An 87,234-nucleotide genomic window follows, 5' to 3' on the forward strand; every position below is an offset into this window, starting at 1 on the left:
TATGCTGGATATGGGCTTCATTCATGACATTCGTCGCGTGCTGGCGAAACTGCCGGCGAAGCGTCAGAATCTGCTGTTCTCCGCCACGTTCTCCGACGACATCAAAGCGCTCGCCGAAAAGCTGTTGCGCAACCCGCTGGAAATCGAAGTGGCGCGCCGCAACACGGCCTCAGAGCAGGTGACGCAGCACGTGCACTTTGTCGATAAAAAACGTAAGCGCGAACTGCTGTCACAAATGATTGGCCAGGGCAACTGGCAGCAGGTGTTGGTCTTCACCCGCACCAAGCATGGCGCGAACCATCTGGCGGAACAGCTTAATAAAGACGGTATTCGCAGCGCGGCGATCCACGGTAATAAATCGCAGGGCGCACGTACCCGCGCGCTGGCCGATTTTAAATCCGGCGATATTCGCGTGCTGGTGGCGACGGATATTGCGGCGCGTGGTCTGGATATTGAAGAGCTGCCGCACGTGGTCAACTATGAGCTGCCGAACGTGCCGGAAGATTATGTACACCGTATTGGCCGTACCGGTCGCGCGGCGGCAACTGGCGAGGCGCTGTCGCTGGTCTGTGTTGACGAGCATAAACTGTTGCGTGATATCGAAAAATTGCTGAAAAAAGAGATCCCACGCATTACGACGCCGGGCTATGAGCCGGACCCGTCGATTAAAGCGGAGCCGATTCAGAATGGCCGTCAGCAGCGCGGCGGCGGCGGTCGTGGTCGCGGACAAAATCAGGGGGGAGCGGGGCGCAGTCAGCAGCCGCGACGTCAGGATAGCGGGGCGGCGAAGGCGAAACCAAAACCGCGCACAGGCGAGGGGAAACCCGCTGGCGACAAAGCACGTCCGCCGCGTCGCCCGCGCAGAATCACGCCTGCTCAGTAAATTTTATCCGGCAACATGCCCGGTAGCGCGACGCTTACCGGGCCTACGGACTATGCAAATACGTAGGCCGGATAAGGTGCTTGCACCGCCATCCGGCAAAATACACATCGCGTTGCGAGCCGCCTTCCAGAACCGGTAAAAAAGGTACTTCCCGCCCCTGAAATGTGACACAATAGTGGCTGTTTATACAGTACTTCAGGTTTTCTCATGGCATTGACCGCTGCGCTGAAAGCGCAAATCGCCGCCTGGTATAAGGCGCTTCAGGACCAGATTCCCGACTTTATTCCCCGTGCGCCGCAGCGGCAGATGATTGCTGACGTCGCCAGAACGCTGGCCGGGGAAGAAGGGAGACATCTGGCTATCGAAGCGCCGACCGGCGTCGGGAAAACCCTCTCCTATCTTATTCCCGGTATTGCCATTGCCCGGGAAGAGCAAAAAACACTGGTGGTCAGTACCGCTAACGTGGCGTTACAGGATCAGATCTTTAGCAAAGATTTGCCGCTGCTACGAAAAATCATCCCCGATCTGCGCTTTACCGCCGCCTTTGGCCGCGGGCGTTACGTGTGTCCGCGAAACCTGGCGGCGCTCGCCAGTAGCGAGCCTACGCAGCAGGATCTGCTCGCCTTTCTTGATGACGAACTGACGCCTAACAACCAGGAAGAGCAAAAGCGCTGCGCCAGGCTGAAAGGGGATCTTGACGGTTACAAATGGGATGGTCTGCGGGATCATACCGACATTGCTATTGACGACGATCTGTGGCGGCGATTAAGTACCGATAAAGCCAGTTGTCTGAACCGCAACTGTCACTATTACCGCGAATGTCCATTCTTTGTCGCCCGACGTGAAATACAGGAAGCGGAAGTCGTGGTGGCGAATCACGCGCTGGTAATGGCGGCGATGGAAAGTGAAGCCGTACTGCCGGAACCAAAGCATCTGCTGTTGGTACTGGATGAAGGTCATCATCTGCCCGATGTCGCTCGCGATGCGCTGGAGATGAGCGCGGAAATTACCGCCTCCTGGTATCGCTTGCAACTGGACCTGTTCAGCAAACTGGTGGCGACCTGCATGGAGCAATTTCGCCCTAAGACCACGCCGCCGTTAGCGAATCCTGAGCGACTTAACGCCCATTGCGAGGAGGTGTACGAACTGATCGCCTCGCTCAATGCCATTCTTAATCTGTATATGCCCGCAGCGCAGGAGGCGGAGCACCGTTTTGCAATGGGCAAGTTGCCTGATGAGGTCATGGAAATCTGCCAGCGACTGGCGAAGCTGACCGAGACGCTGCGTGGGCTGGCGGAATCCTTTCTCAACGATCTCAGCGAAAAAACCGGGTCGCACGATATTGTGCGTTTGCATCGGGTGATTTTACAGATGAACCGGGCGCTGGGAATGTTCGAGGCGCAAAGTAAATTATGGCGGCTGGCTTCGATGGCGCAGTCTTCAGGCGCGCCGGTGTCCAAATGGGCGACGCGTGAAATACGCGAAGGGCAGCTCCACGTCTGGTTCCATTGTGTCGGTATCCGCGTCAGCGAGCAGCTGGAAAGATTGTTATGGCGCAGCGTACCGCACATTATTGTCACCTCGGCGACACTGCGCTCGCTCAATAGCTTTTCGCGTCTGCAGGAAATGAGCGGCTTAAAAGAAAAAGCCGGCGACCGCTTTGTGGCGCTGGATTCGCCGTTTAATCATGTGGAACAGGGGAAACTGGTGATTCCTCAAATGCGCTACGAACCCACCATTGATAACGAAGAGCAGCATATTGCCGAAATGGCAGCCTATTTTCGTGAGCAACTGGAGAGCAAAAAACATCATGGTATGCTGGTACTGTTCGCCAGCGGGCGGGCGATGCAGCGTTTTCTGGAGCATGTCGCTGATGTACGCTTACTCCTCCTGGTTCAGGGCGACCAGCCGCGTTACCGGCTGGTGGAGCTACACCGTAAACGGGTGGAGAGCGGCGAACGCAGCGTGCTGGTTGGGCTTCAATCTTTTGCCGAAGGGCTGGATCTTAAAGGCGAGCTGCTGACGCAGGTCCATATCCATAAAATTGCCTTCCCGCCGATCGACAGCCCGGTCGTGATCACCGAAGGCGAATGGCTAAAAAGCCTGAATCGTTATCCGTTTGAGGTACAAAGTTTACCAAGCGCGTCTTTTAATTTAATTCAGCAGGTAGGGCGATTGATCCGTAGCCACGCCTGTCGGGGAGAAGTGGTCATTTATGATAAGCGGTTGTTGACCAAAAACTACGGACAGCGTTTACTGAATGCCTTACCTGTTTTTCCGATAGAGCAGCCTGCCGTGCCAGACGTTATAGTAAAACCAAAAGCAAAACCTGCACGCCGCCGACGGCGTTAATGCTGTGAGCACACTTCAAGGAGCTTTCAATGGATTATCGCAAGATCATCAAAGAGATCGGGCGAGGTAAAAATCACGCCCGCGATCTGGATCTGGATACCGCGCGCGGTTTGTATACCCGAATGCTGAATGGCGACATCCCCGACCTGGAAATGGGCAGTATATTGATGGCGCTGCGTATTAAAGGCGAAGGCGAAGCCGAAATGCTGGGCTTTTATGAAGCCATGCAGAATCATACCATCAAACTGACACCGCCCGCAGATAGGCCGTTGCCGGTCGTTATTCCCAGCTATAACGGCGCGCGTAAACAGGCGAATTTAACGCCGTTGCTGGCTATCCTGCTGCATAAATTGGGCTTTCCAGTTGTAGTACACGGCGTCAGTGAAGATCCGACCCGCGTACTGACGGAAACTATATTTGAGCTGATGGGGATTGTCCCCACCCTACACGGCGGACAAGCGCAGGCCAAACTGGACGGGCACCAGCCAGTGTTTATCCCGGTGAGCGCGCTCTGCCCGCCGCTGGAAAAACAACTGGCGATGCGCTGGCGGATGGGCGTGCGCAACAGCGCGCATTCACTGGCCAAGCTGGCGACGCCATTTGCTGAGGATGCCGCGCTGCGTTTATCAAGCGTTTCTCACCCTGAATATGTCCCGCGTGTGGCGACCTTTTTTAGCCGCATTGGCGGGCGGGCTTTGCTGATGCATGGTACCGAAGGCGAAGTCTATGCCAACCCGCAACGCTGTCCGCAAATCAGCCTGATTGATAGCCGTGGCGTGCAGGTACTGCATGAGCGTCAGAGCGACACGCACGACGAGCCGCTTTCACTGCCTGCGACTAAAGATCCTGAAATCACCGCGCGCTGGATTGAGCGCTGCCTTGCCGGCCGCGAGCCGGTGCCGCAGTCATTAAAAACGCAAATGGCCTGTTGTCTGGTTGCGACGAGAGAGGCGGCGACGTTAGAAGACGGGCTTGCGCGCGTCGAACAGGCTTTTAGCGAATAAAAAAAGCCCGTCCAGTGACGGACGGGCAAATAAGGGTAACAAACAGGGTTAATGAGGGTTGGAGCAGTGGGTCTGTTGGCAAACAGACGAGGGTAATACCCGTCAGAATTCAAACAACAGCGATGTTACAGCCTGAAATCTGGCGGGCAGGTAAATTATTTATAAATCACCGCAGTGCCGCTCATTTTGTCATTACCCACGGCGGAGGTGATGTTATAAGCGCTTGCGCCAGCAGCGGCAGCTTTTTCAGCCAGTTTAGCTTCCAGGCCATCCAGCGTGGTGGCGCCATCGGCAGACACTACGCCGATTTTATGCAGGTTTTGCGTCTGAGACGCGCTAACCGGTTCTGCGGCAAAAGCGCCAAAAGAAAGGGTGGAAAGCGCGATGGCTGCAACAGCATATTTAATGGTTTTCATGATTAATCTCTCGCAGGTTATTCTGTTTATGGGACGATGTTTCGTCGATGTGATGAGTATCACGGTTTTTTGCGAAAGATAAAATCGAATAGAATTGACGGCCTTGCTCAAAATTTTTGAATGACAAATAACCTATTGATTATTAATTAATTCAACGGTGGAATTTACCTTTCTTGTCATCTGGCTTTACAGAGTCGAGGTTAACGGCACATTCTGCGACGCAGAACGCTAAAAAGCATGAGCGTAAAGGAATGGATGATACTGGCGGTTTCGGTAAAGAAAAGTCAGCGTAACTGGCTGTCTTTTGAACCTCTGCGATTATATCCTGAAAATGTTGCGTTATGTAAATCTTTCTCCTGTTGGCAGGATATGCATAACCGAACGCCCGGTACGGCTTTACGCCGCGCTTCAGGGATAGGGGCGCCGCAAGATTCGCATTCATCGCGACTTTCGCCGTGGGGAAGTTCGCCGCGAGCGCGGGCAACGGCATCTTCAATGGTATTGTTGATTTGTTCATTCACTGCGTCGTCATTTGCCCAGCCGGATGCCATCACGCTCTCCTGATTTTAGGGTACCTGAGGTTAAGTGTAGCGCCGTCAGGTGAAAAAATCGCATCGCGCGATCTTTTCAGACCATGAGCAGAACCAATGTCATTCAGATATCCGATCAAACGAGCGAGGCAGGGAATTCGCGGTGGTATATTTACCCCGTGGCGTTATACGGGTATCTTACGCCGCTGCTAAAAGGAGAATGCCATGTCCGCCCAGAAACCGGGGTTACACCCGCGCAACCGCCACCAACACCGTTATGATCTCGCCGCACTGTGTCAGACCACGCCGGAATTGACGTCCTTTCTTATCCTCACGCCCGCCGGTGAACAGAGCGTTGATTTTGCTAATCCGCAAGCGGTAAAAGCGCTCAATAAGGCGTTGCTGGCGCATTTTTATGCCGTCACACACTGGGACATTCCGCCAGGATTTTTATGTCCGCCGGTGCCTGGTCGTGCGGATTATATCCATCATCTGGCGGATCTGCTTGGCGAAACGACAGGGAGTATTCCGGCGCAGGCAACTATTCTGGACGTAGGCGTGGGCGCCAATTGTATTTATCCGCTTATCGGCGTCCATGAATATGGCTGGCGATTTACCGGTAGTGAAGTCAGCGACGCAGCGATGTCCAGCGCGCAGGCTATCATTCAGGCTAATACAGGGTTAAGCCGCGCCATTCGTCTGCGTCGGCAAAAAGATCCGGCGGCCATTTTTACCGGTATTATTCATAAAAATGAATTTTATGACGCAACGCTTTGTAACCCGCCTTTTCACGACTCCGCCGCCGCAGCCCGCGCGGGCAGCGAGCGTAAGCGCCGCAATTTGGGGCAGAATAAAGATGATGCGCTGAACTTTGGCGGTCAACAGCAGGAGCTATGGTGCGAAGGCGGCGAAGTCGCCTTTATTAAAAAAATGATTGCTGAAAGCCAAACCTTCCGCCGTCAGGTGTTGTGGTTTACGACGTTGGTGTCGCGCGGCGAGAATTTACCGCCGCTTTATCGGGCACTGACGGAGGCTGGCGCGGTGAAAGTGGTGAAAAAAGAGATGGCCCAGGGGCAAAAGCAAAGCCGCTTTATTGCCTGGACCTTTATGGATGACGACCAGCGTCGCCGTTTTATCACCCGTAAACGCTAAATCGTCGGTTCGCGCGGCGGCAGTGAATCAGGCGACGGGCCGCCGGCGGGGGCGGGCAGAACCTGATACGTTTGCACCGGCGCGCGCACATTGGCCAGATCAAAATGCTTTTTCACCTGGCTATCAAGGGCAAAACGCACCGTCCACTGCTTGAGCGGTAGCGTGGTGAACGACACGCGTAAAGTAAACGCCGTGTTCGTTAAACCGACAATACCGGCGAACGTGGGTTCGCCGATAATCAGCCCGCGAATATCCTCCGTCTCCATCAGCGCCGTTACCGCGTCTTTCAGCGCCTGATTCGCTTTATCCGCATCCTCATGGCGATCCACGTCATAGTTGGCGACAACAGAGCCGATACCGCGCACAAAGTTGGCGAAAGTGGTGATCGAGGACCACGGGATAATATGGTATGCCCCGGTATCCTGCCGCACGCCGACGGAACGAATCGACATTCTTTCGACCGTCCCCGTCAGCGGGCCTATGGTGACTAAATCGCCGGTATTCATCCCGTTTTCAAACTGAATAAAGACGCCGGTAATAATATCTTTCACCAGGGTTTGCGAACCGAAAGAGATAGCCAGACCTAACGCCCCCGCGCCAGCCAGCAATGGCGCGATATTGACGCCGATTTCCGATAACACGATCATGATGGTTATGGTACTGATAATCACTGCCAGCGCATTGCGGAACAGCGTCAGCAGCGTGCGCGTGCGGGCGCTGGGTAGCGGGCGACCATGAATATCGGAGGCCAGGCGATTCTCAATCAGACTGGCGAGAATCGTCCATCCCACGGCGGAGAAGAATAAGATTAACGCGATACGGATGAGGATATCGACCATCTTTTCCCCCGCGCCATAATGTAGCCAGTGCCAGAAATCGAATAATCCCCAGGCGTTGAGCAACAGCATAACGGCGACGCAGACGGTCAAAAAGCGTGCGACTTTTAGCGCCGAGGAGAGCCAGCCGTTAAGCCGCTTTTGTAATTCCGGGTAATTGCGCTGCGTATGGGGCGACAGGGTGATGGTTTTCGCTATCCAGCGGGTAAACATACCGGAGATAAACGCCGCGATGCCAATAATCGCCAGACTGCGCACGGTCGCGCCCATCATAAACTTCAGGCTATTGCCTGGGTCGAATAACGAGAAGAAAAACAGCACGATAAAGTAAGCGCTGGCCAGCCAGTGCCACACCAGTGCAAAGGCGCGGATAAACAGGCTAAAAAAGGCTAATGATCGTTCCGCCAGGCTTAATAAATGTTGCGTAATCTCCGCTTTGTTTTTAAAGATCAGGTACAGCGCCCAGATGGTGATGCAGAGCATGATCGCCACATTCGCCATCGCGCCAACCTGAACATTCACCTGGTTGGAAATAATCGGAACGGCAACAATCAGCCCGTAGCCAATCAAGCTGCTAAGCGAACTCATACGGCGATTCCAGTAACGCGCTGTCGCATCCTGAATCGCGAATGGGCGTAACTCCGGTACATTAGGGCAAAAAATAAGCCGCAGAATCGCTTTAAAGAACTCTATCAGCGCGAAGGCATTCAGGAACAGGCTTTGCTGAAAAGCGATAGTTCGACTTCCCGCATGGAAATTATCACTGAGCATCTGACCGATAAATAAGGTGAGCGCCAGTAGCAGCAGGTCGATAATAAACGCGCCGACGATCATCGCCGGGAGCTGTAACCAGTTGCTGCGTTCACGGTTTTTCTTGCGCGCCCACAGGCCCATTTTTCGATATAACGGCAGGGCGCAAAACCGTATCACGCTATAAAAACCAAATACCGCGACGGCCAGAAATAAAAAGTGGGTTAACGCGTTGGTGAAGGTTTGCGAGTTAAACGGCTTGTGCGGCGCATCGGTGATGTTGCGATAAAGCTGGGCGAAACGGGTAGCGAAAGCATCGCCGTACTGACGGGTAACGGTGGTGACGTTCTCCAGTACCGTTTTCTCATCTTTGGCCGCAGGCGGCGCAAGCGCTGGCGCCGGCTCGGTCGGCGGCGTGGTTGAGGCTTCGCGGAGTTGCGCTATCAATTCGTTACGTGAAGCCTCGTTCTCCAGTACGTCAGCCAGGGCCGCATAGGCCGCTTTTTTTTGTTCAGGACTGGGCTCTGGCGCTGCTTGCTGGCTGGTTGATGTCCCCGTGGTCACGCCGGGTATGGCGACCGCATGGGCAGGCGTGCCCAGTAGACAAAAAAGGATGAACAGGGTCCACCGCATGACTCCTCCAGTGAGAAAAGAGACGCAAAACACTAAGTATAGATGGCGCAGGGGAGGGAAAATGAAATGGGACTATTCCATGATGCCCTTCCTGCCGCAGGGCAGGAAGGGCGATATCTCAGGAGACGTGCTGTAAAAATTCCTGTAAACGTGGGCTTGGCGGGTTTTCGATCAACGCCTGCGGACTGCCATCTTCGGCAATACGGCCTTTATCGATAAAAATCAGCCGTGAGGCGACTTTTTCGGCAAAGCCGATTTCGTGAGTGACAATGACCATGGTCATGCCTTCTTCCGCCAGATCCTGCATGACTTTCAGCACTTCATGGCGCAGTTCAGGGTCCAGAGCGGAGGTTGGCTCGTCAAAGAGCATCATTTTCGGCTTCACTGCCAGCGCTCGGGCAATGGCGACGCGCTGTTGTTGACCGCCGGAAAGCTCGGAGGGGTAGTGGTGCGCCCGTTCCGCCAGTCCAACTTTCGCTAACAGAGCTTTCGCCTGTTTTTCCGCTTCTTCTTTCTTTACGCCGCGCACGCGCAGAGGACCGAACATCACGTTTTCGAGCGCGGTCAGATGCGGGAACAGATAAAACTGTTGAAACACCATGCCGGCTTCCTGGCGAATCAGCCGTTCGTCTACTTTAGGATCGTTGACTTTCAGACCATCGACAATCAGATCGCCGGAGGTGATCTCTTCCAGTTTATTGATACAGCGTAATAACGTGGATTTACCCGAACCGGAAGGGCCGATAATCACAACCACTTCGCCCTGACGGATGTTTAAATCAATGTTATGCAGCACCTGGGTGGGGCCAAAGTGCTTGGAGACGTTTTTAAATTCAATCACAGGATTTTCATCCTTCTTTCAAGACGACGCAAAATAAAGCTCAGCACCAGCGTAATGATCAAATAGAAGACGGCCACGGCGCTCCAGATTTCCAGGGCGCGAAAGTTACCGGCAATAATTTCCTGGCCCTGACGGGTCAGCTCGGCTACGCCGATAACAATAAACAACGAGGTGTCTTTGATGCTAATGATCCACTGGTTGCCCAGCGGCGGCAGCATACGGCGCAGAGCAAGCGGTAAAATAACATGACGGATGGTTTCCCGGCGAGAAAGGCCCAGCGCCAGACCCGCTTCGCGAAAACCTTTGTGAATGGATAGTACTGCGCCGCGAGTAATTTCCGCGATATAGGCGCCGGAGTTAATCATAATTGTCACGACCGCTGCGCTGAACGGATCAATACGCAAATCATTAAATGCCATCGGCAGGGCAAAGTAGATAAACATGACCTGGACAACGATGGGCGTGCCGCGAATAATTTCAATGAAAACCAGGGCGATGTGGTTGGCGAACCAGCCGCCAAACGTACGGGCAAAACCTGCCGCCAGTCCAATAACCAGGCCGCCAGCCAGACCGAGGACCGAGATCCACAGGGTCATTTTAGCGCCCTCAAGTAAAAGCGGAATGGCGGGCCAGATGGCGCTCCAGTCAAACTGCATATGTCGTTCCTGTTACCGTGGTGTAAATAGTCAAATGCTCTATCCGGCGCGGAAATGGCGTGAAAGTGTCTTATCCGTCACGGAAAAGAGCTGTAGGCCCGGTGAGCGTCCTCACTACCGGGCCACAAGCCAACATCAGGTTGTTTTATTTAGGTTCTGTACCGAACCATTTTTTGTAGATTTCGTTATAGGTGCCATTCTCACGCAGCGTTTTCAGCGCGCCGTTGACTTTCTCGCGCAGTTCATCGCTGCCTTTCGGGAAGGCAACTCCGTATTGCTGTGCTTCCAGCGATTCGCCTACCGCCTTGAACTGGCCGTTGCCTGCGGTTTTGATAAAGTACAGGATGTTCGGCGTATCGTGCAGAACGGCGTCTGCGCGGTTGGTGCCTAATTCCATGTACGCGTTATCAATGTTCGGGAACTGACGCAGGTCTTTGGTTTTGATATTCGCTTTCGCGTAATCCACCGACCCGGTTCCGCTCTTCACGGCAACGACTTTGCCATCGAGGTCTTTAACGCTTTTAATATCGTTATTGTTGGCTTTCACCATCACGAGCAGACCGCTTTTGTAATAGCCATCGGAAAAGTCGATCGCTTTTTTACGCTCGTCCGTAATCGTAATACCCGCCAGCGCCAGATCGATATTTTTGGTTTGTAATGCCGGAATAATGCCGCTGAAATCCATCGGTTTCAGGGTGTAGTCCAGCTTCAGTTCTTTCGCGATAGCGTCCCACAGATCAACATCAAAACCGACGTATTTGTCGCCCTGTTTAAATTCAAACGGAACGAACGCCGTATCGGTTGCCACAACGAGTTTCTTATCCGCAGCGTGCGAAGACACCGCAAAAGCCAGGGTAAGTGCAGCCAGTGAAACTTTTAATAGAGACTTCATAGCATTTCCTTTTCTATCCACGGGGCGATCCCCTGCGAGAACATGTAGCGTAATGAAAAAATCATGCCAATTATGTAACTCATTGTTTTAACAGAAGCGTGAATCATTCCTGTACACAATAAGTCGGGCAAAACCAGTATGGCGCACCGTTTTGGGGCACTGATTTAGTGCATGAATAACAAAGTAGAGATGCAGGGTCTATTTAGCGTAAAAATTGTTGTTAAAACAATCTTTAATTAACGATTGTGTGATGTAATTATTACAAATAATTCACTTTTATCGGAGGGGAGTACAAGACGTGTGCACTATTTAAGTGCAAAACCCCTGTAACAGGCAGGGGTATAGGGATGACTTATATACCTGTGTACATCAAGTTGCAGGTGCGTTCGCTTCAGTGACTGACGGAAGTCAGGCTTCTGCGGATTCGCTGCGTTTGTACCTTCCTGCAACTCGAAGTATTCAGGGTAGAGATAGATTTATTCGATGTTGGATTCGATAAACCACAGGAATTTATCGAGGTCGCGTGATGCGGCGGTAAAGATATCGGCAGTGTCTTCATCTTTGGCTTCACCGATAGCTTTGCGAACATCATTAGCGACAACAGCGTAGCGATCGGCCAGTTCTTTTAAGTGATCCTGCACGTTATGGATGTCGAGCGGATAGCTTTTCAGCGGAGTTTTGCTGTTGATAACTTGCGTGGTGCCTAACGCCACACCGCCAAGCTGTACGGCGCGCTCGGCCATAGTATCCAGATGATCGGTCAGTGCGGTACGGAAGCCATCCAGCATCTCATGAACGGCAATAAAGTTAGCACCGCGCATGTTCCAGTGGGCCTGTTTCGTGATCAGCGACAGGTCAATGAACTGGATCACCTGACGATTAAGCAACTCAACCGTCGCTTTTTTATCGCTTTCTGATACATCGTTACGGGTATAAAGCAGATTAGACGCTTTTGTTTTTACCAGTTTAGCGGTACTCATAATCTCATATCCTCTTGATGTTTGTGTCCCAGGTAATTAACGAAAATAAGTATAGCACCGGTTTTTAACTTTGCTTTTTTGAATTTACCTATCACTTTAATAGTACAGACAAGATTTAATATTTATTTTTATTATAAATCAATTTGTTAGGTTGGTTTGTTGTTTTGTGGGTAATAATTCTCATTTTAATGTAAAAAATGAGAAAAAATATGACAAAAAATGACGAAGTAATAGCGCGATAATAAAAGGTGAATAACGAGGTGATATTCTGCATGATTATGCACATCATGCAGAATAAGAAACTATTTTACGTCAACTTGTTTAATTTGCGGTTCGCGGCGAATCGTTAGGGTAGAACCCATTGAGGCGGCAATGATGGCGCACAGGGCCAGGATTTGTATGCCCGTAAGCGTTTCGCCCAGAAAAATCATCCCGGAAACGGCGGCCAGTGCGGGTTCCATGCTCATCAGCGTACCGAAGGTGCGGGTTGGCAGGCGCGTCAGTGCAATCATTTCCAGTGAATAAGGCAGCGCCGTAGAAAGCACAGCGACCGCTAACCCTAAGGGAAGAATCGACCAGTGCCATAGCGCGTCGCCAGCCTGAACTGCGCCAATCGGCACGAAAATGATGGCGGCAATCAGCGAGCCTACCGCCACCGTGGCCGGACCATGTTCCGCGCCTGCTCGCTGGCCGGTAAGAATATAGACAGCCCAACAGGCGCCAGCGCCGAGCGCCAACGCGGCCCCGGTAAGATCGACGTGAGACATATCTTGTCCTAATGGCAGCAGGAACCAGAGCCCAAGCACAGCCAGTACGACCCAAATAAAATCTACCGGCCGCCGGGATGAAAACAGCGCGACCGCCAGAGGACCGGTAAATTCCAGCGCGACCGCAATACCCAACGGCACCGTCTGAATCGACAGATAGAATAGATAGTTCATCCCGCCCAGCGACAGACCATAAAACAATAAAGGCAGCCGCTGCTCTTTGGCAAAACGCAAACGCCAGGGTTTGAAAAAGGCGATAAGGATAAGCGTTCCCAACGCCAGACGAAGCGCCGTTACGCCCGGCGCGCCGACAAGAGGAAATAACGATTTCGCCAGTGAAGCGCCACTCTGAATAGAGGACATGGCAATGAGCAAAACCAAAATGGGCAACCAGACTGGTAGTTTACGTGTTGACCCCGGCATCCTTTCTCCTGTCAAAAAATGTCAGTACGAGTAAAGGTGGCAGTGTAATGGAAATTCCCCGCAGCGGTTGAGGATTCGTTGAAAAAAATTTCCAGGATTCCATAAAATGAACTTAAATTGATGGATAAATAGACTGTTAGTTTAGGAATAATCTGGATGAATGTATCGTGTTGCACGCGCATTATTGGTGCAATCAGCCGGAAAAGTGATGTTAATTGAATAAGATAGCGCGATATGGAAACGTTCTGTTACATGAAAGGCGCTGTTAGACACCGTGAATCGCAAAGAGTTTCCCATTAATTTTTGATATATTTAAAACTTAGGACTTACTTGAAGCACATTTGAGGTGGTTATGAAAAAAATTGCATGTCTTTCAGCACTGGCCGCTGTTCTGGCTTTTTCCGCAGGTACTGCAGTAGCTGCTACTTCTACCGTTACCGGTGGTTACGCTCAGAGCGACGCGCAGGGCGTAGCGAATAAAATGAGCGGTTTCAACCTGAAGTATCGTTACGAGCAGGACAACAACCCGCTGGGCGTAATCGGTTCCTTCACCTACACCGAAAAAGATCGTACTAACGGTGCGGGCGATTACAACAAAGGTCAGTACTACGGCATCACTGCCGGCCCGGCTTACCGTCTGAACGATTGGGCGAGCATCTACGGTGTAGTCGGTGTGGGTTACGGTAAATTCCAGACGACCGATTACCCAACCTACAAACATGACACCAGCGATTATGGCTTCTCCTATGGCGCTGGTCTGCAATTCAACCCGATGGAAAATGTTGCTCTGGACTTCTCTTACGAGCAGAGCCGTATTCGTAGCGTTGACGTTGGCACCTGGATTGCTGGCGTGGGTTACCGCTTCTAATCACGTCGGTGAAAATGAAAAATCCGCCTTTCGAGGCGGATTTTTTTTGCCTGAAACGTGCATTATTTTAGTGAAAAAATATCGCTGCCCAGATGGTTATAGTCCACTTTCTGTAATTTGAAATTGGTGATATAAACGGGCCCGGCTTTCTGCTCCGAAATAAATCGATAGCGATTTTTGATCTCTTTAGCGCTAATTCCTGTCCATTGCGAGAAAAAACTCAGGAAATCGTTCGCGGAACGGCGAGCTTTAATGATCCGATGCGCTTTACTGTCGCTGGATAGCACCATAAACGGCACCTGGAAGTTTTGCTGGAATTTGTCGTCATGCGCCAGGTACTGTACCGCTTTGCCGCGCTCTTTAAACGCCAGCCCGTGATCGGAGAAATAGACGAGCGAAAAACTGTCGCCGCTATGACGAAGCTGAGTATAGAGCTGACGGAGCAAATCGTCGGTTTGCGTCATGGTGTATAAATAACAAGACGTCTCTTTCGACTGGACAAACGTCGCGTATTTTCCCTGAGTACGGTCGCAGGCCTGGGGATGCGACCCCATTAAATGCAACACAATCAACTGTGGTTGCGTGCGTTCTGTCGCCAATACCTGCGCCGTCATGGTTAACAGCGCGTCGTCGCGAGTATTTTTATCCGCTTCAAAATCGCCGTTTTTCAGGAAATGCGCTTCATCGGCGCGTTTGGCGATACTGGCGATGGCCGTGTCGTATTCGCCGATTTGCCCCTGATTGGAAAACCACCATGTCTGAAAACCGGCGCGGTTAGCCAGCGTGACGAAGTTATCCTGATACTGCGGTTTGTTATCCACCACGCGATTGAGCGTTAAACCGAGCGATTTTTGCGTTGAGCCGCTGGCGGCGATGTAATCCATAAAGAAGTCGCCATTCACATGGCTGGCGAAGGGGGTATTATCCCAGTGGCCGCCGAAAGCGCCCATGGCATCCCGTCGCGCGCTTTCACCAATCACCACGACATAGATGTGATATCTGGGTTTCACCGCAGTAACCGTCCAGCTATCTTTTATGCCGGATAGCTGCGCCATACGGTGCTGCTCTTCAATGACTTCGTTGTTATTGACGATAACGTCTTTGGCGAAGCGAAAAACCGGATAGCCGGTATCAATAACCTTAAAAACGCCGCCCCACGCCAGATTTTGTACCGGCGCGACGAAAAATGCCGCGACGCTAATCAGCAGGCACAGGCTGTCGAGGCTATTCCAGCGCGGCCTGGCCTCTTCTTTTCGGCGGCGAAGCGCAATAATACCCAGCGCAAAAATAAAAAGTCCGGTCAGGTAGCTATACCACGGGAAAATGGTCAGCATTTCGCTCGACTCTTCCATATTGGTGGAGTGCAGCGCCAGCAGCGTATTAAAGTTCGGCGCGCCGTAAGCCTGGCCAAAGGGAAAATAGCAAGCAGCTACCAGCGAACAGATGCCGAGCAGCGCTTTTTGTCCGCGGGGCAGGTAGCGCCAGAGCAGCAGCAACAGGCAGGTAAACGCCGCGGTATAAAGCAGGCTAAAGGGGTAGCCGAGCGCGAGGTTAATCAGCAGCGACTGTAAAAAGTAGAGGCCCGCCCACGGGCTTACAGCCCGACGACGGGCCAGAAGTGAATCGATAAGGGTTGAATTCATATGCCACTATTGCAAAAACGCCATGTGCTAACCCTGGCGCGAAGGGTCATTACCTGCCTGATTATGCGTAAAAAAGGTATTGAGTTCGCAACGGCGAGTCGCAAAATATTCAGGGCTGCCAGAAGATAGAGCGTGCGGATAAGAAGGTCAACCGCCGGAAAGAAAATGTTTTGCGAAGAGAATAGCAAAACCACAAAAAAAACAGGGGAAACGGGCGCCATTTCCGTTGAGGATGCAAAATAAAGCGGCGTACCGCACCGCCGCGTTATTTCGTGGAAGGGTTATCCTGTTCCGGTTTGCCGTTGATCATATCGCACAACATAGAGAGCAGCATTAACCGGACTTTAAAGGGAGAGTGACTGAACACGCGTATACACCTCTTAAATTCGTTCATATAAACCTCCTGATGTTTCTATCCCATCGATCCGTGAGGGATGTCTGCATTACATACAGATATAGCACAGGCTATGTTTTATAGCTATTGCTAAAACGTTAATTTTTTGTGCCCGGACAACTCTGGTTTACAATGAGCGCTCTGTCAGCTGACGCGTTAACGCGTCACAGAAACGAGGAAGCAAAATGGGTCGTCGCGCAGGTACGCCAACAACAAAAAAAGTGACGCAATTGGTGAACGTAGAAGAACACGTTGAAGGATTTCGTCAGGTCAGAGAGGCGCATCGCCGTGAGTTGATAGACGATTACGTTGAGCTGATTTCCGATTTAATTATTGAGGTAGGGGAAGCGCGTCAGGTGGATATGGCGGCGCGGCTCGGCGTCTCCCAGCCGACTGTGGCCAAAATGCTTAAGCGCCTGGCATCGTTAGGATTTATTCAAATGATCCCCTGGCGCGGCGTTTTTCTGACGCCGGAAGGGGAGAAGCTGGCGCAGGAAAGCCGCGAGCGGCATCAAATTGTCGAAAATTTTTTACTGGTATTAGGCGTAAGCCCGGAAATCGCGCGTCGTGATGCGGAAGGGATGGAACACCATGTCAGCCAGGAGACATTGGATGCCTTTTTGGCCTTCACGCAACAGCATGGAACATCTGCAGAATGAATCTGGCCTTTTTACGGGCGCTGCGGCGTGACCGTTTTTTTCAGTTGTTGATCATTGTGGGGATGGCGCTAAGCCTGTTTGTTCCTTTTGCGCCCCGCGCCTGGCCTGGCGCGATTGACTGGCACACCATTATTACCCTCAGTGGGTTAATGTTGCTCACTAAAGGCGTTGAGCTGAGCGGCTATTTTGATGTGCTGGGACGCAAGATGACGCGCCGATTTCATACCGAGCGGCAACTGGCGATGTTCCTGGTGCTGGCTGCGGCGGTGCTGTCGACCTTTCTGACAAACGATGTCGCGCTGTTTATCGTTGTGCCGCTGACGATAACGTTGAAAAAACTGTGTGCGATTCCGGTCAACCGATTGATTATTTTTGAGGCGTTGGCGGTGAACGCCGGTTCGCTGCTGACGCCTGTCGGTAATCCGCAAAATATTCTGTTGTGGGGACGCTCCGGCTTAAGCTTTGCTGAATTTAGCGGGCAAATGGCGCCGCTTGCCGTCATGATGATGCTGACGTTACTGCTCCTGTGCTGGTTTTGTTTTCCGGGTAGGGCGTTACAGTATCATACCGGTACGCGTTCGCCGCAGTGGCAGCCCCGTCTGGTGTGGAGTTGCCTGGGATTATATGTCGTTTTTCTTACCGCGCTGGAGCTCAGGCAAGAGTTATGGGGACTGGTGTTGGTGGCGGCTGGGTTTATTGTGCTGGCGCGCAGGGTGATAGTCAGCGTGGACTGGACGCTGCTGCTGGTATTTATGGCGATGTTTATTGATGTCCATCTGCTAACGCAATTGCCGGCGTTGCAGGGCGTTTTCAACCAGGTTGGCGCACTGTCTCACCTGGGACTTTGGCTAACCGCTATCGGCTTGTCTCAGGTTATCAGTAATGTGCCCAGTACCATTCTCCTGCTGAACTATGTACCGGCCTCGACGCTGCTGGCGTGGGCGGTGAATATCGGCGGGTTTGGTCTGCTGCCGGGGTCGCTGGCAAATCTTATTGCTTTACGGATGGCGAACGATCGCCGAATCTGGTGGCGATTTCATTTCTATTCGTTGCCGATGCTGGCATGGGCGGCGCTGGTGGGATATGGATTATTGCAACTGGTGCCGTAAGAGAAGCCCGATAGTATCTATCGGGCTTCGCAGGCAGAGTCTGTCAGTTCAGACGAACCGGCATCCCGGAACGATCCTGAACCGCCTGTTGTACGACGGTCTGATCAACGTCAGGCTCGTTGGTGACGGCCAGGATACTCTTATTAAGCGTGATCGGCACCGCTTCCTTACCTTCAAACTGCGCTTCCGTCGTTGACAGCGGGTTATGCACCTCAATGTAACGGCTACCGTCCGGCTCGGTGGTGGCTTTTACCGGTTCATCGATAAACTGCACGCGGGTACCGACCGGCACATTTTCAAACAGGAATTTGATATCGTCGTTGCGCAGACGCACACAGCCGTGGCTCACGCGAAGCCCGATGCCGAAGTTGGCGTTGGTGCCGTGAATAGCATACAGGCGACCAATGTACAGCGCGTACAGGCCCATCGGGTTATCCGGACCCGCAGGCACGACGGCAGGCAGCGGCTCGCCGGCGGCGCGATATTCAGCGTGCATTTTCGCCGTAGGCGTCCAGGTCGGACCGGCTTTTTTACGTTCAACTTTGGTCGTCCAGTTGATAGGCGTGTCTTTACCTAACTGACCGATCCCAATCGGCAGGACGATAACGGTGTTTGTGCCTTTCGGGTAGTAATAGAGGCGCATTTCCGCGCTATTGATGATAATGCCTTCGTGTACGGTATCCGGCAGGATCAGCTGCTGCGGAATATTCAGCACGGTACCGCCCTTCGGCAGGAAGGTATCCACGCCAGGGTTGGCTTCCAGCATGTTGGAGAGCCCCATCTGGTACTCCGCGGCAAAATACTCCAGCGGCTGGGTATTGCCCTCCGGAACGGTGATGACCTGATTTTGCCCAATTAAACGGCTACCATCGGTAGGCAGCGGGTAAGTGACTGCTGAGGCTGTTTTACAAAAACCAACTACAGCGAAAGCCGCCGCGAAAAGCGTTGTTAATTTCATATTCATGTTATGCGAGATTCTGTGCCAAGCAGGCTAGTAGGTTGAGAATTCTGTCATGTTGGGAGCGCATTATAGGTGCATTCCAGTAAACAGGGAATTCAGATGTGTACGAAATCACGTTTTTTTCCCTTACGGTTCAGTGTAGCCCTTTGTACAGGGCGCGATCTTATTTCAGACTTGTGGCATAATAAGCGGTTTGTCACATCTTTTTTCAGGATAAGCCTGTGTTAGTTTCCAGCAACGTTACCATGCAGTTCGGCAGTAAGCCGCTGTTCGAAAACATTTCCGTCAAATTTGGCGGCGGCAACCGTTACGGCCTGATCGGCGCCAACGGTAGCGGAAAGTCCACTTTTATGAAAATCCTCGGCGGCGACCTGGAGCCGACGCTGGGCAATGTTTCCCTCGATCCGAATGAGCGCATCGGTAAGCTGCGTCAGGACCAGTTCGCTTTTGAAACATTCACCGTACTTGATACTGTCATTATGGGGCATGGCGAACTGTGGGAAGTCAAGCAGGAGCGCGACCGTATCTACGCCTTGCCGGAAATGAGCGAAGAAGATGGCTATAAAGTCGCCGATCTGGAAGTAAAATACGGCGAGATGGACGGTTATTCCGCTGAGGCGCGCGCGGGCGAACTGCTGTTGGGGGTGGGCATCCCGCTGGAGCAGCATTACGGTCTGATGAGTGAAGTCGCGCCAGGCTGGAAATTGCGTGTGCTGCTGGCGCAGGCGTTATTCTCTAATCCGGACATCCTGTTGCTCGACGAACCGACCAACAACCTGGATATTGATACTATCCGTTGGCTGGAGCAGGTGCTGAACGAGCGCGATAGCACGATGATCATCATTTCGCACGACCGTCACTTCCTGAACATGGTTTGTACGCATATGGCGGATCTGGATTACGGCGACTTGCGCGTCTATCCGGGTAACTATGATGAGTATATGACGGCGGCGACCCAGGCGCGTGAACGTCTGTTGGCCGATAATGCGAAGAAAAAAGCGCAAATTGCCGAGCTGCAATCTTTTGTTAGCCGTTTTAGCGCCAATGCCTCTAAATCGCGTCAGGCAACGTCGCGCGCGCGGCAGATCGATAAAATCAAGCTGGAAGAGGTGAAAGCCTCCAGCCGTCAGAACCCGTTCATCCGTTTTGAGCAGGATAAAAAACTGTTCCGTAACGCTCTGGAAGTGGAGGCGCTGACGAAAGGTTTTGATAACGGTCCGCTGTTTAAAAATGTCAATTTGCTGCTCGAAGTCGGCGAGAAGCTGGCGGTACTCGGCACCAATGGCGTGGGTAAATCTACGCTGCTGAAGACGCTGGTTGGCGATCTGGACGCCGATCACGGCACCGTTAAATGGTCGGAAAACGCGCGTATTGGTTACTACGCGCAGGACCACGAATATGAATTCGAAAATGACCTGACGGTGTTTGAATGGATGAGTCAGTGGAAGCAGGAAGGCGACGACGAGCAGGCAGTGCGCAGTATTCTGGGTCGCCTGCTATTTAGCCAGGATGATATCAAAAAGCCTGCGAAAGTCCTCTCCGGTGGCGAGAAGGGCCGTATGCTGTTCGGCAAACTGATGATGCAAAAGCCGAATATCCTGATCATGGACGAACCGACTAACCACCTGGATATGGAGTCGATCGAATCGCTGAATATGGCGCTGGAGCTGTATCAGGGCACGCTGATCTTTGTTTCGCACGACCGTGAGTTCGTCAGCTCGCTGGCAACCCGCGTCATTGAAATTACGCCGGAGCGCGTGGTGGACTTCAGCGGCAACTACGACGATTATTTGCGTAGTAAAGGGATTGAAAGCTAAACACTGACGCCCGGTGGCGCTGTGCTTACCGGGCCTACGTATCCTGGCGCGTAGGTTCGGTAAGACGGGTGCGCCCAGGCAAAGGGCACACCGCAGGTGAGCGGGCAGGGCGGTACGACCGTCAAACGTCCATACCTAATGCCCGTTTACCGTGAATATTCAGATCGCGCAGCGTGAAGCGCCCTTCCCAGGTGGTTTCATAGTCCTCGCGCGGGAAATCGCCCGGTGATGCGCCTGTCTCCAGCGCCGCTTTCACCTTACGCGCATAGGCCAGATTTTTCTCACACATTGGCGCGGCAGGAATGTACATCACATTGCCCCAGCCCTGCTGGTTTTCGACGGGGGCGACGGAGTGGATGACATCGCAATGCCACCACACGGAATCCCCGGCTTCCAGCGGCGGAATGCTGGTTAACGCCGCCATCAGTAAAGGATGCCACTGTTCAGAAATCGGCAGCACCCGGCCCGGCGCGACGCCGCATAATTCATCTTCCGGGACATCATCCAGCAGCGGGCGCAGCAGAATATACGCCATCGCCTCCGGGATAGGGACGACATGAAGCAACCCCTGACCGGGCAGCATATCGGAGAGCGCGGTCCAGCCCTGGAAGGTGCGAAATACCGAGCATTTGGTGGTGTTATCCACCGTATACTCTTCAACTTCGGTACGGTGCGCCGCATTCCACGGATCGTACTGCTCGACGTTGCCGTTAAACACGCTGGCAAATACCCGCTGATAGGCTGGCAGCAGCCAGCGTTCCAGCGCGCCGGAGTCGGTATGCGCTCCCAGTCCTTTGGATGTGGTGCCTGGCGGGCGGCGACGGATGCGATCCGGATAAATGATGCTGATATCCGGATTAAACCATCGCTTGCCGTCGTGCTCTACCTGCCACAGACGGTTGAGGAACGACTGCGCCAGCGCCATCTCTTCACTTTGGCGGGCCTGCATTTGCGCCTGCGACCAGTAGACAGGATAGATTTCAGGCCGGGAGGCGCTCAGCGTACCGAAAAAATTATCCCCCGGTCCTTTATACACCTCGTCAAAATGGTTCTTGTCCAGATAGTCGAGCATCGACTGGTCCCATGCCAGCGCCTGTTCGCGTGGAAAATGACCTTTAATCACCGCGCACCCGCGGCGCTTAACCTCGGCGCAGGTGGCATCGCTAATGTTGCCCATCGCCAGTTCGCTAAAAGGGATAATTGGCCATACCGGCTGTCCCTGCGCCTTCAGATCGTTAATTTCCGCCACCCGGGCTGCTATGGTGGCGCTCAAACGGTCGAACACCGCCTGTACGTCGCCGATTTGCGCGCGTAGCGCCTGCTTCATCTGACGAATGGCCGCTTTTGGGTCGGCGGGCAGCGTTTCGTGGGTAAAAGGAGTCGTCATATCAACCTCATCGTCTTTCGTTCGAAAGTAAAATTAGTTACATGTGATACTTTAAGTTAAAATAAGGTTAATGCAAGTTTAAAATATTGCAGGAGCGCACAAAGAGGGAAGCGAGAGGAAAACGTAAGGTGGCCAGGACGCCTTAATGTCTTATGCGGCTATTCCTTTCGTTCAGCCACTTTTCATTCGAAATAAATTTGTGGTTCTGCTCACATTGTTATTAAAATGTTTCTGGTCGCAGTTACAGCCAGGAGCTTAAGTATGACCGTTAACGTTGTCGTTACCGATATGGACGGCACTTTTCTCGACGATGCCAGGCAGTACGATCGTGTACGCTTCATGGCGCAATACCAGGAACTGAAAAAACGTAATATCGAATTTGTGGTCGCCAGCGGTAATCAGTACTACCAGTTGATCTCCTTCTTCCCCGAGCTGAAAGACGAAATTTCCTTCGTCGCAGAAAATGGCGCGCTGGTGTATGAACATGGCAAGCAGTTGTTTCACGGGGAGCTAACCCGGCATGAGTCGCGTATTGTGATTGGCGAACTGCTGAAGGATAAGCAGCTTAACTTCGTCGCCTGTGGTCTGAAAAGCGCTTATGTCAGCAAAAACGCTCCCGAGACTTTCGTGGCGCTGATGGCCAAACATTATCACCGCCTGCAGCCGGTAAACGATTATCACGATATTGACGATATCCTGTTTAAGTTCTCCCTGAATTTGCCCGATGAACAAATTCCGCTGGTTATCGACAAACTGCACGTATCTCTGGATGGCATCATGAAGCCCGTCACCAGCGGCTTCGGTTTTATCGACCTGATTATCCCGGGACTGCATAAAGCGAATGGCATCAGTCGTCTGTTAAAGCGCTGGAACAGGTCGCCACAGAATGTCGTCGCCATTGGCGACAGCGGTAATGATGCGGAAATGTTGAAAATGGCGCATTACTCTTTTGCTATGGGCAATGCCGCAGACAATATCAAAGCGCTTTCACGCTATCACACTGATGATAATAACCATCAAGGCGCGCTCAACGTCATTCAGGCCGTGCTTGACGGCACCGATCCCTTCTGATTAACAGGCCTGCGCAGGCCTGTTAAGCGTAGCGCCATCAGGCAGTTCGGGCATATTGCCGATGGCGCTTGGGCAAATTACAGCATATGTTCGGTACGGGCGATGATATCGTCCTGCGCGTCCGGCGACAGCGCGGTGAAGAAGGCGGAGTAGCCTGCCACACGCACGACCAGATCGCGGTACTGGTCCGGATGTTTTTTCGCATCCAGCAGCGTTTCGCGTGACACGATGTTGTACTGAATATGCCAGCCTTTATGCACCTCAAAGAACGTCCGTAGCAGAACCATCAGTTTCTGTTTGTCGGATTCGTTTTCCAGCGTCGTTGGGTTCAGTTTCTGGTTGAGCAGCACGCCGCCGAGAATGGAACCGGTAGGTAATTTGCCTACGGAACCAATCACCGCCGTCGGGCCGAGATGATCCGTACCCGATGCAGGGCTTGCGCCTTCCGCCAGCGGTGTATGCGCTTTGCGACCATCCGGGGTAGCCATAGTCGCGGCGCCAAATGGCACGTTTGCTGAGATAGAGGACGTACCGGCGTAATAGTTGCCGCCCACAGGGCCACGACCGTAGCGCGGGTTATGGTACTGCTTCAGTTCGTCGATATAAGTCTGATAAGCGCGCGCCAGCAGGGTATCGACACTGTCATCGTCGTTACCGTACTTCGGCGCGCCGTTAATCAGACGCTGGCGCAGCTGCTCATGGGTCAGCCCGTCAAAGTCATCGGCCAGCGCGGCGGCAAGCTGCTGTTGACCGATAACGCCCTGTTCGAAGACCAGTTTTTTCACGGCAGCGAGGCTGTTGCCCAGGTTGGCGATACCGACCTGCAGACCGGATACCCAGTCATATTTAGCGCCGCCTTGCTTGATACTCTTCGCGCGTTCAATACAGTCGTCTACCAGCGCTGAGCAGAGAATATCGTGGACGTTCTCTTCCAACATGGTGTCGACCACATACTCAATTTCGATCGATTTGCGCGTGTAGTAGCGAATTTGGGTATCCCAGGCGGCCATCACTTCGTCAAAATTGTTAAAGTTGCCTGCGGAGAGCGCCTTTTCCTGCGGCAGAAATACCTTGCCGCTGGTGGCGTCGCGACCGCCTTCCAGCGCCGCCAGCATGACGCGGGCGAAGTTAATAAAGCTCATGCCGGTGCAGCGATAACCCCATTTCCCGCCAACGGCGGTTTCGATACAGCCGATCGCCGCGTAATCGTAAGCGTCCTGCGGTTCGATCCCCAACTTGATAAATTCCGGGATGACGATTTCATCATTGTTAAACGCCGGCATCCCAAAGCCGCAGCGGATGACCTGGACGCAGGCGTCAAGGAAATCGTTACTCATTCCGGCGTGATAACGCACACTGAGGTTGGGCTGGGTAGAACGCAGACGTCCACAGGACTCCAGAATGGCGTAAGACAGCGGATTCACTGCGTCCATTGGCTGACCGTTGATGAGATTCTGACCGCCAATGGTGACGTTTTGATACAGCGGGCTGCCCGCGGAAGCTTTAGAGTGCGAACCGGAACGGATCTTGTTTACTTCCAGCAGTTTCAGCCAGCAGCTGTGCAGCAGTTCAATGGCGTGCTCACGATCCAGCGTCTGGTTTAGTTCGACATCGCGACGATAATAGGGGTAAAGATACTGGTCCATACGACCAAATGACACCGAGTGACCGTTAGACTCAATTTGTAGAATCAGTTGGATGAAGTAGCACAATTGCAGTGCTTGCCAGAAGGTTTGCGGCGGTTGGTGGGCGATCACCTCGCAGTTTTCCGCGATGGTAAGTAGCTCTTTACGACGGCTTTCACGGGACTCTTCGCCCGCCATCTGGCGCGCCAGCGCGGCAAAGCGCGTGATATGCTGGCTTACCGCGTCCAGCACAATATCAATCGCCTTCAGGAACTGCTCGCCATGCAGATCTTCCAGCACGGTCAGGTTGATGCGTGAGCGGCGCTCGGCGACTTTATCGCGCAGGCCATCAAGCCCTTTTTCCAGCAGCAGCGGGAAGTTCACCGCCAGGTGCGCGTCACCGGAGGTCATATTGCCTTCGGCTTTGATAATGCCAGTCGCCAGAAGCCCTTTTTGTTCATCGGTAAACATGCCGTAGCAGCGATCCTGGACGGTTTGACCGCGCCACCACGGACAGACGTCGTGCAGAATACGCTTGTTTTCTTCACTTACGGAAAAACCTGCGCCGGGCCGGTCTGCCAGGTCGTCGATCTCTTTTTCAATCCACGAGACGGTATATTCCGGGAAAATCGGCGCGGCGCGGACTTCACTTGCCTGGTTGCCGACGATCAGTTCATCGTGTTTTATCCAGATAGTGCGTTCCGCCAGGTGATGGGCCAGCGCCAGCGCGCGGCGTACCGGAATCGGTTTATCCAGATGCTGCTGGTACATTTCGGTATAATGCTGCGCGCGCTCGGTACAGACCGGCGGTTTCACGATATGTACCAGCGCGGTTTTGTGCGCCTTAATGCGGTCGCTGAGCGTGTCCAGTTTCAGTTGGGTCATGATAATTATCCTCGTAGGGTCGCGGTTAAACCTTTTTGGCTGGCGTACTTCTGGGCAAAATCAAGTAACGCCGGCGCATCCAGTGGTTTATCCGGGGCATGATAGGGCTGACTGAGTAAGTGGTATTTATTGATGCCCAGCGTGTGGTAGGGCAGAAAATGAATTTCCCCGACGTGCAGTTCGTCGGCGGCAAAGTCGGTAATGGCTTTAATGGCCTCCTCATCGGCATTAAATCCCTGAATCAGCGGGACGCGAATCACCATTTTTTTGCCCGCGGCGGCGAGTTTCCTGAGATTTTCCAGCACCCGCGAGGCGCTGCCATCGGTCCACTGCTTAAACGGCCCGTCGGCGACATGTTTCAAATCAGCCAGAAACAGATCGATATAAGGCAGTGAGGGCGCAATGTATTTCCATGGGACATGCAGACATGTCTCAACCGCTGTATGAATACCGGTGTCATGGCTGGCTTTAAACAGCTCTGCCGCCAGCTCCGGCTGCATAAACGGTTCGCCGCCGGAAAGCGTAAGACCGCCGCCGCTGCGATCGTAAAAAGGTTTATCGCGCAGTACTGTCGCCATGATCTCATCCACGCTTTTTATTTCGCCGCACACGGTTAACGCCTGTGTGGGGCAGCAATGCGCCAGGACTGAAAAATGGGCGTCGGTCAGTTTTTCGCGATGGATGAGCAGGCCGTTTAGCGCGCGCTCAATGACGTCCGGCGCGGCTTGCGCGCACAGGTCGCATCCTTCGAGACACAGCCGCGCGTCGTATAACAGATCCTGAGCGCGGGCGCGGCTTTCCGGGTTCTGGCACCAGCGACAGCCCAACGAACAGCCTTTGAGAAATACTACGGTACGGATACCGGGGCCATCGTGGGTAGAATAGCGCTGAATATTGAAGATCATAAACGGCCTCTCTTATTTCATATAAAGATTAAATTACTTTCGAATGAAGGTTATCTTGATGTGCGTCAACGAATGGAGAGGTTCTGACAAAGAGGCGTTAAATGAGGTACAACATCACGGGTTGAGGCTGTGATATGGCGTTTAAGATGATGCCGCGCTGCTTGAGCCGATCGTCAGTCGGAGCTTGGGTAAGCTGGCTTTGCGTCTGATGACAGTAATTATCTGTTGATACAGCACGGCCATAAACCGTGCTTCGGTATGTTTATCCGTAAAGTGGCTACTGCCCGCAGACCTCACAGCCGGGGTTGCGCATCAACTTCATTTCGCGGAACTGACAGGTCATCGCATCGTACATGACGATTTTTCCGCTGGCAGGCTGACCGTAATGCGCCAGTAGCTTAATGGCCTCCATTGCCTGTAGCGAACCGATCACACCAATCAGCGGCGCCATCACCCCTGCCTCTACGCAGGTCAGAGCGTTTTCGCCAAACAGACGGCTCAGGCAGCGGTAACAGGGTTCGTTTTCCCGATACGTAAAGACGGTAACTTGTCCTTCCATACGAATTGCCGCGCCGGAGATTAGCGGCACTTTCGCGGTATAGCACCCGGCGTTAAGTTGATTACGTACGCTAACGTTATCGGTACAGTCCAGTACCAGCGAATGCCCGGCAATCAGGCTGGTCATAGCGTCGTCGTCCAGCCGCGCGTTAACGGGCGTAATGGTAATATGCGGGTTGATTCGCGCCAGCGCGTCGCGGGCGGACTCAACCTTTGGCTGCCCGACCGTGGCGTCGCTGTGCAAGGTTTGACGCTGGAGATTGGAAACGGAAACGGTATCAAAATCGAGTAGCGTCAGTTGCCCGACGCCAGCGCCGGCCAGATACTGCGTTGCCGCGCAGCCGAGTCCGCCTAGCCCGACCACTAATACCCGCGCATCTTTTAACGCTTCCTGCCCTTCAAAATCGAAGCCGCGCAGAATAATTTGTCGGTTATAGCGCAGCATCTCCTGGTCGCTAAGTTCCGCCATTACAGGCCTCCGAACAGAGCATTAAACGGCTCGACTTCCACCCATTCTCCCGGCTCAACATTGCCGCGTTCACGCTCCAGCACAATAAAGCAGTTGCCCAGACTAAACGAGCTGAAAATATGTGAGCCCTGGTGTCCGGTGGTCGTGACCTCCAGTTCGCCGTTGGCGCTACGTTGCAGGATGCCGCGCTGGAAATCGAGACGCCCCGGCGTTTTCTTCAGGCGAGATGTTGTGCGTACACGCTGGCGCGGCGGTACAGCGCTTGCCGTGTTGCCGCCAAGCTTCGCCAGTAAAGGCTGAACCAGTTGATAAAACGTGAGCGCCGCAGAGACTGGATTTCCCGGCAGGCCACAGAACCAGCTATTACTGAGTTTGCCGAAGGCAAACGGTTTGCCTGGCTTGATAGCCAGCTTCCAGAAGGCGATTTCGCCCAATTCTTCAAGGATGGTTTTGGTATAGTCCGCTTCACCAACCGAGACGCCGCCGGAGCTTATCACTACATCGGCCTGGCTGTCGGCGTCGATAAACGCGGCGCGAAGCTTACCGGGATCGTCAGGAATAATGCCTAAATTGATCACTTCGCAGCCAAGCTGTTGCAGCATCAAATGTATAGTTAGACGGTTAGTGTCATAAATTTGTCCCGCCTCCAGCGGCTGGCCCGGAAGCTGGAGCTCGTCGCCGGTCGAGAACAGCGCTACGCGCACTTTACGTACAACCTGCGCATCGGCAATTCCCAGCGACGCCAGCACCGGCAGTTCGGCAGTAGTCAGGCGCGTACCGGCCGGAAAGACCACCGCATCCTGGCAAATATCCTCGCCGCGGCGGCGGATGTTTTGTCCGCAACGAACATCGGCGGTAAAACGCACGCCGTCATCGGTTTGTTCCGTCTGTTCTTGCATGACTACCGCCTCGCAACCTGCCGGCACCGGGGCGCCGGTCATAATGCGAATGCAGGTTCCCGCAGGCCACTCTCCCAGGTAAGGCTGACCGGCAAATGCTTTGCCGGCGACGGGCAGCGGCTTATCGGCGGACAAATCCGCCACGCGTACCGCATAACCATCCATAGCTGAATTATCAAAGCCGGGAACATCGAGGGGAGAAACGATATCGGTCGCCAGGATGCGGCCAAAGCAGTTCACCAGCGGCAACGTTTCTACGGCGGTGAGCGGGGTAATACGTGAAAGCATCTGGGTCAGCGCCGTTTCAAGCGGCATCAATCCGGCGGAAAATTCCATGAACATACTCCTGCGAGGCAAAATCGAATCCGGCTATTATGTCAGAAAACAGTGGCGGGCAGTATGCTACCTCGGTCTTAGAGACGGCCTTGCGCCTTTACATACCTTACGCATCTTTCTATATTCAAAAATCGAATGAATAACTCACAACAATTCTGATAGTTATAGTAAAAGTTGTGTGCCATCGTGAACAGCGCCTGAATAGGGATACGCCTGGCACAGGAATTTACCGGGAATAAGGAGCCGCAGGTGCCGCACAGCGATGAACTGGATAGCCGCGATGTTCTGTCCGTCAGTGGCCTGAATATCGCGTTTCACCACGAAGGGCAACAGATAGACGCCGTGCGTAATGTGTCATTACGCCTGAAGCGTGGAGAGACTCTGGCGATTGTCGGCGAGTCGGGATCGGGAAAATCGGTGACGGCGCTGGCGTTAATGCGGCTGATTGAGCAGTCGGGCGCGAACGTGCGCTGCGGCGAAATGCTGTTGCGTCGGCGTAATCGCCAGGTGATTGAGCTGTCTGAGCAGAGTGACGCGCAGATGCGGCGTGTGCGCGGCGCGGATATCGCCATGATTTTCCAGGAGCCAATGACCTCGCTCAACCCGGTATTTACCGTTGGCGAGCAAATTGCCGAATCTATTCGTTTGCATCAGGGCGCCAGCCACGAAGAGGCGCTGGCGGAAGCGAAACGTATGCTCGATCAGGTACGGATCCCGGAGTCGCAGGCGATTTTATCGCGTTATCCGCATCAGCTTTCCGGCGGGATGCGCCAGCGAGTCATGATCGCGATGGCGCTATCCTGTCGTCCGGCGGTATTGATTGCCGATGAACCCACCACGGCGCTGGATGTCACTATCCAGGCGCAAATTCTGCAACTTATCAAAGTGTTGCAGCAAGAGATGTCGATGGGTGTGATTTTTATCACCCACGACATGGGCGTCGTGGCGGATATTGCCGATCGCGTGCTGGTGATGTATCAGGGCGAGGCCGTGGAAACCGGCAGCGTAGAGCAGATTTTCCATGCGCCGACGCATCCTTATACCCAAACGTTACTGGCCGCCGTCCCTCAGCTTGGCGCGATGCGAGGCCACTCGCTGCCACGCCGTTTCCCGTTGATTTCCGCTGACGAACCGGCCCTTTATGAATCGCAGATTGAGCAAGACACGGTGGTGGAAGGCGAGCCTATTCTCCAGGTTCGGGGGCTGGTGACGCGATTCCCGCTGCGTAGCGGTCTCTTTAATCGCGTTACGCGTGAAGTTCATGCCGTTGAGAATATCAGTTTCGATCTCTGGCCTGGCGAAACGCTATCGCTGGTGGGCGAGTCCGGTAGCGGAAAATCGACGACCGGACGCGCGCTGCTGCGGTTGGTTGAATCCCGGCAGGGGGAGATTATCTTTAACGGCCAGCGCATTGACACGCTGTCTGCGGGTAAACTCCAGCCGTTGCGCCGCGATATTCAGTGTATTTTCCAGGACCCTTACGCCTCGCTCGACCCGCGCCAGACCGTGGGGTATTCCATTATGGAACCTTTACGGATTCATGGCCTGGGGCAGGGGGACGCTGCGGCAAAGCGCGTGGCCTGGTTGCTTGAGCGTGTCGGATTACGTCCTGAACATGCCTGGCGTTATCCGCACGAGTTTTCCGGCGGTCAACGTCAGCGCATCTGCATTGCTCGCGCGCTGGCATTGAATCCTAAAGTGATTATTGCTGATGAGGCGGTCTCCGCGCTGGATGTTTCCGTTCGCGGACAGATCATTAATTTACTGCTCGATTTACAACGGGAAATGGGGATCGCCTACCTGTTTATTTCGCATGATATGGCGGTCGTGGAGCGAATTAGCCATCGCGTGGCGGTGATGTATCTTGGTCAAATTGTTGAGATGGGGCCGCGGCGCGCCGTTTTTGAAAACCCGCAGCATCCTTATACGCGTAAATTGATGGCGGCGGTGCCGGTTGCCGATCCTTCCAGACACCGGCCGCGGCGCGTTCTGCTATCAGATGATATACCCAGCAATATTCATAAACGTGGCGAAGAGACGCCCGCCGTTTCATTACAGTTGGTCGGGCCGGGACATTATGTTGCGCGGCCGCTGCAGGATAATGCGCTCTCGCGCTTATAACATTCAGACAGGCAGGGTTTCAGGAGAACAACATGACGCAATTTATTACGCATAAATGGCTGGCGGCGCTGGGACTGGCCTCATCCATTGCGGCTTTTCCGGCCCTGGCGGCCAAAGATGTGGTGGTGGCGGTAGGGTCTAATTTCACCACGCTCGATCCGTATGACGCCAACGATACACTCTCGCAGGCGGTGGCGAAGTCATTTTATCAGGGGCTGTTTGGCCTGGATAAAGACATGAAGGTAAAAAACGTCCTGGCGGAAGGCTATACCGTTTCTGATGACGGTCTGACCTACACCATTACCCTACGACAGGGGGTGAAATTTCAGGACGGCGCGGATTTTGATGCGGTGGCGGTGAAAGCGAATCTCGATCGCGCCAGCAATCCGGATAACCACCTCAAGCGTTATAACCTGTATAAAAATATCGCAAAAACGGAGGTTGTCGACCCGGCAACGGTAAAAATTACCCTGAAACAGCCGTTCTCCGCTTTCATTAATATTCTGGCGCACCCGGCGACGGCGATGATCTCGCCGCAAGCGCTGGAAAAATATGGCAAGGATATTGGTTTTCATCCGGTCGGCACCGGTCCATACCAGCTTGAAACCTGGAATCAGACCGACTTTGTCAAAGTGAAAAAGTTCGCCGGTTACTGGCAGCAGGGCTTACCCAAGCTGGATTCTATTACCTGGCGTCCGGTTACTGACAACAATACCCGCGCGGCGATGCTGCAAACTGGCGAAGCGCAATTTGCTTTTCCTATCCCTTATGAGCAGGCCGCGTTACTGGCGAAAAATAAAAACCTCGAACTGGTCGCCAGCCCGTCCATTATGCAGCGTTATATCAGTATGAATGTGACGCAGAAGCCGTTTGATAATCCTAAGGTGCGTGAGGCGTTGAATTACGCTATCAATCGTCAGGCGCTGGTTAAAGTGGCGTTTGCCGGATACGCCACGCCGGCGACGGGCGTGGTGCCGCCGTCGATAGCCTATGCGCAAAGCTATCAGCCGTGGCCCTATGATCCGGCTAAAGCGCGCGAACTGTTGAAAGAGGCGGGGTATCCAGACGGTTTCAGTACCACGCTGTGGTCATCGCACAACCATAGCACCGCGCAAAAAGTGTTGCAGTTTACCCAACAGCAACTGGCGCAGATTGGCATTAAAGCCCGGATAACCGCGATGGACGCCGGCCAGCGCGCCGCGGAAGTCGAGGGCAAAGGGCAAAAAGAGAGCGGTGTGCGAATGTTCTATACCGGCTGGTCGGCGTCGACGGGCGAAGCTGACTGGGCGTTATCGCCGCTCTTCGCATCACAAAACTGGCCGCCGACGCAGTTTAATACCGCTTTTTACAGCAACAAGCAGGTCGACAGCGATTTGGCGGCGGCCTTAAAGACCAACGATCCGCAGGAGAAAACACGATTGTACAAAGAGGCGCAGGATATTATCTGGAAAGAGTCGCCCTGGATACCGTTGGTGGTGGAGAAATTGGTTTCTGCGCACAGTAAAAATTTGACCGGTTTCTGGATTATGCCGGATACCGGTTTCAGCTTTGACGATGCGGATTTGAAGTAAGTAATGCGATGGGGCTGGATGGCGCGCGCGTTGTCCGCCATCCGGTAAAAGGTTCGTGTGATGCTTAACTATGTTCTCAAGCGCCTGCTGGGATTAATTCCTACGCTGTTGATTGTGGCAGTGCTGGTGTTTTTATTTGTTCATTTGTTGCCCGGCGACCCGGCGCGGCTGATAGCCGGACCGGAAGCCGACGCGCAGGTGATCGCGCTGGTTCGTCAGCAGCTGGGGCTTGATCAGCCGCTTCATGTCCAGTTTTGGCGTTACATCACCCATGTTTTACAAGGCGATTTCGGGACGTCAATGGTTTCCCGCCGCCCGGTTTCTGAGGAGATCGCCAGCCGCTTTTTGCCGACGCTGTGGCTGACGATAACCAGTATGATATGGGCGGTTCTGTTTGGCATGGCGATCGGCATCGCCGCCGCCGTGTGGCGTAATCGCTGGCCTGACCGGGTAGGAATGACGCTTGCCGTGACCGGCATTTCTTTCCCGGCTTTTGCGCTGGGAATGTTGTTAATGCAGATTTTTTCCGTGGATCTGGGCTGGCTACCGACCGTGGGGGCGGATAGTTGGCAACATTATATTTTACCCTCCCTGACGCTTGGCGCGGCGGTGGCATCCGTCATGGCGCGTTTTACGCGCTCCTCGTTTGTCGATGTCCTGAGCGAGGATTACATGAGGACCGCGCGGGCGAAAGGCGTCAGTGAAACGTGGGTGGTGTTAAAACATGGCCTGCGCAATGCAATGATCCCGGTCGTCACCATGATGGGACTGCAATTTGGCTTTTTGCTTGGCGGATCGATCGTCGTCGAAAAAGTGTTTAACTGGCCGGGGCTTGGGCGATTACTGGTCGACTCCGTCGACATGCGCGACTACCCCGTGATTCAGGCGGAAGTGCTGCTGTTTTCTCTGGAATTTATTCTTATCAACTTAGTGGTGGATGTCCTCTATGCCGCCATTAATCCGGCTATCAGGTATAAGTAAGGATGCGATTATTTAACTGGCGCCGTCAGGCGATTTTACATGCTATGCCGGTGGTAAAACCCGACCAGATACGCACGCCGTGGCGGGAGTTCTGGCGTCGTTTTCGCCGCCAGCATGTCGCGTTGGTCGCCGGGGGATTCGTACTGGCGTTAATTCTGGTGGCGATTTTTGCCCGTTGGCTGACGCCCTACGATGCGGAAAACTATTTTGACTACGATAGCCTGAACAATGGCCCCTCTTTGCAGCACTGGTTTGGCGTTGACTCGCTGGGAAGAGACATCTTTAGCCGGGTTCTCGTTGGGGCGCAGATCTCACTGGCGGCGGGCGTGTTCGCGGTATTTATCGGCGCGATAATCGGCACGGTGTTGGGATTGCTGGCGGGATATTATGAAGGCTGGTGGGATCGTTTCATTATGCGCATTTGCGATGTGCTGTTCGCCTTCCCCGGCATTTTGCTGGCGATTGCCGTTGTGGCGGTGTTAGGTAGCGGTATTGCTAACGTGATTGTTGCGGTGGCGATTTTCTCTATTCCGGCGTTTGCTCGTCTGGTGCGCGGAAATACTCTGGTCTTAAAACAGCAGACGTTTATTGAGTCTGCCCGCAGTATCGGCGCCAGCGACACGACGATTTTGTTTAGCCATATCTTGCCGGGAACGGTCTCGTCAATTGTGGTTTTCTTTACGATGCGTATCGGTACGTCAATTATTTCCGCGGCAAGCCTGTCATTTCTCGGATTAGGCGCGCAGCCGCCAACGCCGGAGTGGGGAGCGATGCTCAATGAAGCGCGGGCGGATATGGTCATCGCGCCGCACGTAGCGCTCTTCCCGGCGGTGGCGATTTTCCTGACTGTGCTGGCGTTTAACCTGTTAGGCGACGGGTTGCGCGATGCGCTGGACCCGAAGATTAAGGGGTAAGCCAGCCCGGTGGCGTTGACGCCTGGCGGGCCTGGAACGGGCTCGCCAGGTGGGGTAACACATCCGGCACCCGCGCCGGGGGAGGTGGCGTTAAACCCGACTGCCCCACAAATCATATTCGTCGGCGTTTTCCACTTTCACGCGCACGATATCGCCCGGCTTGACGTTGGTTTCGCCGTTCAAATAGACCGCACCGTCAATTTCCGGCGCATCCGCCATGCTACGCCCGATAGCGCCTTCTTCGTCAACCTCATCAACGATCACCAGAATTTCGCGGCCCACTTTTTCCTGCAAGCGCTCAGCGGAGATTTGCTGTTGCAGTTGCATAAAGCGGTTCCAGCGCTCTTCTTTCACCTCTTCCGGCACCTGATCCGGCAGCTCATTCGCGCCTGCGCCTTCCACCGGGCTGTACTTGAAGCAGCCTACACGATCGAGGCGCGCCTCTTTCAGGAAGTCGAGCAGCATCTGGAAGTCTTCTTCCGTTTCGCCGGGGAAGCCGACAATAAAGGTGGAGCGTAGGGTCAGTTCCGGGCAGATTTCGCGCCACTGCTTAATGCGCGCCAACTGGCGGTCAACGGAACCAGGACGTTTCATCAGTTTAAGAATCCGCGGGCTGGCATGTTGCAGCGGAATGTCCAGATAAGGCAGGATTTTGCCTTCTGCCATTAGCGGAATCACATCATCAACGTGTGGGTAGGGGTAGACGTAGTGCAGACGTGTCCAGACGCCCAGTTTTGATAACTGCTCGCACAGGCTCACCATACTGGTTTTCACCGGTTCGCCATTATGGAATCCGGTGCGGTGCTTCACATCTACGCCGTAGGCGGAGGTATCTTGCGAAATCACCAGAATCTCTTTGACCCCGGCATCAACCAGACGTTTCGCTTCGCTTAATACGTCGCCAATCGGACGGCTGACCAGATCCCCGCGCATCGACGGGATGATGCAGAACGTGCAGCGATGATTACAGCCTTCAGAAATTTTCAGATACGCATAATGGCGCGGCGTCAGTTTTACACCCTGTTCCGGTACGAGGCTTAAAAATGGATTGTGCTTCGGCTTCGGTACGTAATGATGTACGTGCTGCAGAACTTGCTCATAGCTATGCGGCCCGGTGATTTCCAGTACTTTCGGATGCACTTCGCGGATCTGATCTTCTTTTGCGCCCAGGCAGCCGGTGACGATTACCTTACCGTTTTCGTTCAGCGCTTCGCCAATGGCTTCCAGTGACTCTTGTACCGCGCTGTCAATAAAGCCACAGGTATTAACGATAACCATATCCGCATCGTCATAGCGTGGCACAACGTCATAGCCTTCGGTACGCAGCTCAGTCAGGATGCGTTCCGAATCAACGAGGTTTTTCGGACAGCCCAGGGAAACGAAGCCGATCTTTGGCTGGTGGGTTACATTACTCATAGCTTAAAAAGTGTTCATTTATTGGAATGGTCAGGGCAGGGATTCTACAGATATCCGAACAAAAATTGTATCGCAATCTCATCGGGAGCGGCGGCATCAACCGTTGTGGTTATCAGCAAAAGGTGAAAAAGGGCAATTCTAAGAAAATTCTTGATCTCTGACACCCATTTGTCTAAAAAACGACCATACTATTAAGTTGAACCCTGGTAGAAAAGAGGAGGAAAAAAGGTATGGTCGTTGACAGACTGAGAACCGATCTTCTCAACAAGCTGATAAACGCGCGTATCGATCTTGCCGCTTATCTGCAATTGCGAAAAGCGAAGGGGTATATGTCAGTCAGCGAAAGTGACACTCTGCGTGACAATTTTTTTGAACTGAATCGCGAGCTCCACGATCACGCTTTACGGCAGGGACTGCATCTCGATCAGGAAGAGTGGAACGCGCTGCGCCGTGCCGAAGGCGCGCTTGCAGCCGCCGCCGTTTGTTTAATGAGCGGACACCATGATTGTCCGACCTTTATTGCCGTCAACGCAGATAAACTTGAAAACTGTCTGACAACTTTGACGCTGAGTATTCAGAGTCTGAAAGCACATTCACCGCTTACACAGGTCTGAATAAGGGGGAGGCGACTCCCCCTTTTTACCGAACCGCGCCGCTTAATGTTTTGTAAAAATAAACCCGACCTCTTGCGATGCTGACTACGCTTTAACGCAGAGCCCTGAAGGAGGCGGTATGCGTCGAATACTTCTCGCGGTAGTTTCATTCTCTCTTTTCTCTTCATGGGCGAACGCCAGTCTTGCGCCGGTGAACGTTGAGGTGCTGCAAACCCGACTCGATCACCCGTGGTCGCTGGCTTTTTTGCCGGATAACCGTGGGATGCTCATTACCCTGAAAGGGGGACAACTGCGCCACTGGCAGGCGGGACGGGGACTTTCCGATCCGCTGGCTGGCGTACCGAAAGTGTGGGCAAACGGGCAGGGAGGTTTACTGGACGTCGTGCTGGCGCCTGATTTTGCCCAGTCTCGCCGCGTCTGGCTGAGTTATGCTGAAGCTGACCGCGAAGGAAACGCCGGTACGGCAGTCGGTTTTGGACGGCTGAGCGACGATCTTCAGCGTCTGGAGCATTTTCGTACCGTGTTTCGCCAGATGCCTAAGCTGTCTACCGGCAACCATTTTGGCGGACGTATGGTATTCGATGCGCAAGGATCTCTTTTTATTGCCCTGGGTGAAAATAACCAGCGCGCTACCGCGCAGGATTTGGATAAATTACAGGGTAAGCTGGTGCGCCTGACCGGGCAGGGCGAAATTCCGCCGGATAATCCGTTTGTGCATCAGGCGGGCGCGCGTCCGGAAATCTGGTCTTACGGTATTCGTAATCCGCAGGGGCTGGCCATCAATCCCTGGAGCGGCGCGCTATGGCTGCATGAACACGGTCCGCGCGGCGGCGATGAAATTAACATCCCGGAAAAAGGCAAAAATTATGGCTGGCCGCTGGCCACGTGGGGCGTCAACTATAGTGGTCTGAAAGTGCCGGAAGCCAAAGGTGAAATTGTCGAGGGAACGGAGCAACCGGTTTACTACTGGAAGGATTCTCCGGCGATCAGCGGGATGGCTTTTTATGCCAGCGACGTTTTTGCGCCGTGGCGGCACAAACTGTTTATCGGTGCGCTAAAAGATAAAGAGGTCATTGTGATGCGCGTCGATGGCAATACGGTGACGGAAGAAGGCCGTATTCTGGGTGACAGAAAGCAGCGTATTCGGGATGTGCGTGTCGGACCTGACGGCTACTTATATGTGTTAACCGATGAGTCCGACGGGCAGTTACTCAAGGTAAGTCCTGCAGCCACGCGTTAGGTCACCGGGATCATCACCACTTTGCGAAAAGCAGGGCGCTCGGTAAGCTGCTGATACCAGCGTTCCAGATTCGGGCGCGGCGTCCACTTCAGACCCACGTTCAGCAGGTTATAGACGAAAGGCGCAATAGCGATATCACCGGTGCCAAAGTTATCCCCGGAGAACCACGGCTGGTGGGCCAGAGCGTCATCAAGAAGCGCAAACAGGCTGTCACACTTTTCGATACCGGCTTCAATTGCCGCCTGGTCGCGTTTTTCCGGCGGGGTTCTGACCAGTCCCATCAGGATCACGCGGTGCGCCGGGCTCAACGTTTGATTCGCCCAGTCCATCCATTTTTCGCCCTCCGCACGCCGCGCCGGATTATCAACCCATAGCCGGTTCTGGCCGTATTGCGCCGCCAGATAGCGGACAATGGCATTGGATTCCCACAATAATAGGTCGGTTTCATCATCTTTAAGCAGCGGCACCAGCCCATTGGGATTCATCGCCAGATAGTCGGCATCCTTGTTAACGCCGAATTTTCCGCCTGCCAGAATTTGATCGTATGGCAGTTCCAGCTCTTCAAGCGTCCACAACACTTTTTTAACATTAGTCGAGTTGTTCCGGCCCCACAGCGTAATCATATTAACCCCTTCTGTTTTATCAGGATGATGACAGTAATCGGCCTACCGTGAGATAAACCTAACATTTACACAATGGTCTGTAAAAAAATCGTTATGAAGGAAGCGTAACGGGATGTTATTGCATAAACTTTAAAAACTTTACCAAGTTACGGTTTCTTTAACGTCGTGAGTGCGTTATTACTCACCGCACTTATTACACGGTGGTGTGACGTGTGTTTTTGGAATGGATACTCGGGTGGTACTATGACGCAATACGCTTCTTCCCTTCGTAGCCTCGCGGCAGGTTCGGTTCTCTTATTCCTTTTCGCTTCGCCTGTAAAGGCAGAGGAACAAACGATCGCGCCGCCGGGCGTTGATGCGCGAGCCTGGATCTTAATGGATTACGCCAGCGGTAAAGTACTGGCGGAAGGCAACGCCGATGAGAAACTCGACCCTGCCAGTTTGACAAAAATTATGACCAGCTACGTGGTGGGCCAGGCGCTGAAGGCAGGGAAAATCAAGCTAACCGATATGGTAACGGTGGGCAAAGATGCCTGGGCGACGGGGAACCCGGCGCTACGTGGGTCGTCGGTGATGTTTCTCAAGCCAGGCGATCAGGTGTCGGTTGCGGATCTTAATAAAGGCATCATCATTCAGTCAGGTAATGATGCCTGTATCGCGCTTGCCGACTACGTCGCCGGAAGCCAGGAGTCCTTTATCGGCCTGATGAACGCTTATGCGAAACGACTGGGATTAACGAATACAACCTTCCAGACGGTACACGGTCTTGATGCGCCAGGGCAGTTCAGTACCGCTCGCGATATGGCGCTGCTCGGCAAGGCCTTGATTCACGATGTGCCTGACGAATACGCCATTCATAAAGAGAAAGAATTTACTTTTAATAATATTCGTCAACCGAACCGCAACCGCCTGTTGTGGAGCACCAATCTGCATGTCGACGGCATGAAAACGGGGACAACGGCAGGCGCTGGGTATAACCTTGTCGCCTCCGCCACTCAGGGCGATATGCGCCTGATCTCTGTCGTGCTGGGGGCGAAAACGGACCGTATTCGTTTTAATGAGTCAGAAAAACTGCTGACCTGGGGTTTTCGCTTCTTTGAAACGGTCACGCCGATTAAACCTGACGCGACATTCGTGACGCAACGGGTCTGGTTTGGCGATAAGCGTGAGGTCAATTTGGGAGCGGGCGATGCGGGGTCTGTGACGATTCCGCGTGGGCAGCTTAAAAACCTGAAGGCCAGCTTTACGTTGAACGAACCACAGCTCACGGCGCCGTTGAAGAAAGGGCAGGTTGTCGGCACCATCGATTTCCAGCTTAACGGAAAATCCATTGAGCAACGTCCGTTAATGGTGATGGAAAACGTCGACGAAGGCGGATTTTTCAGCCGGATGTGGGATTTTGTGCTGATGAAACTCCATCAGTGGTTTGGCAGTTGGTTCTCGTAAAATAACTCCGTTGCCGGGTGCGCGCCGCATCCGGCAACGGGCGGTTAATACATCAGGTTAATATGTTGTTCTTTGGCGTAAGCTACAAAGGCCTCATCGGGACGGCGGTCGCTGATAATCGTATCAAAGCGTGATAGTTCCCCCATCCGCGCCGGGCGTACCTTGCCGAATTTACTGTGATCCACCACCAGTACATGACACTGCGCCATCGTCATCGCCCAATGTTTTACCGGCAGTTCTTCCAGATTAAAGCAGGTAGCGCCTTTACTGGTATGAACGCCGGCGGCGGAATAAAACGCGATATCCGGACAAATATTGTTTAACGTTTCATGGAAATCAAGCGGTTTGAAAATGGCGTTGCTGGCGTGAAACTCCCCGCCGCTGAGGATGGCGCGGCAATGGGGTTTGTCCTGCAGCGCCAGAAAGGTATTAAGTGAATAGCACACTGCCGTAAAGGGAAGGTCGTTATCAATGGCTTCAATGATCCACGGCGTGGTGGTGCCACAGTCAATAAATACCGTTTGATGCGCTTGTACCAGGCCTGCAGCCAACTGCGCGGCACGGCGTTTTTCTTCCACCAGACGAGATTTTTGATCGCTTAACAGATAATGACTAACGCTGCGGGGCTCCAGTACGATATAGCCGCCCAGCAACACGACAGGCGCGCTTTTATGGTTCAGGTCGCGACGAATGGTCATTTCAGAGACGCCCAACAGGGTCGCGGCTTCTTTAAGGTGAAGTTTATCGCTGCGTTTTAAGGCCTGCAGCAATTGACCAATACGCTCGTCGCGTCGCGTTTCCATAGTTCCCCTGGAGAGTTAAATAAGCGCTCCGCACCATACAGAGCGCTTAATATTACTCTTTTTTTCGCTATTTAGTCACGTACCCAGCCTTTTCGAATGGGCAATGCGAAACAGAAACGGTAACAACGTTGCAGCGCCTGGTAGAGCGGCGCGCCGTACCATTGCCAGATCAGCTGTGCGCTCAGGCAGCCAAGCATCGCTACCAGCAGTGCGCCAATCATATCTAACGGCCAGTGTACGCCGAGATAGACGCGCGACCAGGCGATGGTAATGGCTATCGCCATCATCACGATGCCTGACCAGAGGCGGTGCCAGAACAAAAACGCCAGCGCAAAGGTAAAAATCACCGTACCGTGATCGCTGGGGAACGAGTCATCGGCGGCATGATGCAGGAAGTTATAGCCGATATGATCGACAAATGGACGGTCGTGCGGGAAAAGGTGTCCCATTGTCCAGGAGACCGCCAGACTGATAATCAGCGCGATGCCGATTTTAACGATCAGCTGACGCTGGGCGCAGACCCGATCGCGGGGCCCCCACAGCCAGAGTACCACGGCTAAGAGCGGGACGATGTTGATGACATCTTTGGCGATAAAGATAGCGAGCGAAATCGTCCACTGCGCGGAATCAGGCGTGGCGTTAATAAAATTAAACAGCGAGTTGTTAAGGTTTTCCAGCATAACATCCAGGCTCGGAGCAATGAAATCAAAAGGGATAGCCAGCTCATCCCCGTGCAAACTGAGCATAAATGCAGCGTAACAGGGAGGAAAAGCAGTATTGTCTTATTTGGCGGCAACATGAAGAGATTTAAGACAATGGCATAAAATAACGCCGCAAGCTTAAATTAACCTTAAAGTACGCAAGCGATAAGCGGCTTTCTGTAAAAATGTGCGCTATTTCCCTTGCAGCCTCATAATTCGCTATCTCAGTTCCCCGACTTTCATTACACTCTGCGCGGTTTTTATTGGCGAAGAGATGGTATGCAGAATCGTTTACAATCAGGCGGCAGGCTGGGACGTCAGGCGCTGCTTTTTCCTCTCTGTCTGGTGCTGTACGAATTTTCTACTTATATTGGCAACGACATGATCCAGCCGGGTATGCTGGCGGTGGTTGAGCAGTATCAGGCAGGCCTGGACTGGGTTCCGACGTCCATGACCGCTTATCTGGCGGGCGGTATGTTCTTACAGTGGCTGCTTGGCCCGTTGTCTGACCGTATTGGTCGTCGTCCTGTGATGCTGGCGGGCGTCGTGTGGTTTATTGTCACCTGCCTGGCGACGTTACTGGCGAAAAACATCGAACAATTTACCTTCCTGCGTTTTTTGCAAGGGATTAGCCTGTGTTTTATCGGTGCTGTAGGGTATGCCGCGATTCAGGAATCCTTTGAGGAAGCGGTGTGTATAAAAATTACCGCGCTGATGGCGAACGTGGCGTTAATCGCGCCGCTACTGGGACCACTGGTCGGGGCGGCATGGGTGCATGTTCTGCCGTGGGAGGGAATGTTTATTTTATTTGCCGCACTGGCCGCTATCGCCTTTTTCGGGCTACAGCGCGCAATGCCGGAGACCGCCACGCGGCGGGGCGAAACGTTGTCATTTAAGGCGCTGGGCCGTGACTATCGGCTGGTGATAAAAAATCGGCGGTTCGTCGCAGGGGCGTTAGCGCTGGGATTTGTCAGCCTGCCGCTGTTGGCCTGGATTGCGCAGTCGCCGATTATCATCATTAGCGGCGAACAGCTCAGCAGCTATGAATATGGTCTGCTGCAGGTGCCCGTTTTTGGCGCGCTCATTGCCGGTAATCTGGTGTTGGCGCGTTTAACCTCCCGACGTACGGTTCGCTCGCTGATCGTGATGGGCGGCTGGCCTATCGTCGCGGGGCTGATCATCGCCGCGGCGGCGACGGTGGTTTCATCCCATGCTTATTTATGGATGACGGCGGGATTAAGCGTATACGCTTTTGGCATTGGGCTGGCGAATGCCGGACTGGTGCGTCTGACGCTCTTTTCCAGCGATATGAGTAAAGGAACGGTCTCGGCGGCGATGGGAATGCTACAAATGCTGATTTTTACCGTTGGCATTGAAGTCAGTAAACACGCGTGGTTAAGCGGCGGCAATGGGCTATTTAGCCTGTTTAATCTGGCAAACGGTATTCTTTGGCTACTGCTGATGCTGGTCTTCTTAAAAGATAAGCGGACGGGCAATTTGCAAACAGTCTGAGAGAGCGGCTACGCCTGATAAGCTTTCTGTTATCAGGCATAGAGAGGCATCCGCTAGACGTTGAACGGCGGCTCGTTGTTTAATACGCTGTCGATGATATCCAGCACGCCTTCCTGGTTGTTCGATCCGGCGCGGTATTTCGCCGCCGCCGCGACCGCTTCGCTGGCGTGCGACATGGCAAAACTAAACCCGGCCTGACGTAGCATCTCAATATCGTTGCCGCCGTCGCCGAATACCACCACTTCACTATCATGAATGCCCCAGCGCTGCTGTAACAGACGCAGGCCGTTGGCCTTATGCACGCCGGGAATTATTAAATCAATACTGCCATAGCCGGTATGAACGGGGACCATGATATCGCCAATGGCGTCGTGCAGCGCCGCCTGTACTTCCGGTATCCGTTCATCGGTAATATTAAGGCCGAATTTGAAAAAGACATCGTTGATGTTGTTAAAATTATCCACAAACTCCAGACGATGATAATACATTGCCGCAACGGCTTTTAACGCATCATTGTACCGTTTCAGCGTGTAGGCGCTGTTTTTTCCACAGGCGATAATCTCCACATCGGCGCGTGTGAGCAGGTGTTCGACAACCGTCTGGAAGTCGGCTTTTGTCAGCTCGCCGTTAAAAATATCCTCTCCTTCGCTGACCACCCAACCGCCGTTTTCCGCGACAAAAGCGATTTCGTGCGCAATGTCCGGAAAGAAGGAGATTAACTGGTAATACTGGTTGCCGCTGGCCACGACAAAGCGAATGCCTTGCCGCTTCATTTGTTGGTACTGCGCCATAAACCGGTCACGGTTATAGGTTTTTTGATCGCTCAGAAAAGTGCCGTCCATGTCGACGGCGATTAATTTGATACTCATGCGTTATGCTCCATCACCGGTTGCGGAGTCGATACAGGTTTGGCGACGGCCTTCGCCACCAGCGCCGCCAGAATAACCAGCGCCAGCACAACCATCATGGCGCTGCGTAATCCATAATGCTCTCCCAGATAGCCCAACAGCGGCGGCCCGACCAAAAACGCCAGATAGCCGGTCGTGGCGACAACGCTCACGCGCGTCGGCGCGTCGGGACCGGTATCGCTGGCGGCGGAAATAGTCAGCGGGAAGCCGAGCGAAGCGCCTAAGCCCCAAAGAATGACCGAGACGCCGGCAACCCAGTCGCTATCGACAAAAATAATCAGGCCAATGCCCAGCGCTCCCATCAACGCGCTGGCGCGAACAACCGTCACCCGGCTATAGCGGTCAATAAACCAGCCGCCGGTAAAGCGGCCAACGGTCATACCAAGCGTGAAACCGGCGTAGATCAGAGAGCCGGAGGTTGGGCTAAAACCGTGTCCGTCTACCATCAGTAGCGGCAGCCAGTCATTCGCAGAGCCTTCGGCGAATGCCATTGCCAGCACCACCACGCCAATAAGCAAAAGCTGTATGTCCCGATAAAAAGGTAATCCTTTTTCCTGAAGGTGAGCATCTTCCGATGCGTTTTTACCCGTACCGTCAGGGATCGCCCGAATGGCGATAAAAATGGGCGCGATCGCCACGGCAGCCGCGAGGATGATATGGATGTTAGCCGGGACGCTTAATGCGGTTAACGCCATGCCGACACCAGCGCCCGCCAGCGTGCCGAAACTGTAAAAACCATGCATCATCGGCAGAACGGTTTTATTCAGCTCGCGTTCGACCGCCGCGCCTTCGACATTAATCGCTACTTCGGCGGCGCCAAAACTGGCGCCGAAAACGGCTAATCCAAGGGCAAAAATCAGCGGCGAGGCGCACCACAGCGCGACGCTAAGAATAACCATCCCGGCTACTGCGCTGGTCATCGTCGTGCGAATAACCTTCCGGGTGCCAAATCGTTTCACCAGCCAGGCGGAACAAAGAATACCGCTCATTGAACCGACAGAAAGCCCGAATAAGACCGCCCCCATTTCCGCGGTAGAGACGGAAAGAATATCCCGAATAGCAGGCGTTCGGGTTGCCCAGGAGGCCATCAGCAGTCCGGGTAAAAAGAAGAACATAAACAGCGCCCAGGTACGGCGTTTTAAGGCGTTACGTGAGGAGAGGACGGTCATAGCGTCAGGCCAGAAAATAGAAGCGAGAGGTAAACATTAGCAAGCTTGTGTACATTTGTACATATCGTCGTCATACTTTGTTGTGCAGACAGTTTTTACTGTCTATTTTTTCAGCGTAAGCGGCAGGTTACTATAGCCTGCATCCTGAATGAGATGTGGAACTCATCATGAAAGAAAATGCCGTAAGACGCGCCAATGATCCTAAGCGACGGGAAAAAATAATTCAGGCCACACTGGAAGCGGTAAAGACCTATGGCGTTCATGCCGTGACGCACCGGAAAATCGCCGCTATCGCTCAGGTGCCGCTTGGCTCGATGACCTACTATTTTGCCGGCATGGATGCGTTATTGAGTGAAGCTTTTACACTTTTCACCGAGAACATGTCGCGTCAATACCAGGACTTTTTTGTGCAGGTGACGGATGCGGAGGGGGCGTGCCAGGCGATAACGGAAATGATTTACGGCTCGCAGCTTACGACGCCGGATAATATGGCGTTAATGTATCAGTTATATGCCTATGCCAGCGGTAAGCCAGCGTTAAAAATAGTCATGCAAAACTGGATGCAGCGTAGCCAGAATACGCTGGCGCAGTGGTTTGACGCGCAGACCGCCCGCGCGCTGGATGCGTTTATTGAGGGGATGACGCTGCATTTTGTGACGGATCGAACGCCGCTGGCGCGTGAAGCGATTTTACAGATGGTAAAGCGAATCGCCGGAGCGTCAATGTCGTGTCACTCTGCGTTGGGCAACAAAAAACCCACCAACCTTGAACCGAAATGGCGGGGTTGATGGGCTCCACAAAATGGGGACATCAAAGAAAAGCAGTGGCAATAGGTATGACTGATGCTTTAACGAAAAGTTCGACCTATTGGCAAAATTTTTTCACTTAAAGGCAAACTTCAGTTTTATCCTAATCCCGGCCAGATGATGACAATAAGCGTCCCCGCCAGCGTTAGCAGAACGTTGGCGATGGCGTAAGTCCCCGCATAACCCAGCGCTGGAATATTGCTGCGCGCCGTATCGCTAATGATTTCCATCGCCGGGGCGCAGGTACGCGCGCCCATCATGGCGCCGAACAGCAGCGCCCGGTTCATGCGCAGCACATAAGCGCCAAACAAGAAGCAGATCACCACCGGTACCAGGCTGACGACAAGCCCGGCGATCAGCATTTGTCCGCCGACCGCACCCAGGCCGTTGCTGATACCGCTGCCGGCGCTTAAACCAACGCCTGCCATAAATACCATCAAGCCGAATTCTTTCACCATGTTAAGTGCGCCCTGCGGAATATAACCAAAGGTAGGATGGTTAGCGCGCAGGAAACCGAGCATGATCCCGGCGAACAGCAATCCGGCCGCGTTGCCGATGCCGAAACTAAAATTGCTGAACTGGAAGGTAATCATCCCGATCATTAACCCGATGATAAAAAAAGCGCAGAAGGCGAGCAGGTCCGTCACCTGACTATGGATCGAAATAAAACCAATGCGATCGGCGATGGTTTTTACGCGTCTGGCGTCGCCGCTCACCTGTAACACGTCGCCTTTATTCAGCACGACGTTATCGTCGATAGGCATTTCGATCTGGCTGCGGATGACGCGGTTAAGGAAGCAGCCATGATCGGTCAGCTTGAGCTGAGCGAGGCGGCGACCGACCGCATTGTGGTTTTTCACCACAATTTCTTCCGTTACGATGCGCATATCAAGCAGATCGCGATCAAACACTTCCTTACCATTACGGAAGCTGGGATCGAGCCTGGCGTGCGCGTCCGGATAGCCGACCAGCGCAATCTCATCGCCCATTTGCAGCACCGCATCGCCATCCGGGTTCGCCAGAATACCGTTACGACGAATACGTTCGATATAGCAGCCTGTCTGGCGGTAAATACCCAGCTCGCGCAGGTTTTTACCGTCAGTCCAGGCCACCAGTTCCGGGCCAACCCGATAGGCGCGGATAACCGGCAAATAAACCTTGCGATTAGCATCGGTATCCAGACCACGCTCGCGAGCAATTTGCTGGGCGCTGGTTTGCAAATCCTGATGCTGTAGTTTAGGCAAGTAGCGCGCGCCCACGATCAGACTGACCAAGCCAATCAGATAGGTCAGGGCATAGCCCAGGCTCAGATTATCAAGAGCGGAGGAGAGTTGGGTGCTGGCGATGCCGGAATGTCGCAGGGTATCGCCTGCGCCAACCAGCACGGGCGTGGATGTCATTGAGCCGGCCAGCATACCGGCCGTCAGGCCGATATCCCAGCCGAATAGCTTACCAAGGCCTAAGGCGATTAGCAGAGCGCTACCGACCATGACCAGGGCAAGCATCAGATAATTTTTACCGTCGCGAAAAAAAATCGAAAAAAAGTTGGGGCCAGCCTCGACGCCGACACAAAAAATAAACAGCATAAATCCCAGATTTAGCGCGTCGGTGTTAATACTAAAGTGTTGCTGCCCTAATAATAGAGAGACCACTAAAACGCCAATGGAATTACCAAGTTGGACTGAACCAAGACGTAACTTGCCAAGACACAGGCCAAGAGCCAGGACCACAAATAATAACAGGATGTAATTCCCATTTAACAAATCTGCGACGTTTATATTCACGGAGACTAACTTCTTGTTTACGAGTAAGCTGTTGAAAGAAATGGTAATTTACGCTACTGTTTTTATCATGAATTAAGGGTGCAATCGTATTGCATACAGCATCCAAATAAAAACAACACAACAATATATCCTGCTAGTTTAATCTTATTGCGTACTAACGGCTATAAGAATCGTGCAGGTGTGTTTTTGGCATGGAATGCCACATGACTTTATCTGACTGGACGCCTCACGGCGGAAAGCGTGTTCGATAGAGAGTGTCAGGAGGAACGATTGAAACATAAACACGGGTGGGCAAGCGTTGTCTGCTGCTTTGTACTCTTTATTGTGGTGTGTCTTTCATTAACTATGCATGTGCAAGGCGCTTTTCGCGCGGCAGGGCATCCTGAGATTGGACTGTTATTTTTTACGTTGCCTGGTGCGGTGGCCAGTTTTTGTTCTCACCGACGCGAGGTGATCCGACCGCTGATCGGGGCGATGCTGGCGGCGCCGTTTTGCCTGGTGTTAATGCGCGTGGTATTTATGCCTACCCGATCGTTTTGGCAAGAACTGGCGTGGTTATTTAGCGCCGTATTCTGGTGTGCGTTAGGCGCGCTCTGTTATTTGTTTATTAGCAGTCTGTTTAGCCACCGGCGAAAAAAACGCCGATAGCGCCCTCCGGTAGAGGGCGTTGCCAGAGCAATCAGGCGAAAAGATTCAGATTTTCTTTTGCCCATGCTTCAAAATCCGTACAGCCGCCGATATGTTTTTGATCGACAAAAATCTGCGGTACGGTTTCTACGGGTTTACCTACGGTTTTTTCCAAATCCGCTTTAGTGATGCCTTCAGCATGGATATCAATATAGCGGTAGTTGAAATCGTCGCGTTCTTTGCTCAGTTTTTCCGCCAACTCTTTTGCACGCACGCAATAAGGGCACCCTGGACGGCCAAAAATAACAGTAAACATATCTCTCCTCGAACATAAAGCCAGACGGCGAACAGGTGTTATCATGCCGCGATTTACGGCAGATGAAAAGCAGGTTACGCCTGTTCCTTTGATAACCCAGGGCTATATCTGTTAAGCACGCCGGACCAGAACGTTCTACACTGTGCGTCAGTTTACCAGGAGGCTTGATATGCGCACGATTGGCGTGTTACCCAAAAGCGTACTGATACTGGAATGCCTCGGTATGATTTTGCTGGCGCTTGCTCTGCTATCACTTAATCATTACCTTACGCTGCCTGCGCCGTTCAATACGCCGCTGGCTGGCGTATTGATGGTTTTCCTGGGCGTCGTGTTGATCCTCCCCGCCGCGGTGGCGATGATGTGGCGTATTGCGCAGTTACTGGCGCCGCAGTTGATGAAACGTCCACCCGACATTTCTTCCCGTTCAGATAGAGAAAAGCATAATGAGTCCGACCATTGAACTTCTTTGTGGCCATCGTTCTATTCGCCATTTCACCGATGAACCCGTGACTGACGCGCAGCGAGAGGCCATTATTGCCGCCGCGCGCAGCACGTCCAGTTCCAGTTTTTTACAGTGCAGCTCTATTATCCGTATTACCGATCGGGCGCTGCGCGAGGCGTTAGTGCCCCTGACGGGCGGGCAAAAGCATGTGGCGCAGGCCGCTGAGTTCTGGGTATTTTGCGCCGATTTTAATCGTCATTTGCAGATCTGCCCTGACGCGCAGTTGGGGCTTGCCGAACAACTGCTGCTCGGTGTCGTCGATACGGCGATGATGGGGCAAAATGCGCTGACGGCGGCGGAATCACTGGGGTTAGGCGGCGTGTATATCGGCGGCATCCGTAATAATATTGAGTCTGTTACCGAACTATTAAAATTGCCGAAGCATGTATTGCCGCTCTTTGGCCTGTGTTTGGGATGGCCTGCGGATAATCCGGATCTGAAACCGCGCCTGCCTGCCGAGCTTGTGGTTCATGAGAACCAGTATCAACCGCTTGATGAAAAGCTGCTGGCGCGCTATGACGAGCAGTTGGCTGAGTATTATCTGACCCGCGGCAGTAATACGCGACGCGATACCTGGAGCGATCATATCCGTCGCACCCTGATTAAAGAAAATCGCCCATTTATCCTTGAATATTTGCATAAACAGGGCTGGGCGACGCGCTAAAACCTGCGGGCCAGTGTATGATACGCGGGCTTTTCAGGGTTTTCAGCGAGGTGCAGGGTGAAAATTGCCATATTGTCCAGGGATGGAACGCTCTATTCTTGCAAACGTCTGCGCGAAGCGGCGATGCGGCGCGGCCATCTGGTCGAGATACTCGATCCTCTTTCCTGCTATATGAATATTAATCCGGCTGCGTCGTCGATCCATTACAAGGGGCGTCGTCTGCCCCATTTTGACGCCGTTATTCCCCGTATTGGTTCGGCCATTACCTTTTATGGTACCGCTGCGCTACGTCAGTTTGAGCTACTGGGTAGCTATCCGCTGAATGAATCCGTCGCCATTACCCGCGCGCGCGATAAGCTGCGATCGCTACAACTTCTGGCGCGCCAGGGGATCGATCTCCCCATTACCGGGATCGCCCATTCGCCGGATGATACCAGCGATCTTATTAAGATGGTTGGCGGGGCGCCGCTGGTCGTGAAGCTGGTAGAAGGCACGCAAGGGATCGGCGTGGTATTGGCGGAGACGCGTCAGGCTGCTGAAAGCGTTATTGATGCGTTTCGGGGGCTGAATGCCCATATCCTGGTTCAGGAATACATTGCCGAAGCTAAAGGATGCGATATTCGTTGTCTGGTCGTCGGCAATGAGGTTGTGGCGGCGATTGAGCGGTGCGCGAAAGCCGGTGATTTTCGCTCCAATCTTCATCGCGGCGGGGTGGCCAGCATCGCGACGATCACGCCCCGTGAACGGGATATCGCCATCAAAGCCGCACAAACGCTGGGGCTGGATGTGGCGGGCGTCGATATTTTACGCGCCGCGCGCGGGCCGCTGGTGATGGAGGTGAATGCCTCGCCGGGACTGGAAGGTATCGAAAAGACTACGGGCGTGGATATCGCGGGGCGAATGATTCAGTGGATAGAACGTCACGCTACGCCTGAATTTTGCCTTAAAATCGGCGGCTAATCGCAATCATGGATTCCGCCGTAGTACGAAGCACGCTTTTTGCGTAAGCTGTGCCGGTAATTTTTTCATCGTCATCGTAAGAGGTAGCACATTATTATGATATCACTGGTCGTTCCCACTCTGGATACGTTGCGTCAATGGCTCGACGACCTGGGCATGAATTTCTTCGAATGTGATACCTGCCAGGCGCTGCATTTGCCGCATATGCAGAATTTTGACGGCGTCTACGATGCTAAAATCGATTTGGTGGACAACACCGTTCTTTTTTCCGCGATGGCGGAGGTCAGGCCTTCCGCGTTGCTGCCGCTGGCGGCCGATCTCTCTGCTATCAACGCCAGTTCGTTGACGGTAAAAGCCTTTCTCGATATGCAGGATGATAATCTGCCAAAGCTGGTTGTGTGCCAGTCTTTATCCGTTATGCAAGGCGTCACCTACGAACAGTTCGAATGGTTTGTTCGCCAAAGTGAAGAGCAGATTTCTATGGTGATCCTTGAGGCCGGGGCGCATCAGCTTCTGTTTAACGCGGAAGAAGACGCGCAAAAAACCAGCGTGGTTGACCATTTTCTTCACTGATCCCTCCCGATAGTCAGGCAGTCGCTGCCAGCGCGGCTGCTGTTTACGTTTTTTTATGCTGCTGTTAACCTTTATTTAAAGAATTATTCACCTCCTTTCTGATCATTTCGCTTTATCACATAGACAAAACCTGCATAAAAAATTGATAAAAAGCGTTTTTTAATCTGGGCTATAGCCTCAAACCTTAGCTAAAGTTATTCTTGCGAAGCCTCTATAGCGAGCTTGATGGCAGGGAGGGCGACCTCTCTTCTTCATTTGTATCAAATGAAAAGGTATGCACATTTCAGGCATGTTTTAAACCACGCCTAATGGGTTCATTTGTTAACGGATTTCAGAAGGAAAGCGATGATGACCGCCTTAAAGAAAAAATGGCTATCGGGTCTGGTTGCGGGTGCTTTGATGGTCGTCTCTGTCGGCACGCTCGCTGCCGAACAAAAAACGCTGCACATTTATAACTGGTCAGATTATATCGCGCCGGACACGGTGGCGAACTTTGAAAAAGAGACCGGGATTAACGTTATCTATGATGTCTTTGACTCTAATGAAGTGCTGGAAGGCAAGTTAATGGCAGGCAGCACCGGGTTCGATCTGGTGGTGCCATCGGCCAGTTTTCTTGAGCGCCAGCTCACCGCGGGCGTTTTTCAGCCGCTGGATAAAAGCAAACTTCCCGGCTGGAAAAACCTCGATCCTGAACTGCTGAAACTGGTAGCGAAGCATGATCCTGACAACAAATACGCCATGCCCTATATGTGGGCCACGACGGGCATTGGCTATAACGTTGATAAAGTGAAAGCGGTGCTGGGGGATGATGCGCCAGTGAATAGCTGGGATTTAGTCCTCAAGCCGGAAAATCTGGAGAAGCTAAAAAGCTGCGGCGTCTCTTTCCTTGATGCGCCTGAAGAAATTTTTGCCACCGTGCTGAACTATCTGGGTAAAGATCCGAATAGCAGCAAAGCGGATGACTACACCGGTCCGGCAACCGATCTGTTGTTGAAGCTACGGCCAAACATTCGCTATTTCCACTCCTCGCAATACATTAACGATCTGGCTAATGGCGATACCTGTGTGGCCATCGGCTGGGCGGGCGATGTCTGGCAGGCCGCTAACCGGGCGAAAGAGGCGAAAAATGGCGTCAATATCTCTTTCTCGATCCCCAAAGAGGGGGCAATGGCGTTTTTTGATGTGTTTGCCATGCCGGCTGACGCCAAAAATAAAGACGAGGCCTACCAGTTCCTTAATTATCTGCTGCGCCCTGATGTGATTGCCCATATTTCCAATCACGTTTTCTACGCCAATGCGAATAAAGAGGCGACGGCGCTGGTTAGCCAGCAGGTGCGCGATAACCCGGGAATTTATCCGCCGGCGGATGTGCGGGCCAAGTTGTTTACCCTGAAAGTGCAGGAGCCGAAGATTGATCGCGTCCGCACCCGCGCATGGACGAAGGTGAAAAGCGGTAAGTAATTTATTAACGGTATGGCCTGATAAGCGTGCGCTATCGGGCATTCCACCGTTTGTATCGTTTGATTGTGTTATGCCGGAGAGCGCCTTGTGAATGATGTCCCCCACCGCCCGCAGGTGAAAACCCGTAAAGCGCTGACGCCGCTTCTGGAAATTCGCAACCTGACGAAGTCATTCGACGGGCAACATGCTGTCGATGATGTCAGTCTGACTATCTATAAAGGCGAGATTTTTGCCCTGCTGGGCGCGTCAGGTTGTGGAAAATCGACTCTGCTACGGATGCTGGCAGGTTTTGAACCGCCGAGCAGCGGGCAAATTATGCTCGACGGCGTCAATCTGGCGCATGTTCCGCCGTATCAGCGTCCGATTAATATGATGTTTCAGTCCTATGCGTTGTTTCCGCATATGACGGTAGAGCAGAACATCGCTTTTGGTCTGAAGCAGGACAAACTGCCGAGGGCGGAGATTACCAGCCGCGTCAATGAGATGCTGGGTTTGGTGCACATGCAGGAGTTTGCGAAACGTAAGCCGCATCAGCTTTCCGGCGGTCAGCGTCAGCGCGTGGCCCTGGCGCGCAGCCTGGCGAAACGTCCTAAGCTGCTCTTGTTGGATGAACCGATGGGCGCGCTGGATAAAAAATTACGCGACCGGATGCAGCTTGAAGTGGTGGATATCCTTGAGCGCGTCGGCGTGACCTGCGTCATGGTGACGCACGATCAGGAAGAAGCCATGACGATGGCGGGGCGCATTGCCATCATGAACCGTGGAAAATTTGTGCAAATTGGCGAACCGGAGGAGATTTACGAGCATCCGACGACCCGCTACAGCGCCGAATTTATCGGATCGGTAAATGTTTTTGAGGGCTTACTGAAAGCGCGTGAAGAGGACGGTCTGGTCATTGACGCACCTGGTTTGGTTCATCCGTTAAAAGTCGATGCAGATGCCTCTGTCGTTGATAATGTGCCGGTATATGTGGCGCTACGTCCGGAAAAAATCATGCTCTGTGAGTCGCCGCCTGCCGATGGCTATAATTTCGCCGTCGGCGAAGTGGCGCATATTGCGTATCTCGGCGATCTGTCTATTTATCATGTGCGGCTAAAAAGCGGGCAGATGATCAGCGCTCAACTGCAGAATGCGCACCGTTACCGGAAAGGGTTACCGACCTGGGGCGATGAAGTGCGTTTGTGCTGGGAAGCGGATAGCTGCGTGGTCCTGACGGTATAAGGGGGAAACATGAGCACACTTGAACCTCCGGCACGCATCAGTAAACCTGGCGGCGCGGCGCTATGGTTGGCGCGAATGCAAATGAAACATGGGCGTAAGCTGGTTATTGCTTTGCCTTATATCTGGCTCATTCTACTGTTTTTACTACCGTTTCTTATCGTCTTTAAGATAAGCCTGGCGGAAATGGCGCGGGCGATCCCGCCGTATACCGATCTGCTGGAATGGGCTGACGGTCAGTTGTCGATTACGCTCAATCTCGGTAATTTTTTGCAACTGACCGACGATCCGCTCTATTTCGAAGCCTATCTGCAATCGTTACAAATTGCCGGTATTTCCACGATCTGCTGCCTGCTGTTGGGCTACCCGCTGGCGTGGGCGGTGGCGCACAGCAAGCCCTCCACGCGCAATATCCTGCTGCTGTTGGTGATTCTGCCCTCGTGGACGTCTTTTTTAATACGCGTCTATGCCTGGATGGGTATTTTGAAAAACAACGGCGTGCTGAACAATGTGTTGCTGTGGCTCGGGGTTATCGATCAGCCGTTGACGATCCTGCACACTAACCTGGCCGTCTATATCGGCATTGTTTATGCGTATCTGCCGTTTATGGTTCTGCCCATTTATACCGCATTGACGCGTATTGATTATTCGCTGGTGGAAGCGTCGCTGGATCTCGGCGCCCGACCGCTGAAAACGTTTTTTAGCATCATTGTCCCGCTCACCAAAGGCGGAATCATCGCTGGCTCAATGCTGGTTTTTATCCCGGCGGTGGGCGAGTTCGTGATCCCGGAACTGCTTGGCGGGCCGGACAGTATCATGATTGGTCGCGTCCTGTGGCAGGAGTTTTTCAATAACCGCGACTGGCCGGTGGCTTCTGCGGTCGCCATTATTATGTTGCTGCTGCTGATCGTGCCGATCATGTGGTTCCATAAACATCAGCAAAAAAGTGTGGGGGAGCACGGATGAATAACTTACCGGTCGTTCGCTCGCCCTGGCGCATTCTGATTCTGGTGCTGGGGTTTACTTTTCTCTATGCGCCGATGTTAATGTTGGTGATTTACTCGTTTAACAGTTCGAAGCTGGTGACGGTGTGGGCGGGATGGTCGACGCGCTGGTATGGCGAGCTCTTTCGGGATTCCGCCATGATGAGCGCAGTGGGACTAAGCCTGACAATTGCCGCCTGCGCGGCGACGATGGCGGTGGTGCTCGGTACTATCGCCGCGGTGGTGATGGTGCGATTTGGACGATTTCGCGGCGCAAATGGCTTTGCGTTTATGATCACCGCGCCGCTGGTGATGCCGGATGTGATTACCGGGCTGTCGCTGCTGCTACTGTTTGTCGCGCTCGGTCATGCTATCGGCTGGCCCTCCGATCGCGGGATGCTGACCATCTGGTTGGCGCACGTCACTTTCTGTACCGCCTACGTGGCAGTGGTGATCGCTTCGCGATTACGCGAACTGGATCGTTCGATTGAAGAGGCGGCGATGGATCTTGGCGCGGCGCCGTTAAAGGTCTTTTTTGTCATTACATTACCGATGATCATGCCAGCGGTGATCTCGGGCTGGCTGTTGGCCTTTACGCTTTCCCTTGACGATCTGGTGATTGCCAGCTTTGTTTCCGGTCCCGGCGCCACCACGCTACCGATGCTGGTTTTCTCCAGCGTGCGCATGGGCGTGAACCCGGAAATCAACGCGCTGGCGACGTTAATCCTCGGCGTGGTAGGAATCGTCGGATTTATTGCCTGGTACCTGATGGCGCGAGCGGAAAAACAGCGGATTCGCGATATCCAGCGTGCAAGACGCGGCTGAAGCCACTAAAATCTTCCACTATGGCAATGCGTTGCCGCGCGGGTCGCGGCATCATTTTCAGGGAAGACATTCATTGGGATTTATAAAGCAATCAACCTCATCACATGCCCGTTTAAATGTGCCTACGCTGGTGCAGGTTGCGGCTATGGCGATTATTTTGATTCGCGGTCTCGATGTGCTGATGATTATGAATACCCTCGGCATACGCGGGATGGGCGAGTTTATTCATCGCAGCGTGCAGACGTGGAGCTTAACCCTGGTCTTTCTGGCCAGCTTAGTGCTGGTCTTTGTTGAAATTTATTGTGCGTTTTCGCTGGTGAAAGGCCGTAGCTGGGCGCGCTGGGTGTACCTGGCGACACAAATTATTGTGAGCGGATATCTGTGGGCGGCGTCGTTAGGCTACGGGTATCCGGAGTTGTTTAGCATCGCGGGAGAATCGAAGCGTGATATCCTGCATTCCCTGGTCATGCAAAAACTCCCCGATCTTTTAATTCTGTTTCTGCTGTTTATTCCCGCTCCCAGCCGTCGGTTCTTCCGGCTGCAATAATGTGTATAATCGTCGCCCCGGATAATATGAAGGTTTTTTGGTATGCAGTGCGCACTCTATGACGCGGGTCGCTGCCGTTCCTGTCAATGGATTACGCAGTCGATTAACGAACAACTTTCCGCAAAAACAGCCGATTTACATCGTTTGCTGGCCGGTCTGCCTGTTGAACAGTGGTGCGGGCCGATTGGCGGCCCGGAGCAGCGTTTCCGCAACAAAGCGAAAATGGTCGTGAGCGGTAGTGTAGAAAAACCGCTCTTCGGGATGCTGCATCGCGACGGTACGCCGGTCGATCTTTGCTGCTGCCCGCTGTATCCCGCCTCCTTTGCCCCCGTATTCAGCGCGCTAAAACCGTTTATTGCCCGTGCCGGACTCACGCCTTATAACGTAGCGCGAAAACGCGGCGAACTGAAATACCTGTTGCTGACGGAAAGTCAGTTCGATGGCGGCATGATGCTACGCTTCGTGTTGCGTTCAGAAACCAAACTTATGCAACTGCGCGCGGCGTTACCGTGGCTGCGCGCGCAACTGCCGCAGCTCAGAGTGATCACCGCAAATATCCAGCCGGTACATATGGCGATTATGGAAGGGGAGACGGAAATCTACCTGACGGATCAGCAGGCGCTGGCGGAACGTTTTAACGATGTGCCGCTGTGGATTCGTCCGCAAAGTTTCTTTCAGACCAACCCTACGGTCGCCAGCCGATTATATGCGACGGCACGCGACTGGGTAGGGCAACTGCCGGTACGCCATATGTGGGATCTTTTTTGCGGAGTGGGCGGATTCGGTCTGCACTGCGCGACGCCGCAGATGCAATTAACCGGTATTGAGATCGCGCCGGAGGCGATTGCCTGCGCGAAGCAATCCGCCGCTGAGTTGGGATTAACCCGCCTTCATTTCCAGGCGCTGGATTCCACCCAATTCGCCACCGCCCAAGGCGAAACGCCCGATCTGGTGTTGGTGAATCCTCCCCGCCGCGGCATTGGCAAGCCGTTGTGCGATTACCTTGCACAAATGGCGCCGCGTTTTATTATTTATTCAAGCTGTAACGCGCAGACGATGGCGCAGGATATTCGCCATCTGCCGAACTACCGTATTCAACGTGTTCAGCTTTTCGATATGTTCCCGCATACCGCGCATTATGAGGTTTTAGTGTTACTGCGCAGGTCAGTATAATATATTCACAATATTTATTTTTATCACCAAATTATTCCATAAAAATAATAAATACAATCAATTGATTATTAAATTCAATTGATTGTATTTATATATTTCCCTATTTTTGCAAATCAAATCACAAATAATCACTTTAAATCTTTTAATGACTACTTTTGATTATTACAGTGCGTGTAAGGCAAAATTAGACAAGGTGGTTTATCGGGTAACTTTCAATAGCATCAGCGAAGCAATACGTAACGTCAGTAAAGGGGTCAATCATGACAACGAATAGGCACGCTTATGGAGGGCGTTCAGACGATGTTTGCCAAATTTATAGATGTTATTCAAACGTTTTTAACTGAACCGGCAATATTAATTGGGATATTAGTCGGTGTTGGCTATGCGCTGGATAAAAAGACGCCTATAAAAATTATCACCGGTATGATCAGCGCGATGGTCGGTTTGATGATGGTGTTATTTGGCGGCTTTCAATTTTCAGCCACTTTTAAACCGGTTGCAGAGGCAGTCAGCAAGGCTTATGGCGTGCATGGATACTTAATGGATTCATATGCCATGAAAGCCGCGACGCAAATAGCGCTGGGCGATAATTTCGGCTATGTAGGATACGTTTTTGTACTGGCGTTTTTTACTAACCTGATATTAGTTTTATTTGGTCGTTATACCGGCGCAAAAGGTATATTTCTTACCGGCAATACCGGGGTCTCTCATTCACAGGCAGTACTGTGGTTAATCGTCTTCTGGCTGGGGTTCGGTTGGGTACAATCCATTGTGATTGCCGGGGTATTGACCGGGGTCTTTTGGGCGTTTTCAACTACGCTTATTGTTAAACCCATCGCCAGAGTGACCAATAACGCCGGTTTTACCATTGCGCATAACCAGATGCTGGGACTGTGGTTTTTCTCGAAATTCGCGCATAAATTCGGCGATCCGGAAAAGCATGACGCCGAAAACCTGAAACTTCCCGGTTGGTTAGCCATTTTTAACCACAACGTGACGGCAATCGCCATTGTGATGACGCTCTTCGTTGGCGGTTTTCTATTGGCTACAGGGATCGATAACGTACAGTTAATGGCGAAAGGCAAACCCTGGTATATCTATATCATCAATCTGGGCCTGCAATTCTCTATGTATATGGTCATCTTGCTGCAGGGCGTGCGGATGATGGTTGGTGAAATTAACGGTTCGTTTAAAGGATGGCAGGATCGCTTTATTCCTAACGCTATACCGGCTGTGGATGTTGCTGCTTTATTACCTTTTTCGCCGAACGCGGCCACGCTGGGATTCGTCTTTTGTACCTTCGGCACGATTTTTTCCATGGGCATTCTGCTGCTCATCCATAGCCCTATTATGGTATTGCCTGGTTTTGTTCCGCTCTTCTTTTCCGGCGGTCCCATCGGCGTATTAGCCAACCGAATGGGGGGATATCGTTCCGTTATTATTTGTACTTTCCTGTTAGGGATTATTCAGACTTTCGGTACGGTATGGGCCATTCCTTTAACCGGGCTGGCAAAAGAAGGCGTGGGCTGGACGGGAATATTTGACTGGGCGACTCTGTGGCCTGCGATTTGTGAATTACTGAAATTTATTGCTTCAACGTTCCATCTTGGTCCTTATTCCATTTAATTGATTCGGTTTATATAAAGGATTTTATTATGAAAAATTCTGTAAATATTCTATTCGTATGCGGTTATGGTGTAGGCAGTAGCGTAATGTTACAAACTGTTGTTAAAAAAGCGTTAGCAAAATATGACTTCTCTTTTGATATGGAGCATACGGCAGCGGGAGAGGTCGGTGGATTTACCGACTGGGCAGATATTTATGCGATTTCGAAAAAATTGCTTGATGTCGTTAGCCTCGATCCTAAACACGGACAATATCTCATTCCCATTGAAAATATCATGGATGGCGAGTCAATAGGTAAACAGATTTACGATGTGGTAGAGAAAAATTTTCCGCACCTGCTCAACAAATGAGGGTGAGTCATGAAAGCGATTATTCTGCTGTTTGACAGTCTGAATAAAAACTATTTGCCGCCCTATGGCGATTTGCTAACGAAAGCGCCTAATTTTCAACGCCTGGCGGCACATGCCGCCACCTTTGACAATAGTTATGTCGGCAGTATGCCCTGTATGCCAGCCCGTCGGGAACTGCACACCGGGCGCTATAATTTCCTGCATCGTGAGTGGGGCCCGCTGGAACCCTTTGATGATTCCATGCCGGAATTATTGAAAAAAGCGGGGATCTACACCCATCTTATCAGCGATCATCTGCATTACTGGGAAGACGGCGGCGGTAACTACCATAACCGCTATAGCTCCTGGGACGTAGTACGCGGTCAGGAGGGCGATCACTGGAAGGCGAGCGTTGGCGAGCCGCCCATTCCGGAAGTACTGCGCGTTCCACAAAAACAAACCGGAGGCGGCGTTTCCGGGCTATGGCGTCACGACTGGGCGAACCGCGAATACATCCAGCAGGAAGCTGATTTTCCCCAGACGAAAGTTTTTGATGCCGGGTGCGATTTTATCCATAAAAATCATGCCGAAGATAACTGGTTATTGCAGGTTGAGACGTTTGATCCGCATGAACCGTTTTATACCACCGAGGAATATTTATCACTCTATGACGATGAGTGGCAAGGCCCGCACTATGACTGGCCGCGCGGCAAAGTCAGTGAAAGCGAGGAGGCGATAGCGCATATTCGCTGTCGTTATCGGGCCCTGGTTTCTATGTGCGACCGCAATCTGGGACGTATCCTTGATCTGATGGATGAACACGATCTCTGGCGCGATACGATGCTGATTGTCGGTACCGATCACGGCTTCTTGCTGGGGGAGCACGGTTGGTGGGCTAAAAATCAGATGCCCTATTATAACGAGGTGGCGAATAACCCGCTGTTTATCTGGGACCCGCGCAGCGCGGTATGCGGAGCGCGACGGCAGTCGCTGGTGCAGATGATTGACTGGGCGCCAACGCTACTGGACTATTTTCAGCAACCTATTCCTGCAGATATGCAGGGTAAGCCGCTGGCGAAAGTCATTGCCAGTGATGAACCCGTCAGGGAAGGCGCGCTGTTTGGCGTGTTTAGCGGACACGTCAATGTTACCGACGGACGCTATGTTTATATGCGGGCCGCGCAGCCGGGGCGTGAGCATGACATTGCGAACTACACGTTAATGCCGATCAAGATGAATGCGCGTTATGACGTGGATGAACTGGGAAAATTATCTCTGGCACCTCCGTTTAACTTTACTAAAGGGCTTCAGGTATTACGTATTCCGGCCAGGGAAAAATATAAAGGTGTGAATAGCTTTGGTCATCTCTTGTTTGATCTCAGAGACGATCCGCAGCAGCAACATCCTATTCATGATGAGGCCATCGAAGCAAGGATGATCAACTTACTTATCCGTTTGATGAAAGAAAATGATGCTCCGGCGGAGCAGTATCGCCGTCTGGGTCTGGATGTTATCTAAAAACGTAACAATGTTGTAAGCCGGGTACGCGTCAGCGTCACCCGGCAAGTATTAGTCCGAATCGCCTGTTGATGCAGGCGATTTTTTAAATAAGGGAACGTAGTTCATCATAGCTAAAAATTCGGCCACGATAGCCAAGACCGGTATCAATAGCAAAAATTGACACTCCAGTAGTATTGTCAGTATCGAAAACGAAAAATGATTGTTCAGCGCCAAAATAAACGCAGTAATTCTCTCCCGTTTCAAAGACAGAAGATGTGAGCTCACTGCGCTGTCCGGGGAAGGTAAACTGATCTAATCGCTGAGCCGTTTTTTCATTCAGATCAACGGCAAAAATGGTCGGAAGTGAATCAAGTTCAGCCGCCGTATAGGCTACGGGTTCGGACTCAATGACACGGACCAGCTCATTACCATTTTCATCCGCACATGAATTATTATTGAACATAGAGATGACAAATTTATTTTCCCCCTGATAAGCAGCATATTTGTCATTGTTGGTAATAAATACCGCATGTTCGCCATTAGGATATTTGAAATTATCAGGGTTTTTTACGCTTAAATTGATGTCGGCATTTAATGTCGGAAATTCCGGATTATCAATAATCCATTCGAGATCGCCAGTCTCAATATTTAAGCCAATAATGGTACAGGTTGAACGTGAATTAACCATCAGTTGATTGGTTTGAGGGATGTACTCCAGACTATTAAAATGTACGTCATTGGTATCAGTATTATCAAGTACGGTAGCATGCATGAACTCGTTCGAGTAATCGCGTTGCCAGAGCAGTTCTCCACTTGCAATAGCATATTTATAGATAATGCATTCCAGTTTTTGGCTGTCAGACCAGTTGTCTAACACTGAGCCCAGAACATAGAGATTACCGTTATGATCAGTCGTGATATCGTGGTGAAAGCCAAAACCCTCTGGCGCCGTAAGCGTTTGAATCACTTTACCGATAAGATTAAAATTATAAAGATGAGGCGCAAAGGCATGTTTTTCAGGATCGTAGGTTTCGCTGGCAAGCGCAGACCAAAGCGAATTATCAATAATTTTTAGGTTACCGTACATCCACGGATATAGTCCAGTAATACGCAGATCGCCGTTAATATCATACCCATTCCATTCACTTGTCACAAACCATCCTTGCCCTAAGGTATTATCGGCCAGCGTTTGATCAAGAATATTAATAGTCAGATTTAGAGGTGTATCGCCATAATCTTGCTCCTGGGTCGATATTTCTAGCGTAAAACTTTCGGTGTTACCGGAAAGCGAGCGCGTGGTAATGTCGACGTGATTTAGATAATTCGCATAAAGTCCAACAATGCTTATTTCCTGACTCTCGGTATAATCTGAGGCTGACCAGTTAAAATCGGCAGCGCTGGTCTTCCCTCTGACAATATAGCTGACTATTACTGGTTCAGTCGTCTGAAAGCTGACGAGCGCACATAATTTATTGTGATTATAGGGATTAATAATAACGTTAATATCACTGTTCATAATAGATCCTCTGGTAAGTAAGAGCCTATCCCAGCAGGCGTTATTGGCGCAGCCAGTTTGGACCCGGACAGCGCGCAAAAACCGGAGCGTACACGTAGTACGTGAGGATTTTGAGCACTGCCCATGACCACAATGGCAAGTAAAATAGCCCTAATGGGATAGGCTCTAAGTTATGTCTTTCGGACCTATTATTGACCCAGAAGATAGTGTGGCGAAGTCATTTGAAATAAAAAGAGATAAACCAGAAGATATAAAATATAAATAATTAAATGATAAAAATTTATAACCCACCAATAGGGTGGGTTGTTAGAATAACATATGTCTTACTGCGGGAACCACTGGTCGCTGATTTTCTGATAAGTGCCGTTCGCTTTAATGGCGGCCAGCGCATTATTCAGTTTTTCCAGCAACGCCTTATTGTCCGGGCGCACCGCGATGCCAAGTCCGGTACCGAAGTATTGCGGATCGGTCACTTTCTCTGTTGCCGGACCCAGTTGCGGATTCGTTTTCAGCCACTCATTGACCACTGCGGTATCGCCAAAGACACCATCAATACGGCCATTTTTCAGGTCGATAATCGCATTCTGATAGCTGTCGTAGGCCACGGTTTTGACCTCCGGATGTTTATCCTGGAGATATTTTTGATGCGTGGTGCCATTTTCCATACCGATACGCTTACCTTTTAGATCGGTAAAGGTTTTATAGGTGTCTTTTTTGGCAATCACCAGCGCAGAGTTCGCATAATAGGGATTGCTAAAGGCGACCTGTTTACTGCGCTCCGGGGTAATGTCCATTCCGGAAATGACGGCATCATATTTTCTGAATTTCAGCGCCGGGATAAGACTATCGAAAGCATGATTAGTAAAAGTACATTCTGCCTGCATTTGCTTGCATAATGCGGTTGCCAGATCGATATCGAAGCCCACAATTTTATTACTCGCATCCAGGGATTCAAACGGGGGATAGGTAGCGGAAACCCCGAAATTGATTTTTTCAGCGGCGATGCTGCCAGTGGCGAAAGAGGCGAGTAATGCGGCCAGAACTAACTTTTTCATGATGTCACTCCCGTAATCTTATGATTATGCGCCGTGTCTGCGGCATAGATTTACAATGCCATTGATTGAATTAATATGCAATAAAAATGATTAAATATTTTGAAATGGATAAAAAAAGACGGACAAGTTAACCACTTGTCCGTCGGATTTATTCAATATTATGCATCGTAGGCTTGATAAGCGCAGCGCCATCAGACCATTGTCGAACGGCGGCGAGAATGCCTTATCCTGCCTGGTTAATTGCGCCGCTCAAACGCCAGGGCTTTACGCTCAATCAAACGCATCATCAGCGTCAATAGACCGTTGACGACCAGGTAAATTACCCCTGCCGCGCCAAATACCACCACATCGTAGGTACGACCATAGAGCAACTGACTGTACCCCATGACTTCCATCAAGGTGATGGTATAAGCCAGTGAGGTACTTTTGAAGACCAGTACCACCTCATTAGAATAGGAGGAGAGGGCGCGTTTAAACGCATAGGGCAACAAAATCGCCAGCGTATCTTTCTTACTCATCCCCAGCGCGCCGCAGGACTGCCACTGACCTTCCGGAATCGCGCGAATCGCGCCATAAAATAGCTGCGTGGTGTAAGCGGCGCTGTTTAGCGACAACGCGATCAGTGCGCACAGCCACGGTTCAGACAGTAGATGCCAGAGTAGCGGATACTCTTGCAGTGTCGGGAATTGACCGGGTCCGTAGTAGATCAGGAAAATTTGCACCAACAACGGCGTACCGGTAAACAACGTGATATAGCCGCGCACCAGCCACACCACGAACGGCGTTTTTAGCGTCAGGATAATGGTAAAAACTAACGCCAGCACCAAAGCGACGGCAATAGAAGCCACGGTCAGCGTCAGGCTGGTGTGTAGCCCTTTTAGCAGTTCAGGTAAATACTCAAGCATTAGTCCGGCCTCCGCTCAAAACGTGTCGCGCGCAGGTCTATGCGTTTGAGAATGTACTGACTGATCAGCGTAATGACCAGGTAAATAGCCGCCGCAATAATGTACCAGTTAAACGGTTCCTGGGTGCGTGTGGCAATACTTTTGGTCTGCAACATCAGATCGTTAACGCTGATAAGGCTGACCAGAGCCGTATCTTTTAGCAACACCAGCCACTGATTACCCAGCCCTGGCAGAGCGTGACGCCACATCTGCGGCATCACCAGACGGAAAAAAATCGCCGTCTTTGATAATCCCAGTGCCTGACCCGACTCCCACTGACCAGACGGAACGGCTTTCAGCGCGCCGCGTAGCGTCTGCGACGCATAGGCCGCATACAGCAGGGACAACGCAATCACGCCGCACAGGAACGGGCTGACGTCAAAGTTCTCAATCTCCATTTGCACCGGGATCTGCGCAAAGCCGAGATGGAGGGTAAACCCGTCAGACAGCGTAAGCAGGAGTTGCGAGGAGCCGAAATAGATAAACAGCACCACCAGAATTTCCGGCAGGCCGCGCAAAATAGTGACCAGCGCGGAGCCTATCCAGGCAATCGGGCGCCATTTTACGGACTCCCAGACGGCAAAGAACATGGCTAACGCGAGGCCAATGATCAGCGCGCAGACGGCAAGGCCGACGGTCATCCCGGCGGCGCTTGCTAAAGGAAAAAATTCGTTCATCAAAGATTACTTCTGGAACCATTTGTTATAGATGGTCTCGTAAGTCCCATCTTTCTTCACTTTTTCCAGCGCAGTATTGAATTTCTGCTGCAGCTCGGTGTTGCCCTGACGTACCGCGATACCCAGGCCGGTGCCGAAATAATCTTTATCGGTGACTTTATCGCCGACCGGCGTCAGCTTAGGATTGGCTTTCAGCCATTCGGTCACGACCGCCGTGTCGCCGAAAACAGCGTCGATACGGCCATTTTGTAGATCCAGCTTCGCGTTCTGATAGCTGTCATACGGTACGGTGGTGATTTCCGGATGCTTATCCATGATGAATTTCTGGTGCGTCGTACCGTTCTGTACGCCGACTTTCTTGCCTTTCAGTTGATCGACGCTGGTGTATTTGCCCTGCTGACCCACGAACAGCGCGGAGTTGTCGTAATATGGCGTGGTAAACAGCACCTGCTTTTCACGTTCCGGCGTGATATCCATTCCTGCCATTACAGCGTCGAAGCGGCGGAATTTCAGGCTGGGGATCAGGCTGTCGAACGCCTGATTGGTAAAGGTACAGGAGGCGTCGATCTCTTTACATAGCGCGTTGGCCAGGTCGACGTCAAAGCCGACAATCTTGTTATTAGCATCCATCGATTCGAACGGCGGATAGGACGCTTCGGTCGCAAAACGAATGGTCTGGGCTGCTGTAGCGGAAAGGCTAAAGCCTGCAATTAGCGCGGCAATCAGAACTTTTTTCATTGTCATTGTCCCGAATCTTAGTGAGAGAGATAGTTTTTGAACGCTTCGGTCTGAGGGTGGGCAAAGCAACCCGCATCACCGTGCTCGACGATGTGACCATTTTCCATATAAATCACACGACTGGCGGTCTTACGCGCCACTTCGACTTCATGCGTAACGATCACCTGAGTAATGTTCGTTTCCGCCAGCTCATGAATAATGCTGACGATTTGAGCGGTAATTTCCGGGTCCAGCGCGGCGGTCGGTTCATCAAACAGCAGCACCTGCGGCTCCATCATTAGCGCGCGGGCAATCGCGACGCGCTGCTGCTGACCGCCGGAAAGGTGCAACGGATAACGATCGCTATAGGGCTTCAGACGTAAACGCTCCAGCAGCTTTTCTGCGCGCGCCAGCGCCTGATCTTTTGTCAGACCCAGTACGCGGCAGGGCGCTTCAATCAGATTCTGCACAACGGTGAGATGCGGCCAAAGATTATATTGCTGAAAGACCATTCCGACATTTTGACGTAGCTCACGAATCGCCTTATCGGACGGCGTTTTCGTAAAGTCAAAATGGTTCCCGGCGATAGTCAAAGTGCCGGAGCGCGGCATCTCAAGCAGATTGAGTACACGCAGCAGCGAACTTTTACCCGCCCCGCTTGGGCCAAGCAACACCAGCGTTTCGCCTTCGGGGCAATCCAGCGTGATATCGAACAGCGCCTGATGCGCGCCGTAAAAGCAATTAATGCCGTTTAATTGAATACTCATTGACACTCGTATACTGGCAGTCTGATAGCTATTGAAGCCGCAGATAGTACCTTTCGCAGAATAGTTATGCAATATTTATGCGTTAAAAGTTAAATATATCCCACATTCTTCCCTAAACATAGCACAAAATAGCAGGAGGAATAGTAGGTAAGAAGAATTGTCGGCATCCCGTGCAGAATGCCAGACAATTTACGGGGTTATGAGTGCAAAAGCGGGGAATACTGTCTGTTAACGGTTTTCTATCGACTGGCGCAGCGTACCGGCAGGGGCATGGACATCTCCGCCCAGATAGCGAACGTCGTCAATCACCCAGCATGAGCCTTCGTGAATCATAAGCACTTCATCCTGCCAGCTTTGATCGCCCTGTTTTAACGCCACCCGCAGAGGAATGTTGCGCGCATCTCGGTTCGGAATGGTTGATGCGCTGGCGACGTTGGCGCTATCCGGCAGCGTAGCGCGGCTGGAGAACAGATCGCCGCTCATCAACTGGCGGTGCTCCGTATCGCGGCTGGCGTCGGTCAACAATTTCGCCAGGTTATCACTCAAGTAGGGGCGAAGCGCGGCGATATCATTGCTGTGGTGTTGAATACGGTAGTCGTAAAATTGTTGAGCCACGCTGTCCGGGCCGCCTTCCACACACGCGCCGATACGCGGGCCATTATCTTTGTAGGCGGGAGTGACGGTCGTACAGGCGCTAAGCAGAAGCGCGCACGGGATGAGCAAAGAGAGTTTAGAATAGCGCATGATGATTTCCTTATAGGCGATCGAGCAAAAACCGATCTACGATAATCAATTATATCCTTTCAATGATAGCGTATCAGCTTGATAATGCGTTTGAGATCGTGTGCTTAGCTAACCCGGGAGATTCACTATGCAGTTTTCAACAACCCCAACGCTGGAAGGACAAAGCATCGTGGAGTATTGCGGTGTGGTGACGGGCGAAGCCATTTTAGGCGCTAATATCTTCCGCGATTTTTTCGCCGGCATTCGGGATATCGTCGGCGGACGTTCCGGCGCATATGAGAAAGAGCTGCGTAAAGCGCGTGAAATTGCTTTTCAGGAACTTGGCGAGCAGGCTAAAGCGTTGGGCGCCGATGCGGTGGTAGGCATCGATATTGATTACGAAACTGTCGGCAAGGATGGCAGTATGCTGATGGTCAGCGTCAGCGGAACGGCGGTGAAAACGCGCCGATGAGAGCGCTACTGTGGCTGGTGGGTCTCGCGTTGCTGTTAACAGGCTGCGCGAGCGAAAAAGGCATTATCGATAAAGAGGGATATCAGCTTGATACCCGACATCGGGCGCAGGCGGCCTATCCGCGCATTAAAGTCCTGGTGATTCACTATACGGCGGAAAACTTTGACGTTTCGCTGGCGACGTTAACGGGACGCAACGTCAGTTCGCATTACCTGATTCCCGCAACCCCGCCATTATATGGCGGTAAACCGCGCATCTGGCAACTGGTGCCGGAACAGGATCAGGCCTGGCATGCGGGCGTCAGTTTCTGGCGAGGTGCCACGCGTCTCAATGATACGTCTATTGGCATTGAGCTGGAAAATCGCGGCTGGCGAATGTCCGGCGGGGTGAAATCTTTCGCGCCGTTTGAATCCGCGCAAATTCAGGCATTGATTCCGTTAGCGAAGGACATTATCGCGCGCTATGACATCAAACCGCAGAATGTGGTGGCCCATGCGGATATCGCGCCGCAGCGTAAAGACGATCCCGGCCCGCGCTTCCCGTGGCGCGAGCTGGCGGCGCAGGGGATTGGCGCCTGGCCTGACGCCCAGCGTGTGGCGTTTTATCTGGCTGGACGCGCGCCGTATACGCCAGTCGATACCGCAACGGTGCTTGCGTTACTCTCGCGCTATGGTTATGAAGTCAAAGCCGATATGACGGCACGCGAGCAGCAGCGGGTGATTATGGCGTTCCAGATGCACTTCCGTCCGGCGCAATGGAACGGTATCGCAGATGCCGAAACGCAGGCGATTGCCGAAGCATTACTGGAGAAGTACGGCCAGGATTAACGCGGTAAATTTCCGTGATCGCGCAGCCAGGCGGCGGTGCGCTCAATGCCTTCGTCCAGCGTGACGATGGGCTGGTAGCCCAGCTCGTCCTGCGCGCGAGTCGTATCGAGCGTAAAATCAAAATTCAGTTTTGACACGCCGTAATGCGTTAGCGGGGGCTCTTTGGCGGATTTTTTGCCGAAGCGTTCCATACTGCGGGCGATCATATCCAGCATCGGGTAAGGCACAGAGCGAATGCGGCAGTCGATAGTCAGTTCATCAATTAACTTTTGTACGATGCTGCGTAAGGTGCGGTTTTCGCCGTTAGTGATGTTATAAGCGCGGCCAGAAGGCAGATGATCGCAGCCCGGCTGGCTGGCCAGCCACATGGCGTGGATCGCATTTTCATAGTAGGTCATATCGACCAGCGCGCTGCCCCCGTGCGGTAATAAGACGCTACCGTAATGGTGCATCATATGCGCCAGACGTGGGATAAATACTTTATCGTGCGGGCCAAACAGGCTTTGCGGACGTAACACCGTAAAACGTGTTTGCGGATTGGCCTGCGCCAGCAGATTAATCACCTCTTCGCCGGCGGCTTTACTGCGGGCGAACTCATTGGCAAACCGATGCGGACGGAAATCCTCTTTGATATCACGGTGATGGTGGTAATCAAAATAGAGTGAGGGAGAGGAGATATGAATAAAATTGCGCACGCCCCAGGCGACCGCCCATTCTCCCAGGCGGCGGGTGGCGCGAACATTCGCCAGATCGAAAGCTTGTTGGGTTCCCCAGGGCGAGGTAAAGCTGGAGCAGTGCCACAACGTGTCGATCCCGGCGAGCATCACTTTAGCCTGCGAGGAGACCAGTTCGGTTAAATCCGCATGGACGAATTCCGCGCCCATTTTTTCAAGCAGCTTGCCCATCGCTTCATTGCGACCCGTCGCTCTGACGCTGATGCCTTTATTGCGCAAAAATTCAACCGCGTTTCGACCTAAGCCGCTGGTGGCGCCGGTAACCAGTACCTTCATATCAATCCACTGTGTTTAATAAACCGTCGTGCGCATTCTTCCGTGAATTACATCGGTATGCAATGGGAAACACGAAAGAATACAGCAACTTTTTCTCATTTTTCTGTGATTTGTTCTGCAAGTCGGGCAATACGCCTTGCCATTCCCCGGAAAATAAACAGGTGCGCCGGGATCATCAGTAGCCAGTAAATCAGGCCCGGCATTCCGTGTGGATGCCACCAGGCGCGCACGTCAATTTCGCGGTAGCGGCCTTTATCGTGCAGCGTGAAGCTAAGCCGCCCCAGACCCGGCGCTTTCATGCCAAACAAGAGCGTGAGCTGTTTTTCTGGTTCGACAATAATCACTTTCCAGCTATCTACCGTATCGCCAGGTTTGAGCAAGGTATGCGACGGGCGGCCTTTCGCCAGTTTATGCCCCACCAGACGGTCCATCGCGGCGCGCGTCTGCCACAAAATATTGCCGAAAAAATAGCCCTCTTTGCCACCCAGCCGATTTACGACCTTCCATAGCGCCGATAGGCTGGCCGGTGTCTGCGCGGTAAAGCCCGCCTGCTTTGGAAAATAGCCGTATTCGGGACGCCAGCGGGCGAAGGCCAGCGCGTCGTAGCCCCAGTCGCTGGAGTTCACCAGTTTTTCTTCTTCTTTCAGCGTGCGGCGAACGGCGTCGTCAAAGGTGATAAGCGTTTGGGGGATCAACTTTTTTAACGCGGCGTCATCGGCCAGCAAATCGTGCCTTAACCCCTGGATTAACGCTTTTGCGGTAGTCGGCGGCACGGAGGTAATGACGTTTAAAAACCAGACCGAAATCCAGCGGGTCGGAAAAGGCACCGGGATCAGCGGACGCCGTTTACCGCTGACGGCCATAAAACGTTCAAACTGTTGCTGATAGCTTAATACCTGCGGCCCGGCAGCTTCCAGAATACGATGCTCGTGCGCAGGGTGGTCCAGCAAGCCGACCAGGTAGTAGAGTAAATTTTCCAGGGCGATGGGCGTGGTGCGCGAACGCACCCAGCGTGGCGGCGTGAGTATTGGCAGGTTGTAAACCATGTCGCGCATGACTTCGAAGGCGGCGGAGCCTGCACCGACGATGATCCCGGCGCGTAATTCCGTCACCGGTACGCCTGCGTCGCGCAGCGTGTCAGCCGTAAGCTGGCGGGCGCGCAGGTGATCGGATTGCTCATGTGCCGGCGCCTGCAATGAACTGAGGAAAATAAGTTGTTTAACCGGCGTCTGGCGCAGCGCGTCGCGCACGTTGAGCGCCGCCTGACGCTCATGGGCGATAAAATCGCCGCCTTCGCCCATGCCGTGTACCAGATAGTAAACGGTATCAATGTCGTGAAGCAGCGCGGGTAAATTTTCCGGCCAGTGCAGATCGACCTTATGACAACTGACGTTGGCGAGGCGCTGTTTTTCCAGACGTTCCACGCGCCGCGCCGCCGCCCGCACCTGATGCCCTTGCTGACTTAGCGCAAAGACCAGGTGCTGGCCGATATAGCCGCTGGCGCCGAGAACCAGAATGCGTTGCGCCACGTTGCTCTCCTTAGCGGGCTAAAAAGGCGCGCCAGTGGGCGACGACGTCGGCAAGCTGTTCGCGAGAGACATCCAGATGCGTCACCAGACGCACAATCGGCGCGGCGTTAATCAAGATATTCCGTTCCCGCAAATAGTCGCCAAGCGCGGCGGCCTGTGCTTCGCCAACGCGAACAAACAGCATATTCGTTTCGTGGCGCATGACCTCCGCGCCCGCTTCCCGAAGCTGCTGCGCCAGCCAGGCGGCGTTATCATGGTCCTCTTGCAGACGCGCCACGTTATGCTTCAGCGCATACAGTCCGGCCGCTGCCAGAATCCCGGCCTGACGCATTCCGCCGCCGACCATTTTACGCCAGCGCGTCGCGCGTTTAATGTAATCGCGGTTGCCGACCAGCAGCGAGCCGACCGGCGTTCCGAGACCTTTTGACAGGCAGATGGTAAAAGAGTCGCAATACTGCGTAATCTCTTTTAACTCACAGCCGTAGGCAACCACCGCGTTAAAAATTCGGGCGCCGTCAACGTGCAGCGCCAGTCCACGTTCGCGGGTAAATGTCCAGGCGTCTTTCAGATACGCGCGCGGCAGCACTTTCCCGTTATGCGTATTTTCCAGACTGAGCAAGCGCGTGCGCGCGAAGTGGATGTCATCCGCTTTAATCTTCGCCGCCACGTTCTCCAGCGGCAGCGTACCGTCCGCGGCGGCGTCGATGGGCTGCGGCTGAATGCTGCCGAGCACCGCAGCGCCGCCAGCTTCATAGAGATAATTATGCGCGCCCTGACCAACGATATACTCTTCGCCGCGTTCACAATGGCTAAGCAGCGCGACCAGATTGGCCTGGGTGCCGGTGGGTAAAAAAAGCGCCGCTTCTTTATCGGAAAGGTCGGCGGCGTAGCGCTGAAGGGCATTAACGGTAGGGTCATCGCCGTATACGTCGTCCCCGACCGGGGCGGTCATCATCGCCTCGAGCATGGCGCGGCCCGGTCGGGTAACGGTATCACTGCGTAAATCAATCATGGCACATCCCTGGATTTTAAAAGGTGATGTGCATTGTTTTACCTTAGCCAGTTCGTTTTCGCCAGTTCGATCACTTCATCGCCGCGGCCGCTAATAATGGCGCGCAGCATGTACAGGCTAAATCCTTTCGCTTGTTCCAGTTTGATCTGCGGCGGGATCGCCAGCTCTTCTTTTGCCACGACCACGTCAACCAGTACCGGGCCGTCAATGGAAAACGCGCGCTGTAGCGCTCCGTCCACGTCTGCGGCTTTTTCCACGCGAATACCGGTAATGCCGCAGGCTTCGGCGATACGCGCGAAATTGGTGTCGTGCAGTTCGGTACCGTCGGTAAGGTAGCCGCCGGCTTTCATTTCCATCGCCACAAAGCCCAGCACGCTGTTATTAAAGACGACGATTTTTACCGGCAGATTCATCTGTACCACCGAGAGAAAATCGCCCATCAGCATACTGAAGCCGCCATCACCGCACATCGCGATAACCTGACGACCCGGCGCGGTGGCCTGAGCGCCGAGCGCCTGCGGCATGGCGTTGGCCATTGACCCGTGGTTAAACGAGCCCAGCAGGCGGCGCTTGCCGTTCATTTTTAGATAGCGGGCCGCCCAGACGGTCGGCGTGCCGACATCGCAGGTAAAAATAGCGTCGTCAGCGGCGAAATGACTAATTTGTTGCGCCAGATATTGCGGATGGATGGCTTTGTCGCTGAGTTTGGCTAAGTCATCAAGTCCCTTACGGGCGTCCCGATAGTGCTCCAGAGCTTTATCGAGGAATTTACGATTGCTTTTTTCTTCCACCAGCGGCAGCAGGGCGCGAAGCGTGGCTTTAATATCGCCCACCAGCGCCATGTCGACTTTGCTGTGCGCGCCAATACTGCCCGGGTTGATGTCAATCTGAATGATTTTGGCATCGCTCGGATAAAAGGCGCGGTAGGGGAACTGGGTGCCGAGCAGGATCAGCGTATCGGCGTTCATCATGGTGTGGAAGCCAGAAGAGAAGCCAATCAGGCCGGTCATTCCCACATCATAAGGGTTATCGTATTCAACGTGCTCTTTGCCGCGCAGGGCATGAACGATTGGCGCTTTTAGTTTTGCCGCCAACGCGACCAACTCCTCATGCGCGCCCGCGCAGCCGCTACCGCACATCAATGCGATATTGCTGGAGTAGCGCAGCAGTTGCGCCAGTTTTTTCAGCTCTTCCTCCGCCGGCGTGACGACGGGGAGCGGGGCATGGTACCAATGGGTGACGGCGTTTTCAGGCGCGGGTTTCAGTGCCACGTCACCCGGAAGTACGACCACGGAGACGCCGCGGTTTAGCACCGCTTTGCGCATGGCGATGGCGAGTACCTGCGGGATCTGCTCCGGGCTGGAAACCAACTCGCAATAGTGGCTGCATTCACGGAACAACTCCTGCGGGTGGGTCTCCTGGAAATAACCGCTGCCGATTTCACTGGATGGAATATGGGCGGCGATCGCCAGAACAGGGACGTGGTTACGGTGGCAATCAAACAGGCCATTGATCAGGTGCAGGTTGCCCGGTCCGCATGAACCGGCGCACACTGCCAGCTCGCCGGTAAGCTGCGCTTGTGCGCCGGCAGCGAAAGCAGCGACCTCTTCGTGGCGGGTTGGCATCCATTCAATGGTTCCCATACGATTAAGACTATCGCTCAGGCCGTTCAGGGAGTCGCCAGTGACGCCCCAGATTCGTTTTACGCCAGCCTGTTCCAGCGTTTTGGCGATAAAAGCGGCAACGGTTTGTTTCATGGTTCTCCATCTCCTTCAATGTGATAACGGTTACAAGTTTAGTTGAAGATGACGATGACGTTTTTCTTTGGCGGAGAGAAGGGCGAAAGGATGAAGCGAGTGGTAAATCGCCCGGTGGCGCTAACGCTTACCGGGCCTACGATGGAACGTTTACCGATTATGCGAGAACAAGATCGCCCTGTGGATGGCAGGAGCAGGCCAGTACGTAACCTTCGGCAATCTCCGCCTCGCTCAGCGTCATGGTGCTGCTCACCGTATAGTCGCCGGAAACGACTTTGGTTTTACAGCAGCCGCAAACACCTGCCCGACAGGCAGCGGCAACCGGTACTTTATTACTCTCCAGCGCCTCCAGCAGCGTCGTACCGATCGGGGCATAAAATTCCTGCGCTGGCTGTAGCTTGGTGAATTTCAGGCCGCTGGTTGCCGTTTCCGCCACCGGCGTGAAGAACTTCTCTTTAAAGAAGCGCGTTACGCCAAGCGCTTTCACTCCCTGTTCGACGAAATCCATATAGGGCGCCGGGCCGCAGGTCATGATGGTGCGCGATGCCAAATCCGGTACGCGCTGTAATAATTCCGTGGTCAGACGGCCCGCGACAAAACCTTCCGTGGCATGATTTTCCGCCACTAGCGTGACCGGATACTGTCGCCACTCGTCGGCAAAAATCACATCATCCGGCGAACGGACGTTAAAGATGACCTGCACATCGGCCTGCGGGCGGTATTTCGCCAGCCAGCGACGCATCGACATGATTGGCGTTACGCCACAACCGGCGGCGAGCAGCAGAAACTTATCTTCTGTTTTATCGTCACAGGTAAAATCGCCCATTGCATCAGACAGCCAGATGTAATCGCCGCGCTTGATGTCATGGGTCAACCACTGTGAACCCGTACCATCTTCAATCCGACGAACGGTCAGCGTGATATATTCACTGACGCCCGGCGTAGACGAAAGGGTGTAGGCGCGCAGCGTTTCCGCTGAATTACGCACGCTCACCAGCGCATACTGCCCGGCGCGGTAAGGGTAGTAGTCATGGCATAATAGCGCAATTGTCCATACATCCGGCGTCTCCTGACGGATGTGATGCACCTGCATTCGCCAGGGACATTGTGAGGTTGGCATCGTCATTATTGACCTCCTTACGCGCTCAGCAATTGCTTCATGTCTTCTTCAACGGTGGTCACGGAACGCAGACCGAACTTCTCGTTGAGGATAGCCAGCAAATCCGGCGTGAAGAAGCCCGGCGCGGTCGGCCCGGTGACAATATTTTTCACGCCTAATGACAGCAGCGTCAGCAGAATCACGATCGCTTTCTGCTCAAACCAGGAGAGTACCAGCGATAGCGGCAGATCGTTGACGCCGCAGCCCAGTTTTTCCGCCAGCGTCACCGCCAGGATAATCGCGGAGTAAGCATCGTTACACTGACCGGCATCGACCAGACGCGGCAGCCCTTCGATGTCGCCGAACTCCAGTTTGTTGAAACGGTATTTACCGCACGCCAGGGTCAGGATCAGGCAGTCATCCGGTACGCTGGTGGCGAAATCGGTAAAGTAGTTACGCTCGCCGCGCGCGCCGTCACAGCCGCCGACCAGGAAGATGTGGCGCAGTTTTTCACGGCTGACCAGATCGATGAGCGTATCGGCAGCGCCGAGCAGGGTCTGACGGCCAAAACCGACGGTGATGAGATGCGGAATTTCGCTATACGGGAAGCCCGCCATTTGCTGCGCCTGGGCAATGACCGGCCCGAAGTCATCGCCTTCAAGATGGCTAACGCCCGGCCAGCCGACGATGCTACGGGTCCAGATACGGTCGTCATAGCTGCCCACGGTCGGGTCGATAATGCAGTTAGAAGTCATCACGATTGGGCCAGGGAAGCGGGCGAACTCGACCTGCTGATTCTGCCAGCCGCTGCCGAAGTTACCGACCAGATGCTTGAATTTACGCAGTTCCGGATAGCCATGTGCGGGCAGCATTTCACCGTGAGTGTAGACGTTAACGCCGGTGCCTTCGGTCTGCTCCAGCAGGTTGTAGAGATCTTTCAGATCGTGACCGGAGATCAGAATGCACTTGCCTTCAGTCGCTTTGACGTTGACCTGAGTCGGCGTTGGGTGACCGTATTTGGTGGTTTCACCGGCGTCCAGGATGCTCATCACTTTGAAGTTCATCTGGCCGATTTCCATTGCGCACTCCAGCAGCGCGTTCATATCAGCAGGCCAGGTGCCGAGCCAGGCCATGATTTTGTGGTACTGCGCGTAAATGTCGTTGTCGTATTGACCGAGAACGTGCGCGTGTTCCATATACGCCGCCGCGCCTTTCAGACCGTACAGGCACAGCAGGCGCAGGCCGAGGATGTTCTCGCCAATGGCGGCTTTGTCTTTATTCGGGGTAAATTCCGCCGCCTGACGTTGCAGGTCGCCCAGATCGTCGCTGACCAGTTGCAGATCGGCCATCGGATTGTCGCAATGCGCATTAGCATCCACGCTCAGGCACTGCGCTTTCAACGCTTCACGCAAGGCAATCGCTTCACGGGCGTAGCCGACGATACGCGGAGAGTCGAAGTTTACGTTGGTCAGCGTGGAGAAAAACGCGCGCGGCGCAAAGTTATCAACGTCGTGATTAATGATGCCATATTCACGGGCCTTCACCGCCCAGGCAGACAAACCTTGCAAAGCCGCAATCAGCAGATCCTGCAGATCGGACGTTTCAGCTGTTTTACCGCACATTCCCTGCGCGTAGGAGCAGCCGTTTCCGGCTGGTGTACGGATGGTTTGTTCACATTGCACACAAAACATGGTCACACCTTTTAAAGTTATATTTGATATACATGTTTAAGGTTATGCCTGTGAACAAAGGGATAAAAGGGATTTCTGTCATAATGTGCATGGAGATTGATTTAGCGCAATTTTGGCGGCAGATGCCTACCGCCAGAGAGGTATCAGGCCGAGAAGAACGCCATTAAGAGGGGGACCAGCAGGCTGAGGATAAAGCCATGTACGATAGCCGCCGGAACAATCTCTACGCCGCCGGAGCGCTGTAATACCGGCAACGTAAAGTCCATTGAGGTCGCTCCGCACAGGCCCAACGCCGTTGAACGGCTGCGGCGAACCAGACCGGGAATAAGCATAATGGCCAAAAGTTCGCGGGCCAGATCGTTAAAAAATGCCGCGCTGCCGATAACCGGTCCAAACGACTCCGTCAGCAAAATACCGGAAAGAGAGTACCAGCCGAAACCTGACGCCATCGCCAGGGCGGTTTTTAGCGGTAAGTCCAGGATAAACGCATTAATCACGCCGCCCAGTAATGAGCTTGCCACGACAACGACCGCGACAATCATTCCCCGGCGGTTAAGCACAATTTGCTTTAAGGTCATGCCGCTATTTCGTAGCTGAATCCCCACCAGGAACAATAAAAAGATCAGCGTATATTCACTGGCTTCGGTGGCGTGCTGTAAAACAGAGAGTCCGCTCAGGCCGATAACAAACCCCAATACCACTACGCCGCACAGTTGCAGCGACTCCAGCGCCATGGCAATACGCGAAGGCAGTTTTTCCTGCTGATGATGGTGACGCCACGGGAGGATACGTTCCAGCCACAATAAGGCGGCGATATTACACAATAAAATAATCGTAATACTGACGGCGGAATAATGAAAAATCGCCACCAGATTACTGGCGAGGTTATCCAAAAACGCCAGGCTTATTCCCATAAAAAAGAGAATAAGATACACGATCCAGCTCAGTAGCCGGTTAATGAGTTGTAATGCGGCTTTATGTCGCAGTGGAATGAGATAGCCCACAATCAGTGGAACCAGAATGATTAAAAGTCCTGAAAACATGAACAGCCGGGCCCTTTTTTATTGTTTGAATTGCGTACATGACACTACCGAATTCCAGACTATCAGTAAAGCGACACCATCAGCCGTACATTTATCAGACAGTTGCCTCAGGCAAAGGGGGGAATATCACGCCAGGCGGAAGCATTTGCCGTTATACTGCGGTGAGTTTAATGGAGTGGTGACGCTTTTCTGGAGGAAGCATGATTCTCGAACGCGTTGAAATAGTGGGATTCCGCGGTATCAACCGACTGTCGTTGATGCTGGAACAAAACAACGTGCTGATTGGGGAAAACGCCTGGGGCAAATCCAGCCTGCTGGATGCGCTGACTCTGTTATTGTCGCCGGAACTCGATCTCTACCATTTTGTCCGTGAGGATTTCTGGTTTCCGCCTGGCGACATAAAAGGACGCGAGCATCACCTGCATATTATTCTGACTTTTCGCGAAACGCAGCCAGGGCGGCATCGGGTACGTCGTTATCGGGCGCTGGAAGCATGTTGGTCGCCTTGCGAGGATGATTTTCACCGTATTTTTTATCGGCTAGAGGGCGAATGCGGCGCCGATGGCAGCGTGATGACGCTGCGCAGTTTTCTTAATAGCGATGGGCAGCCATTGCCGGTGGAAAATATTAACGATCAGGTGCGCCACCTGGTTCGTCTGATGCCAGTGCTACGTTTGCGCGATGCGCGCTTTATGCGACGTATTCGCAACGGTACGGTGCCCAATGTGCCGGATGTTGAAGTCACGGCCCGACAGCTGGATTTTCTGGCGCGTGAGCTGGCGACCCGGCCGCAAAATTTAACCGACGGGCAGATTCGTCAGGGACTGTCCGCGATGGTGCAACTGCTTGAGCACTATTTTTCGGAGCAGGGCGCAGGGCTGGCGCGTCACCGACTCATGCGCCGGCGTTCGCAAAATGAGCAACGTAGCTGGCGCTATCTGGATATTATTAATCGGATGATCGACAAACCGGGCAGCCGGTCGCATCGGGTGATCCTGCTGGGGCTTTTCTCCACGCTGTTACAGGCGAAAGGGACGCTGCGGTTACATAAAGACGCGCGACCATTACTGCTGGTGGAAGATCCGGAAACCCGTTTACATCCCATTATGCTTTCAGTCGCCTGGCAATTGCTCAATCTGTTACCGCTACAGCGGATAGCGACAACCAACTCAGGCGAATTGCTCTCGCTAACGCCGGTGGAGCATGTCGTACGGCTGGTGCGCGAATCTTCCCGCGTCGCCGCCTGGCGTTTGGGTCCGGGCGGGTTAAGCGCGGAAGATGGACGGCGCATCGCCTTTCATATCCGCTTTAATCGCGCATCGTCGCTGTTTGCGCGTTGCTGGCTACTGGTGGAAGGCGAGACGGAAACCTGGGTTATTAATGAGCTGGCGCGTCAGTGTGGACATCATTTTGATGCGGAGGGCATTAAAGTCATTGAGTTTGCTCAGTCCGGCCTGAAACCGCTGGTGAAGTTCGCCCGCCGTATGGGAATCGAGTGGCATGTCCTGGTGGATGGCGACGAAGCGGGGAAAAAATATGCCGCGACGGTCCGCAGCCTGCTTAATAACGATCGCGAGGAAGAACGCGAACATCTCACGGCGCTGCCTGCGCTGGATATGGAACATTTTATGTATCGTCAGGGCTTTGCCGATGTTTTTCACCGGGTTGCGCAGCTTCCGCCTAATGTGCCGATGAATACCCGGAAAATTATCACTAAAGCTATCCACCGCTCGTCAAAGCCGGATTTGGCGATTGAAGTTGCGATGGAAGCCGGGCGGCGGGGAATTGACGCCGTGCCGCCGCTGTTCAGGAAGATGTTCTCGCGCGTGGTTTGGCTGGCGCGGGGCCGGGCGGATTAGCGTTTGAATGTGCCCGGAACCTGTTCGACGACGCTATCGAGTAAAGCATAGCGGCGGCGATACTCGGCCCGTTTTTTACTGGCGATCTCCGCTTCGCTTTTTCGGGCGATCGCCAGCGGTAGCGCATAGTAATTCCCTTTAATTCTTTCACCGCCTAACGATTCCCAAAACGCGTCATAGTCGGCATGCATTTGCGTCTTTTTATCCATGTATCGCCAGCTACGGTAAACGTGCGCATCGTTACTCACGGCTATAATCTGCTCTGCCTGAAAGACTTGCGCAAACTGACAGAGAGCCTCCATCACGATGCGTTTGGGAAAAAGACCATGGCAGGCTTTGGTCGCCTGCTGGATAATTTCGTGAGGGACGTCGTTTGCCGCGCCCTGTAATCCGCCGATAAATAGTGTGCATTGTTGGTTAAAGCGACACAGGGTAAATGTGATCTCTGCCAGAATACGTAACTGTGCGTCGCGAACAACAATAGTGCTTTCACCTTCTTTATCCAGTGAGACCAGACTGACTAAATCAAGTTGAAACAACTCGCCGATTTTAGTTTCAAATTTAGCAAGATTCAGGCCATACTGACTTAAATAGCTAACTTGTTGTTCCCGCGATAAAAGTTGGCGCATCTGTTGATAATGAAAACACAGAGCGTCTAAGGCGAAATCGCGTTTAATATTTACAGCCATATAAGGACGATGTAGTCGAATAGGCAAACGCGGCTGACGAGCAAGTAACGTATTTAACTCCGGCCATTGGGTGAGATTGGTCAGTAATTGGCTGGTCGCACGCGGCATGACTAATGAGCGGATTAAAAACTTGCGACGAAAGCTGGCTTTACGCCAGAATTTTCCTGGCTGTAATTGCCCGCGCGTCAGACGAATAAATAATTGTAAAGGAGAGATGTAATCTGAAGTGTACCAGGTATTATCTGTAAGCTGTGTCATGATCGTAATCCGCGACATAAGATTATCGAGATTGAACCACAGGAAACATTAACCAATCGTCAATACAGCCGACGCTATCTTTATGGCGTCAGGTTTGTTTAGATACGGTTTACTTTCTGGTTGAAATTTTGCCGTCAGGGTTTCTATGCGTGCTAAAGGAAAGAAATTTAAAAAGCGTTATCTGGTCATTATTTTAATTCTTTTAGTGGGGGGGATGGCTGGCTGGCGAATGTTAAATGCGCCGCTGCCAACTTATCAAACGTTAATCGTGCGGCCAGGCGATCTTGAACAGAGTGTACTGGCGACGGGAAAACTGGACGCGTTGCGTAAAGTTGATGTCGGCGCGCAGGTGAGCGGCCAGTTGAAAACGCTGCTGGTCTCCATTGGCGATAACGTTAAAAAAGATCAGCTACTCGGCGTGATTGATCCAGATCAGGCGGAGAACCAGATAAAAGAGGTCGAGGCCACCCTGATGGAGCTGAACGCGGAGCGTCAGCAGGCAGCCGCTGAGTTAAAGCTGGCGCGGGTTACGCTGGCGCGCCAGCAGCAGTTAGCTAAGACTCAGGCGGTATCGCAACAAGATCTGGATACCGCGGCGACGGAGATGGCGGTTAAACAGGCGCGTATTGGCACCATAGATGCCCAGATCAAACGTAATCGGGCCTCGTTGGACACCGCGAAAACCAACCTGGAATATACCCGTATTGTTGCCCCCATGGCGGGGGAAGTGACGCAAATCACTACCCTGCAAGGACAAACGGTGATTGCAGCTCAGCAGGCGCCCAATATTCTGACGCTGGCGGATATGAGCACCATGCTGGTAAAAGCGCAGGTCTCGGAAGCGGACGTGATCCATCTTCGGGCGGGGCAGAAAGCATGGTTCACCATTGCAGGCGATCCGCAAACGCGCTATGAAGGCGTTTTAAAAGATATTCTGCCGACGCCGGAAAAGAGCAACGACGCTATTTTTTATTACGCCCGGTTTGAAGTGCCGAACCCCAAAAGAATCTTGCGTCTTGATATGACCGCGCAGGTTTATATTCAACTCATGGATGTCAAAAATGTGCTGATTATTCCTCTCGCCGCGCTTGGCGAACCGGTGGGCGGCAATCGTTATAAAGTGGCGCTGTTGCGTAACGGCGAAAAACGTGAGCGCGAAGTGGTCATTGGCGAGCGTAACGATACAGACGTGGAAGTGATTAAAGGTCTGGAAGCGGGCGATGAGGTGATCATCGGCGAGAGCAGGCCAGGAGCGACGCCATGACGGCATTGCTTGAACTGCGCAATGTGATCCGCAGTTACCCCTCCGGAGAAGAGCAGGTGGCGGTGTTGAAAGATATCTCCCTGCAAATCCACGCCGGGGAGATGGTGGCGATTGTCGGCGTTTCCGGTTCTGGAAAATCAACGCTGATGAATATCCTCGGGTGCCTGGATAAACCGACCAGCGGCACTTATCGGGTGGCGGGGCGGGACGTCTCGACGCTGGACCCGGACGCGCTGGCGCAACTGCGGCGTGAGCATTTTGGCTTTATCTTTCAGCGCTACCATCTGTTGTCGCATTTAACGGCAGCGCAAAATGTTGAAGTCCCCGCCGTCTACGCCGGTATTGAACGCAAAAAACGCCAGGCGCGCGCCAGAGAGTTGCTTCTGCGGCTGGGATTAAGCGATCGCGTCGATTACCCACCTTCACAGCTCTCTGGCGGACAGCAGCAGCGTGTCAGTATTGCCCGCGCGCTGATGAACGGCGGACAAGTGATTCTGGCGGATGAGCCGACCGGCGCGCTGGATAGCCATTCCGGCGAAGAGGTGATGGCGATTTTGCGCCAACTGCGCGATCGCGGACATACGGTGATCATTGTGACGCACGATCCGCTGATTGCCGACCAGGCGGAGCGGATTATTGAAATTCACGATGGCAAGATTGTCCATAATCCGCCCGCACAGGAAAAGAAACGCGAACAGGGCGTTGACGCTGCCGCGGTTAATACGGCTTCCGGCTGGCGTCAATTTGCCAGCAGCTTTCGCGAAGCGCTGTCGATGGCGTGGTTAGCGATGGCCGCTAACAAAATGCGTACTTTACTGACCATGCTGGGAATTATTATCGGTATTGCGTCGGTAGTGTCGATTGTGGTGGTCGGCGACGCCGCAAAACAGATGGTACTGGCGGATATCCGCGCTATGGGCACTAACACGATTGATATTCATCCAGGCAAAGATTTTGGCGACGACAACCCGCAGTATCGACAGGTGCTGAAATATGACGATCTGGTCGCTATTCAGAAACAGCCGTGGGTTAACTCTGCGACGCCCAGCGTTTCAAAGAGCTTACGTCTTCGCTATGGCAATATTGATATTGCCGTAAATGCTAATGGCGTTAGTGGCGATTATTTTAACGTTTACGGCATGTCCTTTAGGGAGGGAAACACCTTCAATGCTGTACAGCAACAGGATCGCGCGCAGGTGGTGGTGCTGGATGCCAACACGCGACGCCAGCTATTTCCAAATAAAGCGAATGTCGTAGGGGAAGTGGTGCTGGTGGGTAATATGCCGGTTATTGTTATTGGCGTGGCGGAAGAGAAACCGTCCATGTACGGCAATAGCAATCTGTTGCAAGTTTGGTTGCCCTATAGCACGATGTCAGATCGCATAATGGGTCAGTCATGGCTTAACTCGATCACCGTTCGTGTGAAAGATGGTGTTGATAGCGATCAGGCTGATCAGCAGCTTACCCGCCTGCTCACCTTACGCCACGGTAAAAAAGACTTCTTCACCTGGAATATGGACAGCGTCCTGAAAACGGCTGAAAAAACTACCTATACTCTTCAGTTATTTCTGACGCTGGTGGCCGTCATTTCGCTGGTTGTCGGCGGCATCGGCGTTATGAATATTATGCTGGTTTCCGTCACCGAGCGAACACGTGAAATCGGCATCCGTATGGCGGTGGGCGCGCGCGCCAGCGATGTGCTACAGCAGTTTCTTATTGAAGCGGTGCTGGTTTGTCTGGTTGGGGGCGCGCTGGGGATTAGCTTGTCGATGTTCATCGCATTTATGCTACAGCTTTTCCTGCCCGGCTGGGAGATCGGTTTTTCACTGACTGCGCTGGCGAGCGCGTTTTTATGTTCGACGTTTACTGGGATACTGTTTGGCTGGCTACCGGCGAGAAACGCGGCGCGACTGGACCCGGTGGATGCGCTGGCAAGGGAGTAATCTTGCTGACGTCATTTGTCGGCCTGATAAGATGCAACAGTGTCGCCATCAGGCACTGGCGTTAAATAAAAATGCCAGCCGATCGGGCTGGCATTTTGCCTCCTGGATGTACACAATGAGACAGAGGAGCTATGCAACGGCCTCTGCTTCGATGGGCACGATGACGCTGGCGTGATTGCCTTTTGGCCCCTGGTGTACATCAAACCGGACAGACTGTCCGGCTTTAAGCGTTCTGTAACCATCCATTTGAATGGTGGAGTAATGGGCGAAAATATCCTCGCCGCCGCCTTCAGGGCAGATGAAACCAAACCCTTTGGCATTGTTGAACCACTTTACAGTACCCGTTTCCATGCTTCGACATCCTTCGTAAATCTTATATAAGTAAGATGGAATGAACCGGTGACGGAGTGGGGGCTGTTCAAAACCTCACCAACTCTCGACATTACAATTTAGAGAAATCAGGCGAGGCGTCAAGCATCAGGCAGGGGGGATCGGGTAAAAATGAATCAAAAATTTGAAGCAGTTAACGCTATTGCCGGGAATGTGACAGATGTCGCGGATGGTACTGATAGATGTTAGTTATCTATCAATTGAGGTAGATTGATTGTGTGCATAGACTCTGGTCAGCGGCAGATTTTCCTGCCGACAACCGTAACCGATAATGACGACTGACAATGGGTAAGACGAACGATTGGCTGGATTTTGACCAGTTGGTGGAAGATAGCGTGCGCGACGCGCTAAAACCGCCATCTATGTATAAAGTGATATTAGTCAATGATGACTACACTCCGATGGAGTTTGTTATTGACGTGTTACAAAAATTCTTTTCTTATGATGTAGAACGTGCAACGCAATTGATGCTTGCAGTTCACTATCAAGGCAAAGCCATCTGCGGCGTGTTCACCGCCGAGGTGGCGGAAACCAAAGTGGCGATGGTGAACAAGTATGCAAGGGAGAACGAGCATCCGTTGCTGTGTACGCTGGAAAAAGCCTGAATGCAGGTATAAAAATTGGGGGAGGTGCCTATGCTCAATCAAGAACTGGAACTCAGTTTAAACATGGCTTTCGCCAGAGCGCGCGAGCACCGTCATGAGTTTATGACCGTCGAGCATCTGTTGCTGGCGCTGCTCAGCAACCCATCGGCTCGCGAAGCGCTGGAAGCATGCTCCGTGGATCTGGTGGCGCTCCGTCAGGAACTCGAAGCCTTCATTGAACAAACCACACCCGTACTGCCTGCCAGTGAAGAAGAGCGTGATACGCAGCCGACGTTAAGTTTCCAGCGTGTCCTGCAACGTGCCGTCTTCCATGTTCAGTCCTCCGGGCGTAGTGAAGTGACTGGCGCGAATGTGCTGGTGGCTATCTTTAGCGAACAGGAATCACAGGCGGCTTATCTGCTGCGTAAGCATGAAGTGAGCCGTCTGGATATCGTGAACTTTATTTCTCACGGGACGCGAAAAGACGAACCGAGCCAATCTTCCGATCTCGGCAATCAGCCAACTGGCGACGAACAAGCTGGCGGGGAGGAACGTATGGAAAACTTTACGACGAATCTTAACCAACTTGCTCGCGTGGGCGGCATCGATCCGCTGATTGGTCGTGAAAAAGAACTGGAACGCGCGATCCAGGTCTTGTGTCGTCGCCGTAAAAATAACCCGCTGCTGGTGGGGGAGTCCGGCGTCGGCAAAACGGCGATTGCTGAAGGGCTGGCCTGGCGTATCGTGCAGGGCGATGTGCCGGAAGTGATGGCCGATTGCACCCTCTACTCGCTGGATATCGGTTCTCTGCTGGCGGGCACCAAATACCGCGGCGATTTTGAAAAACGGTTTAAGGCGTTGCTGAAACAGCTTGAGCAGGATACCAACAGCATCCTGTTTATCGATGAAATCCATACCATTATCGGCGCTGGCGCGGCGTCGGGCGGACAGGTGGATGCGGCAAATCTGATTAAACCGCTGCTTTCCAGCGGCAAGATCCGGGTGATCGGCTCAACGACCTATCAGGAATTCAGCAATATTTTTGAGAAAGACCGCGCATTAGCGCGTCGTTTCCAGAAAATTGATATTACCGAGCCTTCGGTGGAAGAGACGGTGCAAATTATCAACGGCTTGAAACCTAAGTACGAAGCGCACCACGACGTGCGTTATACCGCGAAAGCGGTGCGTGCGGCGGTCGAGCTGGCGGTAAAATATATCAATGACCGCCATCTGCCGGATAAAGCCATTGACGTGATTGACGAAGCGGGCGCGCGGGCGCGTCTGATGCCGGTGAGCAAACGTAAGAAAACGGTCAACGTGGCGGATATTGAGTCCGTAGTGGCGCGAATTGCGCGAATTCCTGAAAAGAGCGTCTCGCAGAGCGATCGCGATACGCTGAAGAACCTGGGCGATCGTCTGAAAATGCTGGTCTTCGGCCAGGATAACGCGATTGAGGCGCTGACCGAAGCTATTAAGATGAGTCGTGCCGGTCTGGGCCATGAGCATAAACCTGTCGGCTCATTCCTGTTCGCCGGGCCAACTGGCGTAGGGAAAACTGAAGTTACGGTACAGCTTTCAAAAGCGCTGGGTATTGAGCTGTTGCGCTTCGATATGTCCGAATATATGGAGCGTCATACGGTGAGCCGTTTGATCGGCGCGCCTCCGGGATACGTCGGTTTTGACCAGGGCGGGCTGCTGACGGATGCGGTGATTAAGCATCCTCATGCGGTGCTGTTGCTGGATGAGATCGAAAAAGCGCACCCGGATGTCTTTAACCTGCTGCTGCAGGTGATGGATAACGGTACGCTGACCGATAACAACGGTCGTAAGGCGGATTTCCGCAACGTGGTGCTGGTGATGACCACCAACGCCGGCGTGCGAGAAACCGAACGTAAATCTATTGGTCTTATTCATCAGGACAACAGTACCGATGCGATGGGCGAGATCAAGAAAGTGTTTACGCCGGAGTTCCGTAACCGTCTCGACAATATTATTTGGTTCGATCATCTGTCTGGCGAGGTGATTCATCAGGTTGTCGATAAGTTTATCGTCGAGTTGCAGGCTCAGTTGGATCAGAAAGGCGTCTCCCTGGAGGTCAGTCAGGAAGCGCGCGACTGGCTGGCGGAAAAGGGCTATGACCGGGCGATGGGGGCACGACCGATGGCGCGTGTGATTCAGGACAACCTGAAAAAACCGCTGGCCAATGAGTTGCTGTTTGGATCGCTGGTTGACGGCGGACAGGTCACCGTCGCGCTGGATAAAGAGAAAAATGCATTGACGTATGGCTTCCAGAGTGCGCAAAAGCACAAGCCGGAAGCCGCGCATTAATCTTCGTTTCACTGCCGTACAAACCGGGCCTTAGCGCCCGGTTTTTTTATGCCGGCTAATAGTTATCCTGATGGCGTTGTGCTCGCGGTAGGCGGATAAGGCGCTTGTAAATTGCGTCATCATCCGGTAATCGACGGGGGGGTAATGCGAAAAAAAAGCCCGTACTTTCGTACGAGCTCTTTCTTGAATATGGCGGTGAGGGGGGGATTGACTCGCTTTGCTCGCCCCTTCGGGGCAGCCCGTTCGCTGTGCGCCCGGTCTGTCCAACTGGCTGCGCCAGTTGTCGAACCCCGGTCGGTGGTTCTCATCCCCCCTTAGTTTGGGGGATACATATAAGCAAAAAGCCCGTACTTCTGTACAGGCTCTCAACTTAAATATGGCGGTGAGGGGGGGATTCGAACCCCCGATACGTTGCCGTATACACACTTTCCAGGCGTGCTCCTTCAGCCACTCGGACACCTCACCA

The 87,234-nt window shown here is 52.9% G+C and carries 80 protein-coding genes and 1 tRNA gene (1 of these 81 running past the window's edge); 40 read left to right on the forward strand and 41 right to left on the reverse strand.

All coding sequences use genetic code 11. From position 1 onward, the window contains the following. The 3 genes from rhlE to ybiB all read left to right on the forward strand — a co-directional run. On the forward strand, positions 1-883 hold the 3' portion of the coding sequence (gene rhlE, locus ACLD11_RS09200) for an ATP-dependent RNA helicase RhlE (protein WP_000007065.1). 479 nt of this gene lie to the left of the window's left edge; the window shows 883 of its 1,362 coding nt (coding positions 480-1,362); its start codon lies beyond the left edge, outside the window; the stop codon is at positions 881-883. Positions 884-1,090: 207 nt separating this feature from the next. Next, positions 1,091-3,235 (forward strand): ATP-dependent DNA helicase DinG, encoded by a 2,145-nt coding sequence (dinG, locus tag ACLD11_RS09205; RefSeq protein ID WP_411014814.1) that lies wholly within the window; start codon positions 1,091-1,093, stop codon positions 3,233-3,235. A gap of 29 nt (positions 3,236-3,264) precedes the next feature. After that, positions 3,265-4,239 (forward strand): DNA-binding protein YbiB, encoded by a 975-nt coding sequence (gene ybiB, locus ACLD11_RS09210; protein WP_221595311.1) that lies wholly within the window; start codon positions 3,265-3,267, stop codon positions 4,237-4,239. A gap of 155 nt (positions 4,240-4,394) precedes the next feature. Here ybiB and ybiJ read toward each other — a convergent pair whose 3' ends face one another. Both ybiJ and ACLD11_RS09220 read right to left on the reverse strand, forming a co-directional pair. Then, positions 4,395-4,655: a DUF1471 family protein YbiJ gene (ybiJ, locus tag ACLD11_RS09215; protein ID WP_000849089.1), complete on the reverse strand. Its 261-nt coding sequence runs from the start codon at positions 4,653-4,655 to the stop codon at positions 4,395-4,397. Between the two features lie 284 nt (positions 4,656-4,939). Next, on the reverse strand, positions 4,940-5,206 hold the full coding sequence (locus ACLD11_RS09220) for a DksA/TraR family C4-type zinc finger protein (protein ID WP_079833924.1): 267 nt from the start codon (positions 5,204-5,206) through the stop codon (positions 4,940-4,942). Between the two features lie 204 nt (positions 5,207-5,410). Here ACLD11_RS09220 and rlmF point away from each other — a divergent pair, with 204 nt between their 5' ends. After that, complete coding sequence (rlmF, locus tag ACLD11_RS09225) at positions 5,411-6,337, forward strand: 23S rRNA (adenine(1618)-N(6))-methyltransferase RlmF (RefSeq protein WP_411014815.1); 927 nt, start codon at positions 5,411-5,413, stop codon at positions 6,335-6,337. On the opposite strand, the gene ybiO is transcribed toward rlmF, so the two are convergent. The 6 genes from ybiO to rhtA all read right to left on the reverse strand — a co-directional run bounded on the left by ybiO (position 6,334) and on the right by rhtA (position 13,115). Further along, positions 6,334-8,556: a mechanosensitive channel protein gene (ybiO, locus tag ACLD11_RS09230; protein WP_411014816.1), complete on the reverse strand. Its 2,223-nt coding sequence runs from the start codon at positions 8,554-8,556 to the stop codon at positions 6,334-6,336. The genes rlmF and ybiO overlap by 4 nt on opposite strands. Positions 8,557-8,674: 118 nt before the next feature. Further along, entirely contained in the window at positions 8,675-9,397 is a 723-nt protein-coding gene (gene glnQ / locus ACLD11_RS09235; protein WP_000569093.1) for a glutamine ABC transporter ATP-binding protein GlnQ, read from the reverse strand. Then, on the reverse strand, positions 9,394-10,053 hold the full coding sequence (glnP, locus tag ACLD11_RS09240) for a glutamine ABC transporter permease GlnP (protein ID WP_001159076.1): 660 nt from the start codon (positions 10,051-10,053) through the stop codon (positions 9,394-9,396). The genes glnQ and glnP overlap by 4 nt, the downstream gene beginning before the upstream one ends. Positions 10,054-10,198: 145 nt before the next feature. Further along, a complete protein-coding gene (gene glnH / locus ACLD11_RS09245) occupies positions 10,199-10,945 on the reverse strand; it encodes a glutamine ABC transporter substrate-binding protein GlnH (protein WP_000838671.1) in 747 nt (248 codons plus the stop codon). A gap of 476 nt (positions 10,946-11,421) precedes the next feature. Beyond that, entirely contained in the window at positions 11,422-11,925 is a 504-nt protein-coding gene (gene dps / locus ACLD11_RS09250) for a DNA starvation/stationary phase protection protein Dps (RefSeq protein WP_000100805.1), read from the reverse strand. 302 nt (positions 11,926-12,227) lie between these two features. After that, positions 12,228-13,115: a threonine/homoserine exporter RhtA gene (rhtA, locus tag ACLD11_RS09255; protein ID WP_001119554.1), complete on the reverse strand. Its 888-nt coding sequence runs from the start codon at positions 13,113-13,115 to the stop codon at positions 12,228-12,230. A gap of 352 nt (positions 13,116-13,467) precedes the next feature. Here rhtA and ompX point away from each other — a divergent pair, with 352 nt between their 5' ends. Beyond that, a complete protein-coding gene (ompX, locus tag ACLD11_RS09260; RefSeq protein ID WP_411011818.1) occupies positions 13,468-13,983 on the forward strand; it encodes an outer membrane protein OmpX in 516 nt (171 codons plus the stop codon). A gap of 62 nt (positions 13,984-14,045) precedes the next feature. Here the strand turns inward: ompX and ACLD11_RS09265 are convergent, their stop codons facing one another. Together ACLD11_RS09265 and mntS are read right to left on the reverse strand one after the other, a co-directional pair. Further along, complete coding sequence (locus ACLD11_RS09265) at positions 14,046-15,626, reverse strand: phosphoethanolamine transferase (protein ID WP_411011817.1); 1,581 nt, start codon at positions 15,624-15,626, stop codon at positions 14,046-14,048. A 265-nt stretch (positions 15,627-15,891) separates the two neighbouring features. After that, positions 15,892-16,020: a manganase accumulation protein MntS gene (gene mntS, locus ACLD11_RS09270; RefSeq protein WP_001001755.1), complete on the reverse strand. Its 129-nt coding sequence runs from the start codon at positions 16,018-16,020 to the stop codon at positions 15,892-15,894. Positions 16,021-16,205: 185 nt separating this feature from the next. Between mntS and mntR the strand changes: the two genes are divergently transcribed. After that, positions 16,206-16,679 (forward strand): manganese-binding transcriptional regulator MntR, encoded by a 474-nt coding sequence (gene mntR / locus ACLD11_RS09275; RefSeq protein ID WP_000533542.1) that lies wholly within the window; start codon positions 16,206-16,208, stop codon positions 16,677-16,679. Continuing rightward, entirely contained in the window at positions 16,676-17,788 is a 1,113-nt protein-coding gene (locus ACLD11_RS09280; RefSeq protein WP_411011816.1) for an anion transporter, read from the forward strand. The genes mntR and ACLD11_RS09280 overlap by 4 nt, the downstream gene beginning before the upstream one ends. 43 nt (positions 17,789-17,831) lie before the next feature. Here ACLD11_RS09280 and ldtB read toward each other — a convergent pair whose 3' ends face one another. After that, positions 17,832-18,752, reverse strand: a complete 921-nt coding sequence (gene ldtB, locus ACLD11_RS09285; protein WP_001056404.1) for a L,D-transpeptidase — start codon at positions 18,750-18,752, stop codon at positions 17,832-17,834. 218 nt (positions 18,753-18,970) lie between these two features. On the opposite strand from ldtB, the gene ACLD11_RS09290 reads away from it, so the two are divergent. Next, on the forward strand, positions 18,971-20,566 hold the full coding sequence (locus ACLD11_RS09290) for an ABC-F family ATPase (protein ID WP_000961480.1): 1,596 nt from the start codon (positions 18,971-18,973) through the stop codon (positions 20,564-20,566). A 121-nt stretch (positions 20,567-20,687) separates the two neighbouring features. Here the strand turns inward: ACLD11_RS09290 and ACLD11_RS09295 are convergent, their stop codons facing one another. Then, the gene (locus ACLD11_RS09295; protein WP_094897336.1) at positions 20,688-21,953 is read right to left on the reverse strand and encodes a DUF1479 domain-containing protein; all 1,266 of its coding nucleotides are present in this window, start codon (positions 21,951-21,953) and stop codon (positions 20,688-20,690) included. A 261-nt stretch (positions 21,954-22,214) separates the two neighbouring features. Here ACLD11_RS09295 and ACLD11_RS09300 point away from each other — a divergent pair, with 261 nt between their 5' ends. Further along, positions 22,215-23,024, forward strand: coding sequence for a Cof-type HAD-IIB family hydrolase (locus tag ACLD11_RS09300; RefSeq protein ID WP_058109547.1), 810 nt, complete (start codon positions 22,215-22,217; stop codon positions 23,022-23,024). A gap of 77 nt (positions 23,025-23,101) precedes the next feature. Here the strand turns inward: ACLD11_RS09300 and ACLD11_RS09305 are convergent, their stop codons facing one another. From ACLD11_RS09305 to moeA, 4 genes are all read right to left on the reverse strand, one after another. Further along, positions 23,102-25,534: a glycyl radical protein gene (locus tag ACLD11_RS09305; protein ID WP_000192661.1), complete on the reverse strand. Its 2,433-nt coding sequence runs from the start codon at positions 25,532-25,534 to the stop codon at positions 23,102-23,104. 5 nt (positions 25,535-25,539) lie between these two features. Continuing rightward, positions 25,540-26,439 (reverse strand): glycyl-radical enzyme activating protein, encoded by a 900-nt coding sequence (locus tag ACLD11_RS09310; RefSeq protein WP_411014817.1) that lies wholly within the window; start codon positions 26,437-26,439, stop codon positions 25,540-25,542. A 277-nt stretch (positions 26,440-26,716) separates the two neighbouring features. Next, positions 26,717-27,466 carry a molybdopterin-synthase adenylyltransferase MoeB gene (gene moeB / locus ACLD11_RS09315; protein ID WP_000829280.1) on the reverse strand — a complete coding sequence of 250 codons (750 nt, stop codon included), beginning with the start codon at positions 27,464-27,466 and terminating at the stop codon, positions 26,717-26,719. Next, a complete protein-coding gene (gene moeA / locus ACLD11_RS09320) occupies positions 27,466-28,701 on the reverse strand; it encodes a molybdopterin molybdotransferase MoeA (protein WP_411014818.1) in 1,236 nt (411 codons plus the stop codon). Before moeA ends, moeB begins: the two co-directional genes overlap by 1 nt. Before the next feature lie 249 nt (positions 28,702-28,950). Between moeA and gsiA the strand changes: the two genes are divergently transcribed. Genes gsiA through gsiD form a run of 4 tightly spaced genes read left to right on the forward strand, consistent with a single transcriptional unit; the run spans position 28,951 to position 34,288 of the window. After that, positions 28,951-30,822, forward strand: a complete 1,872-nt coding sequence (gsiA, locus tag ACLD11_RS09325) for a glutathione ABC transporter ATP-binding protein GsiA (protein WP_001120575.1) — start codon at positions 28,951-28,953, stop codon at positions 30,820-30,822. 32 nt (positions 30,823-30,854) lie between these two features. After that, positions 30,855-32,393, forward strand: a complete 1,539-nt coding sequence (gene gsiB, locus ACLD11_RS09330) for a glutathione ABC transporter substrate-binding protein GsiB (RefSeq protein WP_411014819.1) — start codon at positions 30,855-30,857, stop codon at positions 32,391-32,393. 60 nt (positions 32,394-32,453) lie between these two features. Next, positions 32,454-33,374, forward strand: a complete 921-nt coding sequence (gene gsiC / locus ACLD11_RS09335; protein ID WP_000936069.1) for a glutathione ABC transporter permease GsiC — start codon at positions 32,454-32,456, stop codon at positions 33,372-33,374. A gap of 2 nt (positions 33,375-33,376) precedes the next feature. Continuing rightward, positions 33,377-34,288, forward strand: a complete 912-nt coding sequence (gene gsiD, locus ACLD11_RS09340; protein ID WP_001236024.1) for a glutathione ABC transporter permease GsiD — start codon at positions 33,377-33,379, stop codon at positions 34,286-34,288. 90 nt (positions 34,289-34,378) lie between these two features. On the opposite strand, the gene rimO is transcribed toward gsiD, so the two are convergent. Further along, positions 34,379-35,704, reverse strand: coding sequence for a 30S ribosomal protein S12 methylthiotransferase RimO (rimO, locus tag ACLD11_RS09345; protein ID WP_000073317.1), 1,326 nt, complete (start codon positions 35,702-35,704; stop codon positions 34,379-34,381). A gap of 230 nt (positions 35,705-35,934) precedes the next feature. Between rimO and bssR the strand changes: the two genes are divergently transcribed. After that, complete coding sequence (bssR, locus tag ACLD11_RS09350; RefSeq protein ID WP_000259651.1) at positions 35,935-36,318, forward strand: biofilm formation regulator BssR; 384 nt, start codon at positions 35,935-35,937, stop codon at positions 36,316-36,318. 118 nt (positions 36,319-36,436) lie between these two features. Beyond that, complete coding sequence (locus ACLD11_RS09355; RefSeq protein WP_411014820.1) at positions 36,437-37,558, forward strand: PQQ-dependent sugar dehydrogenase; 1,122 nt, start codon at positions 36,437-36,439, stop codon at positions 37,556-37,558. Here the strand turns inward: ACLD11_RS09355 and ACLD11_RS09360 are convergent. After that, on the reverse strand, positions 37,555-38,181 hold the full coding sequence (locus ACLD11_RS09360; RefSeq protein ID WP_411011811.1) for a glutathione S-transferase family protein: 627 nt from the start codon (positions 38,179-38,181) through the stop codon (positions 37,555-37,557). The genes ACLD11_RS09355 and ACLD11_RS09360 overlap by 4 nt on opposite strands. A 243-nt stretch (positions 38,182-38,424) precedes the next feature. Between ACLD11_RS09360 and dacC the strand changes: the two genes are divergently transcribed. Then, positions 38,425-39,627 (forward strand): serine-type D-Ala-D-Ala carboxypeptidase, encoded by a 1,203-nt coding sequence (dacC, locus tag ACLD11_RS09365; protein ID WP_202100728.1) that lies wholly within the window; start codon positions 38,425-38,427, stop codon positions 39,625-39,627. Positions 39,628-39,671: 44 nt separating this feature from the next. Here dacC and deoR read toward each other — a convergent pair whose 3' ends face one another. Next, entirely contained in the window at positions 39,672-40,430 is a 759-nt protein-coding gene (gene deoR, locus ACLD11_RS09370) for a DNA-binding transcriptional repressor DeoR (protein ID WP_411014821.1), read from the reverse strand. A gap of 71 nt (positions 40,431-40,501) precedes the next feature. Then, complete coding sequence (gene ybjG, locus ACLD11_RS09375; RefSeq protein WP_076167020.1) at positions 40,502-41,110, reverse strand: undecaprenyl-diphosphate phosphatase; 609 nt, start codon at positions 41,108-41,110, stop codon at positions 40,502-40,504. A gap of 300 nt (positions 41,111-41,410) precedes the next feature. Between ybjG and ACLD11_RS09380 the strand changes: the two genes are divergently transcribed. Continuing rightward, a complete protein-coding gene (locus tag ACLD11_RS09380; RefSeq protein WP_001181284.1) occupies positions 41,411-42,643 on the forward strand; it encodes an MFS transporter in 1,233 nt (410 codons plus the stop codon). A gap of 53 nt (positions 42,644-42,696) precedes the next feature. Here the strand turns inward: ACLD11_RS09380 and ACLD11_RS09385 are convergent, their stop codons facing one another. Together ACLD11_RS09385 and ACLD11_RS09390 are read right to left on the reverse strand one after the other, a co-directional pair. Next, a complete protein-coding gene (locus tag ACLD11_RS09385) occupies positions 42,697-43,512 on the reverse strand; it encodes a Cof-type HAD-IIB family hydrolase (protein ID WP_411014822.1) in 816 nt (271 codons plus the stop codon). Further along, on the reverse strand, positions 43,509-44,720 hold the full coding sequence (locus ACLD11_RS09390) for an MFS transporter (protein WP_411014823.1): 1,212 nt from the start codon (positions 44,718-44,720) through the stop codon (positions 43,509-43,511). The genes ACLD11_RS09385 and ACLD11_RS09390 overlap by 4 nt, the downstream gene beginning before the upstream one ends. Before the next feature lie 167 nt (positions 44,721-44,887). On the opposite strand from ACLD11_RS09390, the gene ACLD11_RS09395 reads away from it, so the two are divergent. Beyond that, positions 44,888-45,508, forward strand: coding sequence for a TetR/AcrR family transcriptional regulator (locus ACLD11_RS09395; RefSeq protein WP_411014824.1), 621 nt, complete (start codon positions 44,888-44,890; stop codon positions 45,506-45,508). Positions 45,509-45,624: 116 nt separating this feature from the next. Here the strand turns inward: ACLD11_RS09395 and ACLD11_RS09400 are convergent, their stop codons facing one another. Further along, positions 45,625-47,310, reverse strand: coding sequence for an aspartate:alanine antiporter (locus ACLD11_RS09400; RefSeq protein WP_001024853.1), 1,686 nt, complete (start codon positions 47,308-47,310; stop codon positions 45,625-45,627). 270 nt (positions 47,311-47,580) lie between these two features. Between ACLD11_RS09400 and ACLD11_RS09405 the strand changes: the two genes are divergently transcribed. Further along, positions 47,581-47,958, forward strand: a complete 378-nt coding sequence (locus ACLD11_RS09405) for an inner membrane protein YbjM (protein ID WP_000680850.1) — start codon at positions 47,581-47,583, stop codon at positions 47,956-47,958. 31 nt (positions 47,959-47,989) lie between these two features. On the opposite strand, the gene ACLD11_RS09410 is transcribed toward ACLD11_RS09405, so the two are convergent. Then, a complete protein-coding gene (locus ACLD11_RS09410) occupies positions 47,990-48,253 on the reverse strand; it encodes a GrxA family glutaredoxin (protein WP_000495513.1) in 264 nt (87 codons plus the stop codon). Between the two features lie 169 nt (positions 48,254-48,422). Between ACLD11_RS09410 and ACLD11_RS09415 the strand changes: the two genes are divergently transcribed. The 13 genes from ACLD11_RS09415 to ACLD11_RS09475 all read left to right on the forward strand — a co-directional run bounded on the left by ACLD11_RS09415 (position 48,423) and on the right by ACLD11_RS09475 (position 60,632). Continuing rightward, positions 48,423-48,713: a YbjC family protein gene (locus tag ACLD11_RS09415; RefSeq protein ID WP_001259131.1), complete on the forward strand. Its 291-nt coding sequence runs from the start codon at positions 48,423-48,425 to the stop codon at positions 48,711-48,713. Continuing rightward, complete coding sequence (nfsA, locus tag ACLD11_RS09420; protein WP_000075300.1) at positions 48,697-49,419, forward strand: nitroreductase NfsA; 723 nt, start codon at positions 48,697-48,699, stop codon at positions 49,417-49,419. Before ACLD11_RS09415 ends, nfsA begins: the two co-directional genes overlap by 17 nt. Positions 49,420-49,476: 57 nt before the next feature. Continuing rightward, on the forward strand, positions 49,477-50,379 hold the full coding sequence (gene rimK / locus ACLD11_RS09425) for a 30S ribosomal protein S6--L-glutamate ligase (RefSeq protein ID WP_000684361.1): 903 nt from the start codon (positions 49,477-49,479) through the stop codon (positions 50,377-50,379). Positions 50,380-50,475: 96 nt separating this feature from the next. Beyond that, positions 50,476-50,952, forward strand: coding sequence for a YbjN domain-containing protein (locus ACLD11_RS09430; RefSeq protein ID WP_001578844.1), 477 nt, complete (start codon positions 50,476-50,478; stop codon positions 50,950-50,952). Positions 50,953-51,300: 348 nt separating this feature from the next. Continuing rightward, positions 51,301-52,413, forward strand: a complete 1,113-nt coding sequence (gene potF, locus ACLD11_RS09435) for a spermidine/putrescine ABC transporter substrate-binding protein PotF (protein WP_411014836.1) — start codon at positions 51,301-51,303, stop codon at positions 52,411-52,413. A gap of 87 nt (positions 52,414-52,500) precedes the next feature. Then, the gene (potG, locus tag ACLD11_RS09440) at positions 52,501-53,634 is read left to right on the forward strand and encodes a putrescine ABC transporter ATP-binding subunit PotG (protein ID WP_411014825.1); all 1,134 of its coding nucleotides are present in this window, start codon (positions 52,501-52,503) and stop codon (positions 53,632-53,634) included. Between the two features lie 9 nt (positions 53,635-53,643). Beyond that, positions 53,644-54,597 carry a putrescine ABC transporter permease PotH gene (potH, locus tag ACLD11_RS09445; protein WP_000105453.1) on the forward strand — a complete coding sequence of 318 codons (954 nt, stop codon included), beginning with the start codon at positions 53,644-53,646 and terminating at the stop codon, positions 54,595-54,597. Next, the gene (gene potI / locus ACLD11_RS09450; RefSeq protein WP_001061621.1) at positions 54,594-55,439 is read left to right on the forward strand and encodes a putrescine ABC transporter permease PotI; all 846 of its coding nucleotides are present in this window, start codon (positions 54,594-54,596) and stop codon (positions 55,437-55,439) included. Before potH ends, potI begins: the two co-directional genes overlap by 4 nt. 73 nt (positions 55,440-55,512) lie before the next feature. Further along, complete coding sequence (locus tag ACLD11_RS09455) at positions 55,513-55,986, forward strand: YbjO family protein (protein ID WP_000505788.1); 474 nt, start codon at positions 55,513-55,515, stop codon at positions 55,984-55,986. A gap of 42 nt (positions 55,987-56,028) precedes the next feature. Beyond that, the gene (rlmC, locus tag ACLD11_RS09460; protein WP_411014826.1) at positions 56,029-57,159 is read left to right on the forward strand and encodes a 23S rRNA (uracil(747)-C(5))-methyltransferase RlmC; all 1,131 of its coding nucleotides are present in this window, start codon (positions 56,029-56,031) and stop codon (positions 57,157-57,159) included. Between the two features lie 282 nt (positions 57,160-57,441). Beyond that, positions 57,442-58,785, forward strand: a complete 1,344-nt coding sequence (locus ACLD11_RS09465; RefSeq protein ID WP_411014827.1) for a PTS sugar transporter subunit IIC — start codon at positions 57,442-57,444, stop codon at positions 58,783-58,785. A 29-nt stretch (positions 58,786-58,814) separates the two neighbouring features. Continuing rightward, complete coding sequence (locus ACLD11_RS09470; RefSeq protein ID WP_411014828.1) at positions 58,815-59,135, forward strand: PTS sugar transporter subunit IIB; 321 nt, start codon at positions 58,815-58,817, stop codon at positions 59,133-59,135. A 9-nt stretch (positions 59,136-59,144) separates the two neighbouring features. Then, positions 59,145-60,632 carry a sulfatase gene (locus ACLD11_RS09475; protein WP_411014829.1) on the forward strand — a complete coding sequence of 496 codons (1,488 nt, stop codon included), beginning with the start codon at positions 59,145-59,147 and terminating at the stop codon, positions 60,630-60,632. 85 nt (positions 60,633-60,717) lie between these two features. Here the strand turns inward: ACLD11_RS09475 and ACLD11_RS09480 are convergent, their stop codons facing one another. The 7 genes from ACLD11_RS09480 to ACLD11_RS09510 all read right to left on the reverse strand — a co-directional run bounded on the left by ACLD11_RS09480 (position 60,718) and on the right by ACLD11_RS09510 (position 67,034). Then, positions 60,718-62,130 carry an aryl-sulfate sulfotransferase gene (locus ACLD11_RS09480; protein ID WP_183058622.1) on the reverse strand — a complete coding sequence of 471 codons (1,413 nt, stop codon included), beginning with the start codon at positions 62,128-62,130 and terminating at the stop codon, positions 60,718-60,720. Positions 62,131-62,453: 323 nt separating this feature from the next. Further along, the gene (gene artJ, locus ACLD11_RS09485) at positions 62,454-63,185 is read right to left on the reverse strand and encodes an ABC transporter substrate-binding protein ArtJ (RefSeq protein ID WP_411014830.1); all 732 of its coding nucleotides are present in this window, start codon (positions 63,183-63,185) and stop codon (positions 62,454-62,456) included. Between the two features lie 236 nt (positions 63,186-63,421). Continuing rightward, the gene (gene artM, locus ACLD11_RS09490; RefSeq protein ID WP_000895396.1) at positions 63,422-64,090 is read right to left on the reverse strand and encodes an arginine ABC transporter permease ArtM; all 669 of its coding nucleotides are present in this window, start codon (positions 64,088-64,090) and stop codon (positions 63,422-63,424) included. After that, positions 64,090-64,806, reverse strand: coding sequence for an arginine ABC transporter permease ArtQ (gene artQ, locus ACLD11_RS09495; RefSeq protein WP_001001675.1), 717 nt, complete (start codon positions 64,804-64,806; stop codon positions 64,090-64,092). Before artQ ends, artM begins: the two co-directional genes overlap by 1 nt. Before the next feature lie 6 nt (positions 64,807-64,812). Then, positions 64,813-65,544 (reverse strand): arginine ABC transporter substrate-binding protein ArtI, encoded by a 732-nt coding sequence (artI, locus tag ACLD11_RS09500; protein ID WP_411010898.1) that lies wholly within the window; start codon positions 65,542-65,544, stop codon positions 64,813-64,815. A 17-nt stretch (positions 65,545-65,561) separates the two neighbouring features. Next, positions 65,562-66,290, reverse strand: a complete 729-nt coding sequence (artP, locus tag ACLD11_RS09505) for an arginine ABC transporter ATP-binding protein ArtP (protein ID WP_000027186.1) — start codon at positions 66,288-66,290, stop codon at positions 65,562-65,564. Between the two features lie 228 nt (positions 66,291-66,518). Next, positions 66,519-67,034, reverse strand: coding sequence for a lipoprotein (locus ACLD11_RS09510; RefSeq protein WP_001270724.1), 516 nt, complete (start codon positions 67,032-67,034; stop codon positions 66,519-66,521). 127 nt (positions 67,035-67,161) lie between these two features. On the opposite strand from ACLD11_RS09510, the gene ACLD11_RS09515 reads away from it, so the two are divergent. Then, positions 67,162-67,485, forward strand: coding sequence for a heavy metal-binding domain-containing protein (locus ACLD11_RS09515; protein ID WP_001160725.1), 324 nt, complete (start codon positions 67,162-67,164; stop codon positions 67,483-67,485). Beyond that, positions 67,482-68,312, forward strand: coding sequence for an N-acetylmuramoyl-L-alanine amidase (locus tag ACLD11_RS09520; protein ID WP_001202293.1), 831 nt, complete (start codon positions 67,482-67,484; stop codon positions 68,310-68,312). The genes ACLD11_RS09515 and ACLD11_RS09520 overlap by 4 nt, the downstream gene beginning before the upstream one ends. On the opposite strand, the gene ACLD11_RS09525 is transcribed toward ACLD11_RS09520, so the two are convergent. From ACLD11_RS09525 to ACLD11_RS09555, 7 genes are all read right to left on the reverse strand, one after another. After that, a complete protein-coding gene (locus ACLD11_RS09525; RefSeq protein WP_000866904.1) occupies positions 68,309-69,322 on the reverse strand; it encodes an NAD-dependent epimerase/dehydratase family protein in 1,014 nt (337 codons plus the stop codon). The two genes, ACLD11_RS09520 and ACLD11_RS09525, sit on opposite strands and share 4 nt — an antisense overlap. 95 nt (positions 69,323-69,417) lie before the next feature. Next, a complete protein-coding gene (locus ACLD11_RS09530) occupies positions 69,418-70,851 on the reverse strand; it encodes a DUF2867 domain-containing protein (RefSeq protein ID WP_411014831.1) in 1,434 nt (477 codons plus the stop codon). A 10-nt stretch (positions 70,852-70,861) separates the two neighbouring features. Further along, a complete protein-coding gene (gene ltaE / locus ACLD11_RS09535) occupies positions 70,862-71,863 on the reverse strand; it encodes a low-specificity L-threonine aldolase (RefSeq protein ID WP_411010900.1) in 1,002 nt (333 codons plus the stop codon). Positions 71,864-71,901: 38 nt separating this feature from the next. Then, positions 71,902-73,620 (reverse strand): ubiquinone-dependent pyruvate dehydrogenase, encoded by a 1,719-nt coding sequence (gene poxB, locus ACLD11_RS09540; RefSeq protein ID WP_411011991.1) that lies wholly within the window; start codon positions 73,618-73,620, stop codon positions 71,902-71,904. A gap of 157 nt (positions 73,621-73,777) precedes the next feature. Further along, on the reverse strand, positions 73,778-74,746 hold the full coding sequence (gene hcr, locus ACLD11_RS09545; RefSeq protein ID WP_000178698.1) for an NADH oxidoreductase: 969 nt from the start codon (positions 74,744-74,746) through the stop codon (positions 73,778-73,780). A gap of 11 nt (positions 74,747-74,757) precedes the next feature. After that, positions 74,758-76,410 carry a hydroxylamine reductase gene (hcp, locus tag ACLD11_RS09550; RefSeq protein WP_411014832.1) on the reverse strand — a complete coding sequence of 551 codons (1,653 nt, stop codon included), beginning with the start codon at positions 76,408-76,410 and terminating at the stop codon, positions 74,758-74,760. Between the two features lie 143 nt (positions 76,411-76,553). Continuing rightward, a complete protein-coding gene (locus ACLD11_RS09555; RefSeq protein WP_079810956.1) occupies positions 76,554-77,453 on the reverse strand; it encodes a lysine exporter LysO family protein in 900 nt (299 codons plus the stop codon). Between the two features lie 200 nt (positions 77,454-77,653). On the opposite strand from ACLD11_RS09555, the gene ACLD11_RS09560 reads away from it, so the two are divergent. Continuing rightward, positions 77,654-79,312 carry an ATP-dependent endonuclease gene (locus ACLD11_RS09560; protein ID WP_183058628.1) on the forward strand — a complete coding sequence of 553 codons (1,659 nt, stop codon included), beginning with the start codon at positions 77,654-77,656 and terminating at the stop codon, positions 79,310-79,312. On the opposite strand, the gene ACLD11_RS09565 is transcribed toward ACLD11_RS09560, so the two are convergent. Further along, positions 79,309-80,259, reverse strand: coding sequence for a VirK/YbjX family protein (locus ACLD11_RS09565; RefSeq protein WP_183058629.1), 951 nt, complete (start codon positions 80,257-80,259; stop codon positions 79,309-79,311). The two genes, ACLD11_RS09560 and ACLD11_RS09565, sit on opposite strands and share 4 nt — an antisense overlap. Before the next feature lie 145 nt (positions 80,260-80,404). Between ACLD11_RS09565 and macA the strand changes: the two genes are divergently transcribed. Together macA and macB are read left to right on the forward strand one after the other, a co-directional pair. After that, positions 80,405-81,523, forward strand: coding sequence for a macrolide transporter subunit MacA (gene macA, locus ACLD11_RS09570; RefSeq protein ID WP_183058630.1), 1,119 nt, complete (start codon positions 80,405-80,407; stop codon positions 81,521-81,523). Then, positions 81,520-83,466, forward strand: coding sequence for a macrolide ABC transporter ATP-binding protein/permease MacB (gene macB / locus ACLD11_RS09575; protein WP_411014833.1), 1,947 nt, complete (start codon positions 81,520-81,522; stop codon positions 83,464-83,466). The genes macA and macB overlap by 4 nt, the downstream gene beginning before the upstream one ends. A 129-nt stretch (positions 83,467-83,595) precedes the next feature. Here macB and cspD read toward each other — a convergent pair whose 3' ends face one another. Further along, positions 83,596-83,817 (reverse strand): cold shock-like protein CspD, encoded by a 222-nt coding sequence (cspD, locus tag ACLD11_RS09580; protein ID WP_000447499.1) that lies wholly within the window; start codon positions 83,815-83,817, stop codon positions 83,596-83,598. A 150-nt stretch (positions 83,818-83,967) separates the two neighbouring features. On the opposite strand from cspD, the gene ACLD11_RS09585 reads away from it, so the two are divergent. From ACLD11_RS09585 to clpA, 3 genes are all read left to right on the forward strand, one after another. Then, entirely contained in the window at positions 83,968-84,045 is a 78-nt protein-coding gene (locus ACLD11_RS09585; RefSeq protein ID WP_212742690.1) for a hypothetical protein, read from the forward strand. A gap of 95 nt (positions 84,046-84,140) precedes the next feature. Beyond that, entirely contained in the window at positions 84,141-84,461 is a 321-nt protein-coding gene (gene clpS, locus ACLD11_RS09590) for an ATP-dependent Clp protease adapter ClpS (RefSeq protein WP_000520789.1), read from the forward strand. Positions 84,462-84,491: 30 nt separating this feature from the next. Beyond that, positions 84,492-86,768 (forward strand): ATP-dependent Clp protease ATP-binding subunit ClpA, encoded by a 2,277-nt coding sequence (clpA, locus tag ACLD11_RS09595; protein WP_169010945.1) that lies wholly within the window; start codon positions 84,492-84,494, stop codon positions 86,766-86,768. Between the two features lie 377 nt (positions 86,769-87,145). Here clpA and ACLD11_RS09600 read toward each other — a convergent pair. Continuing rightward, positions 87,146-87,233, reverse strand: a tRNA-Ser gene (locus ACLD11_RS09600). Position 87,234: the final 1 nt, after the last annotated feature.

Source organism: Salmonella sp. 741265116_PST (assembly GCF_046567715.1).
GTDB lineage: Bacteria > Pseudomonadota > Gammaproteobacteria > Enterobacterales > Enterobacteriaceae > Salmonella > Salmonella enterica.

Excerpts from the sequence above, each read along its gene's own strand:
- artM (WP_000895396.1), bottom strand. The coding sequence starts at position 64,090 with ATGCTTGAGTATTTACCTGAACTGCTAAAAGGGCTACACACCAGCCTG.
- nfsA (WP_000075300.1), top strand. The coding sequence starts at position 48,697 with ATGAGTCCGACCATTGAACTTCTTTGTGGCCATCGTTCTATTCGCCAT.
- ACLD11_RS09355 (WP_411014820.1), top strand. The coding sequence starts at position 36,437 with ATGCGTCGAATACTTCTCGCGGTAGTTTCATTCTCTCTTTTCTCTTCA.
- artI (WP_411010898.1), bottom strand. The coding sequence starts at position 65,544 with ATGAAAAAAGTTCTGATTGCCGCGCTAATTGCAGGCTTTAGCCTTTCC.
- bssR (WP_000259651.1), top strand. The coding sequence starts at position 35,935 with ATGGTCGTTGACAGACTGAGAACCGATCTTCTCAACAAGCTGATAAAC.
- ACLD11_RS09515 (WP_001160725.1), top strand. The coding sequence starts at position 67,162 with ATGCAGTTTTCAACAACCCCAACGCTGGAAGGACAAAGCATCGTGGAG.
- mntR (WP_000533542.1), top strand. The coding sequence starts at position 16,206 with ATGGGTCGTCGCGCAGGTACGCCAACAACAAAAAAAGTGACGCAATTG.
- ACLD11_RS09555 (WP_079810956.1), bottom strand. The coding sequence starts at position 77,453 with ATGTTTTCAGGACTTTTAATCATTCTGGTTCCACTGATTGTGGGCTAT.
- ACLD11_RS09560 (WP_183058628.1), top strand. The coding sequence starts at position 77,654 with ATGATTCTCGAACGCGTTGAAATAGTGGGATTCCGCGGTATCAACCGA.
- rlmF (WP_411014815.1), top strand. The coding sequence starts at position 5,411 with ATGTCCGCCCAGAAACCGGGGTTACACCCGCGCAACCGCCACCAACAC.
- ACLD11_RS09390 (WP_411014823.1), bottom strand. The coding sequence starts at position 44,720 with ATGACCGTCCTCTCCTCACGTAACGCCTTAAAACGCCGTACCTGGGCG.
- rhtA (WP_001119554.1), bottom strand. The coding sequence starts at position 13,115 with ATGCCGGGGTCAACACGTAAACTACCAGTCTGGTTGCCCATTTTGGTT.
- artJ (WP_411014830.1), bottom strand. The coding sequence starts at position 63,185 with ATGAAAAAGTTAGTTCTGGCCGCATTACTCGCCTCTTTCGCCACTGGC.
- gsiC (WP_000936069.1), top strand. The coding sequence starts at position 32,454 with ATGCTTAACTATGTTCTCAAGCGCCTGCTGGGATTAATTCCTACGCTG.
- ltaE (WP_411010900.1), bottom strand. The coding sequence starts at position 71,863 with ATGATTGATTTACGCAGTGATACCGTTACCCGACCGGGCCGCGCCATG.
- ybjG (WP_076167020.1), bottom strand. The coding sequence starts at position 41,110 with ATGCTGGAAAACCTTAACAACTCGCTGTTTAATTTTATTAACGCCACG.
- ACLD11_RS09380 (WP_001181284.1), top strand. The coding sequence starts at position 41,411 with ATGCAGAATCGTTTACAATCAGGCGGCAGGCTGGGACGTCAGGCGCTG.
- mntS (WP_001001755.1), bottom strand. The coding sequence starts at position 16,020 with ATGAACGAATTTAAGAGGTGTATACGCGTGTTCAGTCACTCTCCCTTT.
- moeA (WP_411014818.1), bottom strand. The coding sequence starts at position 28,701 with ATGGAATTTTCCGCCGGATTGATGCCGCTTGAAACGGCGCTGACCCAG.
- ACLD11_RS09220 (WP_079833924.1), bottom strand. The coding sequence starts at position 5,206 with ATGGCATCCGGCTGGGCAAATGACGACGCAGTGAATGAACAAATCAAC.
- poxB (WP_411011991.1), bottom strand. The coding sequence starts at position 73,620 with ATGAAACAAACCGTTGCCGCTTTTATCGCCAAAACGCTGGAACAGGCT.
- ACLD11_RS09465 (WP_411014827.1), top strand. The coding sequence starts at position 57,442 with ATGGAGGGCGTTCAGACGATGTTTGCCAAATTTATAGATGTTATTCAA.
- ACLD11_RS09300 (WP_058109547.1), top strand. The coding sequence starts at position 22,215 with ATGACCGTTAACGTTGTCGTTACCGATATGGACGGCACTTTTCTCGAC.
- dinG (WP_411014814.1), top strand. The coding sequence starts at position 1,091 with ATGGCATTGACCGCTGCGCTGAAAGCGCAAATCGCCGCCTGGTATAAG.
- dacC (WP_202100728.1), top strand. The coding sequence starts at position 38,425 with ATGACGCAATACGCTTCTTCCCTTCGTAGCCTCGCGGCAGGTTCGGTT.
- dps (WP_000100805.1), bottom strand. The coding sequence starts at position 11,925 with ATGAGTACCGCTAAACTGGTAAAAACAAAAGCGTCTAATCTGCTTTAT.
- ACLD11_RS09475 (WP_411014829.1), top strand. The coding sequence starts at position 59,145 with ATGAAAGCGATTATTCTGCTGTTTGACAGTCTGAATAAAAACTATTTG.
- ACLD11_RS09525 (WP_000866904.1), bottom strand. The coding sequence starts at position 69,322 with ATGAAGGTACTGGTTACCGGCGCCACCAGCGGCTTAGGTCGAAACGCG.
- ACLD11_RS09265 (WP_411011817.1), bottom strand. The coding sequence starts at position 15,626 with ATGAATTCAACCCTTATCGATTCACTTCTGGCCCGTCGTCGGGCTGTA.
- ACLD11_RS09510 (WP_001270724.1), bottom strand. The coding sequence starts at position 67,034 with ATGCGCTATTCTAAACTCTCTTTGCTCATCCCGTGCGCGCTTCTGCTT.
- ybiO (WP_411014816.1), bottom strand. The coding sequence starts at position 8,556 with ATGCGGTGGACCCTGTTCATCCTTTTTTGTCTACTGGGCACGCCTGCC.
- ACLD11_RS09385 (WP_411014822.1), bottom strand. The coding sequence starts at position 43,512 with ATGAGTATCAAATTAATCGCCGTCGACATGGACGGCACTTTTCTGAGC.
- ACLD11_RS09360 (WP_411011811.1), bottom strand. The coding sequence starts at position 38,181 with ATGATTACGCTGTGGGGCCGGAACAACTCGACTAATGTTAAAAAAGTG.
- ACLD11_RS09565 (WP_183058629.1), bottom strand. The coding sequence starts at position 80,259 with ATGACACAGCTTACAGATAATACCTGGTACACTTCAGATTACATCTCT.
- ACLD11_RS09585 (WP_212742690.1), top strand. The coding sequence starts at position 83,968 with ATGAATCAAAAATTTGAAGCAGTTAACGCTATTGCCGGGAATGTGACA.
- deoR (WP_411014821.1), bottom strand. The coding sequence starts at position 40,430 with ATGGAAACGCGACGCGACGAGCGTATTGGTCAATTGCTGCAGGCCTTA.
- clpA (WP_169010945.1), top strand. The coding sequence starts at position 84,492 with ATGCTCAATCAAGAACTGGAACTCAGTTTAAACATGGCTTTCGCCAGA.
- artP (WP_000027186.1), bottom strand. The coding sequence starts at position 66,290 with ATGAGTATTCAATTAAACGGCATTAATTGCTTTTACGGCGCGCATCAG.
- ACLD11_RS09415 (WP_001259131.1), top strand. The coding sequence starts at position 48,423 with ATGCGCACGATTGGCGTGTTACCCAAAAGCGTACTGATACTGGAATGC.
- clpS (WP_000520789.1), top strand. The coding sequence starts at position 84,141 with ATGGGTAAGACGAACGATTGGCTGGATTTTGACCAGTTGGTGGAAGAT.
- hcr (WP_000178698.1), bottom strand. The coding sequence starts at position 74,746 with ATGACGATGCCAACCTCACAATGTCCCTGGCGAATGCAGGTGCATCAC.
- macB (WP_411014833.1), top strand. The coding sequence starts at position 81,520 with ATGACGGCATTGCTTGAACTGCGCAATGTGATCCGCAGTTACCCCTCC.
- gsiB (WP_411014819.1), top strand. The coding sequence starts at position 30,855 with ATGACGCAATTTATTACGCATAAATGGCTGGCGGCGCTGGGACTGGCC.
- ACLD11_RS09480 (WP_183058622.1), bottom strand. The coding sequence starts at position 62,130 with ATGAACAGTGATATTAACGTTATTATTAATCCCTATAATCACAATAAA.
- ACLD11_RS09430 (WP_001578844.1), top strand. The coding sequence starts at position 50,476 with ATGATATCACTGGTCGTTCCCACTCTGGATACGTTGCGTCAATGGCTC.
- rlmC (WP_411014826.1), top strand. The coding sequence starts at position 56,029 with ATGCAGTGCGCACTCTATGACGCGGGTCGCTGCCGTTCCTGTCAATGG.
- ACLD11_RS09310 (WP_411014817.1), bottom strand. The coding sequence starts at position 26,439 with ATGATCTTCAATATTCAGCGCTATTCTACCCACGATGGCCCCGGTATC.
- macA (WP_183058630.1), top strand. The coding sequence starts at position 80,405 with ATGCGTGCTAAAGGAAAGAAATTTAAAAAGCGTTATCTGGTCATTATT.
- ACLD11_RS09395 (WP_411014824.1), top strand. The coding sequence starts at position 44,888 with ATGAAAGAAAATGCCGTAAGACGCGCCAATGATCCTAAGCGACGGGAA.
- ybiB (WP_221595311.1), top strand. The coding sequence starts at position 3,265 with ATGGATTATCGCAAGATCATCAAAGAGATCGGGCGAGGTAAAAATCAC.
- potH (WP_000105453.1), top strand. The coding sequence starts at position 53,644 with ATGAGCACACTTGAACCTCCGGCACGCATCAGTAAACCTGGCGGCGCG.
- ACLD11_RS09305 (WP_000192661.1), bottom strand. The coding sequence starts at position 25,534 with ATGACCCAACTGAAACTGGACACGCTCAGCGACCGCATTAAGGCGCAC.
- moeB (WP_000829280.1), bottom strand. The coding sequence starts at position 27,466 with ATGGCGGAACTTAGCGACCAGGAGATGCTGCGCTATAACCGACAAATT.
- ldtB (WP_001056404.1), bottom strand. The coding sequence starts at position 18,752 with ATGAATATGAAATTAACAACGCTTTTCGCGGCGGCTTTCGCTGTAGTT.
- ACLD11_RS09470 (WP_411014828.1), top strand. The coding sequence starts at position 58,815 with ATGAAAAATTCTGTAAATATTCTATTCGTATGCGGTTATGGTGTAGGC.
- glnH (WP_000838671.1), bottom strand. The coding sequence starts at position 10,945 with ATGAAGTCTCTATTAAAAGTTTCACTGGCTGCACTTACCCTGGCTTTT.
- potF (WP_411014836.1), top strand. The coding sequence starts at position 51,301 with ATGACCGCCTTAAAGAAAAAATGGCTATCGGGTCTGGTTGCGGGTGCT.
- potI (WP_001061621.1), top strand. The coding sequence starts at position 54,594 with ATGAATAACTTACCGGTCGTTCGCTCGCCCTGGCGCATTCTGATTCTG.
- artQ (WP_001001675.1), bottom strand. The coding sequence starts at position 64,806 with ATGAACGAATTTTTTCCTTTAGCAAGCGCCGCCGGGATGACCGTCGGC.
- rimO (WP_000073317.1), bottom strand. The coding sequence starts at position 35,704 with ATGAGTAATGTAACCCACCAGCCAAAGATCGGCTTCGTTTCCCTGGGC.
- cspD (WP_000447499.1), bottom strand. The coding sequence starts at position 83,817 with ATGGAAACGGGTACTGTAAAGTGGTTCAACAATGCCAAAGGGTTTGGT.
- glnP (WP_001159076.1), bottom strand. The coding sequence starts at position 10,053 with ATGCAGTTTGACTGGAGCGCCATCTGGCCCGCCATTCCGCTTTTACTT.
- ybiJ (WP_000849089.1), bottom strand. The coding sequence starts at position 4,655 with ATGAAAACCATTAAATATGCTGTTGCAGCCATCGCGCTTTCCACCCTT.
- hcp (WP_411014832.1), bottom strand. The coding sequence starts at position 76,410 with ATGTTTTGTGTGCAATGTGAACAAACCATCCGTACACCAGCCGGAAAC.
- gsiD (WP_001236024.1), top strand. The coding sequence starts at position 33,377 with ATGCGATTATTTAACTGGCGCCGTCAGGCGATTTTACATGCTATGCCG.
- ACLD11_RS09410 (WP_000495513.1), bottom strand. The coding sequence starts at position 48,253 with ATGTTTACTGTTATTTTTGGCCGTCCAGGGTGCCCTTATTGCGTGCGT.
- ACLD11_RS09280 (WP_411011816.1), top strand. The coding sequence starts at position 16,676 with ATGAATCTGGCCTTTTTACGGGCGCTGCGGCGTGACCGTTTTTTTCAG.
- ACLD11_RS09295 (WP_094897336.1), bottom strand. The coding sequence starts at position 21,953 with ATGACGACTCCTTTTACCCACGAAACGCTGCCCGCCGACCCAAAAGCG.
- ACLD11_RS09520 (WP_001202293.1), top strand. The coding sequence starts at position 67,482 with ATGAGAGCGCTACTGTGGCTGGTGGGTCTCGCGTTGCTGTTAACAGGC.
- ompX (WP_411011818.1), top strand. The coding sequence starts at position 13,468 with ATGAAAAAAATTGCATGTCTTTCAGCACTGGCCGCTGTTCTGGCTTTT.